Annotated in this window: 95 protein-coding genes and 2 tRNA genes (2 of these 97 running past the window's edge); 53 read left to right on the top strand and 44 right to left on the bottom strand. The window is 55.4% G+C overall.

From position 1 onward, the window contains the following. A protein-coding gene (locus EJ361_RS10350) for a RagB/SusD family nutrient uptake outer membrane protein (protein ID WP_126245516.1) crosses the window boundary here: on the top strand, positions 1 to 372 show its end. 957 nt of this gene lie to the left of the window's left edge; 372 of the gene's 1329 nt are visible here — the last part of the coding sequence; its start codon lies beyond the left edge, outside the window; the stop codon is at positions 370 to 372. Between the two features lie 427 nt (positions 373 to 799). Here the strand turns inward: EJ361_RS10350 and galK are convergent, their stop codons facing one another. Together galK and EJ361_RS10340 are read right to left on the bottom strand one after the other, a co-directional pair. Beyond that, positions 800 to 1966, bottom strand: coding sequence for a galactokinase (galK, locus tag EJ361_RS10345; protein ID WP_126245515.1), 1167 nt, complete (start codon positions 1964 to 1966; stop codon positions 800 to 802). 141 nt (positions 1967 to 2107) lie between these two features. After that, on the bottom strand, positions 2108 to 3409 hold the full coding sequence (locus tag EJ361_RS10340; protein ID WP_126245514.1) for a sugar MFS transporter: 1302 nt from the start codon (positions 3407 to 3409) through the stop codon (positions 2108 to 2110). A gap of 184 nt (positions 3410 to 3593) precedes the next feature. Here EJ361_RS10340 and EJ361_RS10335 point away from each other — a divergent pair, with 184 nt between their 5' ends. The 8 genes from EJ361_RS10335 to EJ361_RS10300 all read left to right on the top strand — a co-directional run bounded on the left by EJ361_RS10335 (position 3594) and on the right by EJ361_RS10300 (position 15579). After that, positions 3594 to 5222 (top strand): MFS transporter, encoded by a 1629-nt coding sequence (locus EJ361_RS10335; RefSeq protein ID WP_126245513.1) that lies wholly within the window; start codon positions 3594 to 3596, stop codon positions 5220 to 5222. Then, positions 5194 to 6159: an ROK family protein gene (locus EJ361_RS10330; protein ID WP_126245512.1), complete on the top strand. Its 966-nt coding sequence runs from the start codon at positions 5194 to 5196 to the stop codon at positions 6157 to 6159. Before EJ361_RS10335 ends, EJ361_RS10330 begins: the two co-directional genes overlap by 29 nt. 24 nt (positions 6160 to 6183) lie before the next feature. Next, positions 6184 to 7224, top strand: a complete 1041-nt coding sequence (locus tag EJ361_RS10325; RefSeq protein ID WP_126245511.1) for a N(4)-(beta-N-acetylglucosaminyl)-L-asparaginase — start codon at positions 6184 to 6186, stop codon at positions 7222 to 7224. Between the two features lie 75 nt (positions 7225 to 7299). Beyond that, on the top strand, positions 7300 to 8061 hold the full coding sequence (locus tag EJ361_RS10320; protein WP_126245510.1) for a copper homeostasis protein CutC: 762 nt from the start codon (positions 7300 to 7302) through the stop codon (positions 8059 to 8061). 162 nt (positions 8062 to 8223) lie between these two features. Continuing rightward, the gene (locus EJ361_RS10315) at positions 8224 to 9105 is read left to right on the top strand and encodes an alkaline phosphatase (protein WP_126245509.1); all 882 of its coding nucleotides are present in this window, start codon (positions 8224 to 8226) and stop codon (positions 9103 to 9105) included. 49 nt (positions 9106 to 9154) lie between these two features. Further along, positions 9155 to 9931, top strand: coding sequence for an endonuclease/exonuclease/phosphatase family protein (locus EJ361_RS10310; protein WP_126245508.1), 777 nt, complete (start codon positions 9155 to 9157; stop codon positions 9929 to 9931). A 197-nt stretch (positions 9932 to 10128) separates the two neighbouring features. Next, positions 10129 to 13056, top strand: coding sequence for a GH92 family glycosyl hydrolase (locus EJ361_RS10305; RefSeq protein WP_205686981.1), 2928 nt, complete (start codon positions 10129 to 10131; stop codon positions 13054 to 13056). A gap of 225 nt (positions 13057 to 13281) precedes the next feature. Further along, a complete protein-coding gene (locus tag EJ361_RS10300; RefSeq protein ID WP_126245507.1) occupies positions 13282 to 15579 on the top strand; it encodes a beta-N-acetylhexosaminidase in 2298 nt (765 codons plus the stop codon). Positions 15580 to 16089: 510 nt separating this feature from the next. Here EJ361_RS10300 and EJ361_RS10295 read toward each other — a convergent pair. Continuing rightward, entirely contained in the window at positions 16090 to 16494 is a 405-nt protein-coding gene (locus EJ361_RS10295) for a hypothetical protein (RefSeq protein ID WP_126245506.1), read from the bottom strand. 224 nt (positions 16495 to 16718) lie between these two features. Here EJ361_RS10295 and nagB point away from each other — a divergent pair, with 224 nt between their 5' ends. The 5 genes from nagB to EJ361_RS10270 all read left to right on the top strand — a co-directional run bounded on the left by nagB (position 16719) and on the right by EJ361_RS10270 (position 22328). Then, on the top strand, positions 16719 to 18644 hold the full coding sequence (gene nagB, locus EJ361_RS10290) for a glucosamine-6-phosphate deaminase (protein ID WP_126245505.1): 1926 nt from the start codon (positions 16719 to 16721) through the stop codon (positions 18642 to 18644). Between the two features lie 124 nt (positions 18645 to 18768). Continuing rightward, positions 18769 to 20142 carry a DNA recombination protein RmuC gene (locus EJ361_RS10285; RefSeq protein ID WP_126245504.1) on the top strand — a complete coding sequence of 458 codons (1374 nt, stop codon included), beginning with the start codon at positions 18769 to 18771 and terminating at the stop codon, positions 20140 to 20142. Positions 20143 to 20192: 50 nt separating this feature from the next. Beyond that, on the top strand, positions 20193 to 20672 hold the full coding sequence (locus EJ361_RS10280) for a GNAT family N-acetyltransferase (RefSeq protein WP_126245503.1): 480 nt from the start codon (positions 20193 to 20195) through the stop codon (positions 20670 to 20672). A gap of 6 nt (positions 20673 to 20678) precedes the next feature. Continuing rightward, entirely contained in the window at positions 20679 to 21356 is a 678-nt protein-coding gene (locus EJ361_RS10275) for a type 1 glutamine amidotransferase (RefSeq protein WP_126245502.1), read from the top strand. A gap of 3 nt (positions 21357 to 21359) precedes the next feature. Beyond that, the gene (locus EJ361_RS10270; RefSeq protein ID WP_126245501.1) at positions 21360 to 22328 is read left to right on the top strand and encodes a YpdA family putative bacillithiol disulfide reductase; all 969 of its coding nucleotides are present in this window, start codon (positions 21360 to 21362) and stop codon (positions 22326 to 22328) included. On the opposite strand, the gene murB is transcribed toward EJ361_RS10270, so the two are convergent. Next, complete coding sequence (gene murB / locus EJ361_RS10265; protein WP_126245500.1) at positions 22325 to 23341, bottom strand: UDP-N-acetylmuramate dehydrogenase; 1017 nt, start codon at positions 23339 to 23341, stop codon at positions 22325 to 22327. The genes EJ361_RS10270 and murB overlap by 4 nt on opposite strands. A 57-nt stretch (positions 23342 to 23398) precedes the next feature. Between murB and EJ361_RS10260 the strand changes: the two genes are divergently transcribed. Continuing rightward, entirely contained in the window at positions 23399 to 24073 is a 675-nt protein-coding gene (locus EJ361_RS10260; protein WP_164714166.1) for an NAD(P)H-binding protein, read from the top strand. On the opposite strand, the gene priA is transcribed toward EJ361_RS10260, so the two are convergent. Together priA and EJ361_RS10250 are read right to left on the bottom strand one after the other, a co-directional pair. Then, positions 24045 to 26489 carry a replication restart helicase PriA gene (gene priA, locus EJ361_RS10255; RefSeq protein ID WP_126245498.1) on the bottom strand — a complete coding sequence of 815 codons (2445 nt, stop codon included), beginning with the start codon at positions 26487 to 26489 and terminating at the stop codon, positions 24045 to 24047. The two genes, EJ361_RS10260 and priA, sit on opposite strands and share 29 nt — an antisense overlap. After that, positions 26486 to 27250, bottom strand: a complete 765-nt coding sequence (locus EJ361_RS10250) for a lysophospholipid acyltransferase family protein (RefSeq protein WP_126245497.1) — start codon at positions 27248 to 27250, stop codon at positions 26486 to 26488. The genes priA and EJ361_RS10250 overlap by 4 nt, the downstream gene beginning before the upstream one ends. Positions 27251 to 27365: 115 nt before the next feature. Between EJ361_RS10250 and mtaB the strand changes: the two genes are divergently transcribed. Next, positions 27366 to 28646, top strand: a complete 1281-nt coding sequence (gene mtaB, locus EJ361_RS10245; RefSeq protein WP_126245496.1) for a tRNA (N(6)-L-threonylcarbamoyladenosine(37)-C(2))-methylthiotransferase MtaB — start codon at positions 27366 to 27368, stop codon at positions 28644 to 28646. Positions 28647 to 28728: 82 nt separating this feature from the next. After that, positions 28729 to 28803, top strand: a tRNA-Val gene (locus EJ361_RS10240). Positions 28804 to 29738: 935 nt separating this feature from the next. Here EJ361_RS10240 and EJ361_RS10230 read toward each other — a convergent pair. Beyond that, positions 29739 to 30455: an HmuY family protein gene (locus EJ361_RS10230; RefSeq protein ID WP_126245494.1), complete on the bottom strand. Its 717-nt coding sequence runs from the start codon at positions 30453 to 30455 to the stop codon at positions 29739 to 29741. Between the two features lie 309 nt (positions 30456 to 30764). Here EJ361_RS10230 and EJ361_RS10225 point away from each other — a divergent pair. The 9 genes from EJ361_RS10225 (at position 30765) to EJ361_RS10185 (ending at position 39830) form a co-directional block, all read left to right on the top strand. Then, positions 30765 to 30839: transfer RNA gene (locus EJ361_RS10225), tRNA-Val, on the top strand. A gap of 151 nt (positions 30840 to 30990) precedes the next feature. After that, complete coding sequence (locus EJ361_RS10220) at positions 30991 to 31347, top strand: S-adenosylmethionine decarboxylase family protein (protein ID WP_126245493.1); 357 nt, start codon at positions 30991 to 30993, stop codon at positions 31345 to 31347. 4 nt (positions 31348 to 31351) lie between these two features. Then, on the top strand, positions 31352 to 32635 hold the full coding sequence (locus EJ361_RS10215) for a DUF4178 domain-containing protein (protein WP_164714165.1): 1284 nt from the start codon (positions 31352 to 31354) through the stop codon (positions 32633 to 32635). Continuing rightward, entirely contained in the window at positions 32622 to 32816 is a 195-nt protein-coding gene (locus EJ361_RS10210; RefSeq protein ID WP_126245491.1) for a hypothetical protein, read from the top strand. The genes EJ361_RS10215 and EJ361_RS10210 overlap by 14 nt, the downstream gene beginning before the upstream one ends. Positions 32817 to 32826: 10 nt before the next feature. Beyond that, positions 32827 to 33045, top strand: coding sequence for a DUF350 domain-containing protein (locus EJ361_RS10205; protein ID WP_126245490.1), 219 nt, complete (start codon positions 32827 to 32829; stop codon positions 33043 to 33045). Between the two features lie 10 nt (positions 33046 to 33055). Continuing rightward, positions 33056 to 34552, top strand: a complete 1497-nt coding sequence (locus tag EJ361_RS10200; RefSeq protein ID WP_126245489.1) for a polyamine aminopropyltransferase — start codon at positions 33056 to 33058, stop codon at positions 34550 to 34552. A 6-nt stretch (positions 34553 to 34558) separates the two neighbouring features. After that, positions 34559 to 36130, top strand: a complete 1572-nt coding sequence (locus EJ361_RS10195; RefSeq protein ID WP_126245487.1) for an FAD-dependent oxidoreductase — start codon at positions 34559 to 34561, stop codon at positions 36128 to 36130. 104 nt (positions 36131 to 36234) lie between these two features. After that, on the top strand, positions 36235 to 36576 hold the full coding sequence (locus tag EJ361_RS10190; RefSeq protein WP_126245485.1) for a DHCW motif cupin fold protein: 342 nt from the start codon (positions 36235 to 36237) through the stop codon (positions 36574 to 36576). A gap of 221 nt (positions 36577 to 36797) precedes the next feature. Next, positions 36798 to 39830, top strand: coding sequence for a M60 family metallopeptidase (locus EJ361_RS10185; protein WP_126245483.1), 3033 nt, complete (start codon positions 36798 to 36800; stop codon positions 39828 to 39830). 71 nt (positions 39831 to 39901) lie between these two features. Here the strand turns inward: EJ361_RS10185 and EJ361_RS10180 are convergent, their stop codons facing one another. After that, a complete protein-coding gene (locus EJ361_RS10180; RefSeq protein WP_126245481.1) occupies positions 39902 to 42070 on the bottom strand; it encodes a cation:proton antiporter in 2169 nt (722 codons plus the stop codon). Between the two features lie 133 nt (positions 42071 to 42203). Between EJ361_RS10180 and EJ361_RS10175 the strand changes: the two genes are divergently transcribed. Both EJ361_RS10175 and aat read left to right on the top strand, forming a co-directional pair. Further along, positions 42204 to 42509 carry an ATP-dependent Clp protease adaptor ClpS gene (locus EJ361_RS10175; protein ID WP_126245479.1) on the top strand — a complete coding sequence of 102 codons (306 nt, stop codon included), beginning with the start codon at positions 42204 to 42206 and terminating at the stop codon, positions 42507 to 42509. Beyond that, on the top strand, positions 42510 to 43157 hold the full coding sequence (gene aat / locus EJ361_RS10170; protein ID WP_126245477.1) for a leucyl/phenylalanyl-tRNA--protein transferase: 648 nt from the start codon (positions 42510 to 42512) through the stop codon (positions 43155 to 43157). It begins immediately after the preceding gene. A 5-nt stretch (positions 43158 to 43162) separates the two neighbouring features. Here aat and EJ361_RS10165 read toward each other — a convergent pair whose 3' ends face one another. Further along, positions 43163 to 44077: a hypothetical protein gene (locus EJ361_RS10165; protein WP_126245475.1), complete on the bottom strand. Its 915-nt coding sequence runs from the start codon at positions 44075 to 44077 to the stop codon at positions 43163 to 43165. A gap of 110 nt (positions 44078 to 44187) precedes the next feature. Between EJ361_RS10165 and EJ361_RS10160 the strand changes: the two genes are divergently transcribed. The 3 genes from EJ361_RS10160 to EJ361_RS10150 are packed head-to-tail and all read left to right on the top strand — an operon-like array spanning position 44188 to position 47165. Beyond that, on the top strand, positions 44188 to 44847 hold the full coding sequence (locus tag EJ361_RS10160) for a metal-dependent transcriptional regulator (protein WP_205686979.1): 660 nt from the start codon (positions 44188 to 44190) through the stop codon (positions 44845 to 44847). A 9-nt stretch (positions 44848 to 44856) separates the two neighbouring features. Further along, positions 44857 to 46737: an Nramp family divalent metal transporter gene (locus tag EJ361_RS10155; RefSeq protein ID WP_126245473.1), complete on the top strand. Its 1881-nt coding sequence runs from the start codon at positions 44857 to 44859 to the stop codon at positions 46735 to 46737. A gap of 17 nt (positions 46738 to 46754) precedes the next feature. Continuing rightward, on the top strand, positions 46755 to 47165 hold the full coding sequence (locus tag EJ361_RS10150; RefSeq protein ID WP_126245471.1) for a thioesterase family protein: 411 nt from the start codon (positions 46755 to 46757) through the stop codon (positions 47163 to 47165). A gap of 4 nt (positions 47166 to 47169) precedes the next feature. On the opposite strand, the gene EJ361_RS10145 is transcribed toward EJ361_RS10150, so the two are convergent. From EJ361_RS10145 to EJ361_RS10125, 5 genes are all read right to left on the bottom strand, one after another. Then, complete coding sequence (locus EJ361_RS10145; RefSeq protein ID WP_126245469.1) at positions 47170 to 47901, bottom strand: LytR/AlgR family response regulator transcription factor; 732 nt, start codon at positions 47899 to 47901, stop codon at positions 47170 to 47172. Next, the gene (locus tag EJ361_RS10140) at positions 47876 to 48943 is read right to left on the bottom strand and encodes a sensor histidine kinase (RefSeq protein ID WP_205686978.1); all 1068 of its coding nucleotides are present in this window, start codon (positions 48941 to 48943) and stop codon (positions 47876 to 47878) included. Before EJ361_RS10140 ends, EJ361_RS10145 begins: the two co-directional genes overlap by 26 nt. A 17-nt stretch (positions 48944 to 48960) precedes the next feature. Further along, positions 48961 to 49314, bottom strand: a complete 354-nt coding sequence (locus tag EJ361_RS10135; RefSeq protein WP_126245467.1) for a DUF4288 domain-containing protein — start codon at positions 49312 to 49314, stop codon at positions 48961 to 48963. Positions 49315 to 49398: 84 nt separating this feature from the next. After that, entirely contained in the window at positions 49399 to 50118 is a 720-nt protein-coding gene (locus tag EJ361_RS10130; protein ID WP_126245465.1) for a LiaF transmembrane domain-containing protein, read from the bottom strand. A 143-nt stretch (positions 50119 to 50261) separates the two neighbouring features. Next, positions 50262 to 50924, bottom strand: coding sequence for an FAD-binding oxidoreductase (locus tag EJ361_RS10125; protein ID WP_126245463.1), 663 nt, complete (start codon positions 50922 to 50924; stop codon positions 50262 to 50264). Positions 50925 to 51042: 118 nt separating this feature from the next. Between EJ361_RS10125 and icd the strand changes: the two genes are divergently transcribed. Both icd and EJ361_RS10115 read left to right on the top strand, forming a co-directional pair. After that, positions 51043 to 52308, top strand: a complete 1266-nt coding sequence (gene icd, locus EJ361_RS10120; protein WP_126245461.1) for an NADP-dependent isocitrate dehydrogenase — start codon at positions 51043 to 51045, stop codon at positions 52306 to 52308. 160 nt (positions 52309 to 52468) lie between these two features. Next, on the top strand, positions 52469 to 53701 hold the full coding sequence (locus EJ361_RS10115; RefSeq protein ID WP_126245459.1) for an NADP-dependent isocitrate dehydrogenase: 1233 nt from the start codon (positions 52469 to 52471) through the stop codon (positions 53699 to 53701). 120 nt (positions 53702 to 53821) lie between these two features. On the opposite strand, the gene EJ361_RS10110 is transcribed toward EJ361_RS10115, so the two are convergent. The 4 genes from EJ361_RS10110 to EJ361_RS10095 are packed head-to-tail and all read right to left on the bottom strand — an operon-like array spanning position 53822 to position 60854. Beyond that, positions 53822 to 54511, bottom strand: a complete 690-nt coding sequence (locus EJ361_RS10110) for a DUF4998 domain-containing protein (protein WP_126245457.1) — start codon at positions 54509 to 54511, stop codon at positions 53822 to 53824. Between the two features lie 21 nt (positions 54512 to 54532). After that, a complete protein-coding gene (locus tag EJ361_RS10105) occupies positions 54533 to 55732 on the bottom strand; it encodes a DUF5000 domain-containing lipoprotein (protein WP_126245455.1) in 1200 nt (399 codons plus the stop codon). A gap of 33 nt (positions 55733 to 55765) precedes the next feature. Then, positions 55766 to 57667: a RagB/SusD family nutrient uptake outer membrane protein gene (locus tag EJ361_RS10100; RefSeq protein ID WP_126245453.1), complete on the bottom strand. Its 1902-nt coding sequence runs from the start codon at positions 57665 to 57667 to the stop codon at positions 55766 to 55768. A 19-nt stretch (positions 57668 to 57686) separates the two neighbouring features. Beyond that, entirely contained in the window at positions 57687 to 60854 is a 3168-nt protein-coding gene (locus EJ361_RS10095; protein WP_240646593.1) for a SusC/RagA family TonB-linked outer membrane protein, read from the bottom strand. A 400-nt stretch (positions 60855 to 61254) separates the two neighbouring features. Between EJ361_RS10095 and EJ361_RS10090 the strand changes: the two genes are divergently transcribed. Together EJ361_RS10090 and EJ361_RS10085 are read left to right on the top strand one after the other, a co-directional pair. Then, the gene (locus EJ361_RS10090) at positions 61255 to 62136 is read left to right on the top strand and encodes an AraC family transcriptional regulator (protein WP_126245451.1); all 882 of its coding nucleotides are present in this window, start codon (positions 61255 to 61257) and stop codon (positions 62134 to 62136) included. Positions 62137 to 62215: 79 nt separating this feature from the next. Further along, positions 62216 to 63346: a TlpA disulfide reductase family protein gene (locus EJ361_RS10085; protein WP_126245449.1), complete on the top strand. Its 1131-nt coding sequence runs from the start codon at positions 62216 to 62218 to the stop codon at positions 63344 to 63346. A gap of 77 nt (positions 63347 to 63423) precedes the next feature. On the opposite strand, the gene EJ361_RS10080 is transcribed toward EJ361_RS10085, so the two are convergent. The 4 genes from EJ361_RS10080 to EJ361_RS10065 form a co-directional block, all read right to left on the bottom strand. Further along, positions 63424 to 64191 (bottom strand): LytR/AlgR family response regulator transcription factor, encoded by a 768-nt coding sequence (locus tag EJ361_RS10080; protein ID WP_126245447.1) that lies wholly within the window; start codon positions 64189 to 64191, stop codon positions 63424 to 63426. After that, complete coding sequence (locus EJ361_RS10075) at positions 64188 to 65213, bottom strand: sensor histidine kinase (protein ID WP_126245445.1); 1026 nt, start codon at positions 65211 to 65213, stop codon at positions 64188 to 64190. The genes EJ361_RS10080 and EJ361_RS10075 overlap by 4 nt, the downstream gene beginning before the upstream one ends. 18 nt (positions 65214 to 65231) lie before the next feature. Continuing rightward, a complete protein-coding gene (locus tag EJ361_RS10070) occupies positions 65232 to 67565 on the bottom strand; it encodes a TonB-dependent receptor (protein WP_164714164.1) in 2334 nt (777 codons plus the stop codon). A 90-nt stretch (positions 67566 to 67655) separates the two neighbouring features. Then, the gene (locus tag EJ361_RS10065) at positions 67656 to 69317 is read right to left on the bottom strand and encodes a L,D-transpeptidase family protein (RefSeq protein ID WP_164714163.1); all 1662 of its coding nucleotides are present in this window, start codon (positions 69315 to 69317) and stop codon (positions 67656 to 67658) included. Positions 69318 to 69930: 613 nt separating this feature from the next. Here EJ361_RS10065 and EJ361_RS10060 point away from each other — a divergent pair. The 10 genes from EJ361_RS10060 (at position 69931) to hemN (ending at position 80654) form a co-directional block, all read left to right on the top strand. Next, complete coding sequence (locus EJ361_RS10060) at positions 69931 to 70650, top strand: c-type cytochrome (protein WP_126245439.1); 720 nt, start codon at positions 69931 to 69933, stop codon at positions 70648 to 70650. A 66-nt stretch (positions 70651 to 70716) separates the two neighbouring features. After that, the gene (locus EJ361_RS10055) at positions 70717 to 73095 is read left to right on the top strand and encodes a heavy metal translocating P-type ATPase (RefSeq protein WP_126245437.1); all 2379 of its coding nucleotides are present in this window, start codon (positions 70717 to 70719) and stop codon (positions 73093 to 73095) included. Positions 73096 to 73183: 88 nt separating this feature from the next. Continuing rightward, positions 73184 to 73336 carry a cbb3-type cytochrome oxidase assembly protein CcoS gene (gene ccoS, locus EJ361_RS10050; RefSeq protein WP_126245435.1) on the top strand — a complete coding sequence of 51 codons (153 nt, stop codon included), beginning with the start codon at positions 73184 to 73186 and terminating at the stop codon, positions 73334 to 73336. Between the two features lie 12 nt (positions 73337 to 73348). Beyond that, entirely contained in the window at positions 73349 to 75478 is a 2130-nt protein-coding gene (ccoN, locus tag EJ361_RS10045) for a cytochrome-c oxidase, cbb3-type subunit I (RefSeq protein ID WP_126245433.1), read from the top strand. Positions 75479 to 75483: 5 nt separating this feature from the next. Beyond that, a complete protein-coding gene (locus tag EJ361_RS10040; protein ID WP_126245431.1) occupies positions 75484 to 75660 on the top strand; it encodes a CcoQ/FixQ family Cbb3-type cytochrome c oxidase assembly chaperone in 177 nt (58 codons plus the stop codon). Between the two features lie 7 nt (positions 75661 to 75667). Further along, a complete protein-coding gene (locus tag EJ361_RS10035; RefSeq protein ID WP_126245429.1) occupies positions 75668 to 76726 on the top strand; it encodes a cbb3-type cytochrome c oxidase N-terminal domain-containing protein in 1059 nt (352 codons plus the stop codon). Positions 76727 to 76737: 11 nt separating this feature from the next. Further along, the gene (gene ccoG, locus EJ361_RS10030; RefSeq protein ID WP_126245427.1) at positions 76738 to 78123 is read left to right on the top strand and encodes a cytochrome c oxidase accessory protein CcoG; all 1386 of its coding nucleotides are present in this window, start codon (positions 76738 to 76740) and stop codon (positions 78121 to 78123) included. A gap of 12 nt (positions 78124 to 78135) precedes the next feature. Further along, positions 78136 to 78573, top strand: a complete 438-nt coding sequence (locus EJ361_RS10025) for a FixH family protein (RefSeq protein WP_126245425.1) — start codon at positions 78136 to 78138, stop codon at positions 78571 to 78573. Further along, the gene (locus EJ361_RS10020; protein ID WP_126245423.1) at positions 78570 to 79274 is read left to right on the top strand and encodes a sulfite exporter TauE/SafE family protein; all 705 of its coding nucleotides are present in this window, start codon (positions 78570 to 78572) and stop codon (positions 79272 to 79274) included. Before EJ361_RS10025 ends, EJ361_RS10020 begins: the two co-directional genes overlap by 4 nt. 18 nt (positions 79275 to 79292) lie before the next feature. After that, entirely contained in the window at positions 79293 to 80654 is a 1362-nt protein-coding gene (gene hemN, locus EJ361_RS10015; RefSeq protein ID WP_126245421.1) for an oxygen-independent coproporphyrinogen III oxidase, read from the top strand. Between the two features lies 1 nt (position 80655). Here the strand turns inward: hemN and EJ361_RS10010 are convergent, their stop codons facing one another. From EJ361_RS10010 to EJ361_RS09985, 6 genes are all read right to left on the bottom strand, one after another. Continuing rightward, positions 80656 to 81225 carry a helix-turn-helix domain-containing protein gene (locus EJ361_RS10010; protein ID WP_164714162.1) on the bottom strand — a complete coding sequence of 190 codons (570 nt, stop codon included), beginning with the start codon at positions 81223 to 81225 and terminating at the stop codon, positions 80656 to 80658. A 1-nt stretch (position 81226) separates the two neighbouring features. After that, positions 81227 to 82093, bottom strand: a complete 867-nt coding sequence (locus EJ361_RS10005; RefSeq protein ID WP_126245419.1) for a hypothetical protein — start codon at positions 82091 to 82093, stop codon at positions 81227 to 81229. Between the two features lie 9 nt (positions 82094 to 82102). Further along, complete coding sequence (locus EJ361_RS10000; RefSeq protein WP_126245417.1) at positions 82103 to 82645, bottom strand: heavy-metal-associated domain-containing protein; 543 nt, start codon at positions 82643 to 82645, stop codon at positions 82103 to 82105. An 83-nt stretch (positions 82646 to 82728) separates the two neighbouring features. After that, positions 82729 to 83115: an HYC_CC_PP family protein gene (locus tag EJ361_RS09995; RefSeq protein ID WP_126245415.1), complete on the bottom strand. Its 387-nt coding sequence runs from the start codon at positions 83113 to 83115 to the stop codon at positions 82729 to 82731. Positions 83116 to 83149: 34 nt separating this feature from the next. Further along, on the bottom strand, positions 83150 to 85150 hold the full coding sequence (locus EJ361_RS09990) for a putative porin (protein ID WP_164714161.1): 2001 nt from the start codon (positions 85148 to 85150) through the stop codon (positions 83150 to 83152). Positions 85151 to 85180: 30 nt separating this feature from the next. Next, complete coding sequence (locus EJ361_RS09985) at positions 85181 to 85993, bottom strand: purine-nucleoside phosphorylase (RefSeq protein ID WP_126245411.1); 813 nt, start codon at positions 85991 to 85993, stop codon at positions 85181 to 85183. A gap of 116 nt (positions 85994 to 86109) precedes the next feature. Between EJ361_RS09985 and sucC the strand changes: the two genes are divergently transcribed. The 3 genes from sucC to EJ361_RS09970 all read left to right on the top strand — a co-directional run bounded on the left by sucC (position 86110) and on the right by EJ361_RS09970 (position 89127). Continuing rightward, the gene (sucC, locus tag EJ361_RS09980; protein ID WP_126245409.1) at positions 86110 to 87321 is read left to right on the top strand and encodes an ADP-forming succinate--CoA ligase subunit beta; all 1212 of its coding nucleotides are present in this window, start codon (positions 86110 to 86112) and stop codon (positions 87319 to 87321) included. 269 nt (positions 87322 to 87590) lie between these two features. Then, positions 87591 to 88595: a DUF4407 domain-containing protein gene (locus tag EJ361_RS09975; protein WP_126245407.1), complete on the top strand. Its 1005-nt coding sequence runs from the start codon at positions 87591 to 87593 to the stop codon at positions 88593 to 88595. Between the two features lie 121 nt (positions 88596 to 88716). Next, the gene (locus EJ361_RS09970; protein WP_126245405.1) at positions 88717 to 89127 is read left to right on the top strand and encodes an OsmC family protein; all 411 of its coding nucleotides are present in this window, start codon (positions 88717 to 88719) and stop codon (positions 89125 to 89127) included. A 160-nt stretch (positions 89128 to 89287) separates the two neighbouring features. On the opposite strand, the gene EJ361_RS09965 is transcribed toward EJ361_RS09970, so the two are convergent. From EJ361_RS09965 to EJ361_RS09945, 5 genes are read right to left on the bottom strand one after another with little or no spacing between them, the layout of a single operon-like run. Further along, complete coding sequence (locus tag EJ361_RS09965) at positions 89288 to 89908, bottom strand: SprT-like domain-containing protein (RefSeq protein ID WP_126245402.1); 621 nt, start codon at positions 89906 to 89908, stop codon at positions 89288 to 89290. Between the two features lie 3 nt (positions 89909 to 89911). Continuing rightward, positions 89912 to 90310 carry a hypothetical protein gene (locus EJ361_RS09960; RefSeq protein WP_126245400.1) on the bottom strand — a complete coding sequence of 133 codons (399 nt, stop codon included), beginning with the start codon at positions 90308 to 90310 and terminating at the stop codon, positions 89912 to 89914. After that, on the bottom strand, positions 90300 to 90530 hold the full coding sequence (locus EJ361_RS09955; protein WP_126245399.1) for an AtpZ/AtpI family protein: 231 nt from the start codon (positions 90528 to 90530) through the stop codon (positions 90300 to 90302). Before EJ361_RS09955 ends, EJ361_RS09960 begins: the two co-directional genes overlap by 11 nt. After that, the gene (locus EJ361_RS09950; protein WP_205686977.1) at positions 90490 to 90942 is read right to left on the bottom strand and encodes a bactofilin family protein; all 453 of its coding nucleotides are present in this window, start codon (positions 90940 to 90942) and stop codon (positions 90490 to 90492) included. The genes EJ361_RS09955 and EJ361_RS09950 overlap by 41 nt, the downstream gene beginning before the upstream one ends. 54 nt (positions 90943 to 90996) lie before the next feature. Beyond that, the gene (locus EJ361_RS09945) at positions 90997 to 91392 is read right to left on the bottom strand and encodes a hypothetical protein (RefSeq protein ID WP_126245397.1); all 396 of its coding nucleotides are present in this window, start codon (positions 91390 to 91392) and stop codon (positions 90997 to 90999) included. A 356-nt stretch (positions 91393 to 91748) separates the two neighbouring features. Here EJ361_RS09945 and porW point away from each other — a divergent pair, with 356 nt between their 5' ends. Next, a complete protein-coding gene (porW, locus tag EJ361_RS09940) occupies positions 91749 to 94595 on the top strand; it encodes a type IX secretion system periplasmic lipoprotein PorW/SprE (RefSeq protein WP_164714160.1) in 2847 nt (948 codons plus the stop codon). A 101-nt stretch (positions 94596 to 94696) separates the two neighbouring features. Then, entirely contained in the window at positions 94697 to 97141 is a 2445-nt protein-coding gene (locus tag EJ361_RS09935) for a transglycosylase domain-containing protein (protein ID WP_126245393.1), read from the top strand. 40 nt (positions 97142 to 97181) lie between these two features. Here EJ361_RS09935 and EJ361_RS26140 read toward each other — a convergent pair whose 3' ends face one another. Together EJ361_RS26140 and EJ361_RS09930 are read right to left on the bottom strand one after the other, a co-directional pair. After that, positions 97182 to 97619 (bottom strand): MAG6450 family protein, encoded by a 438-nt coding sequence (locus EJ361_RS26140; protein WP_394344727.1) that lies wholly within the window; start codon positions 97617 to 97619, stop codon positions 97182 to 97184. Beyond that, positions 97588 to 98085 carry a Panacea domain-containing protein gene (locus tag EJ361_RS09930; RefSeq protein WP_126245392.1) on the bottom strand — a complete coding sequence of 166 codons (498 nt, stop codon included), beginning with the start codon at positions 98083 to 98085 and terminating at the stop codon, positions 97588 to 97590. The genes EJ361_RS26140 and EJ361_RS09930 overlap by 32 nt, the downstream gene beginning before the upstream one ends. Before the next feature lie 39 nt (positions 98086 to 98124). Here EJ361_RS09930 and EJ361_RS09925 point away from each other — a divergent pair, with 39 nt between their 5' ends. Then, a complete protein-coding gene (locus EJ361_RS09925; RefSeq protein ID WP_126245390.1) occupies positions 98125 to 98328 on the top strand; it encodes a hypothetical protein in 204 nt (67 codons plus the stop codon). Between the two features lie 233 nt (positions 98329 to 98561). Here the strand turns inward: EJ361_RS09925 and EJ361_RS09920 are convergent, their stop codons facing one another. The 3 genes from EJ361_RS09920 to EJ361_RS09910 form a co-directional block, all read right to left on the bottom strand. Continuing rightward, entirely contained in the window at positions 98562 to 99485 is a 924-nt protein-coding gene (locus tag EJ361_RS09920) for a M20/M25/M40 family metallo-hydrolase (RefSeq protein WP_126245388.1), read from the bottom strand. Between the two features lie 59 nt (positions 99486 to 99544). After that, a complete protein-coding gene (gene yidC, locus EJ361_RS09915; protein ID WP_126245386.1) occupies positions 99545 to 101392 on the bottom strand; it encodes a membrane protein insertase YidC in 1848 nt (615 codons plus the stop codon). A 119-nt stretch (positions 101393 to 101511) separates the two neighbouring features. Next, a complete protein-coding gene (locus tag EJ361_RS09910) occupies positions 101512 to 103167 on the bottom strand; it encodes a CTP synthase (protein ID WP_126245384.1) in 1656 nt (551 codons plus the stop codon). A gap of 292 nt (positions 103168 to 103459) precedes the next feature. Between EJ361_RS09910 and EJ361_RS09905 the strand changes: the two genes are divergently transcribed. Then, positions 103460 to 103990: an acyl-CoA thioesterase gene (locus EJ361_RS09905; RefSeq protein ID WP_126245382.1), complete on the top strand. Its 531-nt coding sequence runs from the start codon at positions 103460 to 103462 to the stop codon at positions 103988 to 103990. 167 nt (positions 103991 to 104157) lie between these two features. Here EJ361_RS09905 and EJ361_RS09900 read toward each other — a convergent pair whose 3' ends face one another. From EJ361_RS09900 to EJ361_RS09890, 3 genes are read right to left on the bottom strand one after another with little or no spacing between them, the layout of a single operon-like run. Then, positions 104158 to 104742 carry a precorrin-2 dehydrogenase/sirohydrochlorin ferrochelatase family protein gene (locus EJ361_RS09900; protein WP_126245380.1) on the bottom strand — a complete coding sequence of 195 codons (585 nt, stop codon included), beginning with the start codon at positions 104740 to 104742 and terminating at the stop codon, positions 104158 to 104160. Between the two features lie 17 nt (positions 104743 to 104759). Then, the gene (gene cobA, locus EJ361_RS09895) at positions 104760 to 105536 is read right to left on the bottom strand and encodes a uroporphyrinogen-III C-methyltransferase (RefSeq protein WP_126245378.1); all 777 of its coding nucleotides are present in this window, start codon (positions 105534 to 105536) and stop codon (positions 104760 to 104762) included. A 28-nt stretch (positions 105537 to 105564) separates the two neighbouring features. Then, on the bottom strand, positions 105565 to 107682 hold the full coding sequence (locus tag EJ361_RS09890) for a HEPN domain-containing protein (protein WP_126245376.1): 2118 nt from the start codon (positions 107680 to 107682) through the stop codon (positions 105565 to 105567). A gap of 875 nt (positions 107683 to 108557) precedes the next feature. Here EJ361_RS09890 and hxpB point away from each other — a divergent pair. Then, the gene (hxpB, locus tag EJ361_RS09885) at positions 108558 to 109217 is read left to right on the top strand and encodes a hexitol phosphatase HxpB (protein ID WP_126245374.1); all 660 of its coding nucleotides are present in this window, start codon (positions 108558 to 108560) and stop codon (positions 109215 to 109217) included. Between the two features lie 71 nt (positions 109218 to 109288). On the opposite strand, the gene EJ361_RS09880 is transcribed toward hxpB, so the two are convergent. From EJ361_RS09880 to EJ361_RS09870, 3 genes are all read right to left on the bottom strand, one after another. Beyond that, complete coding sequence (locus EJ361_RS09880) at positions 109289 to 111739, bottom strand: TonB-dependent receptor (RefSeq protein WP_126245372.1); 2451 nt, start codon at positions 111737 to 111739, stop codon at positions 109289 to 109291. A 356-nt stretch (positions 111740 to 112095) separates the two neighbouring features. After that, on the bottom strand, positions 112096 to 113631 hold the full coding sequence (locus EJ361_RS09875; protein WP_205686976.1) for a SusD/RagB family nutrient-binding outer membrane lipoprotein: 1536 nt from the start codon (positions 113629 to 113631) through the stop codon (positions 112096 to 112098). 15 nt (positions 113632 to 113646) lie between these two features. Continuing rightward, on the bottom strand, positions 113647 to 115343 hold the 3' portion of the coding sequence (locus tag EJ361_RS09870) for a SusC/RagA family TonB-linked outer membrane protein (RefSeq protein WP_205686975.1). Its footprint extends 1453 nt past the window's final position; 1697 of the gene's 3150 nt are visible here — the last part of the coding sequence; its start codon lies beyond the right edge, outside the window; it ends in the stop codon at positions 113647 to 113649.

Below are 115343 nucleotides of genomic sequence, written 5' to 3'. Positions count from 1 at the left end.
GACGATCTTCCGGAAAGCCCCCGCAACTTCCCCATCAGCGCATCGCTCGAATCGCCGTTCCCCATCATCCGGAACGAAGAGCTGATCCTTATTTACGCTGAAGCGCAGGCGCAAAGCAACAACCTGGCCAACGCTGCGGATGCGCTCAACATCATCCGTACCCGCCACGGTCTGCAAGCCCGCCTGGATCTGGACACGAAAGACAAAGTCATCAACGAAATGCTGAAGCAGCGCCGGTTTTCCCTCTGGGGAGAAGGGCACCGCTGGATCGATATGCGCCGCTACAACAGGTTGGCACAATTGCCGATCGACCGGCCCGACGATAACGTTTGGAAAGAGCTTCCGCTTCCGGAAGCAGAAGCCAATCGCTGATCCTTATCATATCAACGTTTAAAACAGAAGGCTGCCTCCCATCGGTGTGGCGTTCCGCTACATCAACTCCAGCCTCGTGCGCGGCAACCTGAACGCGGTACGCTACAAAGCCGCCACGGCCGTAGCGGGCGATGTTTCGCTGTTTTATCCCGGTTGAACGATGCAGGACGGGGCTTTACGGCGGGCCGGGCGTTGAGCAATCCCGGTTCGCGCATTGCTTACCGCGGCGACTCCGGCCAGCAGGTGCTCCTTCCCGCAAACCTCGGACTGGGCGCGGCTTAACACCTGGCGCCAAACGCAACCCGCTGTCCAACACCCAGCGCATCGGCCTCACGGTCGATCTTGCAGCGCCACGTTAATTCGTTTTTTATCCAACCAAAAAGCCGGCCGCGATTCGCAGCCGGCTTTTTTGTTGCCTGGAATTTTTTTATGCCACGGCTTCAGCGGTCAGCTGAACTTTGGCGCCGTCTTCGATCGACGTGATATAGATTTCGGGCGAAACGCCGTATCGCTGGCGGAATTGTTCCTGCACGAAATCGCAGAATTCTTCGACCTTGTCTGTTTGAACGAGGTTGATGGTGCATCCGCCGAAGCCGCCGCCCATCATGCGCGCGCCGGCCACTTCGGGGCGTTGCGCGGCCAGGTGGGCCAGGAAGTCCAGCTCCGGGCAGGACACTTCGTAGCGTTTGCTCAACCCTTCGTGGGAAGCGAACATGAGTGCGCCGGCTTCTTTCAGCTCGTTGCGCTGCAAATGCGCGCAGGCTTTTTCCACCCGCTCGTTTTCCTGGGTCACATAGAGGCAGCGGTCGTACACTTTGGCGGGCAGTAGATGTTTTTGCAGGATGATTTGTTCCGACGTGAGATCGCGGAGGCTGTTGATGCCGGGGTACACATCCCGCAGGATCTTCACCCCTTCTTCGCACTGCGCGCGGCGAACGTTGTACTCCGAAGATGCGAGGGAATGGTGGACCATCGAGTTCACCAGTACCACTTTCACTTCTTCGGAAAAACGGAAGGGAAAATACTGGTAATCGAGGCTGCGGCAGTCGAGCAGCATGACGCTGTCTTTACGGCCGTGCAGATTCGCGAACTGGTCCATAATGCCGCATTTCACGCCCGGGAAGGTATGTTCCGCCAATTGGCCGATGCGGGCCATTTCCATGCGGGAGAGGTTGAAGTTGAGGAGATGGTCGAGCCCTACGGCCAGGCCGCCTTCCACCGCGGCGGAGCTGCTCATGCCGGCGCCGATGGGAATATCGCCGGTGATGACGCAATCGAACCCTTTCACACCGTACCCCTGTTTCTGCAAATGGTACACCACGCCTTTGATATAATTGATCCATTCGCCGCCGGGCTCGATGTTTTCGAGGGAGAACGACTGCGTTTCGTTGTTGAACAGGGCGTGGGCGTTGCAGGTGTCCGTACCGTTCAGGGCGATGGCGTACACGATACGCTTGTCGATGGCGGCGGGCAACACGAACCCTTCGTTATAGTCGGTGTGTTCTCCGATCAGGTTGATCCTTCCGGGGGAGCTGACGATGAGGGGCTCCCGGTTGAAACGCTTGCGGAACTCGGCTGTGGCTGTTGCGATCATTTATAAGGGTAAATTTTACACCTAAAAATAATAAAAAGGCGGAGATTTCAGAAAATTGTTGGGCGGGAGGGGTTGGCAGGAACGGAAAAGCCCCCGGGACTACGGTCTCCGGGGGCTTTCCATATAATATCTTTACCAGGCTTACTTGGCGGGCAGTCCTTTTTTGTGACCGGCTACGGCGAAGTACAGGATCACCAGGTAGCAGGGGATCATGATCGCGTAGGGGATCTGGCGGTCGCCGCCCATGGCATCCACGATAGCACCGTAGATCAGCGGCAGGATGGCGCCACCGCCGATACCCATTACCAGCAATGCGGAACCGGTTTTGGTGAAACGGCCGAGCTTGTCGATCGCCAGGGGCCAGATGCCAGGCCACATGAGCGAGTGGGCGAAGCTGAGGAGGATGATGAACACGATGGAGGTCATACCGCTGGTCAGCAGCGCGCCGACCGTGAATACGATGCCCATGATGGCGCAGATCATCAGTGCGTTTTTCTGGGACAGGACTTTCGGTACCAGCGCAACACCGAGCATATAGCCTACGCCGAAAGCGAAGAGGCAGTAGATGGCGAGGTGGGAAGCCACGTCTTTCGCCAGGCCTGTGTAGGTGCCATAGTTCGTGAGGGTATCGATCGCCAATACTTCCACACCCACGTAAAGGAAGAGGCTCAGTACGCCGATGAGCAGGTAGGGAATTTCGAACACGGATTTGCGGCCGTATTTGTCGGCCCCGCCGGCCTGGGACGCATCTTCGTCCTGGTTGATTTCAGGCAGATGGGAGCGGCGAACGAAAATGGCGAGCAGCACGAGCACACCGGCCATAACGGCGTAGGGAACTACGAGGCGGCCGGCCAGCAGGTCGAGCTCCGCTTCGCGCTCTGCACCCACGAGGGTAGCGATTTTGGCGGAAACGGCTTCGGTGTCGCTGAAAAGCAGCTTCGCCAGCACGAAAATGCCGATGATACCAGCCAGTTTATTACAGATACCCATGATGCTAATACGTTTAGCGGCGCTTTCGATGGGGCCGAGAATCGTAACATAAGGGTTGGAAGCGGTTTGCAGGAGCGCAAGGCCGGTGCCCTGGGTGAAAAGCCCAACCAGGAACAGCGGGTATGAGCGCATCTGCGCCGCGGGGATGAAGATGAGCGAACCGGCAGCGATGATCAGCAACCCGAGCGACATGCCCTTGGGGAAGCCTATCTTCTTGAGGATCACGGAAGAAGGGATCGCCATCACTACATAGGAAATATAAAAGGCGAAAGTAACAAGGTAAGCTACGGTGTCCGTCAACTCACAGGCCTGTTGCAGGAACGGGATCAGTACGGAGTTCAGCCAGGTCACAAAGCCGAAAATAAAGAATAGCGCCGCGATGATCACCATCGCCTGGGTGTAGTTGTTACGTTGCGCGGCCACGGGAGGAGCTGCAGCTGTCTGATTACTCATGAATGACAAAGGTTGATTGTTCAAGAATGCCACGAACATAATGAACAATTCGCTAAATTCATAAATATATTAGCTAAAACGTTTGAGCAATGTAAAAAAATAAGGCGTTCCGGTTTCTTTTTGACCTTTTCTCAAAAAAATAATTATACATTTAGACCCTAATTTTACCAAAATTTAACGGTATATGTCCACGCCACAAAAACAGGGTACGCATCCGTCGTTTTCCGTACTGGTCCTCGTTTTCTTTTTCTGGGGATTCGTAGCGGCCTCCAACAGTATACTCATTCCCTTCTGTAAAGCGCACTTCGAGCTGACGCAAATCCAGTCGCAGCTCATCGACTTCGCATTTTACGGGGCTTACTTCGTAGGGTCCCTCATCCTCTACCTTCTTTCCGCCATGAAAGGGGTCGACATCCTGAACCGTATCGGTTTCAAAAAAGGGATCATATATGGCCTGATCATTTCCGGCGTAGGTGCGGCCGCCACCATCGGCGCGGTGAACCTCGGCCTGGGCATGACCGATAAAACCGCCGCCTTCTACCTGATCCTGGGCGCCTACTTCATCGTGGCCCTCGGCTTCTCGCTGCAGCAAACGGCCGCCAACCCCTTCGCCATCCTCCTGGGAGACCCGGCCGGCGGCGCACACCGGCTCAACCTCGCGGGCGGTGTCAACTCCTTCGGCACCACCATCGGCCCCATCATCGTATCCATCCTCCTGTTCGGCTCCGCCAAAGTGAGCGGCGCCACCGGCGATACCGATATCAGCAAGATCAACGTATTGTACCTCACGCTCGTAGGCCTCTTCCTCGCAGCAGCAGGTATTTTCGCGGCTACCAAAATGCCGAAGGGCACGGAAGACGATCATTTCGAATCTTCCCCCAAGGCTACGCGCTCCCTGCTGGGCATCACCCTGATGTTTGTCGTGATCGCCATCGGGACGGGCGTTACCACCCATCCCCTGCCTTACTTCATCGCCGGGATCATAGGCATCCTGGTGATCCTTTTCTACAGCCAGTTCACGGCCCGCTCCAACGGCGACGGATGGGGCGCCATGAAATATCCGCAGCTCATCATGGGGATGATCGCCATCTTCGTGTATGTAGGCGTGGAAGTGAGCACTTCCTCCAACCTCGGCGAACTGCTGAAAACACCCGGGTTCCTCACGCCGGAAGGCCTGCATGAATCCGAGATCAGCCCTTATATTTCGATTTTCTGGGGCGGTTTGATGATCGGCCGGTGGACGGGCGCCATCAGCGTGTTCAATATCTCGAAAATCGCGCGGCAGGTGCTTTCCGTTGTGGTACCATTCATCGCTTACGGCGTCATCCTCGGTGCCAACGCCATGAAAGGGAACGACATTACCATTCTCTATCCCTTCGCGATCTGCATCGTGATCCAGATCCTGGGTTTCTTCTACGGACAGGAAAAGCCGGCCAAAACGCTGCTCACCTTCGGTGTGATGGGTGTGGCCGCGATGATCATCGGCCTGTTCACCACCGGCCAGGTAGCTACGTTCGCGTTCATCAGCGGCGGCCTGTTCTGCTCGGTGATGTGGCCCTGCATCTTCAGCCTCTCGATCGCCGGCCTGGGTAAATACACCGGCCAGGGCTCGTCTTTCCTTATCATGATGATCCTCGGCGGGGCCCTGGTCCCCCCGTTACAGGGCGGTATCGCAGACTCGATCGGCATTCACACGTCTTATATCGTGCCGGTGGCATGCTTCGCATACCTGGCATTCTTTGCATTACGCGTAAAATCAATTTTAAAATCCCAAGGAATAGACTATGAGTCAGCAACTAGCGGTGGGCATTGATATCGGTGGAACGAACACTAAATTCGGTATTGTAGACCGTCGTGGCAACATCCTTTGCCAGGACCGCATGTCAACCAAAGCACACGAAGAAGTTACCATGTTTCTCGAAGAGCTGCACCAGCGGCTCACCAAGCTGATCGAACAGGTCGGCGGCATCGAAAACATCCGCGGTATCGGCGTAGGCGCCCCCAACGGCAACTACTATACCGGCAACATCGAATACGCTCCGAACCTGCGCTGGAAAGGCATCGTGCCCCTGGCGCAAATGCTGGAAGACCTCTTCGGCCTTCCCACGGTTCTTACCAACGACGCCAACGCGGCCGCACTCGGCGAAATGACCTACGGCTCCGCACGCGGCATGAAAGATTTTATCACCATCACGCTCGGCACCGGCGTTGGCAGCGGCATCGTCGCTAACGGACAGCTGATTTACGGCCACGACGGCTTCGCCGGCGAGCTCGGCCACGTGATCGTAGTGCCAGGCGGCCGTCTCCATCCCGGGACCGGCGCCCGCGGCTCCCTCGAATCGTACGCATCCGCTACCGGTGTCACCAATACCGCGCTGGAACTGCTCGAAGCCCACCCGGAACTGGATTCCATGCTTCGCAACCACAATCGCGAGGAGATCGATTCCAAGCTCATCTACGAAGCCGCCATCAAAGGCGACAAACTGGCCATGGAGATCTACGAGTTCACCGGAAAGGTGCTCGGGGAAGCCCTCGCCAACTTCGTGATGTTCTCCAGCCCCGAAGCCATCGTGCTGTTCGGCGGCCTTACACAGGCAGGCGACCTTATCATGCGCCCCGTTCGCGAGCACATGGAAGTAAACCTGCTCCCCATCTTCCAGAATAAAGTTAAATTGCTGTTCTCCGAGCTCAAGGAAAGCGACGCCGCCATTCTCGGCGCCAGCGCCATGGCCTGGGAAATGAAAGATTAACAGTGACATAACCTTTAGTGTAGCATGAAGAGCAGAAGGAACTTTTTGAAAACCGCCGCCCTGGGCGCCGCCGCACTTTCGCTGGACGGTATCCCCGCAGCGGCCGCATCGCGCGGCAAGGGCCGCAAACCCATCGTTGTTTCTACGTGGGACTTCGGAATAGCCGCCAACCGCGCCGCATGGGGCGTGCTGGGCAAGGGCGGCCGTGCGCTCGACGCTGTTGAAGCCGGAGTGCATGTGCCCGAAGCCGATGAAAAGAACGTAACCGTAGGTTACGGCGGATATCCCGACCGCGACGGCCGCGTTACGCTGGACGCCTGCATCATGGACGAGTTCGGGAACTGCGGTTCCGTGGCCGCCATAGAGCACATCAAGCACCCGATCTCCGTGGCCCGCAAGGTGATGGAGAAAACCCCGCATGTGATGCTCGTGGGCGACGGCGCATTGCAATTTGCGCTGGAGAACGGTTTCCGGAAAGAAAACCTCCTCACGCCCGAATCCGAAAAGGCGTGGAAAGAATGGCTGAAGAAAGCGGAATATAAACCCGTCATCAATATCGAGAACCAGCAGTACGAAGGCAAAGGCACCACGGCGTTCAACCCGCTGCGCCTGCCCGGCAACGCCTGGAACCACGATACCATCGGCATGGTGGCGCTCGACGCGGCCGGGAACCTTTCCGGCGCCTGCACTACCAGCGGCATGGCTTTCAAGATGCACGGCCGGGTGGGCGATTCGCCCATTATCGGCGCGGGATTGTATGTCGATAACGAAATAGGCGCCGCCACGGCAACCGGCGTGGGAGAAGAAGTGATCCGTGTGGTAGGGAGCTTTTTGGTGGTGGAACTGATGCGCCAGGGATACTCTCCCGAAGCCGCCTGCAAGGAAGCGGTTTTGCGCATCGTGAAGAAAAAACCCGCCAAGGCAAAGGAGATCCAGATCGGCTTCCTGGCCCTCAACAAAAAAGGCGAGCACGGCGCGTACTGCCTGCATCCCGGGTTCAGCTACGCCTGCACCACCGGCGAAAAAGAAGAAGTGCTCATCAAAGGCAAATATTACTTCCAATAATTTATGTTCGAAACTTTGGATCGGCTACCCGGCAAACGCTGGTAGCCGATCCTTATTTTTGTAAAAATCTGGACTTTGAAAAAGATCACGCTGGAAATTTGCGCCACTTCCGTGGCCTCCTGCATCGCCGCCGAAGAAGGCGGTGCGGATAGAATCGAATTGTGCGACAATCTACTGGAAGGCGGCACCACGCCCAGCTACGGCATGATCGCCGCGGTACGGGAAAAGTGCGGATTGAAGATCTATCCGATCATCAGGCCGCGCGGGGGCGATTTTCTGTATGACGGCGCCGAATTTGATGTCATGCAACGCGACATCCGCGCGTGCAAGGAACTGGGCTGCGACGGTGTCGTGATCGGATTGCTGACGGCCGGTGGAAAGGTGGACGTGGAGCGTACCCGCGCGCTGGTAGACCTGGCCAGGCCCATGGGCGTTACGTTCCACAGGGCTTTCGATATGACGGACGATCCCTTCCTGGCACTGGAAGACGTGATCGCCACCGGCTGCGAGCGCATCCTTACCTCCGGCCAGCGCAATACCGCCCTGGAAGGCGCCGCCCTCATCCGCGAGCTGGTGGAAAGATCTGCCGGCCGCATCCGCATCATGGCCGGTTCCGGCCTGCGCGCCCACAACGCCGAAGCCCTCGCCAAAGCCAGCGGCGCGCCGGAATACCATTCCACCGCCCGCGATTATATCGACAGCCGCATGGAGTACCGCAACCCCAATGTGAGCATGGGCGGCATTCCCGGCGTGCCGGAATACGGTATCTCCGTGACGCAGGCCCCTATCGTCCGCGCAATTCGCGCAGGCGCCGAAGCCGGACTGAATGGTCAATAGGCATATGACGATCAAATGTATACACCAGTTATCCAAAAACCCATCCTTGTATATAAATATTAAACAAAACTCACTCAACATTCCCTACATTTATCCACAATTCCGCTTTGTGAAAAACGCGGCAGGGTCAATACATTAAATAATTTTTAAATTAGTCGAAACATGAGAAAAGCTCGCTACTTAGCTTTATTGTTGTGTATGGCGCTTGGCGCGAACGCGCAGGTGAAAGGTGTTAAGCATGTGATCCTGATCGGAATGGACGGGCTCGGGGCTTACGCCATGGAAAAATCGGACAATCCGGTCATGAAACAGATGATGGCCGACGGCAGCTGGACGTTGAAGGCACGCAGCGTACTTCCTTCTTCCAGCGCCGTAAACTGGGCTTCCATGATCATGGGCGCCGCTCCGGAACTCCACGGCTTCACCGAATGGGGCAGTAAAACGCCTGAAGTGGAACCCCGGGAGCTGGACAAATACGGCCTCTTCCCTTCCCTATTCACCTTGCTGCGCGAGCAAAAGCCCAACGCGGAAACCGGCGTGATCTATTCCTGGGGCGGCATCGGCTACCTGTTCCCGAAACAGGCGGTGAACAAAGACCAGCATTGTCCGTCGGACAGCGCCACTACCGAAACGGCTATTGCATACCTGAAAGAAAAGAAACCGGATTTTCTTTTCGTACATTTCGACCAGCCAGACGGGGTGGGCCACGAAATCGGGCATAACATTCCGCCGTATTATGAACAAGTGCATAAAAACGACGTTTTATTAGGTAAGATTCTCCAGGCCGTGAAAGACGCCGGGATGTGGGACAACAGCGTGATCATCCTTTCTTCCGACCACGGCGGCATCAACAAGGGCCATGGCGGCAAAACGATGGTGGAAATGCAGATCCCCTGGATTTTTACCGGGAAAGGCATCAAAAAAGCCAATGAAGTGACAGAAAGCGTGATGACGTACGATACGGCCGCAACGATCGCATATATCTTCGGGTTGAAGACTCCGCAGAGCTGGACCGGCCGGCCCGTGAAGAGCATTTTCAAATAAGGCGCGATCCGCCTCAGCCGCCGATCGCCCGGATCCCATTTATCACTGTATGCAGCGAACTATTCTATATCTGATTTTCATGACCGGCGCGCTTTCGGCGAAAGCGCAGGTCCAGGGCCAGGTGATCAAGGTGCTGACCTACAATATTCACCATGCCGAAAACATGAACGGCAAGCTCGATATCCAGGGCATCGCCACCGTGATCCTTGCCACCAATCCTGACCTCGTGGCACTGCAGGAAGTAGACTCCGCCACACTCCGCATCGGTAAATCCGACATCCTCAAGGAACTCGCCGACGCCACCGGGATGTATATCTACTTCGGCAAAGCCATGGACTTCGATGGCGGCGGATATGGCAACGGGGTGCTTTCGAGATACCCCATCCAGTCGGCCTACACGCTCGCCCTCCCGTCCAATGGCAAGGAAGGCGAACCGAGATCGGCCGCCATCGTAACGGTGCAGCTCCCGGGCGACAGCCTCCTGCGTTTCGCCTCGGCCCATCTCGATCATACGGAAGACCCGGCAGACCGCCTTTCGCAGATACAACTGATCCTGCAGCAACTGCACCGTTCTCCCGTTCCCTTCGTGATCGCCGGCGATTTCAACGCTCTGCCGCCATCCAGAGAGATCGCGCAGCTGAAGGCGCATTTCACCGACGCGACCGAAAAACTGGGGCCCACATGGCCGTCTGACAAGCCCACCCAGAAGCTCGACTACATCCTGCTTTCCGGGAAAGGACGCTGGCATGTGAGCACGGCAGCCGTGGTAGAAGAAACCATCGCGTCTGACCACCGGCCCGTGATCGCGGAACTGATGCTGAAGTAAACACACGGTTAAACATCATAAAAGAAGGCTCCCAGTCCGGGAGCCTTTTTCGTTTACGGCCAATCGTCCTACCCCTCCGTTCATCATTTTTCAAAACACTAAAACGTTTTAGCGAATCATTTTCCTTATTTTAGCTTTTGCCGACCGGGCTGCAACTATGCCGCGGCGCCGGCGGTTGGATATTAAAAAAACAGTGAATGAAAAAATGGATGGTTTTGCTGGCCCTCGGGCTGGCATCTGCCGCGCAAGCACAAACCGTGAACTATGCGCAGAAAGTAAATCCCTTTATCGGCACAGGCGGCCACGGCCACACGTATCCCGGCCCCAGTATGCCTTTCGGCATGGTACAGCTCAGTCCTGACACCCGCCTCAAAGGCTGGGACGGCTGTTCCGGATACCATTACACCGATTCCCTGCTCTACGGCTTCTCCCACACCCACCTCAGCGGCACCGGCATCGAGGATTACTGCGATGTACTGCTCATGCCCGTTACCGGCCAGCCCGCGTGGAATAACGAAGCCTACGCCTCCCCTTTCTCCCACGCCAACGAAAAAGCCTACGCCGGCTTCTACAGCGTGAAACTCGACAAATACGACATCCGCGCCAGCCTCACCGCCACCCGCCGCGTAGGCCTGCATAAATACGAATTCCCCGCCACCGCCAAAGAAGGCCACGTACTGCTCGACCTCTACCACCGCGATATCGTGATCCATTCCTCCCTGAAAGTGATCAACGACTCCACCATAGTAGGGATGCGCACTTCCACCAGCTGGGCCAAGGAACAGATACTGTACTTCGCCATGAAATTCAGCCAGCCCTTCCGCAGTCACACCGTCGCGTTGGGAGACACCGCCAAAGGCGCGCTGCAACAGGCAGAAGGGCGCAACATCAAGGCGTATTTTACGTTCGACGTGAAAGATCCCATCTACGTGAAAGTGGCCATCAGCGGTGTAAACGAAGCCGGCGCCATGAAGAACCTCGACGCCGAAATGCCCGGCTTCGACTTCGACGGCACCCTCGCCAACGCAGTTTCGGCCTGGAATACCGAACTCGGAAAAATCGAAGTGAAAGGCGGAACGCCCGATCAGCAGACCATGTTCTACTCCGCACTTTACCACGCCTGCCTCAATCCCAACCTCTATATGGACGTGGACGGGCAGTATCGCGGGACCGACCTGAAAGTCCACAAGGCAGAGGGTTTCGAGAATCATAGCGTGTTTTCGCTGTGGGACACCCATCGTGCCCTGCACCCGCTCATGACCATCATCAATCATCGCCGGACCAACGACTGGATCAATACCTTCCTCGCCCAATACAAAAACGGCGGCATGTTGCCCGTATGGGAACTGAGCGGCAACGAAACGTTCTGCATGATCGGCTACCATTCCGTGCCCGTGATCGTAGACGCCTACCAGAAAGGCATCCGCGGATATGATGCGAAATACGCGCTGGAAGCCATGCGCAGCTACGCGGAAGGCACCCGCTTCGGGATGCAGGACTACATCCGCCAGGGCTACCTCAGCATGGACACGCAACCCGAATCCGTGTCGCGCACGCTGGAATATTCGTACGACGACTGGTGCATCGCACAAATGGGCAAAATGCTCGGCGATATGGAAGTGCATGATCGGTATATGCGTCGCGCGCAATCGTACAAAAACCTGTACGACGCGTCTACCGGGTTTATGCGCGGCAAGATCGGCGCCAGGTGGATGAGCCCCTTCGTTCCCACGGAAGTGAACAACTTCTTCACTGAAGCCAACAGCTGGCAGTATAGCTTCTACGCGCCGCAAGACGTAAGCGGCCTCATGAAACTGAACGGTGGAAGGGAAAAATTCATCGACAAGCTGGACCATCTTTTCACGACGGAAGACCAACTCTCCGGCCGCCACCAGAGCGACATTACGGGCCTGATCGGCCAATATGCGCACGGTAACGAGCCCAGCCACCATATCGCGTACCTGTTCAACTACGCCGGCCAGCCCTGGAGAACGCAGGAACTGGTACACCAGGTCATGAACACCATGTACCACAATGCGCCCGACGGCCTGAGCGGCAACGAAGACTGCGGACAGATGAGCGCCTGGTACATCATGAGCGCCATGGGTATTTACCCCGTGCGCCCCGGCGATGGCCTCTACAGCCTCGGCACGCCCGCTTTCGACGAAGTGAAGATCCATCTCGAAAGCGGCAAAACCTTTACCATCAAGGCTAACGACCTCAGCCCGAAAAACTTCTACGTGAAAGGCGTTAGCCTGAAAAGCGCGAACGGAAAAACGGAAAGCCTCAGCACGTCGGCGATTCCCCACAGCGCCATCATGGAAGGCGGCGAACTGACGTTCGACATGAGCGCCACGCCCAACAAGAACTGGGCCACCGGCACCCACGTGCCCGTGAGCGCCATCACGGAAGATCTCATCGTGGCCGTTCCCTATGTGGTGGCTGCGGAAGACCGGTTCAAGAATTCCATGGCCGTTACACTGAAAGCGGTAGAACCGAACACTACGATTTTTTATACACTCGACGGCAGCACGCCCGATAACAAATCGAAAAAATATACGGCGCCCATTACGCTGAAAAAATCCGCGCGCCTCAAAGCCGTGGCTTTCCGTAACGGTCAATACAGCCAGGTGACGGAAACGCCATTCTACCTCATTCCTACCGACAAAACCATTACGGTACTGTCGAAAATCCACCCGCAGTTTACCGCAGGCGGGCCAGACGGGCTGATCGACGGGATCCGCGGGCGGGAAGACTTCCGCCTCGGCGCCTGGCAAAGCCATTACCCCGGGAACCTGGAAGCCATCGTAGACCTGAAATCGCCCCGCCAGCTGAAGAAACTCGGCCTCGGTGTGTTGCAGGATATCGGTTCGTGGATTTGGTACCCCACGCAGGTGGAGTTCCTCCTTTCCGACGACGGTAAAACCTTCCGATCGGCCGGTGTGGTGAAAAATACCTTCTCCCCCCGCGAGCACGGCAGCTTCATCCAGGAGCTGAGCCTCCCGGTGAACGCGAAGGCCCGGTTCGTGAAAGTGATCGCCACCTCGATAGGCGTCATCCCCGACTGGCACCCCGGAAAAGGCGAGCATGGCCACATTTTCGCGGATGAAATTATTATCGAATAGTGAAATGGGAGGGTTTAACACCTTCCCTTTTCTTTTAGAGCCGACGTGGGCGCCATTCCGGTTAGGTTGAAAGCAGATTTCCCGCGACGGAAGTCGATTGAACGTCGTATCTTATCAAACCGAAATAAGAAAATGATAAGCTGAAGGGATAAGTGACGGAGCAGAAAAAAGAGTATCCTGCACCTAAAAGCCGCCGCTTCCCGCCAATAAAACCATCAACAGAAAATGACCTTTAAAACGCTCGTTATCGCATTGCTGGCCCTTGCCGGCCTAGCATCCTGTGGCACGCACGGGCCCGAGGGCACCGCGCCCAAAGCGCCCGTACAGCTCATTCCCATGCCTGTAAGGCTCATCGAATCGGCAGATTCCTTCCTGCTCGACAAACAGACCGTGCTCGTGGCCGCCACCCCGGCCGACCGTAAAACGGCCGAACTGTTCAACGAATGGTTCAAATCGCTCGCCGGTTTCGAACTGAAGTTGCAGGACAGTGGATCGATGAACGCCATCGTGTTCAGGACGCGCCCTGCCGCGGAAAAAGCCATCGCCGAAGCTTACCGGCTCAAAGTCGGTAAAGATGTAGTGACGATCGACGGCGACGATGAAGCCGGCACTTTCTACGGGATGCAAACCCTCATCCAGCTGCTGCCCGTGCAATCCGCCACGGCGTACTGGCTGCCCGGGGTCGACATTTCCGACCAGCCGCGCTTCGCCTATCGCGGCCTCCACCTCGACGTTTCCCGCCATTTCTTTCCCGTTTCCTTCGTCAAAAAGTACATCGACCTGCTGGCCATGCATAAAATGAACACTTTCCACTGGCATCTGACCGACGACCAGGGCTGGCGCATCGAGATCAAGCGCTATCCCAAACTGCAGGAAATCGCCAGCAGAAGAAAGGAAACGCTCGACGGCCGGCTCGAAGACAATAAATTCGACGGCAAGCCCTACGGTGGATTTTACACCCAGGAAGACATCAAGGACGTTGTGCAATACGCTACCGACCGCCACGTGACCGTGATCCCCGAAATCGAAATGCCGGGCCACGCCCTCGCCGCACTGGCAGCATATCCCAGCCTCGGTTGCACTGGCGGGCCGTACTCCGTTGGCACCAAATGGGGCGTGTTCGACGACGTATTCTGCGCCGGCAACGACTCCACTTTCCTGTTCCTGCAAAACGTACTGGAAGAAGTGATGATCCTCTTCCCTTCCAAATACATCCACATCGGCGGCGACGAATGCCCGAAAGTGCGTTGGGAAAAATGCCCCAAATGCCAGGCCCGCATGAAAGCTAACGGGCTCAAAGACGGTCATGCCCTTCAGAGTTACTTCATCCAGCGGATGGAAAAATGGCTGAACGAAAAAGGGCGCCAGATCATCGGATGGGACGAAATCCTGGAAGGCGGCCTCGCCCCCAACGCCACCGTGATGAGCTGGCGCGGGATCGAAGGTGGCATCGCGGCGGCGAAACTGCACCACGATGTTATCATGACACCCGGCAATTTCGTGTACTTCGATCATTACCAGTCGCTCGGCAAAAACGAACCGCTGGCCATCGGCGGTTTCACGCCCGTGAGCAAGGTCTACGGCTTCGATCCCGTTCCTGAAAGCCTTTCCGCCACCGAAGCCGCTTTCATCAAAGGCGCGCAGGCCAACCTGTGGACGGAATACATCGGCAGTCCGGAGCATGCGGAATACATGGTATACCCCCGCGCCGTGGCGCTGTCCGAAGTGTTGTGGTCGCCAAAGGAAACGAAGAATTACGACGGATTCCTCGAAAGGCTCAAGCGCCATCTGCCCCGGCTCGATAAAAAAGCCGTGAACTACGCCAAGCACGTGTTCGAAGTGCGCGCCAGCGTGGAAAACGAAGGGAAAAGCGGTGTGCAGGTGAAGCTGGATTCCAAGCTGGACGGCGGAAAGATCGTTTTCACGACAGACAGTTCCGCGCCAGACGCGGCTTCCATGCCATACACCGGCCCGATCCCCGTTACCAAAACGGAAACCATCCGCGCAACGGTGCTGCAAGACGGGAAGCCTTACGGCAACGACTGGCAGCAATCGTTCGTGTTCCATAAAGCGATGGGCAAAACAGTGACCCTCGCCAAAACACCCCACCAGCAATACAACCCGGGCCCGTTCGCGCTCGTGAACGGCATCGAAGGCCTTACGTCGTTCACCGACAACCATTGGACCGGCTACAGCGGTGGCACCATGGAAGCGGTGATCGACCTGGGAGATATTACGGACATTGCGGTGGTGGGACTGAATTACCTCGCCAACCGCGGGCAGTGGATCTATCCGCCGAAAGAGATCGTGATTTCGGTGTCGGAAGACGGGAAGCATTACAAAGAGGTGATGCAAAGGAAAGACCCCGGCGGCACGGGCATCATCCGCATCCGCGAGCGGTTGCAGGAGGTGAAAGGCCGGTACGTGAAATTTTCCCTGCGGGCGCTCGGTAAAATCCCGGACGGCGCCCCGGGCGAAGGGCAGGCCGCCTGGCTGTTTGTAGACGAACTGATCGTTCAGTGACCATATTATACGATTGGCAAAAAGAGGCTGTTTCCCGGGCGGATTCAGCCTCTTTTTTATTACGGTAATCCTGTCAAGGAAATCTTCGGGCGTTGTTAAATCGAAAAAAAGCGGGATCGTAACCGTTCCCTAAGCTTATACCCAGCACCTTTGCCGGACGGGATTCTTCCGGGACCCGCGGGACGGGACGCAAATGTATGGTTCGCAGCCCGGCAGGGATGAAAACGGGCAGATGTTCCTTTACCCGATCGTCGACGAGCCGAATGTCAACAAACGCAGGATGGATTAGGGATTGGAGCCGATCGAAGATTACCTGAAGCTGTTCAACCTCAGTTATCCCATCAAAAAACCATAATAAAAAGGCCGACCCGATTTTGATGGGACGGCCTTTTTACTTTAGCTGACCACCGTTCAAGAGCGGCGGACTTGTTTCTTCATCTGTATGCTATTCGTGACTCTATTCGAAAAGATGAGGTGCTATGTTTTGATGCATGATGTGCCATGGAGTGATTAAAGCGCGACCCAAAGGGTCCATTTTGCGTCGAATTTGTACCACTCGCCCCTGGGGCCCTGCCACTTCCATTCGGGTACTTCTTCGAAATTTTTGCCGGCGTCGGCCGTCCACCACAACTTCCCTTCCCCTATTTTAAGCCAGCGGTCCTGTTTATCGGCCCACATCCCGTCTGTGACCTCCGCCCATTCGTGCCCGTCGGGGCTCCACCAGATACGGGCGTTGCGGTCGAGCCGGTACCAGAAAGATTTCCCTTCCCTATTGGCCGCCCAGGAACCGGATTTGGATTTTACCCAGTTGACGTTATGGGAGGCTGGGGCCGGCGGGCCAGGAAAAGCGGCTGATAATACGCCGGTTGCTTGAAGCAGGAGGGCGCAGGCCACAAATATTAAATTTCTTTTCATGCGTTGGTCGAAAAATGGGTTTGGTTACTGACGGTTATGGGTGCCGTCCGGGGCCGGGGCCGGTCGGGGATATTACACTGCTAATAATTACGGAGGAGAAAAGGGTTTGGATTTGACAGGAGGAACGGGGAAAGGAAATAGTTAATCATAAATTTTCAAGAACATTACCTGTATTTTATTTAATTTTCCGGCTCGTTTTTGAAAACGCATTAAAAAACTGAACAATGACCATCAATCACCAGGAAATTGAACTGATCGACAGTTTCGAACAGATTTCCGTGGACATTCACCTTGATGCCAAAGCGGGTTCCAAAGCCGTGGCCAGGGAGATCGCTGCTCTTATACGCGAAAAGCAGGCCGCCAACGAGCCCGCCGTATTAGGTCTTGCCACCGGATCCACTCCGAAGTACCTTTATGCTGAACTCGTTCGTCTTCACAAGGAAGAAGGACTGAGCTTTAAAAACGTAGTCACTTTCAACCTCGACGAGTACTACCCTATCGAGCCGGACGCTTTGCAGAGCTACAACCGGTTTATGAAAGAACACCTGTTCAATCATATCGACATTCCCGCAGAAAATTACAACATCCCCGACGGCACTGTTCCCAAAGAGCAGATCAAGGCTTACGCAGAAGCGTACGAGCGCAAGATCGAGACCGTTGGTGGCATCGATATCCAGATCCTGGGCATCGGGAACAACGGCCACATCGGCTTCAACGAGCCCGGTTCGCAGCCTAACTCCCATACCCGCCTCGTAACGCTCGACAACAGCACCCGCCTGGCCAACGCCTACGAGTTCTCCAACATGAGCCAGGTGCCCCGCCTCGCCATCACGGCCGGTATCGGCACCATCATGAAAGCGAAGAAAGTGATCCTCCTCGCCTGGGGCCAGCACAAAGCCAAAATCGTGCGCCGCTCCGTGGAAGGTTCCACCACCGACCAGGTGCCCGCTTCCCTGCTGCAACAGCACCCCAACTGCAAATTCGTCATCGACGAGCAGGCCGCTTCCGAGCTCACCCGTAACAAGGAACCCTGGCTCACCGGCGACTGCGAATGGACGCCGAAGCTCACCCGCAAGGCCGTTACCAGCCTGGCGCTGAAGCTCAACAAGCCCATTCTCATGCTCACCGACAAAGATTACAATAATAATGGCCTGAACGACCTGATCGTACAATACGGTTCTGCATACGAACTGAATATCAAGGAGTTCAACGCCATCCGCGACACCATCACCGGCTGGCCCGGCGGTAAGCCCGGCGCAGCACTGCCCAACCATCCCGAGCGGTCGACCCCCGAGCGCAAGCGCGCCCTCATCTTCAGCCCGCACCCAGACGACGATATCATTTCCATGGGCGGTACTTTCATCCGTCTCCATGAACAGGGCCACGATGTGCACGTTGCTTACCAGACTTCCGGCAACATCGCGGTTACCGACGAGTTTGTGCTCCGCTTCATCGACTTCGCCGTAGGTTTCGAAGGCATGTTCGACATCGACCGCAGCAAGAGCTCCCAGATCCTGGAGAACGCCAAAGCGTTCATCGGCAGCAAGAAGCCCAGCCAGAAAGACACGCCGGAAATCCGCGCCATCAAAGGCCTCATCCGCCGCGGCGAAGCGAAAGCCACCTGCCGTTACGTTGGCGTGGGCGACGATCACGCGCATTTCCAGAACCTGCCTTTCTACGAAACCGGCCTGGTGGAAAAGAAACCCATGGGCCCGGAAGACGTGCAACTGACCGTAGACCTGCTCCGCGAGCTGAAACCCCAACAGATCTACTGCGCCGGCGACCTCGCCGATCCGCATGGCACCCATAAAGTTTGCCTGGACATCATCTTCGCTGCGCTCGACATCGTGAAAAACGACGACTGGGCGAAAGATTGCTGGGTTTGGCTCTACAAAGGCGCATGGCAGGAATGGGATATCCACGAGATTGAAATGGCGGTGCCCATGAGCCCCGACCAGATCATGCAGAAACGCCTGGGCATCTTCATCCACCAGAGCCAGAAAGACGTGGTCCCCTTCCAGGGCGCCGACGCACGCGAGTTCTGGCAACGTGCCGAAGAGCGCAACGCCAACACCGCCGAGCTGTACGACAAACTGGGCCTGCAGAAATACGCGGCCATGGAAGCTTTCGTACGCTACCACTTCATGTAATTGCCAACTTTGGAGATATGTTTGATACGGTCCGGGCAACACGCCCGGACCTTTTTCGTTTTATGCACAGGTGTGCATAATCCGGTGAGCACCGCATCGTTATGATTCGTTAACTTTGATCGATATGACATTAACCCTCCTTTCCGTACTGATCGCAGGGCTGTTTGCAGGCGGCCTGGGCGGCTTCCTGCTCCTCCGCAGGTTCTACGCCCCGAAAGACGAACTGGCCAAAATGCTGAGCCGCGAACAGGTAGACGAAGGATATGTGAGCCGGGAAATGTACGACAGCACGCTTTTCACCCTCCACCAGCGCGACCAGGAACTGAAAGTACAGGAAAGCGAATTGCGCACCCTCACCGCCAGGCTCGCAGCGGCTGACAAGGAAAAAGAACAGTTATCCGGCCTGGGAGAGCAATTGAAAAAAATCCACGAAAGCAACCGGCAGGAATTCTCGAACCTCGCGGCCGACATCCTCCGCCAAAAAAGCCGCGACCTCCTGGAAACGAACAAACTTTCGCTAGACCACCTGCTGGCGCCGTTGCAGACCGATATCGGGCAGTTCCGTAAAACCATCGAGCAAACGCGGAAAGAAGACATCCACGATCTCACTTCCCTCAAGAAAGAAATCGAATCCCTCCAGCAGCTGAACCTCCGCCTCAGCGAAGACGCGCAGCGCCTGGCGAGCGCCCTCAAATCCGACGTGAAAGTACAGGGCAACTGGGGTGAAGACCGCCTCCGCCTCATCCTCGAAGCAGAAGGCCTCCAGAAATACATCGACTACACCAGCGAGGAAGTGCACCGCGATCAGGACCAGCAACGCAACTTCCGGCCGGATTTCATCCTGAAACTGCCCGACGGCAAGCACCTGGTGATCGACAGCAAAGTGAGCCTCAATGCTTATGTCGCCTATTTCAACACACAGGACCCCGCAGAGAAAAAAATCCATCTCAAACAACTCGTCCGCAATATCAACGAACATATCGACGAGCTCGGCGCCAGGAATTACCAGCGCCTGGGCACCCTCAAATCCCCCGACTTCGTTTTCATGTTCATGCACTTCGAGCCCGCACTCACATTGGCTTTGAACGAAAGCCCGGAGATTTTCAACCGCGCGCTCAGCAAAAAAGTGGTGCTCATCACACCATCTACCCTCGTGGCTACGTTCAAGATCATCCGGCAGTTGTGGCAGCACGAAAACCGGGCGCGGAACGTAGATGAAATCTTCCGCCAGTGCGGATTACTGTACGACAAATTCATCCTGTTCCTGGAAGAAATGCAGGGAATGGGCGATCATATCAATAAAGCCGGCGTTGCTTATGCCGAAGCCATGAACAGGCTGAAGGAAGGCAAACGAAAAGGTGATACCATCATCGGCAAACTGGAACAAATCCGGGAACTGGACGCGAAAACGACCAAATCCCTGCCGAGAGACGTTGCCAACGACATGGACATCCGCTTCCCCGACGACGGGCTGAAGGCGATCCACGGGAATGTGTAATAGGAATGACGGGATGTTTCCATCAATAGCAAAACCCCAAATCGAAGCATATGCAAGTACAGCCGTTTTCGTCCGACTATGCGGACCAGATTTACGATTTCATCCTCCATATCCAGCAGCAGGAATTTGGCCTGCCCGTTACCCGCGAACAGCAGCCAGACCTGGCGATCATCCCGGAAGTGTACCAGCAGGGCGTCAGCAATTTCTGGATCGCGGTACATGATGGCCGGCTGATCGGGACCATCGCGCTGATGGACCTCGGAGAAGGTAAGGGCGCTTTGCGCAAGATGTTCGTTCACGAAGATTTCCGCGGCCGCGAACACGGCGTGGCCGGCCGTTTGCTGGAAACATTGAAGGAATGGGCCCGCAGCCATGATTACAGCGACATTTATCTGGGCACTGCCGACATCCTCCACGCCGCGCACCGTTTCTACGAAAAGAACGGCTTCGTGCAGGTGAGCAGGAGCGCGATCCCGGACGGGCCGTACATCCTGCCCGTAGATACCAAATTCTATCATTTTCAACTCTGACAACCTATGCGCATCCGCATTTTTCAGCACGTACCGTTCGAAGGGCCCGCCGCCATTGCGGAATGGGCGGAAAGTAAAGGCCACTCGATCGAGTATACCCGATTTTATGAAAACGATCCGCTGCCGGCCGCGTCTGACCTGGATATGCTGGTGGTGATGGGCGGACCGATGGGCGTTTACGACACCGACGAATACCCCTGGATCCGCAACGAGATCACTTTTATCACCGACGCCGTGGAATCCGGCAAACCCGTGCTGGGCGTATGCCTTGGCTCGCAATTACTGGCCGCTTCGCTGGGCGCCAGCGTGTACCCGAATAAAGAAAAGGAGATCGGATGGTTCCCCGTTACGTTCCGTGCCGACTGGGCTCCCGAACAACTCGTGGTGTTCCACTGGCACGGCGATACCTTCGATCTGCCGGAAGGCGCGCAGCTGCTGGCGGAATCGCCCGTTACGAAGCACCAGGCTTTCCAGTTCGGTCAAAACGCCGTGGGGCTGCAATTCCACCTGGAGGTGACGGGCGAATCCGTCGAAGGAATGATCGATGCCTGCGGCCACGATCTGCAAGGCGGCGATTGGGTGCAGAACGCGGAGGAGCTGCGGGACGGCCTTCCCCATGCCCGGGAAACCAAAGCTACACTGTTCCGCCTGCTCGATTCGCTGGCACAAAATGCCGTACATTAGCGTATGGCAAAAAAGGTAGCATTACTCATCGTAGGCGGCGGCCCTATCGGTCTCGCATGCGCGCTGGCGGCGCAAAAGCAGGGAATAGACTATGTGGTGATCGAAAAGGGCTGCCTCGTCAATTCGCTCTACCGGTATCCCATCAACATGACTTTTTTCTCGACCAGCGAAAGGCTCGAGATCGGCGGCATCCCCTTCGTGTCCAACAACGCGAAACCCACACGCCCGGAGGCCCTCGAATATTACCGGCGCGTGGCCGTGAGCAAGCACATCAACATCCATCTCTTCGAAAAAGTGGAAACGGTAAAACCCGCCGAAAAAGGCTACACCGTCATAACCGATAAAGCCGTGTACGGGGCAGACAACATCGTCATCGCCACCGGCTTTTACGACATCCCCAACCTGCTCCGCATCCCGGGGGAAGACCTTCCCAAAGTAACGCACTACTACAAAGACCCGCACTATTACGCCACGCGGAAAGTGATCGTCATCGGCGCCAACAACTCCGCCGTGGACGCGGCTTTGGAAACCTACCGCAAAGGTGCAGAAGTAACGATGGTGGTGAGGGAAGAAGGGATCGGCAAACGGGTGAAATATTGGGTAAAACCCGACATCGAGAACCGCATCAGGGAGGGCAGCATCCAGGCTTACTTCCATTCCACGCTCGTGGGCGTGCGCGAACAGGAGGCAGACATCCTCACGCCGGAAGGCGTCATTACCATCCCCAACGATTTCGTGATCGCCGCAACCGGCTACCAGCCTGATTTTCCTTTCCTGGAAAACGTAGGCGTGCAACTGTCGGCCGACGGCGTGCGGGAACCGGTGTATAATGAAGACACGATGGAAACGAATATGCCGGGCATTTACCTGGCCGGCGTGGTTTGCGGAGGTATGAACACGCATGTCTGGTTCATCGAGAACTCCCGTGAACATGCGGACAAGATCATCCGCCACATTGCGTCGAAAAACTAAACGATATTGACTTCCCTTTCGAGCGCGACGCCGAATTTCTCTTTCACGCTGTCCACGATCTTCCAGGACAGTTCCACGATCTGTTCGCCTTCCGCGCGGCCGTAATTGACGAGCACCAGCGCCTGCCGTTCGTGCACGCCGGCATCGCCATCTCGGTAGCCTTTCCAGCCCGCCTGTTCGATGAGCCAGCCCGCGGCCAGTTTGAAATGCCCGTTGGGTAAGGGATATGCGACGATGTTGGGGAACGCGAGTTTCAGGGATGCATAAGTTTCGGCGGTTACTTCCGGGTTTTTGAAGAAGCTGCCTGCATTGCCGATCTCCGCGGGATTGGGGAGTTTGGAGGAACGGATATTGATGACGGCCTGGCTGATGGCGCGGATGGACAATTCCTTCACTCCCATGCGCTCCAGCTCCTGCTCGATGGCGCCGTAACTGGTATTAAAAGCGGGATGTTTGGACAGCCGGAACGTGACATGAAGGATGGCGAACTGCTCCTTGTACCGGTGCTTGAAAACGCTCTCGCGGTACCCGAACTCACAGGCGTCCCTATCGAACAGATGAATCTCCCGGTCCTGCAAATGGAACGCTTCCAGCGATTCGAACGTATCCTTGATCTCCACCCCATACGCCCCGATATTCTGCATGGGGCTCGCGCCTACGTTGCCGGGGATGAGGGACAGGTTTTCCAGCCCACCGAGCCCTTTGGCGATGCAATCCTGCACAAACTGGTGCCAGTTCTCGCCTGCGCCGGCCTGCACGTACACAAACGCATCATCTTCCCTTACGGATTTGATGCCTTTGATCTCGTTCTTGAGCACGATGCCGTCGAAATCTTTGGTGAGCAGGATGTTGCTCCCGCCGCCGAGGATGATCCTGGGCATGGTGGCCCATTTCGGGTCGAGCAAAAGCGTTTCCAGCTGCTCGCGCGAGTGGAAGGATGCGAAATACCGTGCGATGGCGTCTATGCCGAATGTATTGTAAGGCCGGAGCGAAACATTTTCAGATACCCTCATATGCAAGTGTTCAAATATCCTATCTTTAATAACGGAACAAATATAATCAACATTCATATGCCGGGAACAGCAATTGTGATTGGAGCCACCGGTCTCGTAGGCTCGCTTTTGGTGCAGGACCTGCTGGAAAACAGCGGTTATGCGAAAGTGAAAGCCCTCGTCCGCAAACCCCTCCCCATCCGCGACGGGAAGCTGGAACAGATCGTGGTGGATTTCACGGACGATGCCGCGCTTCAATCCGTGCTTCACGGGGATGTATTGTTCTGCTGCATTGGTACCACCATCAAAAAAGCCGGCAGCGAAGAAGCCTTCATCGCGGTCGATTATGCGATCCCCGTCCGTTGCGGCACCATCGTCCGGAAAAACGGCATCCGCCAGTACCATCTTGTTTCTTCGATCGGCGCGCAGGCATCTTCCAAGAACTTTTATCTCCGCACCAAAGGCCGTGCGGAAGCCGCTTTGCGGGCGCTTGAATTCCCGGCCATGTACATCTATCAGCCCAGCTTCCTCATCGGCAACCGCAAGGAAATGCGCTTCGGGGAACAGGTAGCCCTGTGGGTGATGCCGGTATTCGGCTGCCTCCTGCGCGGCAGATGGAGCAAATACCGCCCCGTCAGGGCAGAAGATGTTGCCAAAAAAATGCGTGAATTATCTGAAAAAGGGGGACCGGGCGTGCATTACGTGCTTTTCTATCAAACGAAAACTACACACAATCCACATCCGGGAGAATGATGACCGACCGGAATTGCTTCTCGATCGTCAATTGTAAAAACATTTCTTTCGCCAGCTGTTTGATCTGGGTGATCTTTTTGCTGTCTTTCGGCAGCTTGATAAGCATTTCCTGCAGGTAAAACCCTCTCACCCGGCTTACCAGCGGCGCCGCCGGCCCCACGAGCTGATGCCCCAGGTGCGGTTTCAGCCAGTTGCCGAGCACCATGGCGGCCTGCTCGACCGTTTGCTGCTGTTTGTGCTTGAGCGTGATCTTCATGAGCCGGTAAAACGGCGGATAACCGAACTGCTCCCGCTCCGCGATCTCGCTTTCGTACATTTTCCGGTAGTTATGCTCCACCACGAATTGCAAAATCGGATGCCGCGTATTACTGGCCTGTACGATCACCTTGCCCTTCCCGTCCCGCCGGCCGCTGCGCCCGCTTACCTGCTCCATGAGCTGGAAAGCGCGCTCGTTCACCCGGAAATCGGGATAGCTGAGCAAACTGTCTGCACTGAGGATACCGACGAGGTTCACGTTCTCGAAATCGAGCCCTTTCACCACCATCTGCGTACCCACGAGAATGTCGATCTCGCGCTGCTCCAGTGACTGGATCATCTTGTTATGACTGTCTTTGCTCCGGATGGCGTCCAGGTCCATCCGCGCGATGCGCGCCTCCGGGAACAGCGCCTGCAGGTCTTCTTCGATCTTTTCGGTGCCGAAGTTCTTCGGAAAAAGGGTCTGGCTGCCGCAAGCCTCGCAAACGTATAGGTAAGGATAACGTGTGCCGCAATAGTGGCAACTGAGTTTGTCCTGGTGCTTGTGATAAGTAAGGGAAACATCGCACTGTTTGCAGTTGGGTATCCATCCGCAGGTGGTGCAAAGCAGGAACGGCGCGTATCCGCGGCGGTTCTGGAACAGGATGACCTGTTTCTTGTCTGCGAGCGATTGTGCGATCTGCTTCCGGAGTACCGACGAGAAGTTGTTCACCACTTCCTTCAGGGCGGTTTCCTTTTTCATGTCCACGATTTCGATATCGGGCATATCGATGCCGCCGAAGCGTTCGCCCAGCTCTACCAGTGCGTATTTGCCCTGTTTGGCGTTATAGTAGCTTTCGAGCGCGGGCGTGGCGGAACCAAGCAGCACTTTGGCTTTGAAAAGACTGGCGTAGTAAATGGCCGCATCGCGGGCGTGATAGCGCGGCGCCGGCTCATGCTGTTTGAAGGAAGCGTCGTGCTCTTCGTCGAGGATGATGAGGCCGAGGTCGCGGAAAGGCAGCAGCAGGCTGGACCGGGCGCCCAGCACGATGCGGATTTCGCCGCTTTTTACCTTGTTCCAGATTTCCACGCGCTCGTTGTTGGAGAAACGGGAATGGTAAATACCGATCTGCCCGGCGAAGTGCTTCTGCAACCGCCGGATGATCTGGGCCGTCAGCGCGATTTCCGGGAGCAGGTACAGCACCTGTCTCCCGTTGGCGAGGGCCTCTTCGATGAGTTTGACGTAAATCTGGGTCTTACCGCTGGATGTAACCCCATGCAGCAGGGCCACCTGTTTATCCTGGAAGCCGGTCCGGATTTCGGCCAGGGCTTTTTCCTGGGCGGGGCTCAGGTCGAAATCGAGCTGCGTTTCCATTTTGCCCAGGGGTACGCGGTCTACCTGCCGTTTTTCAACCCGCAGGATACCTTTGTCTACCAGGCCTTTCAGCTGGGCCGAAGAAGCCCCTGATTTTTTGAGCAGTTCGCTTTGCAATACCGCGCCCTGGGTGCGAACGAGGTGGAGATACGCCAGCAGGAGCTCCAGCTGTTTGGGGGCGCGGCCCAGCTCGTCGAACAGCGGGGCCATGGCTTCGTCGCTTTCGAGGGCGGGGTTGAGCAGCACGTAGTTCTCGAGTTTCGCCTTGTAGGATTCCTTCAGTTCTTCGTACACGAAGCACACCTGTTTTTCGATGAGCTGTTTGATGAGGGAATAGACGTCGGAGCGGTCGAGGATGAGCTGAACTTCGCCGATGCGCAGTTCCTTGCGGATCTGGAGCGCCTCGGCGATGAGGTATTCGTGGTCGGAAAGGGCGGTGAAATCGTCGCCCAGGGCGTCGTTATACAGCAGCACCGTTTCGCTGGAAAGTTTGAGGTGAGCGGGGAGCGCGGCGTTGAGCACGTCTCCTTCGTTGCACATGTAATATTGCGCGATCCATTCCCAGAAGGCGAGCTGCGTGGGGTATACCACGGGCTCTTTGTCGAGCACGTCGAGGATGGGTTTGGTTTTGTAATTGGAAGGCGGCAGTTCGTGGATGCGCTTCACGATGCCGGCGTACCTTTTTTGCTTGCCGAGCTGAACGGCCACGCGGGATCCCGGCTGGATGGAGGATTCCATTTCGGGCGGAACGGCGTAGGTATAGTTCCGCGGCAGGGCTAAGGGCAATATGACGTCGGCGTATTTCATGCGGGCTGGAGCGCCGGATATACTCTGTATTTGCGCAGTTCGGCATCCATCATTTCATACACCTGCTGGCGGAGCTTGGGAACATCTTCGATGGTGAGGCCTTTCACGGAAACCGGTTCCATGAATACCACGCGGCATTTGCCGGGGTTGAGGCTCATGGGGTTGAGGTCTTCCAGGCGGGCGCGGCAATCCACGTACACCACGGGCCGGATATCGGTCTGCGTTTCTATCGCGATGCGGAAAGCGCCCTGGTGGAAAGGCAGCAGGGGTTGGGCAGAGTTGTTGGTGGTGCCTTCGGGGAAGATGAGGAGGCTCACTTTGTGCTGGAGCATGAACATCATGTCGCGCACCGACTGTACCCGGCCGCGTGCGCTGGAGCGGTCTACCGGTACTACCGAACGGCTGTAGATCATGCCGAACAGGGGTACTTTGGAGAGCTCGCTTTTACCGAGGGGGCGGAACGGGAGGGGCATTACCTTCACAGCGAGGGCTGCATCGAGGTAGCTGGCGTGGTTGGCCAGGTATATGCAGGGCTCTTTGGTGCGGGGAGAATGCCATCTGCGGGTAACGATTATGCCCACGGCGGGGAACCAGACATGTGCCCAGAAACGGAGGAAGTAGAACACAAGGTTCCCGCCCTTCACTTTTCCCAGGAAAGACACGGCCACGATGGGCAGCAGGATCAGGAGCATGATCGCCAGCCAGATCACCCCGGCGTAAACGACATAGACGCCCTTGAGAACTTTCGAAATAACGCGCATAAAACCGGCAAGTTACTGCATCCGGCGCAGCTTTTCAAGGGCGGTAAACACATATCAGGTTTTTGACATATCAAAGGACGGAAAAACGCCCGGAAATCGTACCTTTGCCATCCTTATGACCGGTCAAAAATCAGTAGCATTTCACACGCTCGGCTGCAAGCTGAACTTTTCCGAAACTTCCACCATCGGGCGGATGATGGAAAAGGACGGCTTTGTGCGGAAGGAATTTGACGACACGGCAGACGTGTACGTGATCAACACCTGTTCCGTGACCGACAATGCCGACAAGGAGTGCCGGCAGATCGTGCGCCGCATCCAGCGCCGCGCGCCCGGCAGCATGGTGGTCATCACCGGCTGCTATGCCCAGCTCAAACCAAAGGAAATCGCCGAAATCCCGGGGGTAGACCTCGTGCTCGGCGCCGCCGAAAAGTTCAACATAGCAGATCATATCCGCGAGCTCACCAAAGGCGATAATGGCGCCAAGGTCTGCTCCTGCGACATTGAAGACGTCAATACGTTCCATTCCAGCTATTCCATCAACGACCGTACCCGTACCTTCCTCAAGGTGCAGGACGGCTGCGATTATACCTGTTCTTTCTGCACCATCCCCATGGCGCGGGGCATCAGCCGCAGCGACTCCATCGCCGGAGTGCTGAACAACGCCCGCGAACTGGCGGCCGGCGGCGTGAAGGAGATCGTGCTCACCGGCGTGAACCTGGGCGACTTCGGCAAAGGGTTCGAAGGCGGCAAGAAGCGCGAAGAATCGTTTTACGAGCTCATCCAGCAGCTGCATGCCGTAGAAGGTATCGAACGGTACCGGATATCGAGCATCGAACCGAATTTGCTGACCGACGAGATCATTGATTTCGTGGCACAAAGCCAAAAATTCATGCCGCACTTCCATGTTCCCCTGCAAAGCGGCAGCAACGATATCCTCGCCGGGATGCGCCGCCGCTACCGCCGCGAGCTGTATGCCGAAAAAGTAGCGCGGATCAAGGAAAAAATGCCGCATTGCGCGATCGGCGTAGACGTGATCGTGGGCTTCCCTTCCGAAAGCGACGGCCACTTCCTCGAAACCTACGATTTCCTCCATAGCCTCGACGTGTCGTACCTCCATGTGTTCACCTACAGCGAGCGCGACAATACCCATGCCCTCACCATTTCGCCGGTGGTGCCGGTGAACGTTCGCCAGGAGCGCAACAAAGCCCTGCGCAACCTGAGCCATAAGAAAATGTCGTACTTCACCGAACAGCACATCGGGCAAACGCGCCCCGTGCTTTTTGAATCGCACGGGAAAAACGGGATGATGGAAGGCTATACCGATAACTACATCAAAATCTCTACGCCTTTCCGCGAAGAATGGAGCAATAAAATCGTGGATTGGGTACTTCGATGAAAAAAAATTGAAAAAAAATTTGGCGGAATTCAAAAAGATTCTACCTTTGCAATCCCAACGAACGAAAAGCGTTCACAAAAAAGGGAGCTTAGCTCAGCTGGTTCAGAGCATCTGCCTTACAAGCAGAGGGTCGACGGTTCGAATCCGCCAGCTCCCACAAAGCCTCGCAAACTGCGGGGCTTTTTTGTTTCCCCCCGGCCTCCAACTTAATAGTGTATTTATTCTTTATATTTACGGCAATTTGCCCCCTGCCCATGAATCAGCGAAAAATCAATGGTTGGCTGCTGGCTTTAGCTTTACCCTCTCTCCTGTACTTCATTGTCATAACGCTACACGTAATTCGGTCGTTTCAATACCTTTCGATATCGCGCAGTTTATCCTGTACTGGGTGGGATTTCATGCCATCCTGGCCGTTGCCGGGATTATTTTCACTGTAAAACTCCGGCGTCGGCGGCAACCATTTAAACGCACCGCGTGGCTCACCATTTACTTTCTTCTACCGTTCGTGGTGTTTATCGGCGCCTGCATTTTTACATGCCTGTATTATTTGTTTGCAGCCATTTTAACTTAATTCATCTACAATGACAAACAAAACGATCAACACCTGGCTGATCTTTATGACCACCCCTTCCCTCCTGCCCTGCCTGTGTCGCTTTTCATCTTTATCATCACCACTTTCCACGGATAACTGATTTCTGCACATACGAATCAAACTGAATTCTTCTCACCTGAACGCAAAAAAATCAACACCTGGCTCGCTTACCTTGCCATCCTCTCCGTCACAACTATCCTTGTCATCATGCTGAGTGCATGTAAAATCATCACATTGCCGATTGACGGGGCGTATTTGCTGATGGCATGGTGTGTCTAAAGTATTTTCATGGCTTTTATCAGCGTAGTTTTATCCTATTCCCTAAATCAGCGGCAGCAACCATACGCTATTTCAGCCTGGCCAAGCGACTATTTCTGCCTGCCCGTTGTGCCGGGTATACTTGCGCTTTGGACCGGGAGTTCATTGCATTGAAAAAACGTCCCGCGAGCGGGACGTTCCGTACCAGTCGTTTTTAGCGGCATATTAAAAAATGAAGGAGGCTACCTGATGGTAAAATCTTTCGAGCCCGGCGCTGCCAGTACGTACTGGAAGTGGAAGAACGGGCGCGCGGTGGCGGTTTCCGGTTCTGCCGGTGCATCTTTGTACATGCTCGTGATTTTCAGTTTTGCATAGTTGCCGCTGGCGGTGCGGACGATGATCGTGCGATCCGGACGGGCCCAAACGGTATGTTTCTGCGTGGCAGCATTGTTTCCCCCGATGCCTTTGGTGGCGCGCAGCGTGCCCGCGAAATCGTACACGCACCAGCCGGTGGTGGTGCCGAAGAAGCCCGCGGTATCGAGGCCTACGCCGTTTGAAGCGGTAATGAAAACGGCTCCTTCCGGGACGCGGGTCACCTGGTCGAAGGGTTTATCGATGACCAGCACGCCTCCTTTGCCCGGGCCACCTTTTCCAGCGGATGTATTGCCCTCTTCATTGGCTCCGTAGTTACCGGAAACGGCGGAATTGGCGTTACCGCCGAACGCCACGTCCCAATCCCCGCTTTGCAGGTTTTTCGGGGAAGCGGCTTTTTCCTTTTCGAGGCTGAAGTAAATGGTGGCCTTGCCGGTTGTGGTATCTCCGTTGAAATTGGCTACCGAGATCAGTTTGTTGTAATTGCCCGCAGGAACGGGCGTTTCGTCCTTATCGTCTTTGGAGCAGGCTGCCAGCATCACTGCCGCAGCGCAGGCACCGGCGGCCCATTTGTAGTAATGTCTCATGTGGTAATATTTGAAGGTGCAAATTCCGGATTCGGCGTTACCATTTGCGGAGAAAGGATGTCCCTTCCCGGAAATTCACTGCAACACCGCAGTAAATCTTTTCGCAGCTTTTTAAGTTGATGATACATCCCTGTTGTTGGAAGCAGAAACGACATTTCGCGCTGAAGCCCGCTGCAGCAACGGGCTTCATCATCCACCGAAAAAAATCATTAAAAAAAATTCCTGCAGAGCTGATTGTTTTTGAAATATTTGTCTATATATTTGCACTCCCATCGAACGACAAGCGTTCACGAAACGGGGACACAAAAAGGGAGCTTAGCTCAGCTGGTTCAGAGCATCTGCCTTACAAGCAGAGGGTCGACGGTTCGAATCCGCCAGCTCCCACACACTAAACGGCAAGGAAGAATATCTTTCTTGCCGTTTTTCTTTTATTGCTATTCCCGCTCCAACCCTCCTCCCGTCGCATTCAACCCCGCGCATTTGCAAGGATGGCGGAAATATGATAATTTGCACCCCTCCAAGACCTATACCTGACATGACCTACACACCAGGACTTCATTTATTGGTTACCGCCCACACGCCGCCAGGTTCCACGCTGCTTCACAGCCATGAAGCCTGGAAAGATTTCATTCGGAACGCCATTGCCGCACACGGTTTAACGGAAGTAGGCGCGAGTTTCCACGACTTCCCGGGCGGGGGGTTCACCGGCGTCATCTGCCTCACCGAATCCCACATTTCCATCCATACTTGGCCGGAATACGGACTGTTCACCTACGATGTGTTCCTTTCCAATTTCCGCCGGAACAACGATGCCACCACACAACGGCTGCTCGACGAAACCCTGCGCTTCTTCGAAGCCACCCATCATGCACTCACATCCCTTCGCCGCTAACAATATGGATCAACCCAAATACACCGTGCGTTGTCCCGATTGCCGTACCGTTTACAACGGGTGGGACGAAGAAACCCTGTACTACGGCTGCGGTAAATGCAAATCCCTCCTACGCTGGCACGACGTGGAATTCGTCAAGCATCGCACCATGGTAGCGCCCACACATCCGAACACATTCGCCCTGGGCACCACTGGCCAGCTTTTCGATCGCCAATGGCGCATTATCAGTTACGCCCAACGCTACGAAACCGGCACTAAAGACGCCATCTGGCAGGAGTACCTCCTCTTCGACGAAGCCAATTTTAAATACGCCTGGCTTTCCGAATTCGAAGGGCACTGGCTCTTTGTGGAAACCATCCCCGAATCCGACATCTCCATCGAAGTGAAGGACGACATCCATCACGGAAGGGCCACTTATTTCATGGACCGTGACTTCCAACGGTACCACACCTACAAATCCAAATACCGCTACTTCTCCGGGGAGTTTCCCTACCTCCCGGATGCCCTTAAAGGGATAGACTGCGTCGAATATATCAGTCCACCGTACGTACTAACAAGGGAGAGCGGTCAAGACGGCACGGAATGGTCGCTCGCGCAATACGTTACCCCACGTATACTCCGCAAAGCATTCACGCCCGCGGAAAGTTTGCCGGAACGCATCGGCGTAGGTTCGGCGCAGCCGTTTTCCACCTGGATCAAGCCGCGCGCCATGATCTACACCGCGCTCGCATTCTGCGTATTGGTCTGGGGAACGCAGGCGCAGCTGAACGGCACTGCGCGGAACGAGGAAGTTTTCGCGCAATACATACCTATCGACACGGCCACCGAAGGCAAACCGGTCACCAGTTCATCTTTCGAGATCAAGGGAAGGCCGGCGTTGGTGGAGATCCGCAGCCGCGGGAGCGTCGATAACTCCTGGGTGGAAGCGTCTGTAGACATGATCAACGAAACTACCGGAGAAGAAAAAAGCTTCGCGCTGGGCGTTGAATATTATCATGGTGCAGACGGCGGAGAAAGCTGGAGCGAAGGCAGTACCGGCAGTACAGAAACCCTCTGTGCCGTGGAGCCCGGCCGCTACCACCTCGTTATCACCCCCTTCAAGGACACGAACACAAAAGCCGACTGGATCGAGATTTACGGGTATCACGATACCCCCTCCTGGTGGAACGCCATTTGGGCAATGGCCTTCATGGCCGCATTCTCCATCGGCCTTTATTACTGGGAAGACAGATTCGAGAAAAACCGCTGGTACGGCACCAAATTCAATCCCTATCATGAAGAAGACTAAACTGAATTATACCGTTTATTACGGGCCCGTCCTCATCGCCGCCATCTTGTACGGCATTTATTTTTACGGCACGTACAACGGCGTGCGGTATTGCAACTGCAAAGCCACCGAAGACTGGAAACCGGATGGCAATCAGCAGTCCAGCCGTTCGCACGGCGGTCCCAGATTTTATCACAAGTAAAAACCGAAATATGTCAGACGTTTTACAACTGAAGTACATTGTAGCTTCCGTGGTGTATTCCCTGATCGGGGTCATCATCCTCATCGTTTCTTTCTGGATCATTGAAAAAATCACCCCGGAAAACACCTGGAAAGAGCTCGTAGAGCACAAAAACATGGCGATCGCCGTGGTATTCGCCGCTTACATCATTGCCATCGGCCTGATTATCAGCTCCGCGATCCATGGGTAGCAACCGGTCTATGCACCTGCTGCTGCTCCTGTCGGTTTTCGTTATCGCCACCTGCGGACTGATCTACGAACTCGTGGCCGGCACATTGGCCAGTTACCTGCTCGGTGATTCCGTCACCCAGTTTTCCACCATCATCGGGGCGTACCTGTTTTCAATGGGCATCGGTGCGTTCTTTTCCAGGTACTTCACCAAAAACCTGCTGAGCTGGTTCATCCAACTCGAAATCCTCGTGGGGCTCGTGGGCGGGATCAGTGCCTGTCTGCTTTTTTTACTGTTCGATCATGTGGCTTCGTTCCGGATCGTGCTGTATTTGCTGGTAGGGTTGACGGGAACGCTCGTGGGGCTGGAGATCCCACTGCTGATGAACATCCTGAAAAACCGGATGGAGTTTCAGGATATGGTGTCGCAGGTATTTACCTTCGATTACATCGGTGCCTTGCTGGCGTCGATCATATTTCCACTGGTGCTGGTGCCGCAACTGGGATTGATGAAAACTTCGTTCTTCTTCGGCATTCTCAACACCGCGGTGGCGCTGGTGGTATTGTTCCGTTTCAGGAAGGAAGTGAAATGGGCGGGTTATCTGACGGTGAAAGCGATCTTGGTGACGGGGCTCCTGGTGGCGGGGTTTATTTTTTCCGACAAGATGATGGATTTCGCCGAATCGGCCGCCTTCAACGAGCAGATCATTTACTCCCGCTCCTCACCTTACCAGCGGGTGGTGCTGACGCGGCACAAAGACGATGTTCGCCTATACCTCAACGGCAATCTGCAATTCAGCTCCCGCGACGAGTACCGTTATCACGAAGCGCTCGTTCATCCGCCCATGATGCACCATCCCGATCCGCGGCGCGTGCTCATCCTCGGCGGCGGCGACGGGCTCGCAGCCCGCGAGGTACTGCGCTATCCGCATATCGACAGTATCACGCTCGTAGACCTCGATCCCGCCGTTACCGAACTGTTCGGCGGCAACACCATGCTCGCGGGGCTCAACGATTCCAGCCTCCTCGACCCGAAACTGCGGATCGTGAACACCGACGCGTTCCAATGGCTGCGCAGTCCGCATCAGCCGTACGACGTGGTCATCATCGACTTCCCCGATCCGTCGGGATATTCTGTCGGGAAGCTGTATACGAACACTTTTTACCAGTTGCTGCAACGGGTGCTGACGATGGAAAGCGTGGTAGTGATCCAATGCACTTCACCGTACGTGGCGCCGAAATCGTTCTGGTGTATCGATCAAACGATGCGCCACACAGGTTTTCAGACGCTTCCGTATCATTGCTACGTTCCTTCTTTCGGGGAATGGGGTTACATTATGGGGTCGCTGCGCGCGCCGGCAGACCGGGGAGATGCGTTGCCGGGGGGATTGAGATCCTTCTCCCGCGAATCTTTCGCGCAGATGCGGTATTTCCCACCGGATATGCAGGCGCACGATCTTCCCGTAAACAAACTTAACAACCAGGCGCTCGTCCATCTTTTCGAAAAAGAATGGGCGGGCTGGCAATAGTATAAAATGTTCACGCGTAAAGAATTCCTGCAGTACATCGCCCTACTGGCGGGCGGCGCTTATGCCGCGGGATGCCGCACGCCCGGGGCTTACGATCATATCGGCGGCAGCATCCTGGGCGCCTCCGCGGCCGCGGGTCACCAACTGCGCGACGGACTGTCCGTCTCCCCGCAAAAAACCATTCGCACCGGAGTCCTCATCGCCGGCGGAGGCGTTGCCGGACTAAGCGCGGCCAGAAAACTCCGTCTTTCCGGCAAAACCGATTTCCTGCTGGCTGAACTGGAACCGCAGACAGGCGGGAATTCCCTTTCCGGCGGAAATTCTATCACAAACTTCCCTTTCGGCGCCCATTACCTTCCCCTACCGAACCCGGAAAATACCGCGCTGATGGATTTTCTCACGGAAGCGGGATTGCTGAAGGGTTTTGACAAAGGGCTCCCCGTTTACGACGAACTGTCTCTGGTCTACGAACCTGCCGAACGCCTGTACCGCAAAGGCAGGTGGCAGGAAGGGATTATTCCGCAAGTGGGACTCTCCCCGCAGGAGCACGACGAAATGAAGCGTTTCCTGGCGCTGATGCAGACGTTCCGCGACGCGAAAGACTCCTCGGGCCGGCACGCTTTCGATATTCCCGCGGCGCTCAGCTCCCGCGATCCGCAATTCCTTTCGCTGGATGCGCTCACGATGGAGGCGTGGCTCCAACGCGAAGGGTTCCGCAGCGAGCCCCTTCGCTGGTACGTCGACTATTGCTGCCGCGACGATTATGGCGCTGGCATTAAAACCGTTTCCGCCTGGGCAGGCATCCATTACTTCGCGGCGCGGCGCGGCAAAGCCGCCAATGCTGACGCCAGCGCCGTGCTCACCTGGCCCGAAGGGAATGGCCGGCTGGTACAACATCTCCGCCGGCACAGCCACAACCAAACCCTGACCGGCACCATCGTATACCGCGTTCAAACAGAAGGTAATACCGTACTGGCCGATTGCTGGAACTACCAAACCCGCGAAGCCATGCGCATCGTCGCCGATCATTGTATCCTGGCCATGCCGCAGTTCATCGGCAGGCGCATTCTCGGGGAAACGCCGGGACCGCAGTTCACCTACGCACCCTGGCTGGTGGCGAACGTCCACCTCCGCGAACTTCCCGTGGATAAAAACCTGCCCGTCTGCTGGGACAACGTCATATACGGACAGCAAAGCCTGGGTTATATTTACGCCCAGCACCAAACCACAGACCGGCGCCCGGCAAAATCGCATGTAATAACCCTGTACTGGCCGCTGGATCAGCTGGAACCGGCGGACAGTCGCCGGAAAGCCCTGCAATTGCAGCACCGGGATTGGGTGGAACTCTGCATGGCGCAGCTCGAACAGGGCCATCCGCACATCGCAAAACTGGTTACAGCGGTGGATTGCTGGATCTGGGGCCACGGCATGATCAGGCCCATACCAGGCTTCATGACTACTGAAATCCCCGGAACACCGCCCCGCGTACATTTTGCGCATTCCGACCTGAGCGGGATCTCTATTTTCGAAGAAGCGTTCTATCAAGGGGAAAGCGCGGCGATGCGTTGTTTGGGTTGATCTGGCTATTACTTCCTTTAATGATCGCATTCGTCAACTTCAGGGAAAAACGATATTCGCGCTCATGGGGAATCCGTAATTTTATCCATCCCAAAAACAATCCCATGAGCATTCCATTTACCGTCGTCAACTGGCAAGATATCCTCCTTTCCACGCACCCCGGCGAAACGGGCGTTGCGCAATGGCAGACTTTGCAGTTCCCCGGCCTCCGGGTCCGCATCGTCTCCTACAGCCCCGGCTACCTGGCAGACCACTGGTGCACCAAGGGCCACATCGTCCATTGCCTGCAGGGCAGCTTCGACAGCGAGCTGAAAGACGGCACCACGCATACGCTCACGCAGGGAATGACCTATATCGTTTCCGACGACGCCAGCATCCACCGCTCCCGCACCGAAAGCGGCGTTACCCTCCTCATCATCGACGGGGATTTCCTCGCGGGAAGATGACTTTTCTTATCCTGGTCAACAGATTTCAAAAAAAGATGCTATATTGAAATAGAAAATACTCCTGAAGAGACCCGACCGTATCAAAATCTAACGTGTGATAAGATAAACCAAACCCTCAGGAACTTTCCCGGATCGTTATCAGTAAAACCAAAATCCCACGCCGCAGCCGATACGCTACGAAGCGGAAGTTGTTTGTTTCAAATGTGCTTAACCATTTAGTTATGAAATATATATCTACGCTACTCTTGGGGATAGGGCTATGCAGCGCCGCGTCTGCACAGTTCCAGGTCTCCCCCGTTTTCGCGACGTCTCCAACGCCCGCTCAGCCAGGAACGGAACTCAGCAAATGTTTCGACGGAGACGTTTCCACCATCTATCATTCCAGCTGGAGCATCAACGCCATCCCCGACACGGTGGATTTCTTCTTCAACGGCGTCAGCAACATCAACAAGATCGAATACTATCCCCGGCCCAGCGGCCTCAACGGCGTCTGGCAAAAAGTGGAACTGTATTCCAGGAAAGCCAATACGGCTTTCGTCAAAGCCGCAGACCTCACCTGGGCCAACGACAACACCATGAAAGTCATCAATCTTCCCGGAAACGGACTGGACACGCCGGCCTACGTGCGCTTCGTGGTCACCCAGGCCACCGGGAACTTTTCCAGTTGCGCGGAAATGAAGTTCTGGTCGTCTGCCGCACAGGTAGTACCCATCGACTGCGCCAACCCGGGCGACGGGCTGACTGGACTCCTGGACACGAAAATCACCGTCCAGAACGCGTCCGTTTCGCCGGCCGCCAACAGCGCCGGGGAAGGGATCGACAAAACCATCGACAACAACAAGAGCACGTTCTACCACTCGTCGTGGGCGGGCGGCGGGTTCCCCATCGAAATGACCTACAATTTCCAGGGGAACAACCAGATCAACTACATCGTGTACACGCCGCGGCAAGACGGCAGCGGCAACGGACATTTCGGGAACGTCGAAATATGGTACAAAACAACGCCGAACGGTACGCCCGTCAAAGCGAAAGACGCCAGCCTGAATTTCAGCGGAACACCCAGCCGGATCGAGCTGACCACACCGCTCGTCAACGTACGCGCCGTGATCGTGAAGGTATTGAGCGGGCAAAGCGATTTCGCCAGTTGCGCGGAGATGGAATTCTTCAAGAAGAACCCCGCGTCGGGCAGCGTGTACAATAATATGTTCGACAGCCTCTACTCCGTGCTGAAACCCGGTGTAACGCAGGCACAGATCGATACGGTTTCCATGCCGTTCTTCAAAACGCTGGCGCAATGCCTCTTCAACCAAACGTACCAGCGGAAATTCAGGTATCAATCCTATAAAGTATATCCGCTGGTGGGCACTACCGCCGCTTCGCTGAAAACATCCTCCTATAATTCTTTCGAAAACCCCACGGGCATCGCGTTCAAGGCGAACACGAAAGCCGTACTGTTCGTTGGCGCCACCAACGGCGTTACGCCCTCGCTACGGGTGACCGACTTCGGTTCCGCATCCATCACAGACCGGAGCTACGTGCTGTCTGAAGGCCTGAACGTGATCGATATCACGGCCGACGGGCTTGGATATATTAACTATTACAACAACGATTCCACGAAGCCGGATATCAAAATACACATCGCAACCGGCCGCGTGAACGGCTATTACGACCCCAAAACCGATTCGGATACGGACTGGTTCGGTTACCTGACCAACCAGATCTATCCCACGCTGGACATCAAGGGCCGGTTCGTGAACCTCAACTATCATAAAGCCGCGCTGCTGGGCAATTCCCCGCAATCCGGGCATGCGCTCATCGGGGTGTACGACTCCATCGTTAACACCGAGTATATTCTCATGGGCCTGTACAAGCACAACCGGGTACCGAAAAACCATATGTTCGCATGGTCGGCCTACAGCGGCGGATGGTATGCCGGCGGATGGGGTGCGCATTTCGACCTTACCTGGGGTGAGCCCGGCCTCGCGAATGCGGAAGGCGTAAAAGCATCTCCCTGGGGGATCGCGCACGAATTTGGCCACGTAAACCAGGTGCGCCCGGGATTCGTGTGGACCGGTACCACCGAAGTGACCAACAACCTGTATTCCGTTTGGGTAGATTATACGATGGGAACGTCTTACCCCGGCCGGTCGAGGCTGGACGACGAACCGGTTTCGCCGGACGATGTTCGTCCGGATATCGCCGGTGGCCGCATCAATGGCGCCATCCTGCACAGTTTGGTGAAAAAGAAGGCGATCATGTCGAACCCCGACGTGTTCAAACGGCTGGTGCTTTTCTGGCAGCTGGAATTGTATTACCAGGCTGCAGGGGCGAGTAAAAACCTGCCTACCTTGCAGGAACGTTTGACTGGCACGCCCGCTCCAGGCGGCAATCAGCCCGACGTGGCGTTCTGGCTCGGCGACATGCTGGAAAAAGTGCGCACTACCAATGATGCAGGCCTCACGAACAAGGATTTCATCCTGAACTGCGTGAAGAACGTTTGCGACGTGGTGAAGGAAGACCTCTCCGACTTCTTCGTGAAATCCGGTCTGCTGGCGCCTATCGACGAAATCGTGGAAGATTACACATCTGCGCGGATCACCATCACCCAACAGGACGTAACCAATACGATCAACGCCATCAAGGCCAAAAACTACCCTGCCCCGGTATCTCCCGTCATCCACTACCTGTCCGCCAACAGCGTCAATACTTTCAAAAACCTGCAGGCGGTGACGGGCACTTCGGGCGTGGGCGCTACCTTAAACAACAATACGATCACCGTAGACGCATCACAGTGGCAACACGCCGTAGCGTTCGAGACTTACAAAAACGATACGCTGGTGGACGTGGCCATCTTCGGGACCGGCAGCAGCGACAACAGTTTCACCAAAGTACTGTTCCCCGATACCGCAACAGCGGTGTTTGCGATCGGGTATAACGGCGAGAAAAAGCTCGTCTATCCCGCAACGCTTCCCAACCAGGTGGTAACCGGCATTCCGGAAGCCAATGGCGAGCATGCCAACATCAAGGTGTATCCCAACCCCACCAACTCAATCGTGAACATCACACTGAATGGCGAGGGAAAAAGAGCCCTGGACCTGCGCATGACCGACATTACCGGTACACTGATGCATACCAGGAGAGCTTTCGGCGGAGAAACAGTTCAAGTGGACATGTCCAGGATGCCGCCGGGAATGTATTTCCTGCAAATTCTCAGCAAACACGGCGTCATCACTAAAAAAGTGATCAAACAATAATCGTTTCCCGACACTAAAACAGCAAGGCCGTCTCGCAATGAGACGGCCTTGCTGTTTTTACCGATTGAATTTTATACTTCGGGATCGTTCTTTCCGTTGGAACCTTTGAAGATCTTTTTAACGGCGCGCCCCAATTTATGGATGTTGCGCAGCTGTTCCTGGATGGGCATGAGCGAAATATCTTCGTCCTGCATACCGGGCTCGATGTTTTCGGCGGTGCGTTGCTCGGGATAGATGAGGATGATGTTGTTTTCGCGGAAATAGCGGACCATTTTAGCGGGAATGCCTTCCAGGTAAGGCTGGAAGGAGATGGTGCCTCTCCGTGCGGAAACCACTACGATCATATCGTCTGCAGACACGTTGCGGGCGATGACGAGAAAATCTTCCGGATTTTCCAGCGTGCGGAAAGATATTTCAACGCTCACTTTCGCTTCGGCGATATATTTCTCCACCGCGCCCTGCGTTCCTTTCCCGCAATACGCCAGGATGCGCGCCCCGGCTTGTTTGGCCAGCAGCACGATTTTTTCCATGTAATGCAGAAAGCCCAGTTCGTATTCCGTATTGCGCGGTAAAATAAGGACAAGCTTCTTGGTGGTATTGATGGGCGAATGGAAGTCGCAGATATAGACGGTTTCCCAGACGCTTTGCAGCACATTATCTGTCGTGGAGCCGAAGATGGTGCCGAAAATGCGGTCGGTGGCGCTGTTCTTTTCGCTCCAGGCGAGGATTACGTCGGAGATGAGCAGTTCTTTCACGGCGCGTGAGATGCCGTCGGTCACGTTGAGGTCTACCCGCGTCACCACCTGCAGATTGCTTTCCGACGCGGCGGCGTGGATCACGGCTTTCTCCATGGTTTTATTGCTGAGGTGGATTTTTTCCCGCGCTTCTTCATCGTCTTGCACCACCACGAGGGGGTACACGGGCGCGGGGTTGCCGGGTTGTTTGACCATGAGCGCGAAATCCAGCAGGGGCTCCATGCGTTCGGGCTGGGCGATGGGGATGAGGAAGCGTTCCGGACCGCCGGTGATCTCGGGCTTGCGGTCGGCCTCCACGAGCGCCAGTCTGCGGCCGGCGCTTTCCGTCACGAAGGAGCTGACGGTACAGGTAACAAGGATCAGCAACACCGATCCGTTCAACACGTTTTCGTTGATGATACCCATTTTGTACCCGATCATGACTACGGCGATGGTAGCGCCTACCCTGGCGCTGCTGAGGCCGAAAATGACATTGCGCTGATTGGGCGTGTAGCCGAATACGAGCTGCGCAAAAAATGCCGCGAGCCATTTGCTGAATAAGGCCGCGGCCGTTAGCACGCCCGCCAGGATGAGCGCTTCCGTCCCCTTCAGCAACACTTTTAAATCAACCAACATGCCTACCGAAATCAGGAAAAAGGGAATGAAAATGGCGCTACCCACAAACTCTATTCGGTTCATCAGCGGGGAAGTATGGGGAATGAGCTGGTTGAGCGCCAATCCGGCCAGGAATGCTCCAATGATCGCTTCCACACCGGCCAGTTCGGCAAGAAACCCGGCAAGAAAAACCAATGCCAGTACAAAAACGAAGTGGGTCGTCTTATCATCCTTTATTTTCTTGAAAAACCATCTGCCAATGATCGGAAAACCCCACATTACCACCACGGAGAATATCGTAAAGGAAATTCCCAACCGCAACCAAAAGGCGGTATCGAGATTGCCGGTTTGCGCGCCGGTGATGATCGCCAGGATCAACAGTACGGCCGTATCCGTAATAATGGTACCGCCCACAGCAACGGTCACGGCCTCGTTCTTGTTGATGCCCAGCCTGCTGGCCAATGGGTAGGCAACGAGGGTATGGGTGGCGAACATGCTGCAGATGAGCAGCGTGGCCATGAGATTAAAATGCAGTACATAGGTGCATAAAACATAGCCAAGCAGCATGGGGATGAAAAAAGTAAATGCCCCGAACACGGCGCTGCGATGCCTGTTTTTCCGAAATTCCGTCATATCCAGTTCCAGCCCGGCCAGGAACATGATATATAACAAACCTGCGTTCCCGAACAGCTTGATGCTGCCCTGCTCGATGATCCCGAACCCATGGTCCCCTATCGCCATGCCCGCCAGTATCAGGCCGATGATGCTCGGAATGCGGAATTTGCGCAGGATGATCGGCGCGAGCAGAATGATAAACAACACCAGGCTGAAAATCGGAACCGGGTCTTTGAGGGGCAAGCTGATATGCAAGAGAAAAACCAATCCTTTCATCAATAATCCATTTACGTTCAAATAGTCCAGAAACTTCGCAACTGCAGTTTCATGGCTGTTAATTTACGACCATTCCCGTAAACTCCCGGACGATCGCAAAAAAATGTAACTTTGCAGAAACATAGGACCGAACATGCATTACACGGGAACAGGCGTATCCGTTCAGGAAGCGGAGGATGTGCTGGTGGAAACGGCGGAACAATTCCCTTTCAGCCTGATAGTATGGAATGATGAAGTAAACACTTTCGACTGGGTGATCCAGTCGCTGATGGAAGTGTGCGGCCATACGGAAGAACAGGCGGAACAATGCGCGCTCATCATTCATTTCAATGGCAAATACGCCGTGAAAAACGGCGAATTGACAGACCTGAAGCCCATGCTCGAAGCCCTGCTCGACCGCGGCATCAGCGCCACCATCGAAGAAACAGTTGCTTCATAATTGCCCCTTTTCCATCTCCCCGAAAACGAACTGTATTTTCCGCCGGTGTCCATGTCGGAGCCCGACGGACTGCTCGCCATCGGCGGAGACCTTAGCCCGGAACGGCTCCTGCTGGCCTACCGTTCCGGTATTTTCCCCTGGTACAACCGTAGGCCCATCCTCTGGTGGAGCCCCGATCCCCGGTTCGTCCTCTATCCTTCGGAACTGAACGTTTCCCACAGCATGAAGCCCGTCCTCAAAAAAGGGACCTTCCGGATCAGCTATAACGAATGCTTCGAAACCGTGGTAGACCGCTGCCGTACCGCTCCCCGCGAAGGGCAAGACGGGACCTGGATCACGCGGGACATGCTCCGTGCCTACACTTCCCTCCACAAACAGGGCTACGCCATGAGCGTGGAAAGCTGGCAAAACGATGAACTCGTGGGTGGATTATATGGTGTGAAGATCGGCCGGTGCTTCTTCGGAGAAAGCATGTTCGCCGCCGTGAGCAACGCCTCCAAGGCCGCGTTCATCACTTTCGTGCAGGACCATGCCGCCCAGCTCGCCATCATCGACTGCCAGGTACATACGCATCACCTCGCCTCCCTGGGCGCAAGGTTCGTGAGCCGCGTCACGTTCCTGGACACGGTGCAGCGTAACCTCGATTAATTTCCCTACTTGCGTTTTTTCGTGAAAGTACCTTCGAACGCGCATTTGATGCCGCGATAGGCGCCACAGCCCGTTTCACTGATCGTTACCTTGCTGCCGCTGAACTTGAAATCCACGATGCAGCCAGACTGTTTGTCGCGCCACTGGCCCGTGGTGGCGGAGGTAAAACGGCCCGTGCCGTCGATCTCGCCGGTGCAGGCACCTTTGTCGCGCGTGAAGTGAATGAAAAAAAGGAATTCCTTCGCCGTTTCCCCATCGCGGATGGAAACAATGTTGCCTTCACCCGCGGTATAGTTGCCGGAGAACTTGTGTTTGCGGGGAAGGGTGTCTATGGGATTGAAAAGCCCCGTTACCGCGGGCTCGTTGGAGTTCGTGAGGATGAGCGCCAGGCTGCCGTCCGGGTTGGCCGCGAACACGTCTTCCCGCGCGATGGCCGCGCCGGTTTCGGTGGTTACGCGGATATTGCCTTTCTTATCGACGGAAAAACCCGTCTTTTTATTCCCGCTGGCCGCATATTGCGCAGCGAGGTGCCTTTTGAGGAAAGTCCCGTTTTTATCGTAAAAGCACATCCAGGCCGCGGCGCCCGATTTGGCGGCGCCTTCCACTACGAAGAGGCGGAGGTCTTCGGTGAGCGCCACCTGCCCTACCGGCCAGAACCTGGGCTTTTCGGCCGCGCCGTAAACGCCTTTGGCGAGGGTGTCGGGGAGGAACTGTTTCAGGTAGCGGGATTTGAACGCCAGGCTGTCTGTCCGCTTCCGCTTCAGCGAATCCGCGTTCCAGCGCAGCGCCTCCGCAGGGGGGAACTTGTTGGCATAATCCGCGAACGTAAGCGCGCGATCGTCTTCGCTGATGGTCTTTTTACGGGATTTGCAGCCGGCCACTACGCCGATCGCCAGAAACAGGAAAAGTATGCTCCGCATAATGATTTGTCGTAATTCGGCGAAAAGGTAGTCATTATTCCAAATTTCTCCCAGTTCTTTTCCTTTCGGAATAATTTATTTAGATTTGCCTAAATTATATTTTAGAGCATATGAACTTGACGGTCGCGGAGGAGAACTATATTAAAAGTATTTATAAGCTGCAGGACGGGGACCAGGTGGTGAGCACCAACGCCATCGCTTACGACCTGGCCACCAAGCCGGCATCTGTAACGGATATGGCGAAGAAGCTGAAAGAGAAGAAGTTGATCGATTATGAGAAGTACCAGGGTATCAGCCTCACCACCGAAGGCCGCAAGCTCGCTTTGCAGATCGTTCGCCGCCACCGTTTGTGGGAATGTTTCCTGGTAGACAAGTTAAGTTTCAGTTGGGACGAGGTGCACGAGATCGCCGAAGAGCTGGAACATGTGCGGAGCGAAAAACTGATCTCGCGGTTAAGCGCGTTTCTGGGCAACCCCACTACCGACCCTCATGGCGACCCCATCCCCGACGCGCAGGGCCGGATCTCCAAAAGCCAGCCCCTCATTTCGCTGGACAAAGCCACGGCGCGGCGGCTCGAAGTGGCCGGCGTGTCTGACCAGTCGTCTGCCCTGCTGGAGTTCCTCAACGCCAAGGGCATCCGGCTCGGCACCCAGCTCGATCTTATAGAAAGATACGAATTCGACAACTCCGTGGAGGTCAAGATCCGCAATCAGCCGGCCTTTACACTTAGCGAACAGGTATCGAAGAACATTATGGTCAAATCATTGTAAACCGGCAGCATGCGTACGCAGGAATCCAGCGCCTCACTCAGCGAAGTTCACCAGAGTATAGACACTACACAGCCCCAACGTTCCAAATGGCGAAGGATACTGGCCTTTTTCGGCCCGGCCTACCTTGTTTCCGTGGGGTATATGGACCCGGGGAACTGGGCCACCGACCTCGCAGGCGGCAGCCGCTACGGCTATACCTTGCTTTGGGTGCTGCTGATGAGCAATATCATGGCCCTGTTGCTGCAAAGCCTCAGCGCGCGGCTGGGCATCGTTCGCGGGCGCGACCTCGCGCAGGCCAACCGGGAAACCTATCCCGCGCCGGTCAACTTCATTTTATATATCCTCGCCGAAATCGCCATTGCCGCCACCGACCTCGCGGAAGTGCTGGGCATGGCGATCGGGATCCAGCTGCTGACGGGGCTTCCGCTCATGTGGGGCGTGAGCCTTACCGTGCTCGATACGTTCCTGCTGCTCATCCTCCAGCGGTACGGCATCCGGAAGATGGAAGCGTTCATCATTGCGCTGGTGGCTATTGTGGGAACGTCGTTCCTCGTGCAGCTGCTCATCGCCGAGCCACCCATGGGCGAAGTGGTGAAGGGCTTCGTGCCGGCGCTGCCGGATGAAACGGCGCTGTACATCGCTATCGGGATCATCGGCGCCACGGTGATGCCCCACAACCTGTATTTGCATTCCGCACTTGTTCAAACGCGCAAGATCAGCAAAACGGACAGCGGCATCCGCAGGGCATTGCGCATCAATTTCGCGGATACGGCCATTGCGCTGAACCTCGCGTTTTTCGTGAACGCCGCCATCCTCATCCTCGCCGCAGCCGTGTTCTATAAAGCCGGCCATACCGGCATCGCGGACCTCCACGAGGCCCACCGGATGCTGGAGCCCTTGCTGGGCAGCAAGCTCGCGCCTATCCTCTTTGCCGTGGCGCTCATCGCCGCGGGGCAAAGCTCTACCGTAACGGGAACCCTCGCCGGGCAGATCGTCATGGAAGGATATTTGCGGCTGCGCATCAATCCCTGGCTGCGCCGGCTGATCACGCGGATGGTGGCCATTATTCCTGCATTGATCGTGATCCTGGTAGCGGGCGAAGAAAAGATCGGGGAACTGCTCGTCTTCAGCCAGGTGTTGCTCAGCCTGCAACTCGGCTTCGCCATCATCCCGCTTATCCATTTCGTGAGCGATAAACAGACCATGGGCAACTTTGCGATCAAACCATATGTGAAAGCTGCGGCCTGGCTCATTTCCAGCGTTTTGGTCTATCTTAATATCCGGATGGTTTACAACGAAGCGGAAGCAATCCTCACGGCCGATAACCCCTGGTGGGTAGACGGGCTCATCCTCGCGGTGATCCTCGGTTTCATCGCCTTGCTGGTCATCACCGTGATCTATCCCTGGCTGAGCCGTTACCGGAAAATGCGCTCGGCACAGATGCACCCGGCCAACGTTTCCCTCGGCGATCTCGAAAAGCCCATCTACGGCCGTATCGCCATGGCGCTCGACTTTTCGCAGCAAGACGAGCGCGTGATCGCCAACGCTCTCGCGCAAGGGAACCCCAACACACATTACGTGCTCATCCATATCGTAGAAAGTGCGTCTGCCCGTTATTTCGGGAAAGACGCGCACGATTTCGAAACGCAAAAAGACCAGGAACAGCTAGACACCTACATCCGCCTCCTCGCCCAACGCGGCGTCAAAGCCACCGGCCTGCTGGGCTACCGCCACCGCGCCAAGGAAATCGCGCGGATCGTGAAAGCGGAAAATGCAGACCTGCTCATCCTCGGCGGCCACGGCCACTCGGGGTTGAAAGACTGGCTCTACGGCGAAACCGTGAATTACGTCCGCCACAAGGTCCACATCCCCGTACTGGTCGTGCAATAATTTTCGTACTTTCAGGAATGGCCATCCCCATTCAGCCCGGCGATGAACGCCGTTTCAGCCGCCATGTCCGCCCGGAAGATTGCGCCGCGTTCGACAGCGGCTCCGTTCACCCCGTTTACGCCACGTTCGCCCTCGCGCGCGATGCGGAATGGTGTTGCCGCCTCTTCGTGCTCGACGTCAAATCCCCCGAAGAAGAAGGCATCGGCACCATGATTTCCGTTGAACATATCAGTCCCGCCACAGAAGGTTCCACCGTGGAATTCACTGCCGTCGCGGAAAGCATCGCAGGAAACGAAATCATCTGCGGCTTCGAAGCGCATTGCAACGGGAGGCTTGTCGCCAAAGGGAAAACCGGCCAGAAGATCCTGAAAAAAGAAAAACTGGAACGGCTGTTCCAGTCTCTCGGCAATTCGAATATGAAAAGTTGAAACGCTATAAACCCAATACTTCCTTTAGTTTCGGATAACCTGTTTTGCTAACCATCACTTTACTGCCGTCCCGCAAAATGGCGAGATAGCTTTCCTTTTCATAGGGATCGATGCGCGTGATCTGCGTAACGTTCAGGATATACGAACGGTGCACGCGGATGAATTGCTGCGGATCGAGCATTTTTTCGAAAAAGGTCATGGTTTTATTCTTGAGGAAAGCCCCTTCCGCCGTGATGATCTTCACATAATCGTCTGCCCCTTCGAGATAATGAATATCCAGGACGGGGATGATCTTGATCTTCCCGTTGATCTTCACCACCACGCGGTTTTGCTGCATGGGCATTTCGCGGGCGGCATTGTCGAGCAGGTCGGGATTGATGCCGCTGCTCCGTTCCAGCATTTTCTGCAAGGCTTTGGCGAAGCGGTCTTTGGAAAACGGTTTCAGCAGATAATCCACCGCGCTCACCTCGAAAGCGCGGAGGGCGTATTCTTCGAAGGCGGTGGTGAAGATAACCTGCGGCAGCTTGTCTACCAGTTCCAGCATTTCGAAGCCGTTGATCTTGGGCATTTGTATGTCGAGGAAAAGGAGGTCGGGCTGATGTTGCTGGATGGCCTTGAGCCCTTCAAAGCCGTCGTTGCATTCGGCCACTACTTCCACCTGCGGAAAATCGCGCAGGTATTCCCTGACCAGTTCGCGGGCGAGGGGCTCGTCATCTATCAAAATGGTCTTTATCATGCTGCTGAGGTACTTTAATGAGTGTGGTAAAGATATTGCCTTCCGTCTTGGTTTCCAGCAGGTCTTGCCGGGCAAAGAGCAGGTATAGCCTGCGGCTGATGGAATTGAGGCCGAAGCCGGTGCCTTTGCGCGAGGTGGCGGGCATATCTGTATCGAACGGGTTGGTGACGGACACGAAGAGCACATCGCGCTCCGTCCAGGCGTGGATGCGGATGCTGATAGCATCGGTGGTGTCGTACAATCCGAATTTGATGGCGTTTTCCACGGCGGGCTGCAGGAGCATGGGCGGGATGCTGAACTCCCCTGCCCCGGGGTCTGTCACCAGTTCGGTCGTGAGCCGGTGGCGGAAGCGCACTTTCTCGATGTCGAGGTATAATTGGAGGTACTGGAGTTCCTCGCGCAGGGGGATCCAGCTTTGATCTTCGCGTTTAAGCGTACCGCGCAAAAAATCGCTCAGCTGCTGGATCATCTGCCGCGCTTCTTCCGGGCGGATGGAAACGAGGGCGTTGATGGAATTGAGGCTGTTGAACAGGAAGTGCGGCTGCAACTGCTGGCGGAGCTTGTAGAGCTCGGCTTCGCGGGCCATCTTCTCCGCCGCGTCTTTCCGTGCCAGGGCCTGCCGCTGGTCTTCCATTTCGTACATGATGAAACTGAGGAACCCCGTGCCCATGAGCATGAGCCATCCCAGCGCGAAGCGCACGGGCGCGGTGTCTGACAGCCATTGCAGGTACACCGCGTCTTTCGGGAATACCGCCCGGAGGATCACCAGGGTGAGCAAAAGCCAGAGTGCGCTGATGACGGTGGTGAGGACGGCTACGTACACATAGCGCATCCTCACCGGTCTGTAATAAGCCTGCATCTGGGTGATGGCGGCCACCGCGATGAACAGGAGAATGTTGTGGATATTGGCGTCCATCCAGGCGTTCGGCCCGTCTACCCCGAGCCAGTAATGCAGGATGAAACCATGCACGGCCGAGAACACGCAGCAGGCGATGAGGAACGTCCAACGGAAGGGCTTTTCTTTCAACAGATGTGTTGCCAAGGGAGTCGTTTTCCGGATTAAACATTCAGTTCGAACATCTTCTGCGTTTGCAGCTGCGCCGCTTTCATCTGCAGGAGGGCCACATAGCTGTTGGCGTTATCGGGCTCTTCCACGCGGGAATAGATCTCCATACCGTCTTTCAGCTCGTCGAGCGTATGCAGTTCGGGAACGTTGATGTATCGCCATTCCACCAGTTCTTCGCGCTGGTTCCGGAAAGCATACTGTTCCTGCTCCCCGATCTGCACCGCCTTTTTCCAGGCTTCTGCCTTGCTGGTTGCGCTGATGAGGCGCAACTGCTCGTCGAATTGCGGGAGGTGGTCGCCTGTTCCGCAAATGATCTGGTAAACGATCTTGGCTACGTACCAATACATGTTTTAAAGGTTTTCGGTGATATAAAGGATGGATGGAATGGGGGAAACGTACAGGTGGATGAAAGAATGGCGGAAGGGAAAGGATCAATAGCTTTTCAGGTCTACCCCGCCGAAAGTGCAGGACCCCTTGAGAATAAGCGTCTTGTTGGTCGGGATGGCCGGAGGAACGAGGCGTTTGTCTTCGATCCCGCCGAATACCGTGTTGATGTCTACTTTCACGTTCCAGTTCGAGGGCACGATGATCTCCGTACCGGCGAAGAGGTTCGTAATCTCCAGGATCACTTCTCCATTAATGTCTGCCTGTGAAAAGTTCAGTTCCGTGCCGCCGAACATGGTGGTCACGTTGCCACCCAGGAAATTTTTGGAGAGCACAACTTTATTGGTGCCGCTGAAAACCGTGGTGGCCTGCAGGAAATCGTCCTGGCTGGCGCTTTCGTCTGCCGTAAAGATCTGTTCGTACTGTTGCCTTTTACTCGTTGCCCGGCCTATGATATATATACCGATAACGATTAGGATCGCGGGCCAGAGGAACTGCCGCAGGTTCCAGTTGTACGGTACAATGTCGCCCACCAGGAATACGCATCCGATAAAGGTGACGATGAACCAGGCCACTCCCTGGAATTTCCCTTTCACCCCCATCACGAAACCAATGGCGATAAGGATCATCGGCCAGGAAAACAGCCAGTCGGGGAAGAAAACGCCCATTCTTCTCAACAGGATGAAGATACCGATACAGAGGATGATGAGACCGGCCCAGAGTCCTCCGTTGCTGCCGCTATCATGTTGACGATTATACCTGCTCATAAATTGTAGTGTTTGCGTTTTGTAGGTTAGGATTGTTTGATTGATGATGCAAACATACGGAGCGTATATACGCCGGGCAACCGCTATCAGGCGGGCGAGGGTGGATTTACCGGTAAAAAGGGGGAAATCGTCGGTGAAACCGGTCAAAGCTCGACGATGACGGATTCGCCGCCCAATTTTCGGATGATGGGCTGCAAAGCGGCCACCATGGGATCCGGGCCGCAGATATAGAAATGCTGTTTGAAGTTCTTGACCTTATCGCGCAGGTAAACTTCGTCAATATAATGATGATCGTACCCCGGCCGGGCCTCGTCGGTAAGGGTATTGATGAAATTGGGGCCCAGCATGGCGCGGAATTCGGGCTCAAGAATAATGTCTCCCTGCGTTTTATTACTGAATATCAACTTGTTACCTCCAATTCTCCCATCTTCCCGCAACTGCCGGAAAATGGCGATAAACGGGGTCACACCGGCGCCTCCGGCGATGAACACGCCTTCTCCCTGGTACTGGATGGCGCCCCAGGGCTCGTGGATGACCAGTTCATCGCCCGCCCGAAGCTGCCCCAACTGGTGGGTAACGCCGTCGTGGTCGTCGTAGATCTTGATGGTAAACTCGAGATGGTCCCAGTCGTTGAGCGCCGTGAAGGTGAAAGGCCGCAACTGGTCGTTCCAGCCGGGTTTGTTGACGGCCACGTCCGTCGCCTGCCCGGGTATGAACGTGTACCCCTTGGGTTTACGGATTTTGAAGCGTTTGACGTCGTGCGTAACGGGGCTTATATCCAATATTGTGACAATATGTTGCTCCATGGGGTCCGGATTTACGGGTCAGACAATTCTATCCCGAATTTAAGTTAATTCTCACAAATCGGGGGGTGGGGACCGTTGTAAATGTGTTACCTTTGCGGTGCAATAAAGAACAAGCAATATGCCGGCAGAAAAAATTCAGATGATCAACGGGCAGATCAAGGTTCCTGCCCATCCTATTATTCCATTTATTATCGGAGACGGCATCGGGCCGGATATCTGGCGTGCGAGCGTAAGGGTGTTCGACGCGGCCGTGGAGAAAGCTTACGGCGGTGAACGGAAAATCGAGTGGAAAGAAGTGCTGGCGGGCGAAAAAGCCTTCCAGGCAACGGGCGAATGGCTGCCCAAAACGACTTTGGACGCACTGAAGGAATACCTGGTATCTATCAAGGGCCCGCTGACGACCCCCGTGGGCGGCGGTATCCGTTCCCTGAACGTGGCCATGCGCCAGGAGCTGGACCTTTACGCCTGCGTGCGCCCCGTGCGTTGGTTCAACAAGGTGCCCAGCCCCGTGAAGCACCCCGAAAAGGTGGATATGGTAATTTTCCGGGAAAATACGGAAGACATCTACGCCGGCATCGAATACATGTATGGCACCGAAGGCGCCAACAAGCTCCTCAAATTCCTCACCGAAGAGCTGGGCGTGAACAAGATCCGCTTCCCGGAAACGTCTTCACTGGGTATCAAACCGGTGTCCAAGGAAGGTACGGAAAGACTGGTACGTGCAGCCATCAGGTATGCCATCGAACATAAAAAACCCACCGTTTCCATCGTTCATAAAGGCAACATCATGAAGTTCACCGAAGGTGGCTTCAAGAACTGGGGCTACGAACTGGCGGCCCGCGAATTCGGCGAATACGTGTACACCTGGGAGCAATGGGAAAAAACGAAGAAGGAACAGGGCGAAGATGCGGCCAACAAGGAAATCGCGGTGGCCAGGGCGCATAACAAGATCATCGTGAACGATGTGATCGCCGACAACTTCCTCCAGCAGATCCTCCTCGCACCGCAGGACTACTCCGTGATCGCCACGCTCAACCTCAACGGCGACTATATCTCCGACGCGCTGGCAGCAGCAGTAGGCGGTATCGGCATCGCGCCCGGCGGCAACATCAACTACGCTACCGGCCACGCCGTGTTCGAAGCCACCCACGGCACCGCGCCCCGCTTCGCCGACACAGATACCATGAACCCTTCCTCCGTGATCCTCTCCGGCGTTATGATGCTGGAATACCTGGGATGGAAGGAAGCCGCAGATATCATCACCCACGGCCTCAGCACCGCCATCATGCGCAAACGCGTTACCATCGACTTCTACAAACTGATGGACGACGCCACGCTCGTGAAGACCAGCGAGTTCGCAGACGAGATCATCAAGCAGCTTTAAGATAGCCTTAACAGCGATTTTCCCGCCACGATTACGTTTTTTTGAAGGATAATACTATCTTTCGACATTCAAATAATATCATTTGATAGAAAAACGTAATCCGTAGCGGGATTTCGTGTCTCATAAAGATTTTATAAGAAGAACACAAAACATTACATCGATGTCACAAAAAATCAAAGTTGCAAACCCTGTGGTTGAACTGGATGGCGACGAAATGACGCGGATCATCTGGAAGTTCATCAAAGACAAACTGATCACACCGTATCTGGAGCTGGACATTAAATATTACGACCTCGGCATGGAGCACCGCGATGCTACCAACGACCAGGTGACTATTGACGCCGCCAACGCTATCAAACAATATAACGTGGGCATCAAATGCGCCACTATTACGCCCGACGAGCAACGTGTAACGGAATTCGGACTGAAGCAGATGTGGAAATCCCCCAACGGCACTATCCGTAACATCCTCGACGGCACCGTGTTCCGCGAACCGATCGTGATGAGCAACGTTCCGCGCCTCGTGCCCAACTGGACCGCTCCCATCTGCATCGGCCGCCACGCATTCGGCGACCAGTACCGCGCTACCGACTTCGTGACCAAAGGCAAAGGCAAACTGACCGTGAAGTTCGAAGGCGAGAACGGGGAAGTACAGGAATTCGAAGTGTACAACTTCAAAGGCGACGGCGTTGCCCTGGCGATGTACAATACCGACGAATCCATCTACGGCTTCGCGCGCGCCTGCTTCAACCAGGCCCTCATGAAGAAATGGCCCCTGTACCTCAGCACCAAGAACACCATCCTGAAAAAATACGACGGCCGTTTCAAGGATATCTTCGAAGACGTATACCAGAAAGAATTCAAAGCCGAGTTCGACAAAAACGGCCTTACCTACGAGCACCGCCTGATCGATGACATGGTGGCATCCGCCCTGAAATGGAACGGCAACTTCGTATGGGCTTGTAAGAACTACGACGGCGACGTGCAGTCAGACACCGTGGCCCAGGGCTTCGGTTCCCTCGGCCTCATGACCTCTACCCTCGTTACGCCCGACGGCAAAACGATGGAAGCGGAAGCCGCCCACGGCACCGTAACCCGCCACTACCGCGATCACCAGGCCGGCAAACCCACTTCCACCAACCCCATCGCTTCCATCTTCGCATGGACCCGCGGCCTGGAGTTCCGTGGCAAACTGGACGGCAACCAGGCCCTGATCGATTTCTGCCACGCCCTCGAAGCCGTGTGCATCGAAACCGTAGAAAGCGGCAAAATGACCAAAGACCTCGCTGTCTGCATCCACGGCAACAAAGTGGAACACGGCAAACACTATCTCTACACCGAGGAATTCCTCGAAGAGCTGGACAAAGGCCTGAAAGCCAAACTCTCCAAGTAATCCGATCGCTTGCGATACGAACGGCCTCCATTGCGGAGGCCGTTTTTTATTCCGCCCATCTCCATAAAAAAGCCCCCGGGCGTCTATTCCCGAGGGCCAACTTACAAACAGCAGGGCATTCTAAAATTTTAACGTATCCGGCTTCAATGCATAAAACGTATCGATGGCCAGCGCTACCGGTTTGTAACCCGATAAAACGCTGATAGCTTCGCCCGCTTTACAATCCGGCACGCGCGTTTCCCACGCGCCGGGCAACACGTCATACGTTTTTTTCTGTCCGTTCACATCCGTGTAAGCGATCCGGGAACCGGTGTGCACCGTATCGGCCGTTGCCCATTGGATCACGAGCGTTTCGCTTTCGAACCATTTGGAAATAACGCCCCGGTTGTTCAGGCCGCTTTCGTACCGCGCGCCGTAAGTGCGGACAGAAATCGGGCTGGGCACGGATATGTTGCCCGCGGCATCGAGGGCGTACAGCGCAAATTCATACCTGTCTTCGTTCACAGCCGGCACGATCACTTTTATGAATTCTGCGGGATCGTGCGTGGAAGCGTCTACCATGGCAGTATTCCGGCCATTGTTCCAGGTGATGCGGTAACGTTTCACGCTGGGGTCTGCACTGGGATTCCAGGAAAACTCCACGCGGTTGCGGCCAGGACTGGCCTTGAGATTGTTCGGTTTGCCGGGATAGACGCTTTCTTTTCCGCCCAGGAATTCCCGGTAGTCTGTCGGTTCCCTGTCGCAGGCGCCCAAAGCCAGGAGCATCGCGCATCCGGCGGCCAGCAGGGTATATGGATTGAATGTTTTCATGTGTTGATGCGGTTTGTTTGATTATTGACCCCAGAAAGTGATTTCCATCAGGTGCCAGAAGTTGGCGCCGGAGAGGGTTTCCTCGACCTGGATGCGGATGTACCTAACTTTCGGCGTGTTCGACGGGATGTTGAACTCGAAACCCTGCCTTGCGCGGGCAACGTCTTCCGGTGTATTGTCGTAAGGCGGCCTGCCGGAGGGTTTGGGCGGCGTTTCGTATTCACCGATGAGCGTCCAGCCGTCGAAGCTGCCATTGGTAGCGGGTTTGGTGTCCGTCCCCCAGATCTTCCAGCGTTTCGGGTTGCCGTGCGAGAAGGCCATCCAGTCGTTCACCCGATGCCACATTTTGTAGCGGCTGAGGTTGTAGCTCGCACCCATGTCGAATGTAATGTGCTTGGGCAGCGCGCCTACGGTAGTGGTATGGAAACCGTTGCCGTTGGCTTCTTCCGTTTTATCGTCCCACAGGTAAGGCAGGGCCCAGCCGTAATCCATGGGCTCGTCGCCCGGCAAGGGATGTTCCGTGAATTTGTTCTTATCGAGCAATGTTTCGAAAAGCGGCGTAACTTCTGCGAACAGGGTATCGGAGCTGTTGCCCCAGCGGTCTACGACGTACACGCCGAATTTCCGGGGCTTGCTTTCATATCCGCGGACGCTGAACCCAATTTCCGCCGTGCTGAGGTATTGGCTTTCGATGGGTTTGAATTCACCGTTCTTGTCGGCCGTGATCACGATAATGCCGATCTTTTCCCGAACGGGATTTTCGGCATGGATGAAGATGCCGCCGAAGTCGGGTTTGATTTGAACGGTGGGCAGCACGAGGCGGTGGATGGGCGTTTCCGGGTGTACTTTCACGATGACCGGGTCTGACTCCACTTCTCCGCGCGAAACGGCGGTCAGCGTCACTTCATATTCTTTCTTTTCCGCGAACCCGCTCACTTCGATACTGTTGGAATAATAGGAAACCTGCGTCTGGCGCGCATCAACGTCGTTGGCTTTATATTTGGCCCGTACGTACAGCAGGTTAGCCGAATTCGGCAGTTTGTAAGTAATGGTGGCGCCGCCGTTGACGTTTTTTACCTGGACGTTGGAGACGGGGCCGGGTTTAACGCCATCCCTTTCCGTGGGCTCGTTGTAGATATCGTCTTTAAAGCAGCCGCCCCATAAGGTTGCCAGCCCCATGATGCCGAGCAGTGTGAATATGCTGGTTTGTGAAATTTTCATCTTGCTTGATTTTTAATTGATGGAAGGGCTGGTTTACCACAACGGCGTTTGCACGAGATTCGGGTTCACGGTGAGATCATTGTCGCTGATGGGCCAGAGGTATTCTTTGGTGCTGTACACCGGCATGAAGATGGTGCGCCGGCGGTAATATCCTGCAACGGATTCTTCATACACGCTCCATCCCTGGATGGGGTTGCTGAGGTAATCCTTCATTTCCTTCCACCGCCGCATGTCCCAACCCACCTGGCTTTCGAACGCGAGCTCGATGCGCCTTTCCTGGTGGATGATCTGGCGCAGGCCGTCTTTGGTGTTGAACTTGCCCGGCTGGTTGGAATAGGTGCTCCAGGATTCCTGTACGGTTTTCAGTCCGGCCCTTTCCCTTACCTTATTGATCCAGATCAAAGCTTCGGCCTGGTTGCCCGCTTCGTTAAGGGTTTCTGCGTAGAGCAGGTACATCGCAGCCAGCCGGATGCGGGGCACGGCGAAGGGAACGGGGAGGCTTTGCCGTTGGAATTCGCTCTGGTAAGACACGAGCTTCTTGATCCAATACCCGGTGGCGTTGGTTTTGATCGCCATCGCCGCGCCGCTGACCTGCTTCATTTTTCCCTGGATGTATTGCTGGTTCTCATCGTCGAGCGTACCGTTGCCGAACCAGTTGCTGCCGTCGAAGCCGAGGCTGGCGTAAAAGCGCATTTCGCGGTGCAGGTTGAGGCCGGCGGTCTGGTAGCCGTTGTGGATATAGTATTTATGTGCATTGTCGCTGGCCCGGGGCGTGTTGCGGTTGGCGTAATCCCAGGTCCTGTCTTCGTTGATGGGAACGCCGTTTTCGGTATAAAACAATTCCGCGATGGCCAGCGGGGCGCAAAGGCTGCCGAAGATGATATCGTTCGCCTGCGATTCCGGGGTCATTTTGGGAACGCAGTAATACTGGAAATCGGCGTGCACGGGATTGGCGCCCCAGATCACTTCGTCGTTGAACAGGTGCGAAACCGCTCCCTGGAATGCGAGGAGCTTCATCGTAGAATCGCTGACATTGGACAGGTTGGCCGGCGGTACGAATGCATACAATTTAATGCCGGCGTCATGCGCCGCTTCCACGGCTTCCTTGCAGGCGGCCGCCGCGCGCGTCCATTTTCCGGGGTCGAAGCTTTCGGGGAACAATGTCTGTCCTTCTTTCGTGCGGAACGAGGCATAGTCGGGGTTTCCGTTGAACAGGGGGCTTGCCTGCCAGGCCAATGCCTCCGCTTTCAGGCTGAGTGCCGCCGATTTGGTGACGCGGCCCGATTCGCTGGCCGTCATCGTGATCACCGGGGGCAATCCGGGCGCGGCTTCGTCGAGCAACTGCACGATGTAATTGAAAACGGTATCCACATGTTCCCTTTTCACCCGCACCTCTTCTACCGAAGCGTTCAACGGCAGGTTTTTCCGGATGAGGGGAATGGGGCCATATTGCCGCACCAGCCAGTAATTGTAATATGCCTTGAGGAATTTAACCTCAGCGATCCAGCGTGCTTTTTCAGTCGGCGTCAGATCGATCGGCTTATCCACGTTATCGAGGAAAATGTTGCAGCGGCGGATGGCCTGGAACAGCTTTACGCCCCCGTTCGAGCCGCTGAAAAAATCGAATTCCACAGACATCACGTTCTTCCCCGACCTCAGCGCGCGGAAACCGAAATCGTTGCCGCCGCCCTCCTGGAGGATGGGGTGAAGGATCTCTCCGCCCATGGTGAACGCAGGATCGTTCCAGGTGTAGAACAGGTTCCGCTGCATGGTGGCGTAGCAGGTAAACAGGTAATTTTCCGCCTCGTTCCGGTTGCGGAACGCATAGTCGATGGTAGCCACGTTATCCGGCATCACATCCAGGTACTTTTTACAGGAGGGAAAGCTGACCAGCAGCAAAGCCGCCACGATCCACATTTGTATATCTTTCTTCATGATTTTGCGTTTTGAATGGCTACAGGTTTACGTTTACGCCGAAGTTGAATACCTTCTGCAATGGGTAAGCCAGGCCCCTGCCGCCCATTTCGGGGTCCCACAGCTTGAAGCTGCTCCAGGTATGCAGGTTGAGCCCGTTGAAATATACCCGCAGGTTTTCGATATGGTAGCGTTTGAGGATGTGCTTCGGGATGGTATAGCCCACTTCCACGCTTTTGAGCCGGAGGAAAGCCCCGTTGCGCATGAACCAGGTATTGGCGATGGTTTCTCCTTCCCGCGGCCATGGCGCAGAGTTGAAGTTCATGGCGGCAGACAACCTTGGCATCATGGCGTAAATGTTCTGGTTTTGTTCCGACCAGTGATGGTCCGCATACGCCTTGAGCACCTGTCCATTGTCGATGAAAGGCATGGTGCTGTTGTAATATTCCCCGCCCCGGCGGTCGTAATCCGAAACATCTATGAAGAACGACTCGCGGCCCAGGCCCTGGAAAAACGCGGAAAGGTCGAAGCTTTTATAGCCAACTGAAAATCCGGCGCCATACACCAGCTCGGGCGTAGTAGGCAGGCCGATGGGCACCATATCGCGCTCGGTGATCTCACCGTCGCCGTTGACGTCTTTATATTTGATGTCGCCACCGCGGGGAACGAACCCGTTGAAATTCTGTTTGGGCGAATTGGCCACTTCGGCGTCGTCCACAAACAACCGCTCCGCGATAAAACCATACGTTTGCCCGATAGATTGCCCCACGCGGGAACGCCAGGGTTCCCTGAACTGGGGCTCCTCGTACACCCTGTACTTGTTCGTAGCGTAGGTAAGGTTGCCGCGGACGGCCACCCAGCACTGTTTGCCGAAATCCTGCTTATAGTCGAGCGAAAGGTCCATCCCGCGGGATTCCGCTTCGCCGATATTGGCGCTGACGCCCGCTTCCAGGCCGGATGTATTGGGAATGGAGGCGCGCGGTTGCAGGATATTTGTCCGCAACTGGTGATACACCTCGCCGATGAAATTCACCTTGCCGAAGAGGCTCAGTTCCAGGCCGAGGTTCGTTTGCCGGGAGGTTTCCCAGGTTACGTCGCGGTTTTCGTAGTTCCGGATCGCCACCCCGTTGCGGCTGTATCCGTTGTTCTTCCCGAATATGGAACCGTAGCCGGCGTTCATGTCTACTTCAGACATATAGAAGAATCGCTGGCCGCTGATGGCATCGTTCCCCACCAGGCCGTAACTGGCGCGCACTTTGGCGCGGGTCACCACATCGCGCAGCGGCTCCCACATTTTTTCATTGGACATCACCCACGAAGCGCCGATCGTCGGGAAAAACCCGAACCGGTTGTTCGACGAAAAACGCTCGCTGCCGTTATACCCGAAGTTGAATTCCAGGAAATACCTGCTCAGGTAGGAATACGTGCCTCGCCCCGCCAGGCCGAGATTGCGGAACGGCAGTGACGATTGCAGCGTAGAACCGTCGGTGGTGAGCGTTTGCTGGCGCGTACCGATCAGCGTGCTGCTGATGGTATGATCGCCGAAGGTGCGGTTATAGTCCAGCATCCCCTGCAGGTACACGAACGTAGAAATGCTACGGCTGCCCGGCGAGTAATCCAGGTACTCCGTAGCCTCGTTGGGTTTGTTGTTCAGCCACATCAGCCGGTATTTATCCGACTGCTTGTCGTAATCGCTGACCTGGTAGTAAAAGGGCTTGTATTGCCGGGCGACGTCGAAAAACGAAAAACGGTTCGTAGTCAGCATCCCGCGGAAATTGAGGCCTTTCGTGATGAACGAGAGGTTCTGCGTCATTTCCAGCTGGGCAGACATGCGCGACTGCGAGAAGTTCTTGTACCCGCGCATGAGCTGAGCATAGGGGTTCACACCCAGGGAGCCGTTTTCCCGCGCCTTGTTGCCGAACAGGATATGCTTTTCGAAATAGGTAGAGGAATCGGGCGTGAAAAACGCGGGGAAATCCACCGGGCTGGTATGCATCACCTGCGAATAAAGATCGGTGCTGAACGAGGCATCTCCCGTTATCGGCCCGGTATATTCATCGAAGTTGCCGGACAGGCGCACCACCAATTCCGTGGTTTTGGTGAGGTTGATGTTGATGTTGGACCGCAGCTGGTAGTTGTTCAGCCGCACGTTGTTATTGAAATTGTTGACCGGGCTCACTTTCAGGATGCCATTGTCGCGACTGTACGAGCCCGCCACATAATACCGGGCGATCTCCCCGCCGCCGCCTACGCTGAGGTTGGCGCGCTGGTTGTTCGTCCGTTTTTTGAAAAGCTCGCTCATCCAGTCTACCGCCGGATATACGAATTTGTTATCGCCGTTCCGGGTATGGTTGATCTTGTTCTGGTCGAAGCGCGGAACACCGAGGGAATCGCGCGTCTGGATGGCTTCGTTATACAGTTCCATGTATTGCACGGGGTCGGCGAATTGGAGGTTCCGGGTGGCCTGCGACATGGAATTCTCGAACCTGAAATTGATTTTCGCCTTACCGGCCTTGCCTTCCTTCGTGGTGACGAGGATCACACCATTAGCGCCGCGGGCGCCGTACAGCGACGTGGCGCTGGCGTCTTTAAGGATCGAGAAGCTGGCGATATCGTCTACCTGGAGCCGGGCGAGGTCGGTAGCCGTCAATTCCACGTTATCGATGAGGATAAGCGGGTCTTGTTTATATCCGAAAGTGGTGACGCCGCGCACGAAGAACGAAGCATTGTCTTGCCCAGGCTGGCCGCTGCGCTGATAGGCGATCATCCCGGCCACCTGTCCTGCCAGTGCGGTGGTGAGGTTGCTGGACGGGATTTTGAGGTCTTTGGGATTGACGGTCGTAACCGCTCCCACGATGGCCTCCTTCTGCTGTTTTTTACCATAGGCAGTGATCACGACATCCGTTAGCTGGCTTATCTTTTCCTTCAGCACTACCTGGATGGTTTGCCGGCCGGCCAGGGGAACGGAGACGGATTCATAGCCCATGAGCACGAATTGCATCGTGACGTTGGGCGGCACGTCGATAATGAACCTGCCGTCGGCATTGGAGGAGGTCCCTTTTCCGGTATGGCCCGTCACGATAACGGAGACCCCGGGCAGGGGGTTGCCCACAGAATCTTTCACGCTGCCTGTTACCGTAACCGCATTTTTCTCCTGCGCCATCGCCTGCCCGGGCATCGCCAGCAGGAACATGGTCAGCAGGAGCATAGTCAGTACGAATGAAACAAATTTGAATAATGGTTGCCCTCCGGGCGGACAACAAAGCTGCCTGCCCGTTCGGAAGCGAACGTGGATCACTTTCATAGCGAAGATTTAAGTTATTTAGGTAGTTAGTTTGGTTGATTAATTGCTGATCGAATCCTAATGTATTGGGCAACAAATCTAACAGAGTAATTCAATCAGGAAAATGGATGCGAGAAGGTTAATGATGGATTTTATGCCGAAACGGTTTTGCGCCGAGCGGGCCCCTGCCAATCCCGTATCGATCTTTGATAATAAATGATAACAATAAACGACGGGCATAATGTATATTTAACGTAAGTACCGGCAAGCGGCGATTGCAGTCCTGAAATGGATAATCTTACGACCAGCCTTAACTATACCACGCATGAAGAAAAAAGATGGATTCGACGGACAGCAGTCGATCGTCATCCCCCGCAAAATTCTCGAGGAACAGTGCGCACGAAATGAATTAACGGCAGGGCTTTACATTACCGATATGGGTTATTATCCCAAGGCCCGCTTCCATCATCGCGTGCGGCCGGAAGGGGTAGACCAGCATATCCTTATTTATTGTGTTGACGGCCGGGGCAGTGCCCGGTTCAACCGGCAGACGTTTGCCATCGGCGCCGGCGACTTTTTCGTCATACCCCGGAAAACGGCCCATATCTACCGTGCGGATGAAGACGATCCCTGGACGATTTACTGGGTCCATTTTGTGGGAAGCGCTTCTGACGCCGTGGCCCGCACGCTGGAGCACAAGACCGCGTCGCTGAAGAGCGCCGTTCCCTGGCTAGACCAGCGCATCGCGCTGTTTGGGTCTATTTACCGGCAGCTGGAGAGCGGGTACGACCTGGATAACATCCTGTATGCCAATCTCTGTTTCGGCCAATTCCTGGCCTCCCTTCTTTTCCCGGAACGGTTCACCCCCGATACAACGGGCAACAGCCGGGAGATCGTGGCAACGGCTACCCGGCAAATGAAATTGCAGATCGGCGGTCAGCTCACGCTGCAGCAGCTGGCGGAGGAGGCGAACCTGTCCGTTTCCCATTTCGTGCACCAGTTCAAAAAGAAGACGGGCTATACGCCCATCGAGTATTTCAACAACCTGAAGGTGCAGAAGGCCTGTGAACTGCTGTTGTATAGCGATATGCGGATCAAGGAAGTGGCGGCGAGCGTGGGCATGAGCGACCCGTACTATTTTTCGCGGTTTTTTACCCGGCTGATGGGCATATCCCCCAACCACTACCGGCAGCAAAGGGGTGGATAAGCCCTGTATTTTGTGACAAACGGCAACCTGGCAACCGAATTCTTTCCCTATTTTTAGGACGTAAAATCAAACCAATCAAATGAAAAGATTACAGATCCTGCCTGCAGTGCTCCTCCTGCCGGCGCTCGTACATGCCCAAACCAAATACGCCGTAAAAGGCAAGGTCGGCAGCCATAACGCCCCCACCCAGGCTTATCTTATTTACACCGTAGACGGCGATCAGAAGAAAGATTCCTCCACGCTGAAAAACGGTGAATTCTCCTTCAGCGGCTCCGTTGCCGGTATCACCAAAGCTACCGTGGTAATGGATTACGGCCCGAACGCCCCCCGCTCTTCCCGTAACGGCGAATCGGTAAAGATTTACCTGGAGCCCGGCACCGTGAACATCAAGAGCGCGGATTCCCTGAAAAACGCTACCGTGAAAGGCGGCGTGCACACTTCGGACCAGGTGGCCCTGGAAGCCCAGATGAAACCCGTGATGGACAGGAACAAAGCCCTCATGGCCAAATACTACGGCTCTACCGACGAGCAGAAGAAAGATTCCGTATGGATGTCTGCCATCATGGCCGAAAGCAAACAGATCGGCGAAGATGAAGATGCGATCATGAAGAAATTCGCGGAAACGCATACTAAAACCCTCCCCGGCCTCGAAGCCCTGAAACAGTTCGCCGGCTCCGCGCCCGACTACGGCACCATCCAGCCCATGTTCGCAAAACTGGCCCCCGCTGTGCAATCCAGCGCAGACGGCAAGGCTTACGCAGACATGCTCGAAAAAGTGAAAGCCGTTTCCATCGGCGCCACCGCTCCCGATTTCACACAAAACGATACCGAAGGGAAACCCGTTTCCCTGGCGTCTTTCCGCGGTAAATACGTGCTGATCGACTTCTGGGCTTCCTGGTGCGGCCCCTGCCGTGCAGAAAACCCCCACGTCGTGAAAGCGTACAACGAATTCAAAGACAAAAACTTCACCATTCTCGGCGTTTCCCTCGACCAGCCCAATGCAAAAGACAAATGGCTGAAAGCGATCGCTGACGACGGCCTCACCTGGACGCAGGTTTCCGACCTGAAATTCTGGAAAAACGAAGCCGCCGCCCTCTACGCCGTGCGCGCCATCCCGCAGAACTTCCTGCTCGACCCGCAAGGCAAAATCATCGCCAAGAACCTCCGTGGCGATGCACTCGCCGCCAAACTCGCGGAAGTGATCAAATAAGCGTACCACAGTTGAATTATAAAGGGCTGACCGGATTTCTCCGGCAGCCCTTTTTCGTTGTACGGCAAACCAAAAACTTATTTCCCCAACCAGTCCTTAAACCCCGCCACCCGGTCGCGGCTCACTTCCAGGTCCACCGCCGGCGAAGGCTCCAGGTCGAGCTTCAGTCGGCCGCTGAACCAGGGATGCACCCGGCGCACGCTTTTCACATGTACCACGAGGTGACGGCTCACCCGGTAGAATTCCCGCGCCGGCAGTTGCTGCTCTATGGTCGCGAGATTGTCTTCCATCACATGCTTCTTCCCTGCGAAATCGAGGGCGTAAACGAGTTTGCCGTCGGCATAAAGGCAGGCCAGGTCGGCCGTGTTCACGTAATACAACTGTTGCCCGCTTTTCACGAGAAAGCGCTCCTTGTGGCCCGACGGCTGCACGTATTGCAGCAGCTGGTGGATCTTGTCTTCCCATCCTCCCGCCTCCTGCTTCGGCCGGCAGAATTGCCGGAATTTGGCGAGCGCCTGGCGCAATTCGGCCTCGTCGAGCGGTTTGAGGAGATACTCGATCCCGTTGTTGCGGAAGGCCTGGAGCATGTACTGGTCGTAGGCCGTGGTAAAGATCACGGGTGCGTTGAGGCCCGCCTGTTGGAAGATTTCGAGACTGAGGCCGTCTGCCAGCTGAACGTCCATGAATATAAGGTCGGGCGCAGGGAAATGGCGGAACCATTTGACGGACTCCTCCACACTGTCGAGCACCGCGAGCACTTCCACTTCTTCGCTGTGGCGCTTCAGCAACGTTTTGAGCTTATTGGCCGCGGGGGCCTCGTCTTCTATGATGACCACCTTGATCATGTTGCAGGAAATAGGGGGAGTAAAACGATGAAATGATCGGCCGTCACCACGGATTCCACCTCCTGCTCGCGCAACAGGCGCACCCGGGAGTTGATGTTTTCCAGTCCTTTGCCGGTAGACGGCACCGCATGCATTTTGCGCTGGAGGTTGTTCGTCACCACGATCTTGTCCTGCACCACTTCTATCTTCACGTTCAACGGCCGCGCTGCCGACACCACGTTATGTTTCATGGCGTTTTCCACCACGATCTGCAGTGCGAACGGGATGATGCGCCGGTCGTGGCAAGCGGGAGGAACATCGATCGTGACCCGGAGATTGTCGCCGAAGCGGGTTTTGAGGAGATAGACGTACGCATCCAGCAGGCCCAGTTCTTCCTTCACTGTCACCAGCGTCGTATCCTGCACTTCGAGCATATGGCGGTAGAGTTTGGATAGTTGCTGGATGAAATGTTCCGCCTTGTCGGGATCGCTGTGCACGACCGAGCTGAGGGTATTGAGGTTATTGAAAAGAAAATGCGGGTCTACCTGCGTTTTCAGCGCCCTGATCTGCGCCTGCAGGCTTTCGTTGCGCAGATCTTCCTGGCCCTGCATCGACAGGCGTAGCTGCGCCTGGTACCAGATCACTTCGTAGATACCGGCGATAATAAGGGTATTGACCATTCCCACGATGTTCAGATCTGGATAGGGCAACAGTACGGCTGACCACAAAGGCGGCGTGATCCCGTTGAAATTCGATACGGCGAATGTGAATGCGAACATCAGCAAAACCATAATAGCGATCCGTTTCGGCGCCTGGGCCAGCAGCGGGTATTTCCGGCGCGTGCGGATGATGATCCAGCGGTTTCCGAGCCAGAACAGCGCCGTGATGGCCACGGAGAAGGCGAAAGCCAGCCAGGTGTACCGCGGCTCGCGGGTGAACCTGACGCCGAAGTACATGATCGGCGTGAGGAACCCCAGCACCGGGATACCCAGCAGCACAAACCATTTATCGTTGAATCCGAGCGCCGTTTCGTTGTTGCGCATAAGCCTCGTCTGTTTGCTTTAAAAGGTAAACTGGTAGTTAACGTTCGGGAAAAGCCCGATCTGGTTCACCTGCTTCACCACACCGGTCTCAGTGTCGATCGTGCGGGTATAAATGTTCTTCCTGTTGGTCAGGTTCTGTAAATCTATAAAGAATTTCTGAGTGGTGCGGCCGAGCTCCCAGGTGAAGGAAAATTTCAGGTCCCAGCGGAAATACATATCGTTCCGCAGCGAATACGCTTTGTCTTCCTGGTACACCACGTACGCTTTTTCCACGGTGGCCGGTTCATTGAACGGCGTGTACCATTGCCCGCCGGCTACGCTCACCTTGCTATCCGCACCCACACTGAAACCCGGCTTCACCGTCCATTCCCGGCCGATGAGGAAGTTGGTGACGTACTGCGCATTGAAGGCGGTGTTGCGCCAGGTTTTGTCGCTACCCTGGTATTTGGCATCGAAAAGGCTTTGGGTGAAGAGGAAGTAAAACCCCTTATGCAGGAATTTCTCCAGCGTCAGCTCCAGTCCATAATTGCGGCCGGTGCCGTTGTTGAAGAGGTCCGGTTTGTCGGGGAACCCGAAGTCGGCTCCGTAATTCAGCAGGCTGAACGACGAAGGCGCCTTTTCCACCGGCGCGTCGTAAATATGCTGGTAATACGTTTCCGCCTTGAAGCGCAGGCGCTCGCCCAACAGCAGGTCGTACCCCAGCACGGCGTGCATGGCGCGCGTGGGCGCGAGGTCTTTGTTGGTGAGGCTTCCGCCGGTTTCATTATAGTACACTTCCAGCTGCTGCAACTGGCTGTGGAGGCCGAGGCCCAGGGTGAGCGACTGCTTTTTCGACAGATCGTATTTCATGTTGAGCCGCGGTTCGGCCACAAATCCATCGTTGAGCCCGAAATATTGTCCGTAGACGCCGGCGTTGAACGTAAAATCGTTGCCGGCGCGGTGTTGCCAGTTCATCCAGCCTTTTCCCAGCCAGGCGCCATTGCTGGCGTTGACCATTTCGCTGAGATCGTCGTCTCCATCTTTGATGCGGCGGTTGCGCATATCGAGCTGCATTTTTTCACCGGAAGCGCCGATGCTGAGTTGGTTCCGCGCATTGAACTTATGATCGAGGCGGTATCCGAAGCTGGTGCGGATCAGGCTATAATCGAGGTCCATCCGGCGTTTGCCGCGTATTTCGTCTTTATTCTCGAAATTATCCATTTTACTTTCCGCGGCCGAGATGGCGGCAAAAGCGCGGCCGTATGTTTTGGGCGAAAAGTTGAAACTGTGCGTCAGGCCTGCCACGCCGGTGTTCGAGGTCGTCAGCACTTCGTATTTACCGGTGTTGTAAAGGTCGGTGGAATCTTCTCCGGGGATGAAGTGGATGTTGGACAAACCGCCCATCGCGAACACGCCGAAAGTGCCGGCCCGTTTGGTGGGGAGATTGATTTTCATGGTGAGGTCCTGGTACTTGGGAATGCTGGCGCCGGTGCCCACGCTTAGCCCCAGCGCGTGCACCGCGGCGATGAGGGAGTACCGGTAATCCACGAGGAACGAAGCGCCGCCGGGTTTCCCGACCGGCCCTTCCACGGCGGCTTCGAAACCGTTAAAGCCCACCTGCGCCAGCATTTCGTACCGGTCTTTGTTCCCGTTGCGCAGGCGCAGATCGAAGGCACCGGCCAAAGCGTTGCCATAATCCGCCGGGAAGGCGCCCGTCAAAAAGGAGGAGGTCCGCAGGGTGTTGGTGTTCAGTATCGTAACCGGGCCGCCCGTGGCGCCGAAAGTGCTGAAGTGGTTGGGATTGGGAATGTCCACGCCTTCCGCCCGCCACAGTACGCCGGCGGGTGAGTTGCCGCGGATGATGATATCGTTCCGGCCGTCGTTGGCGCCGGAAACCCCGGCGAAGTTCTGTGCCATGCGGGCGGGGTCGTTCCGCGTACCGGCATACCGCATTCCTTCCCCGATATCGAGCTGCCGCGCACTGGCCAGCGCCAGGGGGCTCACCGGCCCTTCGCCGCGCTTCACGGTCACTTCGGCGCCCTTGAGGGTGATGACGGTTTCGGTGAGGGGGATTTCGAGGACGGTTTCCTTGCCGGCGTTCACTTCCACCATTTGCAACATCATGGGCTCGTATCCCATCATATTCACCTGGATGTTGTGCCGGCCCACGGGCACTTCCGATAAGCGGAATTCTCCTTTTTCGTTGGTAGCCACGCCTTTGCCCAATGCCGGGATGGAAACGGCGGCGCCGGGGAGCGGGAAATGGGTGGATTTGTCGGTGATGACGCCTTTCACGGTTTGTTTGGGAAGCGTTTGGGCCGTGAGGTTACTGGCGGCAAGCACACACAGGCACAATGCGAAGATCATTTTCATCGGGGTCCTTTTTTCAGGCAAATGTGCGCCCTTTATGCCCCTGTGAAAAGCCATGATTCGCGAATCGTACTTTTTGAGGAATGAATGGTATTAACGGAGATACTGCCGGACGCGGGCGTCTTCCCCATATACGTCTTCATAAAACCGCAGCCGCCCGTCGCGGTACTCGGAAGAGAAGTACCGGATATAAATCGGTAACCGCTTCGGGAACGCGTACGTCCGCTGTTCTTCCCGGCTGAGCCACGCCCGCACGCTGTCTGCCATCTCCGGCCGGGGATCGCTGCTTACGAGGTACATGGCCAGACTGTCCCAGGCCTGTACCCGCACACAACCATGGCTGAGGGCGCGGTTGGAATTAGCGAAAAGCTTGCGGTTATTGGTGTCGTGCAGGTATACGCTGAAACGGTTGGCAAAGTTGAACTTCATGATGCCCAGCGAATTATCCAATCCATCCATTTGCCGCAACACATAAGGGAAGTAATTCCTGTTGAGTTTTTGCCAGTCGATGGAATCGGGGGAAATGATATTGCCGTGATGGTCTACCACTTCCAGGTTCTTTTCGACGAGGTAATGCCTGTTCTTCTTGATCTGCGGCAACATTTCCTTGAACACGATGCTGTAGGGCACGCGCCAGTACGGATACAGCACGAAATTGGTCATAACGGAACTGAGCTGCGGCGTACGCGTGCGCGGCGTTCCCACGATCACGCGGGATTCCAGTACGGTGCCGGCCGAATCGTCCCACACCTGCAACCGGAATGCGGGGATATTCACCATGAGGTAGCGCGCCGGTAAAGTGTCGGGCATTTTGCGCCAGCGGTCGAGGTTGATGCCGGCCTGCTCGATCCAGTCGCCGGGTTGGCGGTTCAGGTACTGTATGGTCCGCTTGCCGGCCACGCCGTCCGGGTATAAATTAATATCCTGCTGGAACCGTTTGACCGCTTTCTTCAGCGCCACGGTATCGCCGATGTTGTTCTCCAGCGTATCGAGATGCCCCGTTTGCGCGAGCCTCACCGCCAGCTGGCGCCGGAAAGCGGCGGTATCCGTGTATTCGGAAGGCAGCGTATCCCACATTACATCTTTATACCGGGATTCATATTCCGCCAGCCCGATCTTGAGCAGGCGGTAGGCTTCATGTTGCGGTTCGCGCGATTGCAAAATTTCACTGATATGATTGCCCGTAATGGCATCCCGGAGGAGCGTATGGAGAACATCGTCCGTCAACATCGAATCCTTTCTCAACGCAATACTGTCCCGGGGAATGACGCCGTAATGCAAATGACTCGCCAGTTTGAAAAACGCGTCCGTGAGCAGGACGTCGGTTTTCGCCCAGAGCGCCGCGTCGCGGAGGGATTCCTTGTCCGTATTCCTCCGTTCCTGCGCCTCCTGCAAAGCGGCGGCGTGGTAATGCGCGGGGTTCAATCCGTATAACCGGGCGTCCCTGATCCAGCGGAAAAGACTGTCGGCCTGGGGGATCGCCTTCCCGTTGCTCGACCATATCGCCTTTCCTCCCTGCCCGTCGTACGCGGCATGCAGCGCGGCGGGGCTGAGCGCCATCACACTGTCTTCCATCAGCCCGTCATTCCCGTCTACATATTGCAGTCTTTCCACGATCTGCTGCGGCACTACTTCGTCGAGTTGCTGAACGTTTTTTACGACTTCCTGTTGACGGGGTTTCCCCTTCTTCTGCCCGCAGGCGGCGCCCATAGCCATGATGCAAAGCATCGCCGGTATGATCTTGCAGTATCTCATTCTTTGGATCCGATTGAATTTGGTGTCGAATGTAATGATTATTGCAAAGACCGTGCTGCAATGATCGTATGATTCCCCCATAATGCGTAAAAACCTGCGGGGAATGCGTATTTCCCGCAGGTTTTAACAATTGATGCAATTACTTAATCCTTAATATTTATCTATGCATCGCGGGGCGGATTCTTTCCTTACAGTCCATCGAAGCGCCGAATTGGTAACATGTGCCGTTCCCTGTGCGCCGGGTGCCACGTTCGTTTTCCAGAAAGTGCCGTGCGGGCGGGCGCATCCTAACGTAAAGGCATGTACGCCGAAATTACTTTCACCGAACGCATCTTCGAGCTGCAGTTCGCGGGAATATTTTCACTTGCAACAATTTTTCTTCACAAAGAGTGAACCGATAAATCGGAATATACTTTTAATCAATTCCATAAATGGCGCATTTTGAATGATAAAGCAAAGGTACCCCAACCCCGCGGCTACCTCGTTACACAATTATGTCCTTCTATTACAACATTCCCTGCCGCTCAACTGACCAAAGTCAGTCCCCCGCCTGAGGCGCCTCATCCCCCGCCATGACGCCCTTTCGTAGCTTTCTGTCATCAAATCTGAACCTATGAACGATTCCACCGGGATAGCGCTCACGCACCCCGTAGCGCTGTTTATGCTCCTGACGGCCATCGGCCTGCTGTTTGTCATCGCCCTCCTCGGCTCCACGGTTATCTCCGCGATGGAGGTATACCGCGAAAAACACATCAAAAAACAACTGGGCAAATGTTTTGTTGCCGCGGCCATCGTGCCGGCGTTGCCCAACGATATGTTTGCCACCCTGGCGGCCGTGCTCATCCTGGAAGTAGTGGTGATCCTGGCGCTGTTGTGGCTCCTGCGCTTCCTGACGGGCATCAGCGTGGGCAACAAGGCCTGGGCCAGCACCTTCATCCTCGCCGGCGTGCTAGGCTATGTATGGATTTTTGCCCTGAACAACCCTTCCAATGCCGCGCCCGCCGAAAAAGGCGCCGTGGCCGCGGCCCCCAAAGCTGCGGAAGCGCTCATCGATCCCGCCAATGTGCCGCTGCTCGCGGATGCGGCCGACATCCAGGCCGGAAAACAGCTTTTCAGCCGTAAATGTACCGCCTGCCACGGCGGGAACGCCAAAGGAACGATCGGGCCGGACCTGACAGACGACCAGTGGCTCCATGGCGGCAGCACCAACGAGATTTTCAAGACCATCAAGTTCGGCGTGCCCGTCAAAGGCATGCAGGCCTGGGAGAAACAACTGAGCGACCGGGAGATCGCGCAACTGACCGGGTTCATACTTTCCCTGCAAGGGAGCTGATGACGATCATCGGCCGGTGTGATGCCACTCATCGCCCGGGCGCGCAATGGCCGATACTTTTGGGCCATGATCAAACAAGCCCGGGAAGTCAGCCACCAGTGTACCCATTGCGGTGAACCTTGCCCACCCGAAGAACAGTTCTGCTGCCAGGGTTGCCAAGCGGTGTACGAACTGCTGAACGAAAACGGCCTTTGCCGGTATTACGAGATCAACGAAAAACCGGGCGTGGCGCAGCGCCAGGCCGTCCGTAAAGACAAATTCGCTTTCCTGGACAACGAGCGCACCCAGCAGCAGCTGCTCCGGTATCGCGACGAAAAGCAGGCCCACGTTACCTTCCACATTCCGCACATCCATTGCAGCTCGTGCCTCTGGCTCCTGGAAAACCTCCACCGCCTCGACCCCGGCGTGCAACGCACCGAAGTCAATTTCGCGGAAAAGGAAGCCCGTATTATTTACGATCCTTCCCAAACTTCTTTACGAAAAATCGCCGAAACGCTCACCAGCATCGGCTATGAACCGTATATTTCCCTGCAAGACCTCCGCGCCCGCAAACCCGCGCCCAACCGCAAGCTCATCTATCAGCTCGGCGTGGCGGGATTTTGTTTCTCCAACATCATGTTACTGTCGTTCCCCGAATACTTTTCAGGCGAAGGGCATATGGAAGGCCAGATGACCGTGGTTTTCAGATACCTCAACCTCCTCCTCTCCCTTCCCGTCTTCTTCTACTCCGCCCAGGCTTTCTACATGCCCGCCTGGAAAGGCCTGAAGCATGGTTTCCTCAATATCGACCTGCCTATCGTGCTGGCCATCGTCACCACCTTCACCCGCAGCGTGGTGGATGTGCTCTCCGGCACCGGTGGCGGGTATTTCGACTCCATGACCGGCATCGTCATGTTCATGCTCATCGGCCGGCTTTTGCAGGATAAAACGTACCGGGGGCTTTCGTTCGACCGGGATTATACCGCCTATTTCCCCATTGCCGTTACCGTGATGAAAAACGGGGAGGAAGCGCCCACGCAATTGCCCGACGTCAGGACCGGCGATACGCTCCTCATCCACAACCAGGAGCTGATACCGGCGGATGGCTTGCTGGTGAAGGGTTCCGCGCTGATCGATTATAGTTTCGTAACGGGAGAATCCGTGCCGGTACGCAAGCAGATGGGCGAAATCATTTACGCCGGCGGGCGCCAGCTGGATGGGAACATGGAAATCCTCACCATCCGCGAAGTGGCGCAAAGTTACCTCACCAGCCTTTGGAACCGTGAGGAACTGCGGAAGGACAATCCCGGCAAACCCTCGTTCATCCACCTGCTCGGACAATACTTCACCTGGGTGGTGCTCCTCATTGCCGCCGTTACCGCCATTTACTGGGGAGTTTACGACAGCGCGAAGATCTGGCCCGCCGTGACGGCGATCCTCATCATCGCCTGCCCCTGCGCGTTGCTGCTGGCTGCCTCTTTCACCAACGGCCATATGTTGCGCATCCTCAGCCGGCACAAACTTTACCTCCGCAATGCCCAGGCCATCGAGCGGATGGCGGGGCTCACGCATATCGTGTTCGACAAAACGGGGACGCTGACGGGGAAATCGAGCACCACCGTAACGTGGCACGGGCGGGAACTGACGCATGCGGAAGTAAGCGCAATCGCGGCGTTGACGGCGCATTCCCAGCACCCGGCCAGCCGCCAGGTGCGCGAGTTCGCGGGCAAACCTCTCGTCCACACCATCGACCGGTTCAGCGAACAGACGGGGCAGGGTTTGCAGGGATGGGTGCACCAGATGCACGTTCAGCTCGGCAGCGCGGCCTACACCGGCGCGCGGGATACCGAAACGCCCGGCGCCAGTGTGGTCCATGTCAATATCAACGGCGACCATGCCGGTTATTATCTGCTGCAACATGCATATAGACAGGGCATTCCCGAAATGCTGGGCGATTTGCAGCGCCATTTCGGGCTCACGCTCCTTTCGGGAGACCAGCCCGGGGAAGCGGAAAACCTCCGCAGGATGATGGGCCCCGACGCCACGTTGCTTTTCCGGCAGCAGGCGCACGACAAGCTCGACCGCATCGTGCAGTTGCAGGAAAAAGGGGAAAAAGTGCTGATGATCGGAGACGGGCTGAACGATGCCGGCGCCTTGCGCCAGAGCGACTGCGGGATCAGCCTCACCGAAGATTCCAACAACTTCACCCCCGCCAGCGACGGCATCCTCGAAGCTTCGCAGCTCCACCGCCTGCCGGCTTTCATCCGCATGAGCAAAATCAACAAACGCATCATTCTCATCGCTTTCGTATACTCGATCGCGTACAATCTGACCGGACTTTTCTTCGCCGTGCAGGGGATACTGAGCCCGTTGACAGCCGCCATCCTCATGCCTTCCAGCTCCATCAGCATCATATTGCTGACCTGGGGGATGAGCGAATATGCCGGCAGGAAGCTGTTGCGTTGATGAGCATCATCGGGTGGTTTGACGCGTGTCATCCAATACCGGCGGCTGCCTCGATACTTTTACACCACAATTACAAAAACTTTAACAAATGAGTGTGATCATCATGCTGTTGTGCGCCAGCCTCGCCGTAGCCATCTTTTTTTTGGTCGCCTTTATATGGTCCGTCAGAGACGGGCAGTACGACGACGATTACTCTCCCGCGCACCGGATCCTTTTCGACGATAAAACCAGTAAAGAATAAACCTCCGTTCATATGTCTCTTGAAAAATTCTCGTACGACAACCGCACTGTCAAATGGTTTGCCTATGCCGCCATTTTCTGGGGTCTGATCGGCATGCTGGCCGGCCTCTGGGCTGCGCTGGAGCTCGTCATACCCGGCGCCAACCTGGGCTTCGCGCCCATTACTTTCGGACGCCTCCGGCCTGTGCACACCAATGCGGTGATTTTCGCATTCGTTGGCAACGGCATTTTCATGGGGGTGTATTATTCCCTGCAACGCCTATGTAAAGCCCGCATGTGGAGCGATCTGCTCAGTAAAATCCACTTCTGGGGCTGGCAGGCCATCATCGCCGGCGGCGCGCTCACCCTGTTCCTCGGTTATACGACCGGTAAGGAATACGCGGAGCTGGAATGGCCGTTCGACATCGCCATTACCCTCATCTGGGTGGTGTTTGGCGCCAACATGCTCGGCACCATCCTGAAACGCCGCGTGAGCCACCTGTATGTGGCCATCTGGTTCTACATCGGCACCTGGGTGGCCATCGCCATGCTGCATATCGTGAACTCTTTCGAGATGCCGCTGTCGCTTTTCAAGAGCTATTCCTGGTACGCCGGCGTGCAGGACGCGTTGGTGCAATGGTGGTACGGCCACAATGCCGTGGCTTTCTTCCTCACCACGCCTTACCTCGGCCTCATGTACTACTTCGTACCGAAAGCCGCCAACCGCCCGGTTTATTCCTACCGCTGGTCGATCATCCACTTCTGGGCGCTGATCTTTATTTACATCTGGGCCGGTCCGCACCACCTGTTGTATACCGCATTGCCTGAATGGGCGCAATCCCTCGGCACCGTGTTCTCCATCATGCTCATCGCTCCCTCCTGGGGCGGTATGCTCAACGGCCTGCTGACGCTCCGCGGCGCGTGGGACCGCGTGCGGGAAGACGCCGTGCTCAAATTCTTCGTAGTGGCGCTCACCGCTTATGGTATGGCTACATTCGAAGGACCGATGCTGTCGCTCAAGAACGTAAACGCCATCAGCCACTATACCGACTGGACGATCGCGCACGTTCACGTGGGCGCCCTCGGCTGGAACGGCTTCCTGACCTTCGGTATCCTTTACTGGATGATCCCGCGGCTGTTCAACACCCCATTATATTCCCGCAAATGGGCCAACGCCCACTTCTGGATCGGCACCCTCGGCATCATCTTCTACGCCATTCCCCTGTACTGGGCTGCGTTTACGCAAAGCATGATGTGGAAACAGTTTACGGAAGACGGAACGCTGAAATACCAGTTCATCGAAACCGTGAACGTCATCGTTCCCATGTACGCCTTGCGCGCACTCGGCGGATTGCTCTACGTTTCCGGTGTGATCCTCATGATCGTGAATATCAGCAAAACCGTCCGCCGCGGGGCTTTCGTGGCCAACGAGCCAGCAGAAGCCGCCCCGCTCGTGAAGGCCGCGCCCGAAGCGCACGGCAAATCCAAAGGCCACTGGCACAACTGGATCGAGAAGCGCCCCGTGCAGATGGTCGTGTTCAGCCTTATCGTGGTCGGGATCGGCGGTATCCTGGAAATGGTGCCCACCTTCCTGGTACGCAGCAACATCCCCACCATCAGCAGCGTAAAACCATATACGCCGCTGGAGCTCCATGGCCGCGACATTTACGTCCGCGAAGGCTGTTATACCTGTCACTCCCAGATGGTGCGCCCCTTCCGCGACGAAGTGGCCCGTTACGGCGAATATTCCAAAGCAGGCGAGTTCATTTACGACCACCCGTTCCAGTGGGGCTCCAAGCGCACAGGGCCGGATTTGGCAAGGCTCGGCGGAAAGTACCCGGACTCCTGGCACTTCAACCACATGCTCGACCCCGTGTCGATGAGCCCCGGGTCCATCATGCCTTCGTACCCCTGGCTGTTCGACAACCGGATAGATAAAGGCAAGACGCCCGCCATGATCAACGTCATGCGCAAGATCGGCGTACCATACGCTGAAGGGTACGAGCAGCAGTCGAAATCCGACCTGGAAAAACAGGCCGGCGAAATTGCCGCCAACCTGAAAAAGGATAAACTGGAAATTCCGGCAGACCGTGAGATCGTAGCCCTCATCGCCTACCTGCAAAGACTTGGTAAAGACATTAAAGCCACCGCATCCAACAACTGATCGCCATGAAATTCATCAACTATCTCAAAACGATACAAGACGTCAGCATTTACCCGATGGTGTCGCTGATCCTCTTCTCCGTCTTCTTCCTCGCCGCGGCGTACCTCGCATTCCGGACAGACAAGCAGACGATGGACGCCATCAGTCATTACCCGATCGACAACGACGCACCTGAAAAATAGCAAGCCCATGAAACGCATTCTCACATTTCTGCTGACCATCCTCACCCTGCAGGCATCCGCAGCCGGTGCGCCGCCCGATCCTTACGGCGAGCTCACGCACCCGGTGGCCATCCTGCTGATCACCATCGCGTTCGGGCTGCTGATCGCCATCATCGTGCTCGGAAATACGGTCATCTCCGCGATCGACATCTTCCGCGACCGCATGAAAAAACTCCCGCTGGTACTGCTCCTGCTCGCCGCAGGCCACGGCGCCTTTGCACAGGAAGCGGCCGTGGAAAAAGTATCCCAACCAATTGTGGCGGGATTGTCGGACACCACTTTCTATATGCTGCTCACAGTGGTGGGGCTGGAGATCTTCGTGCTGCTGTTCCTCCTCCAGGCATTGCGCATCCTGACCGGCATTACCCGGAAGAAAAAAGCGAAAGTGGCGAAGGCCGCCGTTCCCGGCAAACCGCGCATCACCTGGATGGAGCGGCTCAACAAGACCCGCAGCCTCGATGCCGTATCCGAAGAAGAAGTCGATTTAGGGCACGATTACGACGGCATCCGCGAGCTGAACAATCCTACCCCGCCCTGGTGGCGCTGGGCATTTTACCTCAGCATCGTTTTCGGCGTGATTTACATCTGGCGTTACCACATCTCCGAAACCGCGCCGCTCCAATTGCAGGAACTGGCCATCGCCGATGCGAAAGCGGCCGAAGCGAAAGCCGAATACCTCAAGAACTCCGCTAACAACATCGACGAAAACAACGTGAAACTCCTGACGGAAGCGGCAGACATCGGCGCCGGACAGAAAATGTTCGCCACCAACTGCGCCGCCTGCCACGGTCCGGAAGGCCAGGGGCTCGTAGGCCCCAACCTCACCGATAAATTCTGGCTGCACGGCGGAAAAGTGAACGAAGTGTTTTCCACCATCAAATACGGCGTGCCGGATAAAGGGATGAAATCCTGGAAAGATGATTTCTCCCCCAAACAGATCGCGCAGCTGTGCGCCTACATACACACTATAAAAGGCACGACGCCAGCCAATCCTAAAGCGCCGGAAGGCGTGGAAGTAACGGAATAAAACAAGGTAAAATGGAAGCGCAAGAAATGTTCAGGGACCATCTGGCCACCATCGACGAGAAAGGAAAACGCAAATGGATCTATGCCAAAAAACCGTCAGGAAAGCTTTATACAGCCAGAACGGTACTGAGCATCGGTTATTTTCTACTGTTCTTCAGCCTGCCGTTCGTTCAAATCAACGGCAGGCCCTTGTTCCTCTTCGACATTCCCAACGGCCGCTTCACCATTTTCGGCGCCGTGTTCTGGCCGCAGGATTTCTTCATCTTCGGCCTCGCCATGCTCGCGTTCATCCTCTTCATCGTATTGTTTACCATGGCTTTCGGAAGGATTTTCTGCGGATGGATCTGTCCGCAGACGATCTTCATGGAAATGCTTTTCAGGAGAATAGAATACTGGATCGAAGGAGACGCCGCACAGCAGAAAATCCTCGCCCGCGCGCCGTGGAACACGGAAAAGATCGTGAAGAAATCCGGCAAGCACGCGGCCTTCTTCCTCCTGTCTGTCATCATCGCCAACACTTTCCTCGCTTACATCATCGGCGTCCGCGAACTGAAACACATCATCACGGATCCGCTCAGCGTACACCTCGGCGGATTTCTCGCCATGATCGCGTTCTCGTTCGTGTTCTACGCCGTGTTCGCGTTTTTCAGGGAACAGGTGTGCACGGTGGTATGCCCGTACGGTCGCCTGCAAAGCGTACTGCTCGACAAAAATTCCGTGGTAGTGGCATACGACTACGAAAGAGGCGAACCACGCGGGAAATTCAAAAAAGAAGCGCAAGGCCTGGGGGATTGTATCGACTGTATGCAATGTGTGAATGTTTGTCCCACCGGGATCGACATCCGCAACGGCACGCAGCTGGAATGTGTGAACTGCACCGCCTGTATCGACGCCTGCGATTTCATGATGGAAAAAGTAGGCCGGCCGACAGGGCTTATCCGGTATGCGTCGGAAGATGGCATCGCGAATAAACAGCCGCTGCGGTATACGGGGCGATTGAAGACTTACACCGTCATCCTTTCCCTTTTGCTGGTAGCCATCACGTTCCTGCTCATCAGCCGAAAACCGGTAGACGGGTCCATCATGCGGACGGCCGGCATGCTGTACCAGGAGCGCGGGGCAGACAGCATTACCAACCTCTACCGCATCAAGCTCGTGAACAAAACGCTGACCGACGTGCCGTTGGAGTTGCGTATCGAAAACGGCATCGGGAAAGTGGAAGTGGTGGGCAAGCCCATCCATGTGAAACCGGAAGCGCAGGGAGAAGGCACGTTCTTCATCGTGCTGCCGCGTACGGCGATCCATCAAAGAAAATCGGTCCTCAAAATAGGATTATATGAAAACGGCCAACGGATCGGGGAAAAGAAGACCACTTTCCTCGGGCCCGCCGGCCAATAAAAACGTACTGTTATGAACTGGGGTCATTCCATCATCATCGTATTCGTCCTTTTCGCCATCGGCATCCTCACGCTCGTTACCCGCAGCATGCAAACCCGCATAGACATGGTTACGCCCGAATATTACGCCGAAGAGCTGAAATACCAGGCTACCATCGATGCGCGCAACAATACCGGGCAGCTTTCCGCCCCGGTGCGCGTGACGCAGCCGGGAGACAGTATCGAGATTACTTTCCCCGGCGAGCTGAAAGGCACGCCGCTGCAAGGCCAGGTACACTTTTACCGCCCGGCGGATTCCCGCCGCGATTTCGTGCTGCCCCTCCAGCTCAACGCATCCGGCCAGCTGCTGGTGAGCCGCGCGCAGTTCGACCGCGGGCCCTACCGCATCAAACTGCAGTGGCAGCACAATGGTAAAGACTATTTCCAGGAAACGCAATTCTACGTACAATGACCGCCGCCATCACTGCCGCATGGCTCCTTTCCGGACTCGGGCTGGGCTTCCTCGGAAGCTTTCACTGCGTGGGCATGTGCGGCCCCATCGCCCTCACGCTACCCGTCCAGCACCTCAGCGGCTGGAAGAAGATGGGTGGCATCCTGCTTTACAACGCCGGCCGCGTTACCGCCTACATGCTGCTGGGCCTCGTGTTCGGCTGGCTGGGGCAACAGTTCTACCTCGGCGGGTGGCAACAGGGATTATCGATAGGGCTGGGGGTATTGCTCCTGGCCGCCGTGCTTTTCGGCAAGCTGACGCCGAAGCTGAAGATGGGATGGGTGCAACGGTCTCTCGGGAAATTACTCGCCCGCCGGAGCACCGGCACGCTGTACGCCATCGGTTTCCTGAACGGTTTTTTGCCCTGCGGACTGGTGTACATGGCCGTTGCAGGCGCGGTAGCTTCCGGGAGCGTGTGGGGCGGTGCGCTGTTCATGGGCGCTTTTGGCGCAGGAACGCTGCCGGCGATGGCGGCCGTGTCCTGGTTCAGCCAGCTCCTGGGCATGCGGGGGCGCATCGCCGTAAGGCGCGCCATGCCTTTCGTGATGGGTGTGATGGCGATACTGCTCATCCTCCGCGGCCTCAACCTCGGCATCCCTTATGTTAGCCCCGAAATGCATCCGCATGCAGAAAAAGTGATCGAAAAATGCTGTCATAAATAGTGAGATAAATTGAGCGTCATGACCACCATGCTAAAAAAATACCAGGTAGCCGCCCCGCGATATACGAGTTATCCGACCGTCCCCTATTGGGACACTACCGCTTTCCGCGAAGACCAGTGGCTGGAGGGGCTTGCGCCCTCATTTGCTTCGCTGAACAATGAAGACGGGATCAGTCTTTACATCCACCTCCCCTTCTGTGAAAGGCTCTGCACCTACTGCGGCTGCAACAAATACATCACCGTTAACCACGATTACGAAATCCCATACATCAACACGGTTTTGCAGGAATGGGAGCTGTATTTGCAACACTTTCCCGAAAAGCCGCGCATCCGCGAAGTGCACCTGGGCGGGGGAACGCCCACGTTCTTCAGTCCCGCCAACCTCACCCGTCTCCTCAACGCCATCTTCGACTCGGCCAACGTACTGCCCGGCGCCGAACACAGCTTCGAGGGGCATCCCAACAACACTACGCCGGAACACATGCAGGCGCTGTACGATCTCGGTTTCCGGCGGATGAGCCTCGGCATTCAGGACCTCGACCTCAACGTTCAGACCATCATCAACCGGATACAACCCTTCGAAAACGTACGCAACTGTGTGGAAGCAGCGCGCCAGATCGGGTACACCTCCATCAACTTCGACCTCATTTACGGCCTGCCGCTCCAGACGCCCCAAAGCATCCGCGACACCTTCACGCAATGCATGTTCCTCCTCCCCGAACGCATTTCGTTCTACAGCTATGCCCACGTACCCTGGATCAAGGGGAACGGGCAACGCCTCTTCAGCGAAAAAGACCTCCCCACCGGCGACCAGAAACGCGCACTGTATGAACTGGGGAAATCGATCCTGGAAAACTATTTCTACGTGGAAATCGGGATGGACCACTTCGCACTGCCCGACGACAAACTCTTCGAAGCCGCGGCAGACGGGAGCCTCCACCGGAATTTCATGGGTTATACGGACCACCGGACCTCGCTGCTCATCGGACTCGGCGTTTCCGCTATCAGCGATACCGGTAACGCATATACGCAAAACGAAAAATCACTGGCCGCGTACCAGGAGAAAGTCCGCGAGGGGAAGCTCCCTGTTTTCCGCGGACATCTGCTTACGACAGAAGACCTCCGGCTCCGCAACCACATCCTCCGCCTGATGTGCCGTTTCGAAACGCACTGGGACCGGCAGGACGCGAACTGCGACGCCATTTCCGAAAGCCTCCAGCGCCTGCAGGAACCCGAGCGCGACGGCCTCGTGGAAGTGCGGCCGGATGGCGTAACGGTGACTGAAAAAGGAAAGCCATACATACGGAACATATGCATGGCTTTCGATGCCCGGCTGTGGCGGAACATGCCGCAAACGCAGCTGTTCAGCAACGCGGTCTGAATCAGATATTGTCGAGCGAACGGCGCTTTTCTTCCTTCAGCTGCTTGAAATGGCTGGGCGTAAGGCCCGTCACTTTCTTGAACTGCCCGGAAAGATGCGCCACGCTGCTGTATCCCAGCTTGTAGGCGATCTCGCTGAGCGTCAGCTCGCCGTACACGAGCAATTCCTTCACCTTTTCGATTTTCTGCTGGATAATGAACTGCTCGATGGTCGTGTTTTCGGTTTCTGAAAACAGTTTGCTCAGCATGTGGTAATCTTTCTGCAGCTTTTGCGAAAGCAGCGTGGAAAAGTTTTCGTTCATCTCATCCAGCGCACCGTAATGGACGGTTTCCACGACGAAGTTCTTGATGGTTTCCACGATCTGGGTTTTCCGGTCGTCCAGCAACAAAAACCCTTCTTCCTGTAACGCATTGGCGATGCGCGCGGCAGCCGCTGCATCGGGCTCGGTTTCGAGTTCGGCCTTCCCCAGCGTCACATCCTTCACAACCTGACCTTCGTGCTCCAGCACGTACCGCACCATTTTGACGCAGCGCGGGCAAACCATGTTTTTGATATGTAGTACCGTGCTCATCCTATTTTTTGAGAATGTTATACAAATTGTATTCGTACCGAACGAGGAAACTTTGGTCCATCATGCGGGCCATGTCTCCGAAAAGCTGGGCGCGGTAACTGAGATCGATGCGCGAATTGCTGTTGATAATCAGCTGCACCGCCGGCGCCACGTCTACGTAATAACCGCTGCGGTATTGGTCGAGGTTCGATTTGCCCAGCAATTCCACGTAGAGGTTCAGGTTCGTCTGCTTGTAGCTTTTGTACGATCGGGGCAGCAACAGGTATCCGGCCGACAGTGTGTAATTCAGCGCGCTGCGCGATACGTACGGCAAATTGTGCTGCGTGTTGTTCATATACCGGTCGTACGCCAGGCTCCCCGAAACGGCGAGCTTATGCACGAGCTGCGTGGCGATCACGCCCGCGCTCACGCCGGACGTCATACCATCGATGTCAAGGTCCTGGTTATTGAACGCTCCGGCCGTATGATCGTGATCGGGGCCCATGGGCGGCGCGTAGGGATTGTTGATGACGGAGCCCTTCGCAAAGGCCGCCATGCGGAAATGCGAGTGTATATCATCCACCGACAGGAAACGGTATTTGGCGTACAGCCCCGCCCCTTCCGCCTTGAAGCGGTTTTCCATCACATTGGAGAAATACCCGCTGGCATGTACCATAAGCTGCTTGCTGATACCTACCATCACTTCGGGCTGAAGGCGGTAGCCGGTGTAGCTGGCATGGTCCATGGGGTAAAACCTGTTGGTGAGCCGCAGCCCGATCGAGTTGGCGGGCATGTTGCTGGCGGGTTCGGTTTGCACGTAGAGTTCCTGCGCCCGTGCCGAAATGCCTGCGCCTGCGAGGGCGAGGACAATGGTCAGTTTTTTCAGCATCATGACAGATTAAATGGTGACGTGATAAACCCGGGTTCCTTTCCTGTCGTTGCCGCAGCAGGATTCCATGACACCGGTATTGATGCATTTCATCTTGGTGAAGGCGGCGTATTTCCTGAAGGATTTGGCGGGAAGGAAGTCGCGGTCGATCACCGTTACGTCTTTTTCACCGCTGAGGGTCTGGGGTTTCACGTTCACGAAGTGCAGGGTTTGCCCGCCGAAGGGCACATGGGTGTCGTTTTCCACTTTCATGCCGTTGAAATCGGCCGTCATCACCAGTTTGCCCACCGAAAACCCTGCGCCTTCCACTTTCTGGCGGATCTGGTCGATATTGACGTTTACGCCTGGTTTGAAATGTAGGATGAAGGTGGTGGTGTTGAGGTCGGTGTCGATCCTGTCGACGAAAGTGAGGGTTTTCAGTGCTTTCTGGGTAGCGTTCGAGCACATGGCGCAGGTGAGGCCTGCAGCCTGGAGAGATGCTTTTTTATATTGCTGCGCGGATGCGGAGAACGTAATGCCGGTCAACGCCAGCGCAAAGAGGATCGTTTTCATTTTTCCTTGATTTGAGGCCCGGGGGCCGTTTGAATAGATACGTACATTCAGTTACAACAGTTGGTCGGGGACGAACGGCTGTATCAAATCAGGAAGAGGCAGAATTGTTTGTAGCGGGGAATGCCGCTGGGCGGTGGCGCATTGATAGGCGCCCAGTCCGCGAACACGGGAGCAGCGGCGAGGCTGGGTTGCCAGGCGGGCTGCAACAGCGTTAATATGACCGGAGAAGGCTCCGGAAGGCTCACACCGGCTTTGGCGCCCTGGTGCGAGTCGTCGTATTTGACGAAGCGGGCTTCATCTTTACAGCAATCTCCCTTTTTCTCCATGCCACATTTATTGCAGCCTTCGTCATGGGAAACGTGCAGGTCAACAGAAGCAAGTTCCCCCATACAGTAATGCACATTAACACTGAACCCGCTGGTAATCAGCGAGTAAAGTATTGCAATACAAATGGTGAGGAATTTCTTCATATGACAAATATACGCTTTTCGGCCGAAACGGGCATCAGTTCACGAACCACCAGCGCAGGCCCACCCGGATCCCGAAATTGTTCGAAGGGTACAGGGGCGACACGAAGTTATTGTCCCATACCAGTGAATTCAGGTTTTCGCCGCGCACGTAGGCCGACAAAGACTTGATCCTGAAATGGACGAAAGCCGCCACTTCGGGTTTGTTGTTGATTTGCAGCACATCCTGGTATACGAACTGGCTGAGCATGGGAGAATAATCGTCCGCATAATACGGCGTGTTGTATTTCCCTTCGAGGCCGGTGTAAAGGTTCAGGTTCTTGAAGAGTTTGGCCGTATAGGCAACGCGCAGGCGCGCCCAGACGGTGGGCAACTGCACGGGCGCCGTTCCTGCGATCTGCTGGAAGGCGGCGTCTCCGTCAAACGTAAATCCGCCCACATCGAACCTTTTATACGCCACGAGCTGGAGGAGGTTGAACACCCCGCTGCTTTGCGCGCTTTCCGTGAAGCTCTTGAAATAGGTGTAATTGGTGTAGAGGAAATAATTGGCGGTGAGGCTGTATGTAAGCTTCTTATTATCGGCCCGCACCTGGATCTGGGTGATGTTTTCCTTATTGAGGCTGCTGTTGGTCCAGATTTGTTTGTTGCGGGTACCGAAATAGCGGTATACGTAAGACGGTTCGCGGTTGACGTTGGTGGCCATGAGGCTGATGCGGCCCAGTGTTTCGTTGAGATGGCTGCTCAGGCGGCCGGAAACGGCGTAGTCGCCGGCGTTCTCGCCCACGGGGTAGAGGTCTCCCTTGGCCTGGATGTCCCATTTCTGGTTGCGCGTCTTGTTTCGGTATTCGCCATGGAGGCGGAGGTTGGTGAACGAGACTTCGTTGAACGAGCGTGCCGTCATGGAAGTATCGAACTGGCCTTTGATCATTTCGAAAGCCGCGCCCACGCGGATGAAGTGCGCCTGGTTCCCGCGCATGGGGAACTGCATGAGCGAAACGTCGTTGCTGAAAATCCGCCAGCGGTGCCGCGTCCGGACCGTATCGGGATTGTTCAGGGGGATGTTGATGTTGTAAAAGGTACGGTAGTACAGGGAATCCGGCTGGCCGTCCTGGAACCGGTAGGTGTTTTCCGTGTAGGTGAGTGTGTGCTCCACACGGAATACGGGGTCGAATTTGTAATACTGGGTGGTATCGTTCACATGAACCGTATCGCCATGACCCCAGTCGTATTGCTGGCGCAGGAGGATGCTGGCTTCCTGGTTATAGCTTTTTACGGCGATATTGGTGTTGAGGAGGCCGCCGAGGCGCGGATTGTTGCCGCCGAGGCGAACGGGTATGAGGCGCGGATCGGTATATTCCGGGGCTTTGAGGTCGGCATTGTCTAGCAGCCCGCCGTTTTCGCCGCCGTTGATTTTATTAAGGTAATAGCTGAAGTAGAGATGATAGCGTTTGTCCTGGCTGTTGTAATTGGCCGTTACATTATAAGTATCGTGGTTGGTGGCCTGGTTCTGGAAAAACCCCGGGCTGTTGATTTTCCGGTACTGGAACGAGAAGTTGAATTTTTCGCCGCGGTTCTGGGTGTGTTGCAGGTTGATCATCTGCTCCTGTTTGGCGCCGATGAGGTACCAGAGTTCCGAGAAGGGCCGGTTGGTATTATAGAATTTGGCGTTCTGGTGGTTGAAGCCGTAAACGTCGTACGAATGGAACCCTGCGTCGAAGCCGGGGACCAGGCGGGGGGTGAAAACGAGGTTGCGGGCGGCGTTGCCGTTGTTGCCGAGGGTCATGTAGGTAGCGGGGAAGCCGAGATAGTTCAGCGAGAAATCGGCGATGGAAGAATCGATCGTGAAATCGGTGGGCTCGTCCAGGAACCGGTAGCGGAGCGTGAGCGTATCGGGCTCATGGTCGTGCCTGGTCGTGTCCCGCTGCATGGAAGTATTGCCGCCGCCGCCGCGCATGGGCAGGCGGCCGGTGTTGAACTGCGCCCTGAGGGCGGTGCCGGTGCAAACCAGCAGAAGGAAAAGGATCGAGAATTGCCTCATCGGGATGATTCGTGTAAGGTCCGGCATATGCTACAATTGCCGGGCCAATTCGCTGAAAATATAAGTTAAATGCGGCTCCGCCGATTTGGCGGCGGCCAGTACCTCTTCGTGGGTGATGACGTTTTCTTCTTCACGGATGCCGAGGTCGGTGATGACGCTCATGGCGAAAACGCGCAGCCCGCTGTGGGCGGCTACGATGACTTCCGGAACGGTGCTCATGCCCACGGCGTCTCCGCCGATGATGTGCATGAATTTATATTCGGCCCGCGTTTCGAAGGTGGGGCCCTGCACCCCAACGTATACGCCTTCGTGCAAATGGATCCCTTTGCCGGCGGCGATTTCCTTCGCTTTGGCGATGAGCGCCTTGCTGTAGGGTTCGCTCATGTCGGGGAACCGGGGGCCGAGGGCGGCGTTGTTGGCGCCGCGGAGCGGATGTTCTGGCTGGAGGTTGATGTGATCGGTGATGACCATGAGATCGCCCACCCGGAATTTGGCGTTCATGCCCCCTGCCGCGTTGGAAATGAGGAGGGTCTCGATGCCGAGGGCCTTCATCACCCGAACGGGGAACGTGACCTGCTGCATGGAAAGGCCTTCATAATAATGGTACCTCCCCGCCATGGCCACCACGGGCCTGCCGGCGAGCTTCCCCAGGATGAGCCGGCCCGAATGCCCCTCCACCGTGGCCGGCGGGAAATGGGGGATCTGGTCGTATGGGATCTCCACCCGGTCGGTAATCTCCCCAGCCAGGTTCCCCAGGCCACTGCCCAGTATGATGCCCACCGCAGGACGCCCCGGAGCGAACTGCTGAATATAGGCCTTCGATTCGTTGATCTGTTCCAGCATTTGCGGATTTTATGCCCGGCAAAGTTAATTGTTCGTTGCATATCATCCATCCCATCCAAAGAAATCCCCGGATTAAAACATAAAATGCCTAAATTAGCGGCCAAATTTGTATTCCGATGAATTTACACGAGTACCAGGCTAAAGAACTGCTGAAAAAATACAACGTACCGGTACAGGAAGGTATCCCGGTTGACACGCCCGAAGCTGCCGCCGAGGCTTACAAGCAACTGAAGGTGCAGTTTGGAAACGAGTTCGCCGTAGTAAAGGCGCAAATACACGCGGGCGGCCGCGGTAAGGGCAAGATCCGTGGCACCGAACAACGCGGCGTAGCCGTTGGTAAAAACGCGGAAGATGTAAAAACCATCGCCGGAAACATCCTCGGTGGCACCCTCGTAACCATCCAGACCGGCGAAGCCGGCAAGGTTGTCAATAAAGTATTGGTAGCTCAGGACGTTTACTATCCCGGCGCCAATCCCATCAAAGAATTCTACCTCTCCATCCTCCTCGACCGTGCAACCGGTCAGAACGTGATCATGTACTCCACCGAAGGGGGCATGGACATCGAGGAAGTAGCCCATAACACGCCCGATAAAATTTTCAAGGAGTGGGTATACCCCGGCGGCAAACTCGAAGCCTTCCAGGCCCGCAAGATCGCCTTCAACTTCGGCCTCTCCGGCGAAGCGTTCAAAAACATGGTGAAATTCGTGACCAACCTCTATAACGGGTACGTTGGGCTCGACGCCGCCATGCTCGAGATCAACCCGCTGTTCAAAACGAGCGACGAAAAAATCATCGCCGTAGACTGCAAACTGAACCTCGACGACAACGCCCTCATCCGCCACCCGGAACTCGTTGCCCTGCGCGACATTACCGAAGAGGACCCCACCGAAGTGGAAGCCGGCAAACACAACCTCAACTTCGTGAAACTCGACGGTAACGTAGGTTGCATGGTGAACGGCGCAGGCCTCGCCATGGCTACCATGGACATGATCAAGCTTTCCGGTGGCGAACCCGCCAACTTCCTGGACGTAGGCGGCACCGCCAATGCGCAAACCGTTGAAGCCGGTTTCCGCATCATCCTGAAAGACCCGAAAGTAAAAGCGATCCTCATCAACATCTTCGGCGGTATCGTTCGTTGCGACCGTGTTGCCCAGGGTGTGATCGACGCTTACAAATCCATCGGCACCATCGAAGTGCCCATCATCGTACGCCTCCAGGGTACCAACGCCGCCGAAGCGAAAGCCCTGATCGAGGAAAGCGGCCTGAAAGTGCAATCCGCCATCCTGCTCAGCGAAGCAGCCGCACTCGTAAACAAAGCCGTTAGCTAAGCTTTCGACTTCATATTTTTCCGGAAAGGACGGTCTTATGGGCCGTCCTTTTTCGTTATGGGCCGTCATCCGCCCGCTGGCCCGGCCGCCGTTGTGTCACTCCCTTCAACAGCCGTTCGCCGCCCGGCGATGCATCTTCCCGCCACCGACCGCCTGCCATCGATCCCCACCGCCCGCGGTAAATTTGCGACCCGGGCAGAAAAATTGACTATTTTTGACTTCCATCCTTCTTATCAAAAACATGACGGCTTACCTGAAAATGAAACAGCATGTTACGTATCCGTCATTTCTTCCTTATCTGCTCGGGCGCTCACTTGCCCCTGCTCCGCCGCGCACCTGCCGAAACCAATAAGTACGCCGGCATAGGGGCCACCATTTTCTTTACCGGACTGTTTGCCGCCATCGCCGCAGGGTATGCGCTGTGGACCGTTTTCCGCACCCCCTGGGCCGCCACCGGGTTCGCTTTGCTTTGGGGGCTTATGATCTTCAACCTCGACCGCTACATCGTATCCAGCCTCAAGAAGCGCGACCGCTTCGGCAAAGAGCTCTGGATGGCCGTTCCGCGCCTCCTCCTCGCCGTGATGATCGCCGTGGTGATCTCCAAACCGCTGGAGCTGAAAATCTTCGAACGGGAAATCCTCGCCGAGCTCACCCTCATGGAACAGGAACAGCGCCAGGCGGAAGACTCCCTCGTCCGCGGCGCCTTCACTTCCCGCAAAGCGGAACTCGCCACAAGGATGAACGCCCTCCAATCCCAAATCTCCGTACAAACCGCGCGGGTAGACACCCTCCAGCTGCGCGCCCAGCAGGAAGCAGACGGCACCGGCGGCTCCCGCGTCAAGAACCTCGGCCCCATCTACAAAGCCAAGAAAGCCGATGCCGACAGCGCCTCCGCAGCCCTGCAAACCCTCCGGTCACAACGCGCCGCCCTCATGGCGGAAATCCAGGCGGAAGACGATACCCTCGCCGCGCGCCTCACCGCCCTGGAACGCCACAAACCCGACGGGATGGCCTCCCGGCTGGAAGCACTGGGCCGCATCACCGGCAAAAGCGCCCCCATCCAATGGGCCAACTGGTTCATCATGCTGCTGTTCATTGCCCTGGAAACCGCCCCTGTGCTCGTGAAACTCATCTCGCCCCGCGGGCCGTACGACGATCTGCTGGACCAGCACGAATTCGCCTTCGCCATGCACCGGAAAGAAAAGAAAGCCATCCTGGAAATGCAGACAGACGAGCGGATCCGGAAAGCGGAAGAGGAAACGGCATACGTGTGACGGAGTGCGCTTGAAAATCCCCTGCCAGCACCAGGCCGCTCCCACGTACGCACCAGAAACCGGTGAAAGGCACACTTTCCAATTTGGGAATCATCCGAACATTGCGTACATTAAATATAATATGCAGGTACATCTCAAAACCATCCACGAAACGAGTGCAGCAGCAGGCTGGGCGGGCCCTCGCAGCCTGGTGATAGACCGGACGCCGCGTGCGGGAGGCCTGGGCATCGGGTTCAGCGGGGAAGAATTGTTCATGATGTCTATCGCCGCGAGCGTGTGCAACAGCCTTTACCACGAAGCCGCCGCCCGCGGGATCGCGGTGGCGCACGTGGAGATCATCGTAAATGGTGACTGGAGCGGCGAGCCCGCACAGGCCCGGAACATCCGGTACGATATCCGCGTGGAATCATCTGCGCCGCGGCAAGACGTCGAAGACCTCATCCGCAGCGTCGATCAATCGGCCGACATCCCGAATTCACTGCGCGCCGGCACCGCCGTCAAACTCAATTCGATCGACATACTGAAGGCATAAACCGCTTCCCGCGGCCCTTCCGCCCGGTGGCCCCCGTCACCGGGGGATGCATTTATTTATTACAAGCTGTTCCACAAAGCGTACCCGAAAATGCGTACGATCTCCCGCTAAAAGACCGCCCACAGTCCTGGCGGAAACGGAAAATCGTGTTCAGGTAAAACTATTCGCTCACCAGCTCCACTTCGTACACCGGGCTGAAGAGGTAGGCTCTTTTCGTTTCGATTTCTTCGCAGCGGATGCGTTTACGGATTTTTTCGCCGCGGCTGAACACGCGGCCGTCTTTCGTTCTGAAGAGTTGCCCGATGGGGAGTTGCTCCACGAGGTAGTGGTTTTCCTTTTTACGGTCGTACCGCATGAGGACGCGCATCAGTTCTTCATCCGAGCAGGAAGTGGCGCCGGGGTTGTGGAGGCTTTTGCGGACGGCGGTTTCCACGTCGATCGGGAGATAGCCTTTCCCGATGAATTCCTTGAGGATCTTACCGTATTCGTTTTTCCACTCGCGGCCATGGGCCTGCACGCTGTGGCTGTAGATATTAAAAGTGGTAAGATGCGCGATCTCGTGGAGGAGGGTGAGTAAAAAAGCGTATTTATTGAGGCCGCCGTTGATACTGATGCGATGGCCTTTCCCCTGGAAGGGATGGCGATAGTCGCCCAGCACGCTCTGGCGCTCACGGGTGATGGTGAGATGGACTTTATACTCGGTGATATAGGCGATTACCTGCTCGAAAGTGCCATCCGGCAGGTAAGCGGCCAATGCGTGTAGAGGATGTTCTTGCTTCAACGGCTACTGATGTTTCTTCTGCCGGAGGCTGGCGCGGAAAAGCTGCCAGGTTTCCAGCACGGTATACACGAGGTAAAAGAACAACAGGATGAAGATGGTAGCTTTGCTGACATGGTCGCGGGTGACGAACACGTACACGCCGATGCCCGCCACGCAGAGCATCAGTTTGCTCAGCGTGGAGGCATAAACGGAACGAACGAAAACGTTCGGATTTTCGGCCGCAAGACCTTTCCGGCAAAGGGAATAGCTGACGAGGGCGATGAGGGCGAGAACGATGTTGCCGGCCACGAGAACGGGGAAATCGACCCCAAGGGAAGCGAGCCATCCGTTCTCCAACGTAAACAACAAACCCGTGATTGCCGCGACCATTGCCGCCAGCCAGAAAATAAATTTATCGGTCATGCCTGCTGGTATCTTTTACAATTTGCCACAAAAGTAGGGCTAAAGCGAGTAAAGAAAAAATGATCATGAACAACGGGAAACCGATGTTGACCTTTTTATCCAGCAGGTAACCCAGCCAAAGCGCCACACCGATGCCGGCCATCATCTGGAAGGCCAGTCCGGCGTACCGCAGCAGCAGGTTAGACGGCTTCTGATTCTTCTTGGACGAGGGATCTTCCATGTTTTACGTCTGCGGTGATTTCGGCCCCGGTGCGTGCCGGCGGTGCATCTGCCGGGTCCATATAGCAACGGCCGTTGAATTTCACGGTCGGCTCCATTTCGAAATGCGCGGTATAAATGTCGCCTTTGATGGAGGCGTTGCCTTTCAGGAACAACAGGTCGTCTACCTTGATAATCCCGGTCACTTTGCCCAAGATGTCCGCACTCTGGCAGATCAGGTCTCCCAGGATCTCCCCTTCCGGTCCTACCACGATCTTCGCTTTGGTAGAAACCAGGCCCGTAACCTGGCCATCGATACGGATATCCCCTTCACACACGATGTCTCCCTGGATAGTGGTTCCGTTGCCAATAAGGTTGATGTTGGAGGAAGGCATAATGCTCTTGCCTTCACTTTTCTTACTTTGGTTAAACATAGGTCAGAAGGTTTTTCTTTTTAATAAAGACGGTGTAAGATAGTGAAAAAATATTTAATAAGTACTGTTTTCGACTTTCGGGACTTTCAGCATCGTGGTATCCAGCTGGATGTTGCCGCCGATGACGTTCTTCAGGTTTTGCAGGTAGCGGTCGCGGGTGGAGATCGCGCGTTCCAGGGAATCCGTCCGCATTTTCAGCTGCAGGAATTCCTTTCGTTGCTTGAGATCTCCGTATCCGGGGATGTAATACCGCAGGGGCGTAAACACCACCGTTGCCACCGTGATAGCCACCAGCAGCACGAACAACGTGCTGAGCGCCACGTATACGCTCATGCGCGACAGGCGGAAGGCGGTCACCTCCTCATAGGTATCGTCGTTCATGATCACCAACCGGTATTTATGGTTCAACCGGTCGAGGCTTCTGCCCTTATTTTTGTCTTCAGTAGCCATATTTCTGCAAAAATGTAAAGATTGAAGTTTTTACCGAAATATCCATCAAAAATTCATAATTTGTAAATACGATTCCGGATTTGCCCCAAGTTAGCCCTAATACGCGCAGTCCGAAAAAAAATTATCCTATCTTTAAAATATTTTTTCCCAAATAAAAGTTAATAAAGAAGTTATTACCGACCTGGCTTTACATGCATTGTTCTAATATATCTCTATTACGTGCCGGTGTGGTGGGAGGAATGTTCTTTTTCGCCGCAACCGCAACGGTTTTAGGGCAGGATAAACCTGCCAATCAGCCCCCGGCCAGGCCCGAGAAGCCCCTTAAGGTGGAAGACCGGCGCCCTCCGTCAGAAAAGATGGCCTCAAAACCATATTCCTTCACCCGCAGGGTGGTGCAAAACACCGTGACCCGGTATAACTACTATTACCACGCCAAACTCAAGCTGGAAAAGGTACTGACCGGTATCAACAAGCAGCGGCAGGACAATTACAACGTCTACTTGCCCTTCTACCCCTTCACCGTCGACAAGCTCAACCTCGATGTCAACGAGCTGGACTCCGTGGTCCAGAAAGCTTCGGTAGCCGTCCAGATCCACGACCCGCGCGGCCGTTGGATAGACGACAGCTACCTGCTCATCGGGAAAGCATACTATTATAAAGGCGAATGGGAAGCCGCCGCCAATACTTTCCAGTTCATCAACACCACTTTTGCCCCGAAAAAGAAATCGGATTACAACGCCGTGGTGGGCAGCAGCCAGAACGACCTCCTGTCCATCTCCAGCCGCGAAAAAGAAAAAACCTGGTACGCCCGGCATTTCCGGCATACCAGTGCCCGGAACGACGCCTTCCTCTGGCAGGCGCGCACCCTCATAGAACAGAACAAGCACGACGAAGCCCAATCGCTCCTCAATATCCTCGAAACCGATCCCTATTTCCCCCGCCGCCTCGACGGCCAGCTCGCCGAGCTCCAGGCCTGGAAATTCTATAAACAGGGACAGTACGCCGAAACCATCGAACCGCTGCGCGTGGCGTTGAAAAAAGGCCACAGCAGCCGCGACCAGAAGGCAAGGATGTATTACATCCTCGGCCAGTTGTACGTTTCGCAGAACAAATACGATTCGGCCATGACGGCTTTCCGCGACGTGATCGCCGCCAAGTCTGACGCCACCATCGATTTCAACGCCCGTGTCCAGATCGCCAAAGCCAATACCAAAGTGAACGGAGGCAGCCTGGAAGAAAGCATTGCCGCGCTGCAAAGCATGCTTCGCAAAGAACGATTCATCCCCTTCCGCGACGCCATCTATTACAACATGGCATCGCTGTGCGCCAATGAAGATCCCGAACGAGCGATCGATTTTCTGAACAAATCACTGCAGGTTGAAAGCGCCAACATGCTCCAGAAAACATTGACGTTCAAGGGCATGGCGGACATTTATTATTTCCGGAAAGATTATCGCAATGCACAGCGGTATTACGACAGCACCGCGTCTATCATGGGCCCGGATTTCCATGACGCGGAGCTCGTGAACGCCCGCAAGGAAACCCTCGGCGCCGTGGCCGAAAAAGTGCAAACGATCCGCGACGAAGACAGTCTGCAACACATCGCCGGTCTGCCGCCGGCGATGCGCGATACTTTGCTGGCAAAACAGGTAGCTGCCCTCAAAGCGGCGAAAAACCCGCCCCCCACCGAAGGCGGTAAAAAAGGCGGAAGCTCCGCCGCGCAGGCGCCTTCTTCCTTCATCGCCAACAACAATAATCCGTCTTTCGGGCCCGCCAGCGAAGGCGGCGAATGGTATTTCTATAACCAGGGCAGCAAGTCTACCGGCTTCAGCGAGTTCCGCAGGCGCTGGGGCAACCGCGCCCTGGGCGACAACTGGCGCCGCAGCCAGCAGTCGGGCGCCCTGCTCGCCAATAACAATGCCCCAACGCCTCCGCAACCGGAAGTGAACGAGGGCAAATTGAACCCGTCGATCGCAGATCTGCCGGCAGACAGTATCAATATCTCACTGCTGGCCAGCCAGTTGCCGGATACGCCCGAGAAACTGGAAGCATCGCGCGGGCGCCAGCAGGAGGCGTATTTCGACCTTGGCAAACTCTACAACGACAAGCTCGACGATACCCGCGAGGGCATCCTCACTTACGATACCCTCCTGTCCCGCTTCCCGGAGCATCCCCGCAAGGTGGAAGTGCTGTACAGCTTGTACGCCTGGCATAACAAACTGAATCACAACGAACTGGCAGCCAAGTACAAGAACCAGGTGCTCACGCAGTTCCCGGGTACACAATACGCCAGTATCCTTACATACGGCGCGCTCAGCATCCAGGACAAGGAAAAGAACAAGGCCGCCGAAAACATTTACGAATCCGCGTACAACGCGTTCCGCCAGGGGAATTACGATACGGTGTTCGTGCTGCGTAAATTCTCCGACTCCACGGTAGGTTTCAGTCCCGTCCAGGCCAAATTCGACCTGCTGGAAGCCATGGCGATCATCAAGACCCGGCCGGAAGATGAAGGCAAAGCCGCCATCGCGTCCGTGATCACAAAATATCCCGGAGAAGAGGGCATCCTGAACCAGGCCAAAGCCATCCAGGAGGCGCTGGAACGCCGTCAGCAGGTGACCGATTACCTGACCCAGCTGGAAATCCAGCGGGACAGCAGCAGTACCGCACAGGTAGATGAAAACATCCGCATCCGCTATCCCTGGCAAACGCCTGCACCCAACCTGCCGGATTCCCTGGCACTGAAGGCCAAAGCCGATTCCGCAGCAGCCGCGGCCAACGTTCCGCCGCCGCCGCCGCCCAAACCGGTTACACCTTATCAACTTGGCGACGAAAAGGCAGCCATCCCGCACTTCGTGGTGATCCATTTCGACCGGGTGTCGAAAGTACTGATCGACGAAGCGGTGGCCCAGTTCTCGAAATACAACAGTGTGAAACACGCTTCCCAACAGTTGCAAACGAGCATGTACGCCCTGACGCCGACCGAGATCATGGTGATCGTGCGACTGTTCCCCGATGAAAACAAGGCACTTACGTATTTCGATGAAGTGAGCCGGGTGGCGAGTGAAACGATCATTCCGCGGATCCGTCCCACCGACTATCGCCTGTTCATCATTTCCCGCGAAAACTTCATCCTCTTAAATAATACCAAAGACCTGGAAGGCTATCGCAAATTCTTCGGGAACAATTACATAACGGAATAATATTTGCAATACAAACAAGTATGCTATGCCGCCCGGCCTATGAAACGCAGGGGAAAAAGCATAATATTGCACAAAACAGACTGTTTCACACTTTTTAACATATGAAAAAATCCGTAAAAATATTATGGGTGACCTTCGGATGCGGAGTGGCATTATTCCTCATCCTGCTACTGCTGATCAATCTCCGGATCATCGGGCATATGCCCAGTATGGAAGAACTGGAAAACCCGCGGACAGCCCTGGCCTCTGAAGTGATCGCGGAAGACGGGACCATCATGGGTAAATACCTCCAGGTAGACCGTTCCAATGTAGACTACAAGGATATTTCCCCCAACGTATTAAATGCCCTCCTGGCAACGGAAGACCGTAATTTTTACAGTCACTCCGGCATCGACGCCAAAGCTACGGCGGCGATTCCTTTTTACCTGCTGATCGGCAAGAAGCGCGGCTCCTCCACCATCACCCAACAGCTGGCGCTGAACCTTCAGCAAGACGGCGAAGGCAAGACCCGTTCCCGCAACCTGGTTGTGCGGTCTTTCCAGAAACTTTCCGAATGGGTGATCGCCATCAAACTGGAGCGAAACCTTACGAAAAAAGAGATCATCACGCTGTACCTCAACACGGTAGCATTCGGCGATAACGTCTATGGTATCGAGAATGGTGCGCGTACCTTTTTCAGCAAAGATCCCGCGCGGCTTTCCATCGAAGAAGCGGCCACACTGGTGGGCATGCTGAAAGGCTCCACCCAATACAACCCCCGCCGTAATCCCGTGCTGGCGCTCAACCGACGCAATACGGTGATCGACAACATGGTGAGCGAAGGATATATCACCAGTGCAGACGGTGCCGCTGCAAAAGGCCGCCCCATTGTGCTCCGGTACAACAAACTCGACCACAACAAAGGCCTGGCTCCCTACTTCCGCGAAGTACTGCGTAGCGAACTGAAGGCCTGGTGCAAGGAACACAAGAAACCCGACGGCGCGGAATACAACCTGTACCGCGACGGTCTCAAAATCTACACCACCATCAATCCCCGCATGCAACTGTATGCCGAGGAAGCCGTGGCACACCACCTGAAAGACCTGCAGAAATCTTTCCAGCAACAGGCCAACATCAAATCCGGCAAGGTGTGGACAGGCAAAATCCCCTCCCGGGACCTGCAGAACTTCATCAAGGATACCGACCGGTATCGCAGCATGAAGGAAGAAGAAGCCTCCGACGAAGAGATCGAAAAAGCTTTCAATACGCCTGTTAAAATGAAAGCCTTCAGTTGGCGGAGCTATACCAACACCGAACAGAACGAGATCGATACGGTGATGACCCCGCTCGACTCCATCAAATACCACCGCGCCATCCTGCAATCCGGTTTCATGGCCATGGACCCGGAAAGCGGGGAGATCAAGGCATGGGTGGGCGGACCGGATTTCCGGTATTTCAAGAACGACCACGTATTCAGGACCACCCGCCAGGTGGGCTCTACGTTCAAACCGTTCCTCTACCTGTTCGCGCTCATGAACGGATTTAATCCGAATACCATGCTGCCGAACGAGCCCGTGACCATCGGCAACTGGACACTCTCCCGCAACTCCGAAGGCAGCGTGGGTGGCTCCATTTCTATGGCCGGCGCCCTGGCAAAGTCGCTCAATCTCGTGAGCGCCTACCTCATCAAGCAATTCGGCGCCAAGGCATTCGCCAATTTCGCGAACGACAAGATCGGTTTCCAGTCTACCAAGATCGAACCATATCCCTCCATCGCATTGGGGGTATCTACGATCTCCCTGTTCGATATGCTCCGGGCTTATACGATGTTCCCCGCCCGCGGGGTGATCACTACGCCGATTTACATCACCCGTATCGAAGACCGCTTCGGTAACATTCTCGAAACATATGTTCCCGAGAAAAAGGAAGTGATCAGCGAAATCGATTCGTATACCATGGTCAAAATGATGGAAGGCGTTACGGCTCCCGGTGGTACGGGTGCGCGGTTGCGCTTCCGTTACAATATCCCCGGCGAAGTAGCAGGTAAAACCGGTACCACCAACGACAACACCGATGGCTGGTTCCTGGGCTACACCCCGCAACTGCTGGCTGGCGCTTGGGTAGGTTGCGACAACAACTACCTCCGTTTCAACAGCACCGCGCTGGGCCAGGGCGCCAACACCGGCCTGCCCATTTTCGCCCTCTTCATGAAGAAAGTGTTTGCAGACAAATCCCTCGGCATCGATCCGGCCTCCAAATTCCCCATCCCGCCGAATATGCGCAACGATCTCTATTTCAACTACGAGAACAACGTGCAACCCGGCGCAGAAGCCGAGGACGTTGGCAACGGTGGCGTAAGCGATTATGAAAGCGTAGACGTTGGCGCATATGGCGAACCCGTGGAACAACCAAAAGAAGCGCCCAGGGAAACGCCTAAGGAACAAAAGGAACAGAAAGAACCAAAAGACCCGAAGGAAATACCGAAACCCCCGAAACGCGACGAACCGCAACCCGCAGGCCAACAACCGAAAGCCCTGCTCCCTCCGAAACTGAAAAACAATAACTGACGATATTCCAAGAGCGTGTACCATAAATACACGCTCTTTTTTATGAACAGATTCGGTGATTGCGGTCGAGCCAGCAGATGTGGAAGATGTTGCCGTCCCGAAAACCATGTACCCGCCTTCGCTGATCTACCCGCAGTTCATACATGTCAGAATTACCGTCTGTATCTTCGAGATATCCCCCGACAGGATATCGGCACCTGGATACCTTTGTCATCCCAAACCCCGACCTGGCATTCCCTCCGGAACGCTGCAATTCCACCCAGGTATATTGGTTTAACTTATGAAGAAACCGCCAGAAAGCTTTCATTTCCTGCTTTCCCCAATCCGAAAAACACTCATACTGGTGTTGTAAATACGTAATAGAAACGATTATATCGATTCCGCTGTTTTGTGCGGTCCGTGCGCCATTATCAGGGGCGACTTTCAGGCTAACAAACAAGGATGGATCAATATTTCGCCTTTTTAGGCTTTTTCGCATATTTCATTTTTGAATAAAACTTTTTCATGGAGGCATGCGTGATTTCAGCATTGCATTTTTTGCATGATGCAATGCCATTCCGCGCTTCGATCCACGGCAATTCCTGACGTGAAAGCGTTTCAAGAAACCAGGCAGAATGTTCTCCGAACCTGAATAGAATGTCTTCAAGAAATTCCGCGGTTTCCTCCGGCACATCCGGGTATGGGTATTTAGGGTCAAACAGTTTATTATACGGTATGCCTGACCGGTCTTCATTATCGAAGCGCTCATAAATAGAAGGAACAGTCGGGCCATGCATCCAGGCTTCGATCTTGTCGTTAAACAATGGCTTATCAAACTGCACCAGGTGAAATGCCTGCGCATAGTAAATTAACTTCTGCAACTTCATCGGAGAGATCGTGTCCCCCGCATGCGTGTCTGTATATGCCAGAAACCAACTGGCAATTTGATTCGCAGTGTACATCATGTTTCCTATTTTAATGGTCTAGTTTTTCGAAACCCTGCCATGGCAATGCATCCTATCACTAATCACATCATCCAGCCCGTAAACCTCCTCCCCGAACGCATCCACGTCAGGCGCAAGGGGCCTATCCCGTTGGCCAACATCATCGCCAGCCGCGCCATCTCCCGCAAATCGCGGCCGATACGCAACAACAGAGCCGGATGCTCGCCCGACCCCGGACCTACGCTCCGCTCCAACCGCAGATAGCTGGAAAACACCTTGTGGAACCGCTCCCCGATCGATGGGCGTTAACATAACAATTCGTTTTTTGGGTGATAGTATAGGAAGTACAAAATTAGAAGTACCAACGACCACAACCCTTAAAAAACTCCGAGAATATCTCCGAAAAACGAAGAATATCTCAGTGAAACCGGGATTCAACCATAAAAAAAGTGCGTACCGGTCGCGGCACGCACTGCTATCGAAAATATTTTCAGCTTTTAATCCTGCGTCACATACGTCAACCGGTCGAATTTCATGGCGTTATCGATCAGCTGGATCGCGATTTTCAAAATCCCCGCCTCCGCGTTCGCATCCACTTTCGGCGCATCATCGGTAGGTTTGTGATAATCGTCGTGCCCGCCGGTATGCAGGAACAGCACCGGCACCCCGGCCACATAGAAACTGTGGTGATCGCTGCCGCCCTTCCCCGATCCATCGGTGAAGAATTTAATCCCTCCATCCTGCACGCCCTTGAAAATCTCCGGCCACTCCTTCGCCGTACCATATCCGCCGATCCCTACGCCGCGCTGCGCATTATATCGCCCGATCATGTCCATATTCAGCATGAACTGTACCTTGTTCAGCGAATCCAGCGGGTACCGCGTGTAATATTTCGACCCGTGCAGCCCCAATTCCTCACCGCCGAAAGCGATGAACACGAAATTGAACGGCTCTTTCACGTTATTATGCTGATAATGCCGCGCCAGCTCCAGGAGCCCCGCCACACCGGACGCGTTATCGTCCGCCCCGTTGTGTATCTCATTCGGATAGCGGCCGTTAAACAGCTCCCCATGCCCCAAATGGTCGTAATGCGCGCCGATGATCACCGTGCGTGCGGCACCGTTATCAATATATCCGATCACATTCTTGCTGTGCAGGTTATAATGTTTCCCCCGGGCAAATACGAATTGCTGGAAGTATTGTCCACCAACGGCGGGCAGCAGGCCGATCTGCCTGAACTGCTTCTCCACGTACCCTGCGGCCTTTTCTCCTCCTTTCGTTTCCGTTCCACGGCCCTTCAGTTTGTCGGACGCGAGATAGTTCACCGTTTCCCGGATCCGTTCCGGCGAAGGCGCTGTTTCCTGTGCAAAGGCCCCGCCTGCTGCGGCCAGCCAAATCATCAAAATCGCAATCTGCTTCATATGGGTAAAAGTAAAAAAAGGCCCCACATCCGTGGAGCCTTTTTGTGTTATGCGGTAAATTATTTTTTGCGTGTTTTTTGCATTTCTGCCTGGCGCTTCTGCATCTCTTCCAGTTTCTCCGCCCATTTGGACTTGGTCTGGGGTTTCGATTTGTTCGCCTGGATCTGCGCATGGATCTTGTCGTGGTTGATGATGAACGTCTGGATCACCCACTGCAGCGCGATCGAGATCACGTTACTGAGGAAGTAATAGTACGTCAGCGCCGCGGCCATGCCGTTGAAGATACCCAGCAGCATGATGGGGAACACATATGGCATGTATTTCATCACCGGGTTGCTCTGGTCGGCCATGCCCCTGTTGTAGAACGCGAGGATAAGGCTCGTGATCGTCATCAGGATCGTGAACAGCGAGATGTGATCACCGTACAGCGGAATGGTAAAACCGAAGTTATAGATGGAATCGTAGGTGCTAAGGTCGTTCGCCCACAGGAAGCTTTCCTGGCGCAGCTCGATGGAGCTGGGGAAGAACGAGTACATCGCCACGAGGATCGGCAGCTGCAGCAGTGCGGGCAGGCAGCCTCCCAGCGGGTTCACACCGGCGCTCTTGAACAGTTTCATCTGCTCCATGCCGAATGCCTGCTGATCGTCTTTATAACGGGCGCGCAGCTCGTCCAGCTCCGGTTTCAGCACTTTCATCTTGGCGGCCGACACATAACTTTGGTAAGTGAACGGCGCGATGATGAGACGGATGAAGATGGTCAGCAAGAGGATGATGAGGCCATAATTGGAAGTCAACCCGCCGAGGAAATCGAACACGGGGATGATGATCCAGATGTTCACGTATTTCACGAAGGCGAAGATACCGGAGCCGAGAGGGATGATCTTCTGCAGCTCGATGTCCATCGACTTGAGGGTCTTGTACTTATTGGGACCGTAATACACTTCGATGGGGAAGCTGTAGTTGGCGGAACCGTTGAACGGGATGGCGAGGCTGGTCATCTGTTCACCTACGATGTTGGCGCTTTCGGGCACTTTGCTGTGGAAATCGGCGGATGCGAAGTTATCTTTCCTGGCGATGAGCGTGGTGTTGAAGAACTGCTGCTTGAAGCTCACCCATTGGAGGGGGCGGTCCACTTTCTTCTCGCTGCTGTTGCTCAGGGTGAAGTAGTCGTGGTCTTTGGCCGCGTCGCGCCAATGGATCTGGTTGTTCAGGCGCTCCTGTTGCATGCTGTGCTCCTGGAGGTCGGCCTGGCTGTTCCACTGGAATTCCACGTTCTTGGTACCGAGTATGCCCTGCATGCCTACGAGGTTGATCGTGTAATCGACCAGGTAGCTGTCGTTTTTCAGCATGTAGGTGTATTCGATGTATTGGCCCGGATTGGAGGTGGGGAGGCGGTAGCTGATGGACTGGCTGCCATCGGGGTGCTTCTCCAGGTTGCCGGGTGTAAAGAATACGTCTGCGGTGTTGAGCGACTGGTTATTGGCGAGGGGAACTTTGATGCCCTGGCGGTTGAAGGAACCTTTCTGGAGCATGAGGGGTTCACCTGCGGAGGATTTGAATTCCAGCAGCTGGATTTGCTTGGGTTGACCGCCTTTGTTCGTGAAGGTGATCTTTACCAGTTCGTTTTCCAGTACGGTGGTGGCTTCGGCGCCGGTGGCCGCGAGGGTAAAGGGACCGTATTCGCTGCTGAGGCGGGCGGAATCTGCGCTGGTGATGCCGGTTGCTACTGTACTATCGCTGAGGGCAACGGTTTTAGCTTGTTGCTCTTTGGGCTTGTTCAGGTTGGCGATGGAATCCTGGCGGGCCTTTTCGATTCTTGCGTCCTGGGAGCTTTTCTGGTTCCACCAGATGTACCCCACGAGAAGGAGGCCCAGTAACACAAAACCAATGACCGAATTTCTATCCATGTCGAAAATTAAAATTTAAGGAGCAAAGGTAATATAAAGGCGGGTATGATGCATGATTTCTGCTAGCGGAAATGTTAAAGTCTTCCGCTAACAGCAATCAAAGTCACATCAAGATTTTTTTATTCATGTACCACTTTCTCTTCCTGCTGCTTAGCCTTTCCATTCTTGGATTCGGCATAGGATTTGGCAGCGCCGATGAAGCTCACGAAGAGAGGGGCCGGGCTTTCCACGGTGGATTTCAGCTCTGGGTGGAACTGGCCCCCTACGAAGAAGGGATGGCCGGGTAACTCGATCATTTCCACGAGGCCGGTTTCCGGGTTTTTACCGGAAGCTACCAGGCCTGCTTTTTCGAACTGGTCGAGGAAGTCGTTGTTGAATTCGTAGCGGTGGCGGTGGCGTTCTGTAATGGCGGTGGCGCCGTTATAGATTGCAGAAGCCTGGGAACCGGGCTTCAGATCGCAGGCATAGGCGCCGAGGCGCATGGTGCCGCCCATTTTCGTCACTTTTTTCTGCTCTTCCATGAGGTTGATCACCGGGTGTTGGGTTTCCGGGTTCATCTCGGTGGAATGTGCATCCTTCAATCCCATCACGTTGCGGGCGTATTCCACAACGGCCATTTGCATGCCGAGGCAGATACCGAAGAACGGCAGGTTGTTTTCACGGGCGAACTGGATGGCCGTGATTTTCCCTTCGATGCCGCGGTGACCGAAACCGGGGGCTACGAGGAGACCGTCCAGGTTTTTCAGTTTTTCGCAGACGTTATCGGGCGTAATATGTTCAGAGTGAATATTTTGTACGATCACCTTGCACTCGTTCACCGCACCTGCGTGGATGAAAGATTCGAGGATGGATTTGTAAGCGTCCTGCAGCTCCACGTATTTGCCGATGAGGCCTATGGTCACTTTGGTTTTGGGATATTTCAGCTTGTCGAGGAATTCGCGCCATTTGGTGAGCTCGGGTTCCTTTTCGACGGGCAGGTTCAGTTTTTTGAGGGTGATGACGTCGAGTTTTTCGCGCATCATTTCGAGGGGCACTTCGTAAATGGTGGCTACGTCGTTCGCCTCGATCACCGCGTCTACCTGTACATTACAGAACAGGGCGATTTTCTTTTTCAGTTCGCGGTACATCGGCTCTTCCGTGCGGCAAACGATGATATCGGGATGCACGCCGTTTTCGCTCAGCAAACGAACAGAGTGCTGTGTAGGCTTGGTTTTCAGCTCCTTGGCCGCACGCAGGTACGGGATCAGGGTGAGGTGGATCACCAGGCAGTCTTCTTCGCCCAGCTCCCATTGCAACTGGCGAACCGCCTCCACATAGGGGAGCGATTCAATGTCGCCCACGGTGCCGCCCAGCTCGGTGATGACGATATCATATTTACCATCTTTCCCCAACAGGAGAATGCGGCGTTTGATCTCATCGGTGATGTGGGGGATTACCTGAACGGTTTTACCGAGGTAGGCGCCTTCGCGCTCCTTGTTGATTACGGTCTGGTAAATGCGGCCGGTGGTAACGTTGTTGGCCTGTGTGGTGGGTGTATTGAGGAAACGCTCGTAGTGCCCGAGGTCCAGGTCGGTTTCTGCGCCATCTTCAGTCACGTAGCACTCGCCGTGCTCGTAAGGGTTCAATGTTCCCGGATCCACATTGATATACGGATCGAATTTCTGAATAGTCACTTTAAAGCCGCGCGCCTGCAATAATTTAGCGAGGGACGCAGCGATAATTCCTTTACCCAATGAGGAAGTAACACCTCCCGTAACGAAGATATATTTTGCCATAAAAACTAAGTTCCTGATTCTTTTACTTGACCAAAGCGGGAAGTGATGCCGGGACTGTAATGGTGGTATCCTGTCAAGTAATTTACTTCCGTAAGGTCATGCAAAGTTACACAAATTTGCTGCGCTCCCAAACCGAATTTTGCAGCGGCCGCCGAAAATCGTCCGCAAAACCGCCACCACAGCCATTTTCAAAAATTTCCCGACGAAAGCTCATTTCAAATGCCCTCCGGCAGCAGGCCACGGGAATTGTCGTTGCATTCCCGTAATTTTGCCCCCTGAAATTCGTTCCATTATGACCTTGATGCCTAAAAAGGCCCACGAATCCCTCGTTCAGATGACCGAACTGGTATTGCCCAACGATACCAACACCTTTGGTAACCTGATGGGTGGCCGCCTGATGTACTGGATGGACATTGCCGCCGCCCTGGCCTGCATGAAACACTGCGCCGCCCCGGTGGTAACCGCCTCCGTCGACAATATCTCCTTCGAAAACCCCATCAAACTGGGTAATGTGGTGCATATCGAAGCCATCGTCACCCGCGCTTTCACCACTTCCATCGAAGTGCATATGAAAGTCTGGGGTGAAGACCCGGTTTTACAATACCGTTACAAATCCAACGAAGCGTTCATGACCTTCGTAGCCCTGGACCCCAACGGCAAATCGCGCCCCGTTCCCCAGGTGATCGCCGAATCGGAAGAGGAGAAAAAACTCTACGAAGGCGCCCTCCGCCGCCGACAGCTCCGCCTCATCCTCGGCGGCAAAATGAAACCGGCCGACGCCAACGAGCTCAAAGCCCTCTTCACCGAAGCAACGGAAGCATAGCCTTCCCCGATGATAAATATGGAAAGGGCCGTCCTGGTAGACGGCCCTTTCCTTTTGCCCAAACGGTAAATTTCGTGTATATAAATCCGCTTTGATATGTTTCGCCGGCATAAAAAAAGGAGCGTGCCACCACGCTCCCTTCTATGTTGGATCTATCTTGTTTTAAATCAATCCCGTTTGTTGACCAGCACGCTCGTCAACTCGTTCAGTTTCCGCACTTTTTCCGAAAAATCGCCTTTCAGCCGGTCGCGGATGGTGTGCAGGTGCTGTAAAATCGATTCCAGGCCTTCGGGGATCGCTTCATTCAGCACCTCCTTCAGCCTTTTGGCGATAGTGGGCGACTTCCCGTTGGTACTGATGGCGATTTTCAAATTCCCTTTCCGGACCACCGAGCTCAGGTAAAAATCGCACAATGCCGGGGTATCGGCTACGTTGATGAGCACTTTCGCAGCTTTGGATTTTTCCCAGATGCAATAATTCAATTCCTTGTCGGCCGTAGCGGCGATCACCAGGTCTTTCCCGAAAATATCCCCGCAGGAAAACGCTTTTTCCACCAGCGTCACGTTGGGGAAGCCTTCCACGATGCCCGCCATTTCGGGGGCAAACCAGGTAGCCACAACGGTTACCCGGGCGTTCGGACAATTGTTCAGGATCGCGCCCACTTTCTCGCAGCCCACATTCCCCCCGCCAACTACCAGTACCTGCAGTTGATCGAGTTTCAGGAAAATGGGGAAAAGATGGTTTTGCTCCATACCGACAAGTTAAAAAATTAAACGGCCAGTTTATAATCGTCTGCCAGTTTGGCTTGCAGTTCCTGGAATGCTTCGTGGAAACGTACCACTTCGCCGATCACGATGATGGCCGGGTTGCGCAAACCTTGACCCTCTGCAATGGCCACCAGGTCGGAAGCCACGCCCACCCCCACTTTCTGGTCGGGCAACGTGCCGTTCTGGATGATGGCGGCGGGTACCTGTCCGCGGCCTTTCGCTTCGTAGATGGAGGCGATTTCCGCGAGTTTGCTCATGCCCATGAGGATCACCACCGTCGTATCTGCCTGGATGGCGAATTCGAGATCGCGGCTCAGTTTGCCGTCTTGCGTGGTGCCCGTGATCACCCAAAACCCTTCGCTGACGTTGCGTGCGGTCACGGGGATTTTGTTAACGCCCGGCACCGAAATGGCGCTCGAAATTCCGGGGATCACCTCGGTATCGATCCCGTACTGCTGTGCAGCGGCGATCTCTTCCTGGCCGCGGCCGAACACGAAGGAGTCCCCTCCTTTCAGCCGTACCACGCTGCCGTAAGTGAGCGCATATTTCACGATCATGCGGTTGATTTCTGCCTGCGTGTATACGTGCATGCCGGCACGCTTGCCTACGAAGCGTTTCAGGCAATTCTGCGGCGCATGGTCCAGCAGTTCGTTGTTCGACAGGGCATCGTACAGGATCACCCGGGCCTGTTGAATGGCCTTCAGCCCTTTCACGGTGATCAGTTCGGGATCGCCCGGGCCGGCGCCTACCAGTGTCACTTTCGGATGTAATGTTTGCATGATCGTGTTTTTTTGAATGGTGGTCTGATTAAGCATTGGCGGCGGCCGACTGGCGGGCAGCGCGGTATTGCTGCGCACGGTCGAAAAACGCTTTTGCCTGTTGGAAATATTGTTTGGCGAAGCTTTCTGTAGGCTCGTGCTGGTTGATTTGAAGTACCAGCGCGCGGAATGTTCCTTCCACGGGGAATTTGCCCGTTTCTACGAAATGCTTGTCGAAATCGTTCATAATGCCGTGCTGCGTGTTGCAGTTCACGTTCTCGTCGAGCAGGATGCTCTTGGCCGTCTGGATGAGGCAGGCGTAGGAATGGTAAATCCCGTCTGCCCAGGCGTTGTTGGCGAACGACTGTGTAGCCCAGTCCAGTTTTTCTTCGGCTTCGAACAGCAGTGTAGCGATGAGGTCGATCATCACGCCGGCGCATTCACCCACGCCGATGGCGGTGGAGTAGGTTTCCGCCTGTCCCCAGTCTACGAAATCGCCGTCGCTGAGCGCCGTGAGATCGGCCAGGGGTTTCAGCAGTTCGTAGAAATATTTTTCGCCTTTGCGGTCGTAATAATCGTTGAACAGTTCGCCTTTCTGTGCGTTGGTCTCGTAGTTATGCAGGAGTGCGCGCAGTACATCGGGGCCTTTCCGGCTGGGCACTTTCAGCACCTTGTCGGATATACGCCCTTCGCCGTCGCTCAGCACGCCGCCGCCGAGGAGCACCTGGAGGGCCGGGAGCACGCGCCCACCGCTTTTGAGCGAGGAGCCATGGAACCCGATATGGGCAAGACCGTGCTGGCCGCAGGAGTTCATGCAACCGGAGATCTTGATTTTGATATCGTTGTTATAGATAAGGTCGGGGAATTCGTCGCGGATCACTTCTTCCAGCGCGGCGGCGATGCCGGTGGAGCTGGAGATGGCCAGGTTGCAGGTGTCGGTACCGGGGCAGGCGGTGATGTCTGCCACGGAGTCGAAGCCGCCTTTCTGGAGGTCGTGTTCTTCGAGGACGCTGAACACGTATTCCAGGTGTTCGGGGCGGATAAATTTCAGGAGGAGCCCCTGGTTCACGGTTACGCGGACGTCATCTGCCACAACGGCTTCCAGCTTTTCGATGAGGGAGCGGGAGGTGGTGGAGCTGATATTGCCCAGCGGAACGCGGATGTAGGCGCCGAAGAACCCTGCCTGTTTTTGTTCGAAGGTGTTGGTCCGTTTCCAGGCTTCGAAGGCTTTGCGGTCGCGGATGGTGAAAGCGGGCAGCGCGGGGTTGGCCGCGGGAGGTACCGTTTCGGCCCACGCGGCGTGGTCGATCGGGTAGGTTTTTACCTTGAGGGCTTTATATTCTTCCTTGGCGAGGCGCTCGAATTCTTCGATCCCGATTTTCTGGATGAGGAATTTGAGGCGGGCCTTGTGCCGGGAAGATCTTTCGCCGTGGCGGTCGAACACGCGGAGGAGGCTTTCTATATATGGAACGAGCTGATCGGCTTCCAGGAAATCGAAAGTGGTTTTGGCAAGGTAGGGCTGTGCGCCGAGGCCGCCGCCTACGAGCACTTTGAACCCGCGGACTTCCTTACCGTCTACCACGCGGATTTTCGGGATCACGCCCAGGTCGTGCATGAAGGTGAGGGCAGTGTCTTTGGCGCTGGAGGAGAACGCCATTTTGAATTTGCGGCCCATTTCCTGGCAGATGGGGTTGCGGAGGAAGTAGCGGAACGCGGCGTCTGCGTAGGGCGTAACGTCGAAGGGCTCGTTAGGATCGATGCCGGCGGTGTCAGACGCGGTGATGTTGCGGACGGTGTTGCCGCAGGCTTCGCGGATGGTGACATCGTCGAGTTCCAGTTTGGCCCAGAGTTCCGGGGTACGTTCCAGCGACACGAAGTGTATCTGGATATCTTGCCGGGTGGTGAGATGGAGGTTGCCGGTGGAGTATTCGTCGGAAATATCGGAGATGCGTTTCCATTGACGGAGCGTCATTTTGCCGTACGGGAGTTTGATACGGACCATCTGCACGCCTTGTTGCCGCTGGCCGTAGACGCCACGGGCGAGGCGGAGGGAGCGAAATTTATCGTCCGACATTTTGCCTTCGCGGTAGAGTCTGATCTTTTGTTCCAGTTCGATGATGTCTTTTTCAACGATCGGATTTTCCAGTTCGGTTCTGAAACTTTGCATGATTAATGAGTTGCTCGTGATAAAATGGTATTCATAACATTGTGGTGGCAGCGCTGGAAAAGCAAAAGCCTCCTGAACATGGGAGGCTCCTGTAGTATTCTGTAAACAGATGTTCCTATATAAGCGCCTCCACCCTAGTCTGTTGAGTTACCCCAACAGCCGCCGCACATGTGCATCATCGTCTTATTCCTGATTTTATAACCCATATTCCTATAGATTTTGTAGAGTAATACAAAGGTAGCCGTCCACCCGGAGAACGCAAAACTTTTTTTCATAAAAAAGGCGGGGTGTTTTTAGAAATTTTCTAAAGCGGGGGTGAGCCGGCGGGATTTCCCGGGTGGGGCAGCCGTTGCGTCGCACCCTTCCACGGCGGGATTGCGCCGACCGGCGGCTTCCGGCGCTGCGTGCCCCAGGTTATGGCCCATAACTATTATTTATCGGTCCGGGGCCTGGGGGCCTCTTTCCGGGTGCGGGGTTTTGGCAGCGGGGGCTTGGCCCGGCCCATTTCTCCCGGGCCCAACAGTTGAATAGCCATAATCTCGATACCATTTCAAACAACCATCAGTAAGACAAGCCGCTAATCCAAAATCCCCAATTCCCTGAATTGAAAGTCCGAAGCGATGATTCAAGTTATAATAAGGCATAAGTCAGCATCAGGATAACAACTACCGCCGTCACCTCGGCCGCCGATAACCATTTTCAGCCAACCAGAAGGGCAACTTCCTTCGTGCATCCTTTCCCCATCCACCTAAACAAACCTGAAATAATCTATTATATATCAGTAACTTACCCTGCCCTCCATCCCGAAAATCCCCTAATCCTTCCCTATTTCCCTGAAAACCGCGTACCTTTGCGGCGCAAAAAGACACATTTGTATGATCCAGACGGCGATTTTTGACATGGACGGCCTGCTTATCGATTCCGAGCCCCTCTGGGGCATCGCGATGCGGGAGGTTTTCTCCACCGTGGGCGTTTCCCTTTCCCCCGAACTTACCCATCTCACCACCGGACTTCGCACCCGCGAAGTGGTGAGTTACTGGCATAATTATTTCGGGTGGGACGCCAAGAGCCCCGAGCAGGTGAGCGACGAGATCATCGAAAGCGTTACTGCCAAGATCCTCCGGAACGGGCAAGCCATGGAAGGCCTCGGCTACATCCTCGACTTCTTCCGTTCCCGGAATTACCGCATTGGCCTGGCGTCCTCATCCCCCAACCGCCTCATACAGTCCGTGCTCGATCATCTCAACATCCGCTCCTATTTCGATGCGGTATCTTCCGCGGAATTCGAACCCTACGGCAAACCGCACCCCGCCGTGTATCTCGCCTGCGCTGAAGCACTGCACACACACCCGCTGAACTGCCTGGCCTTCGAAGACTCGGTTACCGGCATGATCGCCGCGAAAGCCGCACGGATGAAAGTGGTAGTAGTCCCGGAAGCCCACAAACGCACCGAGCCCCGCTTCGTTCTGGCAGACATGCAGCTCCCATCCCTCCTCGCGTTCGGCGAAGCGGAACTGGAGAAACTTTCTTCCTGAATCCAACGAAAAAATCACAAAAACAAAAAGGGCGCCTCTTGCGGAGACGCCCTTTCCATCATTAAAATATCCTAGAACTTGAATGTCACGTTCGCGGAAACACGGCGCGGCATTTGCTTCTCGATGGTCGTCCAACCGGTAAAGTATTCCTTGTTGGCGATATTGTCCATTTTCAGCGCAAGCCGGAATGCTTTTACGTTATAGAACACGGAAGCGTTGAACACCGTGTAGGCGGGCAGCGTGAAAGTACCGGTGCGGGAATCGTTGGTGATAACGTTATCGCCGGCGTAGTTACCGCCAGCCCCGATCCCGAAACCGTTCAGTTTACCGCTGGGCACCGTGTAAGTAGCCCACAGGTTGGCGAAATGCTCCGGGCCCGCGCTCACCGGCCGGCGGCCAAGCGTGAACTTGTCGGCTTTCACCATTTTACTGTTGTTGTAAGCGTAACCGGCAATGATGCTGAGCCCTTCCACCGGGGAAGCGTTCAGGTCGAACTCCACGCCTTTGCTGCGCTGGGTACCGCCCTGGTAGGTGTAGTTATACGTCACGCCTTCTTTTACGATCGAGCCCTGCATGTTCATATTGTCTACCTCGATATCGTAGTAGCTGAGGGATGCGTTCAGGCGATTCCCCAGCAGGTCCACCTTCACACCGCCTTCATACTGATTGGCGTGCTGGGGCCTGAAGTTGCCGTTCAGCTCGGGCAGCGGCATCGTAGCCGGCGCCACGTTCTTGAACCCGTTCATGTAGTTGGCGAAAAGCGCCACCCTGTCTTTCACCACCTGGTACACAAGCCCGAACTTCGGAGAAATGGAAGTCTGGTTGAAGTTCCCGGTTGTAGTCCCTTTCACGAAGTCTTCCGTTCCTTTATTCTCGAAATAATCCACACGAACGCTGGCCATGGCGAGCAGTTTGTCGGTAATGTTCAAAACATCTGAAACATAAGCGCTGTAAGTGTAGTTGGTAAGACGGTTGCGGGTCATGCCTGCCGTGAGGCCGGCCAGTTTAGCGTCTATCGCCGGGCGATTGAGCTGGCCGTATCGCGGGTCGGCCGGGTTAACGGCGCTTACCACGTCGAACACGGCGTAGGGCGAGTTGTTGTTGGTAGTTTCCATGCCAAGGAAGTCGAGGCCGAACACCAGGCGGTTACGCATGGAGCCGAGCTTGAAATCGCCGATGAAATTCTGCTGGATGCCGGTTACCACCGTCGACGAATTCTGCGTGTAGGCGTAACGCGTCATGAAAGAATCCTGCGGCTGGGCGGTTTGTCCTGCCGGCAGCGGGTTGTACGGTGCATCCAGGAACATCACGTATTGGTAGTAGCCGTCGCTTTTGCGGTTGCTGCGCGACAGGTTGGTTTGAGCCGTCCATTTGCCGGACAGTTTATAATTCATTTGTCCGTAGAGGTTCACGGTAGGCGTGCGGTTGGTCACGTCGTTGCTGGTGTAGGAACGGTCGAAGTTCATCCCGAGTTCTTTCGGCGTGCGGGCTTTCAACTGGCGGCTGCGGTTGAGGAACACCATGAGCGGATTAGTGCCTTCGCCATTGTAAACCTCGGCATTCACGTTGAACGACAGCCGGTCGCTCACCTGGTACGAGAAACTGGGCGCCACGAAAAACGATTTGCGGAATCCTGCGTCCAGGAAGGAATTTTCGTGATGGTACGCGGCATTCACGCGGAGCAATGCGGATTTGTCGGTGTTCAGGGGCGCATTTACGTCGGCAGTGATGCGGGTAAGCCCGAAACCACCGCCGGTGTAAGACAGTTCGCCGCCGAAATGATCGTACGGTTTCTTGGTCACGATGTTGATAAGCCCGCCGAAGGAGACGAGGCTGCTGCCGAAGAGCGTTCCGGAAGGGCCTTTGATGGTTTCGATGTGCTCCACGTTAGCGGGGTCGATGCTGCCATTGGTAAGACCGGCGATACCGTTGATCATGGACGGCTGAACGGCGAACCCGCGCATGGAGAAATAGCTGGCGCCATCATTGGGCCGGCCGGTAGACGACCACATTTTGTTTACGCCCGGTGCGTTGCGCATGGCATCGTCGAAGGAAACGACCACCTGTTCTTTCAGCACTTCCTGCCCGATAGTGTTATACACCTGCGGATTTTCCAGGTTCCTGATGGGCAGCCGGGCGATGTGATCGCTTTCGCGCTTGCCTTTCAGCTGGGTGCCTTTCACGATCACTTCGTTCAGCTGGGTATTGTTGAGTTGGAGGTTGATGTTGACTTCGGCCGTTTGATTGGCTTCTACGGTCACGGTTTGTTCGGCCGTTTCGAACCCTACGAGTGAAACCTGCAGGGTATAGGTCCCGGGTTGTACCCGGCGTATGTTGAATTCGCCTTTCTCGTTGGTCATGTCGCCGCGGTTCTTGCCTTTGAGCAACACCGTTACCATGGGAGCCGGTTGGCCGTCGTTCGTGCGAACGATACCCACGATGTTCCCGGGCGCCTGGTCTTCGGCTTTCGCCACGAAAGTGCATCCAAGCATCAGCGTTAATACGTACAGTAATTGTTTCATCGTCTATGTTTAATACAGCAAATATTTATGTTGATAAGCATACCGGCTGAACAGAAAAAGCCCGTTGAGGAGGAACAAACGGGCTTAAAACGGCATGATAATCCGGCGCAAAGGTGGCGCAGGATGAGGGGCTAACCTTGTCGAAAAGGGAAATTGATTTACGCGATCGGGAAAAATACGGGGAACAGACTTAAAGTTTATGGATGATGGAATACGTATTATTTTGATTTACAACAGACTGATGTAACACCAGAAGTCCATCAATTTTACTACCCCGCTCATTCACCGAAGTATATAAAAAGAAAGGCATCCCCTGCGGGACGCCTTTCTCCATCTTAAAAACTATATGGCTGGTCTTATTTATTCCACCAAACCTTCGTGGCCAGGTTATCTCCGCCCTGCGACCGGATCGCGGCGCGATAGTTTTCCAGGTTCACGGCCTGCTCCTTCTGCGGATAATACAGGCGCGCCGGAATCCCCGTTCCCACGAGCGGCGTAAATTTGTCCGCACCCGGCTCAGTGCTCGGAACGCCCGGCCAAACCACGTCTCCGGGCTTCACCAGCCAGGCGGGGTACCCCGTGCGACGGATCTCCGACCATGCCTCGATCCCCTGCATGTACAGCGCCAGGTATTTCTGCGAGAGCACATTCGCGGCGTTCGCCGCGGGCAACGCGTTCACATAATTGGTAGCCGCGGTTCCCGTAATACCCCATTTCTCCAGGGAAGCCCGCACACCGGCAACATATTCCGCCTGGTCCCAGCCATGCACCTCGCTCAGCAGGAAATTCACTTCCGCCGCTTCGATCAGCACTTCCGCATAATCAGCTGCGTTCACCGCCGTTCCCGGCAAGCTGACGTCTTCCGCTTTCAGGATGCTCGCCACGGCCGGGATCAGGCCATACGGCTGGCCGCGGTACACTCCGCTGTTGTTCACCCGGGCGTACACTGCCAGGCGGGGGTCCGCTGCGGCGAAGGGGCCCTTCTCCCCTTTCAGCACGTCTATCAGGATATGCGAAACGGAAAAGTCGCGGCGGTTCTCGGTTACGGTAGCACGGAAAAGCGGCGCCTCATTGGGCGACTTGCTCTCGTATTTCAGGGTGGCGTTGTCGGCGTTGGTAGTGATGAGGCCGCCGGTAATGGCTTCCTGGATATGCGTAGCCGCCACCTGCGGCAATTTCGCCTGGATGCGCACCGCTACGCGCAGGCGCAGCGAGTTGGCGAACTTCTTCCATTGCGCGGTGTTGCCTTTGTAAATGCCGTCGTACGCCTGGAAGGTATTGGCGCCGGTCAGTTGCGCGGCCGCTTCTTTCAACTCTTTCAGGATGTCTGTATAGATTTTCTCCTGTGAAGCGTATTTCGGTTTCAGGATTTCCGGGTTGATCTTCAACGCCTGGAAATCGGGATCGGAACTACCGTACGAGCTGTAGGGAATTTCGCCGAACACGTCGGTGAGCGACAGGAACGCGAATGATTTCAGGATCCGCGCGATGGCGATCTGGTTTTCGTTAGGCCCCACGGTACCGGCGATCCTGTCTTTCGTCAGCGGATCGGTATTGAGCCGGATGATCTGCTCCAGGTTGTTGAGGGCTTTGAAGGTATTGTCCCACACCGCATCGGCGTTGGTACGCCCGATGTCGTACCGCGATTCGTTCGTGTACTGGTTCTGGGAAAAATACTGTGCAAACAGCATGCTGCCGCGAAAATTGGCGGCCGAGCCCCGAAGTCCGTCTACCAGCTGCTTTTGCGCGGTAGAAATGATGGTCGTGGTCGGCACATCGGCCGGCCGGTTTGGATCGGTATTGATATCCCGGAATTTATCGTCGCTGCAGGCGGCCAGTAAAAGTACGGCCACGGCTGCGAATGTATATTTCAGAAAAGTGAGTTGTTTCATGTTCATATCGGTTTATCAGAATTTCACCTGTACGTTTACGCCGAATGTGGCCGGTACGGGGATGTTACCCCCTTCGATCCCCTGGATGTTGCCGCTGCTGTTCGTCAGTTCCGGGTCTACGCTGCGGTTATCCTGGTAGATGTTCCAGAGGTTGCGGCCATATGCGGATACACGCAGTTGTTGCACCGTTTTGTTGCGGAATGGAATGGTATAACCGGCCGTAATCTCGCGCAGTTTCACGTAAGTGGCGTCGAAGATGCTTTGGGTGGTAGGCCCGTTGGAGAAGCCCAATCCCCAGGTCTGGGCGGAAATACGGGTGGTATTGGGTTTGGTGTTGGAAACGGAATAGCTCCCGTCTGCATTGAACACCACGGTACCGTTCACCCCGTCGAGCACCAGGCCATTTTCGCGGATACTGTTTTCAGCGGTCGCTTTCAGCACACCCGTCCGCATACCCACGCTATACGTTTGAGAAAATACCTTGCCGCCAACGCGCCCGTCCACCAGGAAGCCGGCATCGAAACGTTTGTAGGTAAAGTGCTGTCCGACACCGAATTGCCAGTTGGGAAGCACGCTGCCGAGGGGGCGCATCTGTTCGGTACGCAGGTACGAACCATTGTCGCCGATCACTTTGTTGCCCTGCGCATCGTACACGAAATCATATCCGCGCAACTGCCCGAACGATTCGCCTTCCTGCGCAATGAGCGCGATGAGGCTGTTGGGGTCGTTGATGGGGAAGCTGGTTACGCCTTCGGTCAGTTGCACCACTTTGTTGCGGTTGGCAGACCAGTTGAGGCTCACATCCCAGTTAAAATCCTTCGTGGAAACCGGAACGCCCGTCAGCGTCACTTCAAGCCCCTTGTTATTGATCTTGCCGGCGTTGATGAACTTGCTATCGTAGCCGAAAGCGGTGGATGTGGGGATGTTGATGATCTGGTTGCGGCTGTCGTTGGTATACGCCGTCACGTCGAGGCCCAGTCTGTTTTTGAGTATCCTGAAGCTAACGCCCGCCTCCAGCGAGGAAGTGATCTCCGGTTTCAGGCGGCTGTTCGCCAAAATTGCCGGGAGTTTATATCCCGGGTTCCCGTTGAACGACTGCACCGCTTCGTATACCTGCTGCAATTGATACGGATCGGTATCGTTGCCCACTTGCGCCCAGCTCAGGCGAACTTTCAACAGGTCGAGCCAGGAAGCGTTCTTCAGGCCGTTCAGTTCACTCACGATAAAGCTGGAAGAAACGGAAGGATATGCGAAAGAATTCCTGTCGAGCGGCAGCGTGGAGCTCCAGTCGTTCCGGATGGTCCCATCGAGGAAGAGGATATTCTTATACCCGAGAGAAACGCTTCCGAAAAGCGAATAGATGCTTTTGTGATAGCGGTTGCTTTCATTCAGTACGCTGTTGGCGTTCTTGAGGTTATAGTAAAGCGGGATGATGAGCCCGCCTTGCGTTGCGGCATTGGAAACCGTCCGTTTCTGGTTCATGATATTACCGCCTGCGAACGCGCTGAGCGAAAATTCGTTCCAGGTTTTCTTCGCGTTGGCGAGGAATTCGTAGTTGAATTCGCTGAATTTATTGTTGTATTCGATGTAGTTGCTCTGCGAGCGGGAATACAGGGCGATGCGGTCCTGGTAATCGTACCCGTAAAGGTCTGCGTTGATTTTGGAACTGAGTTGCAGCCAGTTGTTGACTTCGTAGTTCAGCCCCACGTTTC

It is taken from the genome of Chitinophaga rhizosphaerae, from assembly GCF_003958645.1.
Taxonomy (GTDB): domain Bacteria; phylum Bacteroidota; class Bacteroidia; order Chitinophagales; family Chitinophagaceae; genus Chitinophaga; species Chitinophaga rhizosphaerae.
Note: the sequence above shows the minus strand (reverse complement) of the source record. Positions and strands in the feature narration are given on the sequence as shown.

Coding starts and splice junctions, on each gene's coding strand:
- EJ361_RS10065 (WP_164714163.1), bottom strand. CDS start 69,317: ATGAGATACTGCAAGATCATACCGGCGATGCTTTGCATCATGGCTATG.
- EJ361_RS10020 (WP_126245423.1), top strand. CDS start 78,570: ATGACCGCCGCCATCACTGCCGCATGGCTCCTTTCCGGACTCGGGCTG.
- EJ361_RS10110 (WP_126245457.1), bottom strand. CDS start 54,511: ATGAAAACATTCAATCCATATACCCTGCTGGCCGCCGGATGCGCGATG.
- EJ361_RS10175 (WP_126245479.1), top strand. CDS start 42,204: ATGCATTACACGGGAACAGGCGTATCCGTTCAGGAAGCGGAGGATGTG.
- mtaB (WP_126245496.1), top strand. CDS start 27,366: ATGACCGGTCAAAAATCAGTAGCATTTCACACGCTCGGCTGCAAGCTG.
- hxpB (WP_126245374.1), top strand. CDS start 108,558: ATGATCCAGACGGCGATTTTTGACATGGACGGCCTGCTTATCGATTCC.
- EJ361_RS10195 (WP_126245487.1), top strand. CDS start 34,559: ATGTTCACGCGTAAAGAATTCCTGCAGTACATCGCCCTACTGGCGGGC.
- EJ361_RS10070 (WP_164714164.1), bottom strand. CDS start 67,565: ATGAAAATGATCTTCGCATTGTGCCTGTGTGTGCTTGCCGCCAGTAAC.
- EJ361_RS10165 (WP_126245475.1), bottom strand. CDS start 44,077: ATGCGGAGCATACTTTTCCTGTTTCTGGCGATCGGCGTAGTGGCCGGC.
- EJ361_RS09905 (WP_126245382.1), top strand. CDS start 103,460: ATGACCTTGATGCCTAAAAAGGCCCACGAATCCCTCGTTCAGATGACC.
- EJ361_RS10270 (WP_126245501.1), top strand. CDS start 21,360: ATGGCAAAAAAGGTAGCATTACTCATCGTAGGCGGCGGCCCTATCGGT.
- EJ361_RS09920 (WP_126245388.1), bottom strand. CDS start 99,485: ATGAAGCAGATTGCGATTTTGATGATTTGGCTGGCCGCAGCAGGCGGG.
- EJ361_RS10100 (WP_126245453.1), bottom strand. CDS start 57,667: ATGAAGAAAGATATACAAATGTGGATCGTGGCGGCTTTGCTGCTGGTC.
- EJ361_RS10185 (WP_126245483.1), top strand. CDS start 36,798: ATGAAATATATATCTACGCTACTCTTGGGGATAGGGCTATGCAGCGCC.
- EJ361_RS09995 (WP_126245415.1), bottom strand. CDS start 83,115: ATGAAGAAATTCCTCACCATTTGTATTGCAATACTTTACTCGCTGATT.
- EJ361_RS09930 (WP_126245392.1), bottom strand. CDS start 98,085: ATGATGTACACTGCGAATCAAATTGCCAGTTGGTTTCTGGCATATACA.
- EJ361_RS10135 (WP_126245467.1), bottom strand. CDS start 49,314: ATGTATTGGTACGTAGCCAAGATCGTTTACCAGATCATTTGCGGAACA.
- EJ361_RS10330 (WP_126245512.1), top strand. CDS start 5,194: ATGAGTCAGCAACTAGCGGTGGGCATTGATATCGGTGGAACGAACACT.
- nagB (WP_126245505.1), top strand. CDS start 16,719: ATGACCATCAATCACCAGGAAATTGAACTGATCGACAGTTTCGAACAG.
- EJ361_RS10250 (WP_126245497.1), bottom strand. CDS start 27,250: ATGCGCGTTATTTCGAAAGTTCTCAAGGGCGTCTATGTCGTTTACGCC.
- EJ361_RS10010 (WP_164714162.1), bottom strand. CDS start 81,225: ATGAGCACGGTACTACATATCAAAAACATGGTTTGCCCGCGCTGCGTC.
- EJ361_RS09990 (WP_164714161.1), bottom strand. CDS start 85,150: ATGAGGCAATTCTCGATCCTTTTCCTTCTGCTGGTTTGCACCGGCACC.
- EJ361_RS10005 (WP_126245419.1), bottom strand. CDS start 82,093: ATGCTGAAAAAACTGACCATTGTCCTCGCCCTCGCAGGCGCAGGCATT.
- EJ361_RS10335 (WP_126245513.1), top strand. CDS start 3,594: ATGTCCACGCCACAAAAACAGGGTACGCATCCGTCGTTTTCCGTACTG.
- EJ361_RS10160 (WP_205686979.1), top strand. CDS start 44,188: ATGAACTTGACGGTCGCGGAGGAGAACTATATTAAAAGTATTTATAAG.
- galK (WP_126245515.1), bottom strand. CDS start 1,966: ATGATCGCAACAGCCACAGCCGAGTTCCGCAAGCGTTTCAACCGGGAG.
- EJ361_RS10200 (WP_126245489.1), top strand. CDS start 33,056: ATGCACCTGCTGCTGCTCCTGTCGGTTTTCGTTATCGCCACCTGCGGA.
- EJ361_RS10115 (WP_126245459.1), top strand. CDS start 52,469: ATGTCACAAAAAATCAAAGTTGCAAACCCTGTGGTTGAACTGGATGGC.
- EJ361_RS10220 (WP_126245493.1), top strand. CDS start 30,991: ATGACCTACACACCAGGACTTCATTTATTGGTTACCGCCCACACGCCG.
- EJ361_RS10325 (WP_126245511.1), top strand. CDS start 6,184: ATGAAGAGCAGAAGGAACTTTTTGAAAACCGCCGCCCTGGGCGCCGCC.
- EJ361_RS10230 (WP_126245494.1), bottom strand. CDS start 30,455: ATGAGACATTACTACAAATGGGCCGCCGGTGCCTGCGCTGCGGCAGTG.
- ccoG (WP_126245427.1), top strand. CDS start 76,738: ATGGAAGCGCAAGAAATGTTCAGGGACCATCTGGCCACCATCGACGAG.
- EJ361_RS10035 (WP_126245429.1), top strand. CDS start 75,668: ATGAAACGCATTCTCACATTTCTGCTGACCATCCTCACCCTGCAGGCA.
- EJ361_RS09975 (WP_126245407.1), top strand. CDS start 87,591: ATGTTACGTATCCGTCATTTCTTCCTTATCTGCTCGGGCGCTCACTTG.
- EJ361_RS09970 (WP_126245405.1), top strand. CDS start 88,717: ATGCAGGTACATCTCAAAACCATCCACGAAACGAGTGCAGCAGCAGGC.
- EJ361_RS10155 (WP_126245473.1), top strand. CDS start 44,857: ATGCGTACGCAGGAATCCAGCGCCTCACTCAGCGAAGTTCACCAGAGT.
- EJ361_RS10285 (WP_126245504.1), top strand. CDS start 18,769: ATGACATTAACCCTCCTTTCCGTACTGATCGCAGGGCTGTTTGCAGGC.
- hemN (WP_126245421.1), top strand. CDS start 79,293: ATGACCACCATGCTAAAAAAATACCAGGTAGCCGCCCCGCGATATACG.
- EJ361_RS09890 (WP_126245376.1), bottom strand. CDS start 107,682: ATGCAAAGTTTCAGAACCGAACTGGAAAATCCGATCGTTGAAAAAGAC.
- EJ361_RS10180 (WP_126245481.1), bottom strand. CDS start 42,070: ATGAAAGGATTGGTTTTTCTCTTGCATATCAGCTTGCCCCTCAAAGAC.
- EJ361_RS09880 (WP_126245372.1), bottom strand. CDS start 111,739: ATGAAACAATTACTGTACGTATTAACGCTGATGCTTGGATGCACTTTC.
- murB (WP_126245500.1), bottom strand. CDS start 23,341: ATGAGGGTATCTGAAAATGTTTCGCTCCGGCCTTACAATACATTCGGC.
- EJ361_RS10055 (WP_126245437.1), top strand. CDS start 70,717: ATGATCAAACAAGCCCGGGAAGTCAGCCACCAGTGTACCCATTGCGGT.
- EJ361_RS10305 (WP_205686981.1), top strand. CDS start 10,129: ATGAAAAAATGGATGGTTTTGCTGGCCCTCGGGCTGGCATCTGCCGCG.
- EJ361_RS09950 (WP_205686977.1), bottom strand. CDS start 90,942: ATGTTTAACCAAAGTAAGAAAAGTGAAGGCAAGAGCATTATGCCTTCC.
- EJ361_RS09925 (WP_126245390.1), top strand. CDS start 98,125: ATGGCAATGCATCCTATCACTAATCACATCATCCAGCCCGTAAACCTC.
- EJ361_RS09955 (WP_126245399.1), bottom strand. CDS start 90,530: ATGGAAGATCCCTCGTCCAAGAAGAATCAGAAGCCGTCTAACCTGCTG.
- EJ361_RS09960 (WP_126245400.1), bottom strand. CDS start 90,310: ATGACCGATAAATTTATTTTCTGGCTGGCGGCAATGGTCGCGGCAATC.
- EJ361_RS10190 (WP_126245485.1), top strand. CDS start 36,235: ATGAGCATTCCATTTACCGTCGTCAACTGGCAAGATATCCTCCTTTCC.
- EJ361_RS10205 (WP_126245490.1), top strand. CDS start 32,827: ATGTCAGACGTTTTACAACTGAAGTACATTGTAGCTTCCGTGGTGTAT.
- EJ361_RS10025 (WP_126245425.1), top strand. CDS start 78,136: ATGAACTGGGGTCATTCCATCATCATCGTATTCGTCCTTTTCGCCATC.
- EJ361_RS10040 (WP_126245431.1), top strand. CDS start 75,484: ATGAAATTCATCAACTATCTCAAAACGATACAAGACGTCAGCATTTAC.
- yidC (WP_126245386.1), bottom strand. CDS start 101,392: ATGGATAGAAATTCGGTCATTGGTTTTGTGTTACTGGGCCTCCTTCTC.
- EJ361_RS10130 (WP_126245465.1), bottom strand. CDS start 50,118: ATGAGCAGGTATAATCGTCAACATGATAGCGGCAGCAACGGAGGACTC.
- EJ361_RS09985 (WP_126245411.1), bottom strand. CDS start 85,993: ATGCTGGAACAGATCAACGAATCGAAGGCCTATATTCAGCAGTTCGCT.
- EJ361_RS10090 (WP_126245451.1), top strand. CDS start 61,255: ATGAAGAAAAAAGATGGATTCGACGGACAGCAGTCGATCGTCATCCCC.
- cobA (WP_126245378.1), bottom strand. CDS start 105,536: ATGCAAACATTACATCCGAAAGTGACACTGGTAGGCGCCGGCCCGGGC.
- ccoS (WP_126245435.1), top strand. CDS start 73,184: ATGAGTGTGATCATCATGCTGTTGTGCGCCAGCCTCGCCGTAGCCATC.
- EJ361_RS10340 (WP_126245514.1), bottom strand. CDS start 3,409: ATGAGTAATCAGACAGCTGCAGCTCCTCCCGTGGCCGCGCAACGTAAC.
- EJ361_RS10085 (WP_126245449.1), top strand. CDS start 62,216: ATGAAAAGATTACAGATCCTGCCTGCAGTGCTCCTCCTGCCGGCGCTC.
- EJ361_RS10095 (WP_240646593.1), bottom strand. CDS start 60,854: ATGCTCCTGCTGACCATGTTCCTGCTGGCGATGCCCGGGCAGGCGATG.
- EJ361_RS10060 (WP_126245439.1), top strand. CDS start 69,931: ATGAACGATTCCACCGGGATAGCGCTCACGCACCCCGTAGCGCTGTTT.
- EJ361_RS10280 (WP_126245503.1), top strand. CDS start 20,193: ATGCAAGTACAGCCGTTTTCGTCCGACTATGCGGACCAGATTTACGAT.
- icd (WP_126245461.1), top strand. CDS start 51,043: ATGCCGGCAGAAAAAATTCAGATGATCAACGGGCAGATCAAGGTTCCT.
- EJ361_RS09935 (WP_126245393.1), top strand. CDS start 94,697: ATGAAAAAATCCGTAAAAATATTATGGGTGACCTTCGGATGCGGAGTG.
- EJ361_RS10105 (WP_126245455.1), bottom strand. CDS start 55,732: ATGAAAATTTCACAAACCAGCATATTCACACTGCTCGGCATCATGGGG.
- EJ361_RS10080 (WP_126245447.1), bottom strand. CDS start 64,191: ATGATCAAGGTGGTCATCATAGAAGACGAGGCCCCCGCGGCCAATAAG.
- EJ361_RS09875 (WP_205686976.1), bottom strand. CDS start 113,631: ATGAAACAACTCACTTTTCTGAAATATACATTCGCAGCCGTGGCCGTA.
- EJ361_RS10145 (WP_126245469.1), bottom strand. CDS start 47,901: ATGATAAAGACCATTTTGATAGATGACGAGCCCCTCGCCCGCGAACTG.
- EJ361_RS10260 (WP_164714166.1), top strand. CDS start 23,399: ATGCCGGGAACAGCAATTGTGATTGGAGCCACCGGTCTCGTAGGCTCG.
- EJ361_RS10300 (WP_126245507.1), top strand. CDS start 13,282: ATGACCTTTAAAACGCTCGTTATCGCATTGCTGGCCCTTGCCGGCCTA.
- EJ361_RS10310 (WP_126245508.1), top strand. CDS start 9,155: ATGCAGCGAACTATTCTATATCTGATTTTCATGACCGGCGCGCTTTCG.
- sucC (WP_126245409.1), top strand. CDS start 86,110: ATGAATTTACACGAGTACCAGGCTAAAGAACTGCTGAAAAAATACAAC.
- EJ361_RS09910 (WP_126245384.1), bottom strand. CDS start 103,167: ATGGCAAAATATATCTTCGTTACGGGAGGTGTTACTTCCTCATTGGGT.
- EJ361_RS26140 (WP_394344727.1), bottom strand. CDS start 97,619: ATGCGAAAAAGCCTAAAAAGGCGAAATATTGATCCATCCTTGTTTGTT.
- EJ361_RS09945 (WP_126245397.1), bottom strand. CDS start 91,392: ATGGCTACTGAAGACAAAAATAAGGGCAGAAGCCTCGACCGGTTGAAC.
- EJ361_RS10075 (WP_126245445.1), bottom strand. CDS start 65,213: ATGCGCAACAACGAAACGGCGCTCGGATTCAACGATAAATGGTTTGTG.
- EJ361_RS10125 (WP_126245463.1), bottom strand. CDS start 50,924: ATGGAGCAACATATTGTCACAATATTGGATATAAGCCCCGTTACGCAC.
- EJ361_RS10210 (WP_126245491.1), top strand. CDS start 32,622: ATGAAGAAGACTAAACTGAATTATACCGTTTATTACGGGCCCGTCCTC.
- priA (WP_126245498.1), bottom strand. CDS start 26,489: ATGAAATACGCCGACGTCATATTGCCCTTAGCCCTGCCGCGGAACTAT.
- ccoN (WP_126245433.1), top strand. CDS start 73,349: ATGTCTCTTGAAAAATTCTCGTACGACAACCGCACTGTCAAATGGTTT.
- porW (WP_164714160.1), top strand. CDS start 91,749: ATGGCCTCAAAACCATATTCCTTCACCCGCAGGGTGGTGCAAAACACC.
- EJ361_RS10150 (WP_126245471.1), top strand. CDS start 46,755: ATGGCCATCCCCATTCAGCCCGGCGATGAACGCCGTTTCAGCCGCCAT.
- EJ361_RS10315 (WP_126245509.1), top strand. CDS start 8,224: ATGAGAAAAGCTCGCTACTTAGCTTTATTGTTGTGTATGGCGCTTGGC.
- EJ361_RS10295 (WP_126245506.1), bottom strand. CDS start 16,494: ATGAAAAGAAATTTAATATTTGTGGCCTGCGCCCTCCTGCTTCAAGCA.
- EJ361_RS09900 (WP_126245380.1), bottom strand. CDS start 104,742: ATGGAGCAAAACCATCTTTTCCCCATTTTCCTGAAACTCGATCAACTG.
- EJ361_RS10000 (WP_126245417.1), bottom strand. CDS start 82,645: ATGAAAACGATCCTCTTTGCGCTGGCGTTGACCGGCATTACGTTCTCC.
- EJ361_RS10275 (WP_126245502.1), top strand. CDS start 20,679: ATGCGCATCCGCATTTTTCAGCACGTACCGTTCGAAGGGCCCGCCGCC.
- EJ361_RS10215 (WP_164714165.1), top strand. CDS start 31,352: ATGGATCAACCCAAATACACCGTGCGTTGTCCCGATTGCCGTACCGTT.